At 41.3% G+C, this 115,343-nt stretch carries 122 protein-coding genes (2 of these 122 cut by a window edge); 91 read left to right on the top strand and 31 right to left on the bottom strand.

Going from position 1 to position 115,343, the window contains the following annotated elements; genetic code table 11:
- The 7 genes from bhn_RS02005 to bhn_RS02035 all read left to right on the top strand — a co-directional run.
- On the top strand, nt 1-4 hold the final stretch of the coding sequence (locus tag bhn_RS02005) for a CobW family GTP-binding protein (protein ID WP_071175122.1). The gene continues 929 nt to the left of window position 1, outside the view; the window shows 4 of its 933 coding nt (coding positions 930-933); the start codon falls outside the window, past its left edge; its stop codon occupies nt 2-4.
- Between the two features lie 102 nt (nt 5-106).
- Nucleotides 107-922 carry a nitroreductase family protein gene (locus bhn_RS02010; protein ID WP_071175123.1) on the top strand — a complete coding sequence of 272 codons (816 nt, stop codon included), beginning with the start codon at nt 107-109 and terminating at the stop codon, nt 920-922.
- A 20-nt stretch (nt 923-942) separates the two neighbouring features.
- Entirely contained in the window at nt 943-1,392 is a 450-nt protein-coding gene (gene dtd / locus bhn_RS02015) for a D-aminoacyl-tRNA deacylase (RefSeq protein ID WP_071175124.1), read from the top strand.
- Between the two features lie 42 nt (nt 1,393-1,434).
- Nucleotides 1,435-2,166 (top strand): alpha/beta hydrolase, encoded by a 732-nt coding sequence (locus bhn_RS02020; RefSeq protein WP_071175125.1) that lies wholly within the window; start codon nt 1,435-1,437, stop codon nt 2,164-2,166.
- A gap of 69 nt (nt 2,167-2,235) precedes the next feature.
- Nucleotides 2,236-2,469 (top strand): purine biosynthesis protein PurH, encoded by a 234-nt coding sequence (locus bhn_RS02025; RefSeq protein WP_071175126.1) that lies wholly within the window; start codon nt 2,236-2,238, stop codon nt 2,467-2,469.
- Between the two features lie 184 nt (nt 2,470-2,653).
- Entirely contained in the window at nt 2,654-4,285 is a 1,632-nt protein-coding gene (locus tag bhn_RS02030) for a transglutaminase domain-containing protein (protein WP_071175127.1), read from the top strand.
- 30 nt (nt 4,286-4,315) lie between these two features.
- Nucleotides 4,316-5,200, top strand: coding sequence for an LppM family (lipo)protein (locus tag bhn_RS02035; protein WP_071175128.1), 885 nt, complete (start codon nt 4,316-4,318; stop codon nt 5,198-5,200).
- Between the two features lie 61 nt (nt 5,201-5,261).
- Here the strand turns inward: bhn_RS02035 and bhn_RS02040 are convergent, their stop codons facing one another.
- Nucleotides 5,262-5,669 carry a GtrA family protein gene (locus tag bhn_RS02040; protein ID WP_236845981.1) on the bottom strand — a complete coding sequence of 136 codons (408 nt, stop codon included), beginning with the start codon at nt 5,667-5,669 and terminating at the stop codon, nt 5,262-5,264.
- A gap of 110 nt (nt 5,670-5,779) precedes the next feature.
- Between bhn_RS02040 and bhn_RS02045 the strand changes: the two genes are divergently transcribed.
- The 15 genes from bhn_RS02045 to bhn_RS15650 all read left to right on the top strand — a co-directional run bounded on the left by bhn_RS02045 (nt 5,780) and on the right by bhn_RS15650 (nt 18,499).
- A complete protein-coding gene (locus tag bhn_RS02045; RefSeq protein WP_071175129.1) occupies nt 5,780-5,965 on the top strand; it encodes a hypothetical protein in 186 nt (61 codons plus the stop codon).
- A 3-nt stretch (nt 5,966-5,968) separates the two neighbouring features.
- On the top strand, nt 5,969-6,346 hold the full coding sequence (locus bhn_RS02050) for a zinc ribbon domain-containing protein (protein WP_071175130.1): 378 nt from the start codon (nt 5,969-5,971) through the stop codon (nt 6,344-6,346).
- A gap of 211 nt (nt 6,347-6,557) precedes the next feature.
- Entirely contained in the window at nt 6,558-6,779 is a 222-nt protein-coding gene (locus tag bhn_RS02055; protein ID WP_071175131.1) for a hypothetical protein, read from the top strand.
- Nucleotides 6,780-6,795: 16 nt separating this feature from the next.
- Entirely contained in the window at nt 6,796-6,984 is a 189-nt protein-coding gene (locus bhn_RS02060; protein WP_071175132.1) for a hypothetical protein, read from the top strand.
- Between the two features lie 86 nt (nt 6,985-7,070).
- The gene (locus tag bhn_RS02065) at nt 7,071-10,220 is read left to right on the top strand and encodes a DUF3427 domain-containing protein (protein ID WP_071175133.1); all 3,150 of its coding nucleotides are present in this window, start codon (nt 7,071-7,073) and stop codon (nt 10,218-10,220) included.
- Between the two features lie 83 nt (nt 10,221-10,303).
- Nucleotides 10,304-12,043, top strand: a complete 1,740-nt coding sequence (locus bhn_RS02070) for a ComEC/Rec2 family competence protein (protein ID WP_071175134.1) — start codon at nt 10,304-10,306, stop codon at nt 12,041-12,043.
- Nucleotides 12,044-12,225: 182 nt separating this feature from the next.
- Nucleotides 12,226-12,627, top strand: a complete 402-nt coding sequence (locus tag bhn_RS02075; protein ID WP_071175135.1) for a hypothetical protein — start codon at nt 12,226-12,228, stop codon at nt 12,625-12,627.
- Between the two features lie 436 nt (nt 12,628-13,063).
- Nucleotides 13,064-14,152, top strand: a complete 1,089-nt coding sequence (locus bhn_RS02080; RefSeq protein ID WP_161487279.1) for a zinc ribbon domain-containing protein — start codon at nt 13,064-13,066, stop codon at nt 14,150-14,152.
- Nucleotides 14,149-15,012 carry a hypothetical protein gene (locus bhn_RS02085; RefSeq protein WP_071175136.1) on the top strand — a complete coding sequence of 288 codons (864 nt, stop codon included), beginning with the start codon at nt 14,149-14,151 and terminating at the stop codon, nt 15,010-15,012. Before bhn_RS02080 ends, bhn_RS02085 begins: the two co-directional genes overlap by 4 nt.
- An 11-nt stretch (nt 15,013-15,023) precedes the next feature.
- Nucleotides 15,024-16,022 (top strand): HNH endonuclease, encoded by a 999-nt coding sequence (locus bhn_RS02090; RefSeq protein ID WP_071175137.1) that lies wholly within the window; start codon nt 15,024-15,026, stop codon nt 16,020-16,022.
- 23 nt (nt 16,023-16,045) lie between these two features.
- Entirely contained in the window at nt 16,046-16,351 is a 306-nt protein-coding gene (locus bhn_RS02095; RefSeq protein WP_071175138.1) for a DUF4298 domain-containing protein, read from the top strand.
- A gap of 63 nt (nt 16,352-16,414) precedes the next feature.
- On the top strand, nt 16,415-16,543 hold the full coding sequence (locus tag bhn_RS16000) for a hypothetical protein (RefSeq protein WP_257786645.1): 129 nt from the start codon (nt 16,415-16,417) through the stop codon (nt 16,541-16,543).
- A 112-nt stretch (nt 16,544-16,655) separates the two neighbouring features.
- A complete protein-coding gene (locus tag bhn_RS02100) occupies nt 16,656-17,888 on the top strand; it encodes an ATP-binding protein (RefSeq protein WP_071175139.1) in 1,233 nt (410 codons plus the stop codon).
- Nucleotides 17,889-17,948: 60 nt separating this feature from the next.
- On the top strand, nt 17,949-18,359 hold the full coding sequence (locus bhn_RS02105) for a peptide deformylase (protein WP_071175140.1): 411 nt from the start codon (nt 17,949-17,951) through the stop codon (nt 18,357-18,359).
- Nucleotides 18,356-18,499 (top strand): hypothetical protein, encoded by a 144-nt coding sequence (locus tag bhn_RS15650; protein WP_161487280.1) that lies wholly within the window; start codon nt 18,356-18,358, stop codon nt 18,497-18,499. The genes bhn_RS02105 and bhn_RS15650 overlap by 4 nt, the downstream gene beginning before the upstream one ends.
- A 29-nt stretch (nt 18,500-18,528) precedes the next feature.
- On the opposite strand, the gene bhn_RS02110 is transcribed toward bhn_RS15650, so the two are convergent.
- A complete protein-coding gene (locus bhn_RS02110) occupies nt 18,529-19,356 on the bottom strand; it encodes a PD-(D/E)XK nuclease family transposase (protein WP_148661892.1) in 828 nt (275 codons plus the stop codon).
- A 308-nt stretch (nt 19,357-19,664) separates the two neighbouring features.
- On the opposite strand from bhn_RS02110, the gene bhn_RS02115 reads away from it, so the two are divergent.
- Together bhn_RS02115 and bhn_RS02120 are read left to right on the top strand one after the other, a co-directional pair.
- Complete coding sequence (locus bhn_RS02115; RefSeq protein ID WP_071175142.1) at nt 19,665-20,159, top strand: GNAT family N-acetyltransferase; 495 nt, start codon at nt 19,665-19,667, stop codon at nt 20,157-20,159.
- Nucleotides 20,160-20,423: 264 nt separating this feature from the next.
- A complete protein-coding gene (locus bhn_RS02120; RefSeq protein ID WP_161487281.1) occupies nt 20,424-21,329 on the top strand; it encodes an ATP-binding protein in 906 nt (301 codons plus the stop codon).
- A gap of 130 nt (nt 21,330-21,459) precedes the next feature.
- Here bhn_RS02120 and bhn_RS02125 read toward each other — a convergent pair whose 3' ends face one another.
- Both bhn_RS02125 and bhn_RS02130 read right to left on the bottom strand, forming a co-directional pair.
- Nucleotides 21,460-22,575, bottom strand: a complete 1,116-nt coding sequence (locus bhn_RS02125) for a DUF4179 domain-containing protein (protein WP_071175144.1) — start codon at nt 22,573-22,575, stop codon at nt 21,460-21,462.
- Nucleotides 22,572-23,135 carry an RNA polymerase sigma factor gene (locus bhn_RS02130; RefSeq protein WP_071175145.1) on the bottom strand — a complete coding sequence of 188 codons (564 nt, stop codon included), beginning with the start codon at nt 23,133-23,135 and terminating at the stop codon, nt 22,572-22,574. Before bhn_RS02130 ends, bhn_RS02125 begins: the two co-directional genes overlap by 4 nt.
- Nucleotides 23,136-23,321: 186 nt before the next feature.
- Here bhn_RS02130 and bhn_RS02135 point away from each other — a divergent pair, with 186 nt between their 5' ends.
- From bhn_RS02135 to bhn_RS02170, 8 genes are all read left to right on the top strand, one after another.
- Nucleotides 23,322-23,801: an RNA polymerase sigma factor gene (locus tag bhn_RS02135; protein WP_071175146.1), complete on the top strand. Its 480-nt coding sequence runs from the start codon at nt 23,322-23,324 to the stop codon at nt 23,799-23,801.
- Between the two features lie 14 nt (nt 23,802-23,815).
- Nucleotides 23,816-24,604, top strand: coding sequence for a hypothetical protein (locus bhn_RS02140; protein ID WP_071175147.1), 789 nt, complete (start codon nt 23,816-23,818; stop codon nt 24,602-24,604).
- 131 nt (nt 24,605-24,735) lie between these two features.
- Nucleotides 24,736-24,930, top strand: coding sequence for a hypothetical protein (locus tag bhn_RS02145; RefSeq protein WP_071175148.1), 195 nt, complete (start codon nt 24,736-24,738; stop codon nt 24,928-24,930).
- Nucleotides 24,920-26,014, top strand: coding sequence for a radical SAM/SPASM domain-containing protein (locus bhn_RS02150; protein ID WP_071175149.1), 1,095 nt, complete (start codon nt 24,920-24,922; stop codon nt 26,012-26,014). Before bhn_RS02145 ends, bhn_RS02150 begins: the two co-directional genes overlap by 11 nt.
- The gene (locus bhn_RS02155; protein WP_071175150.1) at nt 26,004-26,783 is read left to right on the top strand and encodes a class I SAM-dependent methyltransferase; all 780 of its coding nucleotides are present in this window, start codon (nt 26,004-26,006) and stop codon (nt 26,781-26,783) included. The genes bhn_RS02150 and bhn_RS02155 overlap by 11 nt, the downstream gene beginning before the upstream one ends.
- Before the next feature lie 2 nt (nt 26,784-26,785).
- Nucleotides 26,786-27,373 carry a class I SAM-dependent methyltransferase gene (locus tag bhn_RS02160; protein ID WP_071175151.1) on the top strand — a complete coding sequence of 196 codons (588 nt, stop codon included), beginning with the start codon at nt 26,786-26,788 and terminating at the stop codon, nt 27,371-27,373.
- Nucleotides 27,374-27,561: 188 nt separating this feature from the next.
- Nucleotides 27,562-28,509 carry a nucleoside hydrolase gene (locus bhn_RS02165; RefSeq protein ID WP_071175152.1) on the top strand — a complete coding sequence of 316 codons (948 nt, stop codon included), beginning with the start codon at nt 27,562-27,564 and terminating at the stop codon, nt 28,507-28,509.
- Nucleotides 28,506-29,087 (top strand): hypothetical protein, encoded by a 582-nt coding sequence (locus bhn_RS02170; protein WP_071175153.1) that lies wholly within the window; start codon nt 28,506-28,508, stop codon nt 29,085-29,087. Before bhn_RS02165 ends, bhn_RS02170 begins: the two co-directional genes overlap by 4 nt.
- Nucleotide 29,088: 1 nt before the next feature.
- Here the strand turns inward: bhn_RS02170 and bhn_RS02175 are convergent, their stop codons facing one another.
- A complete protein-coding gene (locus bhn_RS02175; RefSeq protein ID WP_071175154.1) occupies nt 29,089-29,733 on the bottom strand; it encodes an SDR family NAD(P)-dependent oxidoreductase in 645 nt (214 codons plus the stop codon).
- 127 nt (nt 29,734-29,860) lie between these two features.
- Between bhn_RS02175 and bhn_RS16005 the strand changes: the two genes are divergently transcribed.
- From bhn_RS16005 to bhn_RS02195, 5 genes are all read left to right on the top strand, one after another.
- Nucleotides 29,861-29,992 (top strand): hypothetical protein, encoded by a 132-nt coding sequence (locus bhn_RS16005; protein ID WP_257786646.1) that lies wholly within the window; start codon nt 29,861-29,863, stop codon nt 29,990-29,992.
- A 19-nt stretch (nt 29,993-30,011) separates the two neighbouring features.
- A complete protein-coding gene (locus bhn_RS02180) occupies nt 30,012-30,659 on the top strand; it encodes an MBL fold metallo-hydrolase (RefSeq protein WP_071175155.1) in 648 nt (215 codons plus the stop codon).
- A 171-nt stretch (nt 30,660-30,830) separates the two neighbouring features.
- Nucleotides 30,831-31,694, top strand: a complete 864-nt coding sequence (locus bhn_RS02185; RefSeq protein WP_083385634.1) for a bifunctional hydroxymethylpyrimidine kinase/phosphomethylpyrimidine kinase — start codon at nt 30,831-30,833, stop codon at nt 31,692-31,694.
- Between the two features lies 1 nt (nt 31,695).
- Nucleotides 31,696-32,223 carry a TIGR04002 family protein gene (locus tag bhn_RS02190; protein ID WP_071175156.1) on the top strand — a complete coding sequence of 176 codons (528 nt, stop codon included), beginning with the start codon at nt 31,696-31,698 and terminating at the stop codon, nt 32,221-32,223.
- Nucleotides 32,224-32,234: 11 nt separating this feature from the next.
- Entirely contained in the window at nt 32,235-32,831 is a 597-nt protein-coding gene (locus tag bhn_RS02195) for a TIGR04100 family radical SAM protein (RefSeq protein WP_071175157.1), read from the top strand.
- Between the two features lie 36 nt (nt 32,832-32,867).
- Here bhn_RS02195 and bhn_RS02200 read toward each other — a convergent pair whose 3' ends face one another.
- Complete coding sequence (locus bhn_RS02200) at nt 32,868-34,016, bottom strand: ATP-binding protein (protein WP_071175158.1); 1,149 nt, start codon at nt 34,014-34,016, stop codon at nt 32,868-32,870.
- 203 nt (nt 34,017-34,219) lie between these two features.
- Between bhn_RS02200 and bhn_RS02205 the strand changes: the two genes are divergently transcribed.
- The 5 genes from bhn_RS02205 to bhn_RS02225 all read left to right on the top strand — a co-directional run bounded on the left by bhn_RS02205 (nt 34,220) and on the right by bhn_RS02225 (nt 39,554).
- Nucleotides 34,220-34,747, top strand: a complete 528-nt coding sequence (locus bhn_RS02205) for an NUDIX domain-containing protein (protein ID WP_071175159.1) — start codon at nt 34,220-34,222, stop codon at nt 34,745-34,747.
- Between the two features lie 17 nt (nt 34,748-34,764).
- On the top strand, nt 34,765-35,052 hold the full coding sequence (locus bhn_RS02210) for a Nif11-like leader peptide family natural product precursor (protein WP_071177399.1): 288 nt from the start codon (nt 34,765-34,767) through the stop codon (nt 35,050-35,052).
- A 29-nt stretch (nt 35,053-35,081) separates the two neighbouring features.
- Nucleotides 35,082-36,083 (top strand): hypothetical protein, encoded by a 1,002-nt coding sequence (locus bhn_RS02215; RefSeq protein WP_071175160.1) that lies wholly within the window; start codon nt 35,082-35,084, stop codon nt 36,081-36,083.
- 140 nt (nt 36,084-36,223) lie between these two features.
- The gene (locus bhn_RS02220; RefSeq protein ID WP_071175161.1) at nt 36,224-37,996 is read left to right on the top strand and encodes an MATE family efflux transporter; all 1,773 of its coding nucleotides are present in this window, start codon (nt 36,224-36,226) and stop codon (nt 37,994-37,996) included.
- Between the two features lies 1 nt (nt 37,997).
- Nucleotides 37,998-39,554, top strand: coding sequence for a PP2C family protein-serine/threonine phosphatase (locus tag bhn_RS02225; RefSeq protein WP_071175162.1), 1,557 nt, complete (start codon nt 37,998-38,000; stop codon nt 39,552-39,554).
- Here the strand turns inward: bhn_RS02225 and bhn_RS02230 are convergent.
- Nucleotides 39,540-41,216 (bottom strand): hypothetical protein, encoded by a 1,677-nt coding sequence (locus tag bhn_RS02230; protein WP_071175163.1) that lies wholly within the window; start codon nt 41,214-41,216, stop codon nt 39,540-39,542. The genes bhn_RS02225 and bhn_RS02230 overlap by 15 nt on opposite strands.
- A 480-nt stretch (nt 41,217-41,696) precedes the next feature.
- On the opposite strand from bhn_RS02230, the gene bhn_RS02235 reads away from it, so the two are divergent.
- From bhn_RS02235 to bhn_RS02250, 4 genes are all read left to right on the top strand, one after another.
- Complete coding sequence (locus bhn_RS02235; RefSeq protein ID WP_071175164.1) at nt 41,697-42,101, top strand: (deoxy)nucleoside triphosphate pyrophosphohydrolase; 405 nt, start codon at nt 41,697-41,699, stop codon at nt 42,099-42,101.
- Nucleotides 42,102-42,642: 541 nt separating this feature from the next.
- Nucleotides 42,643-43,338, top strand: coding sequence for a polyphosphate polymerase domain-containing protein (locus tag bhn_RS02240; protein ID WP_236845952.1), 696 nt, complete (start codon nt 42,643-42,645; stop codon nt 43,336-43,338).
- 33 nt (nt 43,339-43,371) lie between these two features.
- Complete coding sequence (locus tag bhn_RS02245) at nt 43,372-44,043, top strand: DUF4956 domain-containing protein (protein ID WP_071175166.1); 672 nt, start codon at nt 43,372-43,374, stop codon at nt 44,041-44,043.
- Between the two features lie 10 nt (nt 44,044-44,053).
- Entirely contained in the window at nt 44,054-45,661 is a 1,608-nt protein-coding gene (locus bhn_RS02250) for a CotH kinase family protein (protein ID WP_071175167.1), read from the top strand.
- A gap of 70 nt (nt 45,662-45,731) precedes the next feature.
- Here bhn_RS02250 and bhn_RS02255 read toward each other — a convergent pair whose 3' ends face one another.
- Nucleotides 45,732-45,947 carry a hypothetical protein gene (locus bhn_RS02255; protein ID WP_071175168.1) on the bottom strand — a complete coding sequence of 72 codons (216 nt, stop codon included), beginning with the start codon at nt 45,945-45,947 and terminating at the stop codon, nt 45,732-45,734.
- Between the two features lie 188 nt (nt 45,948-46,135).
- On the opposite strand from bhn_RS02255, the gene bhn_RS02260 reads away from it, so the two are divergent.
- The 3 genes from bhn_RS02260 (at nt 46,136) to bhn_RS02270 (ending at nt 52,422) form a co-directional block, all read left to right on the top strand.
- Nucleotides 46,136-48,280 carry a M13 family metallopeptidase gene (locus tag bhn_RS02260; RefSeq protein WP_071175169.1) on the top strand — a complete coding sequence of 715 codons (2,145 nt, stop codon included), beginning with the start codon at nt 46,136-46,138 and terminating at the stop codon, nt 48,278-48,280.
- Between the two features lie 109 nt (nt 48,281-48,389).
- Nucleotides 48,390-51,545 carry a toll/interleukin-1 receptor domain-containing protein gene (locus tag bhn_RS02265; RefSeq protein WP_071175170.1) on the top strand — a complete coding sequence of 1,052 codons (3,156 nt, stop codon included), beginning with the start codon at nt 48,390-48,392 and terminating at the stop codon, nt 51,543-51,545.
- Between the two features lie 106 nt (nt 51,546-51,651).
- Entirely contained in the window at nt 51,652-52,422 is a 771-nt protein-coding gene (locus bhn_RS02270) for a histidinol-phosphatase (protein ID WP_071175171.1), read from the top strand.
- A gap of 248 nt (nt 52,423-52,670) precedes the next feature.
- Here bhn_RS02270 and bhn_RS02275 read toward each other — a convergent pair whose 3' ends face one another.
- Together bhn_RS02275 and bhn_RS02280 are read right to left on the bottom strand one after the other, a co-directional pair.
- Nucleotides 52,671-53,450 (bottom strand): hypothetical protein, encoded by a 780-nt coding sequence (locus bhn_RS02275; RefSeq protein ID WP_071175172.1) that lies wholly within the window; start codon nt 53,448-53,450, stop codon nt 52,671-52,673.
- Nucleotides 53,451-53,634: 184 nt separating this feature from the next.
- Entirely contained in the window at nt 53,635-54,330 is a 696-nt protein-coding gene (locus bhn_RS02280; protein WP_083386046.1) for a YczE/YyaS/YitT family protein, read from the bottom strand.
- Nucleotides 54,331-54,810: 480 nt separating this feature from the next.
- Between bhn_RS02280 and bhn_RS02285 the strand changes: the two genes are divergently transcribed.
- On the top strand, nt 54,811-55,188 hold the full coding sequence (locus bhn_RS02285) for a hypothetical protein (protein WP_071175173.1): 378 nt from the start codon (nt 54,811-54,813) through the stop codon (nt 55,186-55,188).
- Nucleotides 55,189-55,206: 18 nt separating this feature from the next.
- Here the strand turns inward: bhn_RS02285 and bhn_RS15360 are convergent, their stop codons facing one another.
- Nucleotides 55,207-55,857, bottom strand: coding sequence for a Crp/Fnr family transcriptional regulator (locus bhn_RS15360; protein WP_083385638.1), 651 nt, complete (start codon nt 55,855-55,857; stop codon nt 55,207-55,209).
- A 145-nt stretch (nt 55,858-56,002) separates the two neighbouring features.
- Between bhn_RS15360 and bhn_RS02295 the strand changes: the two genes are divergently transcribed.
- The gene (locus bhn_RS02295; protein WP_071175175.1) at nt 56,003-56,722 is read left to right on the top strand and encodes an ATP-binding protein; all 720 of its coding nucleotides are present in this window, start codon (nt 56,003-56,005) and stop codon (nt 56,720-56,722) included.
- Between the two features lie 137 nt (nt 56,723-56,859).
- Nucleotides 56,860-57,807: an L-lactate dehydrogenase gene (locus bhn_RS02300; protein ID WP_071175176.1), complete on the top strand. Its 948-nt coding sequence runs from the start codon at nt 56,860-56,862 to the stop codon at nt 57,805-57,807.
- A 107-nt stretch (nt 57,808-57,914) separates the two neighbouring features.
- Here bhn_RS02300 and bhn_RS02305 read toward each other — a convergent pair whose 3' ends face one another.
- The 3 genes from bhn_RS02305 to bhn_RS02310 are packed head-to-tail and all read right to left on the bottom strand — an operon-like array spanning nt 57,915 to nt 59,253.
- Nucleotides 57,915-58,871, bottom strand: coding sequence for a PstS family phosphate ABC transporter substrate-binding protein (locus bhn_RS02305; RefSeq protein WP_071175177.1), 957 nt, complete (start codon nt 58,869-58,871; stop codon nt 57,915-57,917).
- A 4-nt stretch (nt 58,872-58,875) separates the two neighbouring features.
- Nucleotides 58,876-59,013 carry a hypothetical protein gene (locus bhn_RS15655; RefSeq protein ID WP_161487282.1) on the bottom strand — a complete coding sequence of 46 codons (138 nt, stop codon included), beginning with the start codon at nt 59,011-59,013 and terminating at the stop codon, nt 58,876-58,878.
- A gap of 9 nt (nt 59,014-59,022) precedes the next feature.
- Nucleotides 59,023-59,253: a hypothetical protein gene (locus bhn_RS02310; RefSeq protein WP_071175178.1), complete on the bottom strand. Its 231-nt coding sequence runs from the start codon at nt 59,251-59,253 to the stop codon at nt 59,023-59,025.
- A gap of 200 nt (nt 59,254-59,453) precedes the next feature.
- Here bhn_RS02310 and feoB point away from each other — a divergent pair, with 200 nt between their 5' ends.
- The 9 genes from feoB to bhn_RS02355 all read left to right on the top strand — a co-directional run bounded on the left by feoB (nt 59,454) and on the right by bhn_RS02355 (nt 66,656).
- Nucleotides 59,454-61,793, top strand: a complete 2,340-nt coding sequence (feoB, locus tag bhn_RS02315; protein ID WP_071175179.1) for a ferrous iron transport protein B — start codon at nt 59,454-59,456, stop codon at nt 61,791-61,793.
- Nucleotides 61,794-61,974: 181 nt separating this feature from the next.
- On the top strand, nt 61,975-62,271 hold the full coding sequence (locus tag bhn_RS02320; RefSeq protein ID WP_071175180.1) for an STAS domain-containing protein: 297 nt from the start codon (nt 61,975-61,977) through the stop codon (nt 62,269-62,271).
- A 23-nt stretch (nt 62,272-62,294) separates the two neighbouring features.
- A complete protein-coding gene (locus bhn_RS02325) occupies nt 62,295-62,837 on the top strand; it encodes a hypothetical protein (protein ID WP_071175181.1) in 543 nt (180 codons plus the stop codon).
- Between the two features lie 11 nt (nt 62,838-62,848).
- On the top strand, nt 62,849-63,709 hold the full coding sequence (locus tag bhn_RS02330) for a ParB N-terminal domain-containing protein (protein WP_071175182.1): 861 nt from the start codon (nt 62,849-62,851) through the stop codon (nt 63,707-63,709).
- Between the two features lie 46 nt (nt 63,710-63,755).
- Nucleotides 63,756-64,202: an HAD family hydrolase gene (locus bhn_RS02335; RefSeq protein WP_236845983.1), complete on the top strand. Its 447-nt coding sequence runs from the start codon at nt 63,756-63,758 to the stop codon at nt 64,200-64,202.
- A 118-nt stretch (nt 64,203-64,320) separates the two neighbouring features.
- Nucleotides 64,321-64,713: a pyridoxamine 5'-phosphate oxidase family protein gene (locus bhn_RS02340; RefSeq protein ID WP_071175183.1), complete on the top strand. Its 393-nt coding sequence runs from the start codon at nt 64,321-64,323 to the stop codon at nt 64,711-64,713.
- 14 nt (nt 64,714-64,727) lie between these two features.
- Nucleotides 64,728-65,387 carry a DUF4230 domain-containing protein gene (locus bhn_RS02345; RefSeq protein WP_071175184.1) on the top strand — a complete coding sequence of 220 codons (660 nt, stop codon included), beginning with the start codon at nt 64,728-64,730 and terminating at the stop codon, nt 65,385-65,387.
- A 12-nt stretch (nt 65,388-65,399) separates the two neighbouring features.
- A complete protein-coding gene (locus tag bhn_RS02350; protein ID WP_071175185.1) occupies nt 65,400-66,176 on the top strand; it encodes a hypothetical protein in 777 nt (258 codons plus the stop codon).
- Nucleotides 66,177-66,194: 18 nt separating this feature from the next.
- Nucleotides 66,195-66,656 (top strand): RpiB/LacA/LacB family sugar-phosphate isomerase, encoded by a 462-nt coding sequence (locus bhn_RS02355; RefSeq protein ID WP_071175186.1) that lies wholly within the window; start codon nt 66,195-66,197, stop codon nt 66,654-66,656.
- A gap of 42 nt (nt 66,657-66,698) precedes the next feature.
- On the opposite strand, the gene bhn_RS02360 is transcribed toward bhn_RS02355, so the two are convergent.
- Nucleotides 66,699-67,547, bottom strand: a complete 849-nt coding sequence (locus bhn_RS02360; RefSeq protein WP_071175187.1) for an AraC family transcriptional regulator — start codon at nt 67,545-67,547, stop codon at nt 66,699-66,701.
- Between the two features lie 157 nt (nt 67,548-67,704).
- Here bhn_RS02360 and bhn_RS02365 point away from each other — a divergent pair, with 157 nt between their 5' ends.
- On the top strand, nt 67,705-69,732 hold the full coding sequence (locus bhn_RS02365; protein ID WP_148661893.1) for a glycoside hydrolase family 127 protein: 2,028 nt from the start codon (nt 67,705-67,707) through the stop codon (nt 69,730-69,732).
- Between the two features lie 202 nt (nt 69,733-69,934).
- Nucleotides 69,935-71,245, top strand: coding sequence for a hypothetical protein (locus tag bhn_RS15885; RefSeq protein ID WP_083385642.1), 1,311 nt, complete (start codon nt 69,935-69,937; stop codon nt 71,243-71,245).
- Between the two features lie 91 nt (nt 71,246-71,336).
- On the opposite strand, the gene bhn_RS02375 is transcribed toward bhn_RS15885, so the two are convergent.
- Nucleotides 71,337-71,510, bottom strand: a complete 174-nt coding sequence (locus bhn_RS02375; RefSeq protein ID WP_071177404.1) for a chorismate--pyruvate lyase — start codon at nt 71,508-71,510, stop codon at nt 71,337-71,339.
- A gap of 49 nt (nt 71,511-71,559) precedes the next feature.
- Nucleotides 71,560-72,360 carry an eL43 family ribosomal protein gene (locus bhn_RS02380; protein WP_071175188.1) on the bottom strand — a complete coding sequence of 267 codons (801 nt, stop codon included), beginning with the start codon at nt 72,358-72,360 and terminating at the stop codon, nt 71,560-71,562.
- A 336-nt stretch (nt 72,361-72,696) separates the two neighbouring features.
- Between bhn_RS02380 and bhn_RS02385 the strand changes: the two genes are divergently transcribed.
- The 7 genes from bhn_RS02385 (at nt 72,697) to bhn_RS02415 (ending at nt 80,921) form a co-directional block, all read left to right on the top strand.
- Nucleotides 72,697-73,362, top strand: a complete 666-nt coding sequence (locus bhn_RS02385) for a hypothetical protein (protein WP_071175189.1) — start codon at nt 72,697-72,699, stop codon at nt 73,360-73,362.
- Nucleotides 73,346-74,332, top strand: a complete 987-nt coding sequence (locus bhn_RS02390; protein WP_071175190.1) for a DUF4003 family protein — start codon at nt 73,346-73,348, stop codon at nt 74,330-74,332. Before bhn_RS02385 ends, bhn_RS02390 begins: the two co-directional genes overlap by 17 nt.
- Before the next feature lie 350 nt (nt 74,333-74,682).
- On the top strand, nt 74,683-75,870 hold the full coding sequence (locus bhn_RS02395) for an EAL domain-containing protein (protein ID WP_083385643.1): 1,188 nt from the start codon (nt 74,683-74,685) through the stop codon (nt 75,868-75,870).
- A 39-nt stretch (nt 75,871-75,909) separates the two neighbouring features.
- The gene (locus bhn_RS02400) at nt 75,910-76,896 is read left to right on the top strand and encodes a diaminopimelate dehydrogenase (protein ID WP_071175191.1); all 987 of its coding nucleotides are present in this window, start codon (nt 75,910-75,912) and stop codon (nt 76,894-76,896) included.
- Between the two features lie 170 nt (nt 76,897-77,066).
- Entirely contained in the window at nt 77,067-78,428 is a 1,362-nt protein-coding gene (locus bhn_RS02405) for a hypothetical protein (protein WP_071175192.1), read from the top strand.
- Nucleotides 78,429-78,461: 33 nt separating this feature from the next.
- The gene (locus tag bhn_RS02410) at nt 78,462-79,739 is read left to right on the top strand and encodes an O-acetylhomoserine aminocarboxypropyltransferase/cysteine synthase family protein (RefSeq protein WP_071175193.1); all 1,278 of its coding nucleotides are present in this window, start codon (nt 78,462-78,464) and stop codon (nt 79,737-79,739) included.
- Between the two features lie 15 nt (nt 79,740-79,754).
- Nucleotides 79,755-80,921, top strand: coding sequence for a serine hydrolase domain-containing protein (locus tag bhn_RS02415; RefSeq protein ID WP_202816790.1), 1,167 nt, complete (start codon nt 79,755-79,757; stop codon nt 80,919-80,921).
- Nucleotides 80,922-80,987: 66 nt separating this feature from the next.
- Here bhn_RS02415 and bhn_RS02420 read toward each other — a convergent pair whose 3' ends face one another.
- The 8 genes from bhn_RS02420 to bhn_RS02455 all read right to left on the bottom strand — a co-directional run bounded on the left by bhn_RS02420 (nt 80,988) and on the right by bhn_RS02455 (nt 88,256).
- Nucleotides 80,988-81,536: an ANTAR domain-containing response regulator gene (locus tag bhn_RS02420; protein ID WP_071175195.1), complete on the bottom strand. Its 549-nt coding sequence runs from the start codon at nt 81,534-81,536 to the stop codon at nt 80,988-80,990.
- A 35-nt stretch (nt 81,537-81,571) separates the two neighbouring features.
- Nucleotides 81,572-82,879, bottom strand: a complete 1,308-nt coding sequence (gene glnA, locus bhn_RS02425; RefSeq protein WP_071175196.1) for a type I glutamate--ammonia ligase — start codon at nt 82,877-82,879, stop codon at nt 81,572-81,574.
- Between the two features lie 16 nt (nt 82,880-82,895).
- Nucleotides 82,896-83,102, bottom strand: a complete 207-nt coding sequence (locus tag bhn_RS02430; protein WP_071175197.1) for a hypothetical protein — start codon at nt 83,100-83,102, stop codon at nt 82,896-82,898.
- Between the two features lie 106 nt (nt 83,103-83,208).
- A complete protein-coding gene (locus bhn_RS02435; RefSeq protein ID WP_071175198.1) occupies nt 83,209-83,673 on the bottom strand; it encodes an Hsp20/alpha crystallin family protein in 465 nt (154 codons plus the stop codon).
- A 270-nt stretch (nt 83,674-83,943) separates the two neighbouring features.
- Entirely contained in the window at nt 83,944-84,549 is a 606-nt protein-coding gene (locus tag bhn_RS02440) for a thymidine kinase (RefSeq protein ID WP_071175199.1), read from the bottom strand.
- Between the two features lie 91 nt (nt 84,550-84,640).
- Nucleotides 84,641-85,693 (bottom strand): hypothetical protein, encoded by a 1,053-nt coding sequence (locus bhn_RS02445; protein ID WP_071175200.1) that lies wholly within the window; start codon nt 85,691-85,693, stop codon nt 84,641-84,643.
- A 479-nt stretch (nt 85,694-86,172) separates the two neighbouring features.
- The gene (locus bhn_RS02450; RefSeq protein ID WP_071175201.1) at nt 86,173-87,441 is read right to left on the bottom strand and encodes a hypothetical protein; all 1,269 of its coding nucleotides are present in this window, start codon (nt 87,439-87,441) and stop codon (nt 86,173-86,175) included.
- A gap of 32 nt (nt 87,442-87,473) precedes the next feature.
- Nucleotides 87,474-88,256 (bottom strand): mechanosensitive ion channel family protein, encoded by a 783-nt coding sequence (locus bhn_RS02455; RefSeq protein WP_071175202.1) that lies wholly within the window; start codon nt 88,254-88,256, stop codon nt 87,474-87,476.
- 132 nt (nt 88,257-88,388) lie between these two features.
- Between bhn_RS02455 and bhn_RS02460 the strand changes: the two genes are divergently transcribed.
- Together bhn_RS02460 and bhn_RS02465 are read left to right on the top strand one after the other, a co-directional pair.
- Nucleotides 88,389-89,423, top strand: coding sequence for a 5'-3' exonuclease (locus tag bhn_RS02460; RefSeq protein ID WP_071175203.1), 1,035 nt, complete (start codon nt 88,389-88,391; stop codon nt 89,421-89,423).
- Nucleotides 89,424-89,480: 57 nt separating this feature from the next.
- On the top strand, nt 89,481-90,224 hold the full coding sequence (locus bhn_RS02465) for a lysophospholipid acyltransferase family protein (protein WP_071175204.1): 744 nt from the start codon (nt 89,481-89,483) through the stop codon (nt 90,222-90,224).
- Between the two features lie 523 nt (nt 90,225-90,747).
- Here bhn_RS02465 and bhn_RS15660 read toward each other — a convergent pair.
- Nucleotides 90,748-90,906 (bottom strand): hypothetical protein, encoded by a 159-nt coding sequence (locus bhn_RS15660; RefSeq protein ID WP_161487283.1) that lies wholly within the window; start codon nt 90,904-90,906, stop codon nt 90,748-90,750.
- A gap of 163 nt (nt 90,907-91,069) precedes the next feature.
- Between bhn_RS15660 and bhn_RS02470 the strand changes: the two genes are divergently transcribed.
- A complete protein-coding gene (locus bhn_RS02470) occupies nt 91,070-91,264 on the top strand; it encodes a DUF6465 family protein (RefSeq protein WP_071175205.1) in 195 nt (64 codons plus the stop codon).
- Between the two features lie 190 nt (nt 91,265-91,454).
- Here the strand turns inward: bhn_RS02470 and bhn_RS02475 are convergent, their stop codons facing one another.
- Both bhn_RS02475 and bhn_RS02480 read right to left on the bottom strand, forming a co-directional pair.
- Entirely contained in the window at nt 91,455-92,249 is a 795-nt protein-coding gene (locus bhn_RS02475) for a PDDEXK family nuclease (RefSeq protein ID WP_071175206.1), read from the bottom strand.
- Nucleotides 92,250-92,432: 183 nt separating this feature from the next.
- A complete protein-coding gene (locus bhn_RS02480; protein WP_071175207.1) occupies nt 92,433-92,618 on the bottom strand; it encodes a hypothetical protein in 186 nt (61 codons plus the stop codon).
- A 95-nt stretch (nt 92,619-92,713) separates the two neighbouring features.
- On the opposite strand from bhn_RS02480, the gene bhn_RS02485 reads away from it, so the two are divergent.
- From bhn_RS02485 to bhn_RS02545, 13 genes are all read left to right on the top strand, one after another.
- Nucleotides 92,714-93,946, top strand: coding sequence for a sensor histidine kinase (locus bhn_RS02485; protein WP_083385645.1), 1,233 nt, complete (start codon nt 92,714-92,716; stop codon nt 93,944-93,946).
- 68 nt (nt 93,947-94,014) lie between these two features.
- Entirely contained in the window at nt 94,015-94,251 is a 237-nt protein-coding gene (locus tag bhn_RS02490) for a hypothetical protein (RefSeq protein WP_071175209.1), read from the top strand.
- Nucleotides 94,252-94,390: 139 nt separating this feature from the next.
- The gene (pseC, locus tag bhn_RS02495) at nt 94,391-95,590 is read left to right on the top strand and encodes a UDP-4-amino-4,6-dideoxy-N-acetyl-beta-L-altrosamine transaminase (protein WP_071175210.1); all 1,200 of its coding nucleotides are present in this window, start codon (nt 94,391-94,393) and stop codon (nt 95,588-95,590) included.
- Nucleotides 95,591-95,602: 12 nt separating this feature from the next.
- Nucleotides 95,603-96,772: a non-hydrolyzing UDP-N-acetylglucosamine 2-epimerase gene (wecB, locus tag bhn_RS02500; protein ID WP_071175211.1), complete on the top strand. Its 1,170-nt coding sequence runs from the start codon at nt 95,603-95,605 to the stop codon at nt 96,770-96,772.
- Nucleotides 96,772-98,154 (top strand): sugar transferase, encoded by a 1,383-nt coding sequence (locus bhn_RS02505; protein WP_071175212.1) that lies wholly within the window; start codon nt 96,772-96,774, stop codon nt 98,152-98,154. The genes wecB and bhn_RS02505 overlap by 1 nt, the downstream gene beginning before the upstream one ends.
- Before the next feature lie 93 nt (nt 98,155-98,247).
- Nucleotides 98,248-99,288, top strand: coding sequence for a polysaccharide biosynthesis protein (locus bhn_RS02510; RefSeq protein WP_071175213.1), 1,041 nt, complete (start codon nt 98,248-98,250; stop codon nt 99,286-99,288).
- 60 nt (nt 99,289-99,348) lie between these two features.
- Nucleotides 99,349-100,575, top strand: a complete 1,227-nt coding sequence (locus bhn_RS02515; protein WP_083385647.1) for a glycosyltransferase family 4 protein — start codon at nt 99,349-99,351, stop codon at nt 100,573-100,575.
- 18 nt (nt 100,576-100,593) lie between these two features.
- Nucleotides 100,594-101,889 carry a polysaccharide biosynthesis C-terminal domain-containing protein gene (locus bhn_RS02520; protein ID WP_071175214.1) on the top strand — a complete coding sequence of 432 codons (1,296 nt, stop codon included), beginning with the start codon at nt 100,594-100,596 and terminating at the stop codon, nt 101,887-101,889.
- A gap of 620 nt (nt 101,890-102,509) precedes the next feature.
- A complete protein-coding gene (locus bhn_RS02525; protein WP_071175215.1) occupies nt 102,510-102,668 on the top strand; it encodes a rubredoxin in 159 nt (52 codons plus the stop codon).
- Between the two features lie 279 nt (nt 102,669-102,947).
- A complete protein-coding gene (locus bhn_RS02530; protein ID WP_071175216.1) occupies nt 102,948-103,691 on the top strand; it encodes an SGNH/GDSL hydrolase family protein in 744 nt (247 codons plus the stop codon).
- Nucleotides 103,692-103,704: 13 nt separating this feature from the next.
- Complete coding sequence (locus tag bhn_RS02535; protein WP_083385649.1) at nt 103,705-105,117, top strand: MBOAT family O-acyltransferase; 1,413 nt, start codon at nt 103,705-103,707, stop codon at nt 105,115-105,117.
- A gap of 12 nt (nt 105,118-105,129) precedes the next feature.
- Nucleotides 105,130-106,149, top strand: a complete 1,020-nt coding sequence (locus tag bhn_RS02540; protein ID WP_071175218.1) for a hypothetical protein — start codon at nt 105,130-105,132, stop codon at nt 106,147-106,149.
- A gap of 23 nt (nt 106,150-106,172) precedes the next feature.
- On the top strand, nt 106,173-107,306 hold the full coding sequence (locus bhn_RS02545) for a glycosyltransferase (RefSeq protein WP_071175219.1): 1,134 nt from the start codon (nt 106,173-106,175) through the stop codon (nt 107,304-107,306).
- Here the strand turns inward: bhn_RS02545 and bhn_RS02550 are convergent.
- On the bottom strand, nt 107,303-107,641 hold the full coding sequence (locus bhn_RS02550; RefSeq protein ID WP_071175220.1) for a hypothetical protein: 339 nt from the start codon (nt 107,639-107,641) through the stop codon (nt 107,303-107,305). The genes bhn_RS02545 and bhn_RS02550 overlap by 4 nt on opposite strands.
- Before the next feature lie 117 nt (nt 107,642-107,758).
- Nucleotides 107,759-109,375 carry a hypothetical protein gene (locus bhn_RS02555; protein WP_071175221.1) on the bottom strand — a complete coding sequence of 539 codons (1,617 nt, stop codon included), beginning with the start codon at nt 109,373-109,375 and terminating at the stop codon, nt 107,759-107,761.
- An 82-nt stretch (nt 109,376-109,457) separates the two neighbouring features.
- Between bhn_RS02555 and bhn_RS02560 the strand changes: the two genes are divergently transcribed.
- From bhn_RS02560 to bhn_RS02580, 5 genes are all read left to right on the top strand, one after another.
- The gene (locus tag bhn_RS02560; RefSeq protein ID WP_071175222.1) at nt 109,458-110,606 is read left to right on the top strand and encodes a glycosyltransferase family 4 protein; all 1,149 of its coding nucleotides are present in this window, start codon (nt 109,458-109,460) and stop codon (nt 110,604-110,606) included.
- A 47-nt stretch (nt 110,607-110,653) separates the two neighbouring features.
- On the top strand, nt 110,654-111,997 hold the full coding sequence (locus bhn_RS02565; protein ID WP_071175223.1) for a glycosyltransferase: 1,344 nt from the start codon (nt 110,654-110,656) through the stop codon (nt 111,995-111,997).
- A gap of 92 nt (nt 111,998-112,089) precedes the next feature.
- A complete protein-coding gene (locus bhn_RS02570) occupies nt 112,090-112,497 on the top strand; it encodes a sugar 3,4-ketoisomerase (RefSeq protein ID WP_071175224.1) in 408 nt (135 codons plus the stop codon).
- Nucleotides 112,498-112,551: 54 nt separating this feature from the next.
- Nucleotides 112,552-113,517, top strand: coding sequence for a glycosyltransferase (locus bhn_RS02575; protein ID WP_071175225.1), 966 nt, complete (start codon nt 112,552-112,554; stop codon nt 113,515-113,517).
- Between the two features lie 39 nt (nt 113,518-113,556).
- Nucleotides 113,557-115,149, top strand: coding sequence for a hypothetical protein (locus tag bhn_RS02580; protein ID WP_071175226.1), 1,593 nt, complete (start codon nt 113,557-113,559; stop codon nt 115,147-115,149).
- Nucleotides 115,150-115,264: 115 nt separating this feature from the next.
- Here the strand turns inward: bhn_RS02580 and bhn_RS02585 are convergent, their stop codons facing one another.
- Nucleotides 115,265-115,343, bottom strand: the 3' portion of a protein-coding gene (locus tag bhn_RS02585) for a hypothetical protein (RefSeq protein ID WP_071175227.1). Its footprint extends 521 nt past the window's final position; 79 of the gene's 600 nt are visible here — the last part of the coding sequence; its start codon lies off the right edge, out of view; it ends in the stop codon at nt 115,265-115,267.

The following is a 115,343-nucleotide window of genomic DNA, read 5'->3' on the forward strand; positions in this document are numbered from 1 at the left end:
TTGACAAAAAAGTTCACAAATTTTTCAAACACCAATTTAATTGGAAAAAATCATAATAGTGGTATAATCTTTTCGGAAAACGTAATAAAAGGAAGAGAAAAGATATATGTCAACATTTATTGATTTAGCAAGGAAAAGAAGAAGCGTAAGAACTTTCGATGGGCAGATGCCAGATCAAGAGCTTATTGACGAGTTAAAAGATTACGCTTCAGAGATTACAAACCCATACGGTATCAAGGTAAGATTTGAGTTTCTTGATGCTGACGAAAATAAATTATCAAGCCCTGTTCTTGCAGGGGAGAAGATGTACATAACAGCCTCAGTAAAAAAACAGGAAAATGCCGAAGAAGCTTATGGCTACAGCTTTGAAATGCTTCAGATGAAAGCATTAGAGCTTGGTCTTGGCACAGCCTGGATTGGCGGCACATTGCCAAGAGAGAAGTTCGAGGCAGCAATCAAACTCTCAGAAGATGAGATAATGCCTTGCGTGTCACCACTTGGAAGACCAGCTCAGAAGATGTCTATCAAAGAGACTCTCATGAGAAAAGGTGTTAAGGCAGAATCCAGAATGAAGATGGAAGAGCTCTTTTTCGTAAGAGACTTTGCAATGCCACTTGATAGAACCTATGCTGTAGGCCACGGTCTTATGGATGACCTTGAAGCAGTAAGGATCGCTCCATCAGCAGTTAACAAGCAGCCTTGGAGAATCCTTATCGAGGACAACAAAGCTCACTTCTATGAGAAAAAAGACAAAGGCTTTGCAACACAAGACTACGACGTTCAGAAGGTAGACCTTGGAATTGCCATGTATCATTTCGAGGCTCAGCTCATTTCTGAAGGCAGGAAGCCAATTCTTTCAACAAGAGAACCAAACCTGATCGTTCCAGATCAGATGGAATATATTGCAACATACACATTCTAAATAAAGCCAGGGGGATAGATATGCGTGCAGTAGTGACCAGAGTGCTGTCAGCTTCAGTTACAATAGATGGAAAGACAGTTTCATCCATAGATAAAGGCTTTCTTGTGCTTTTGGGCGTTCATAATGATGACAAGGAAGAACAGGCAATCAAGATTGCTGATAAGATCTGTGGTCTTAGAGTGTTTGAGGACGAGAACGGCAAGATGAACATAAATCCAAAAGATGCAGGTGCTAAGCTCCTTATCGTCAGCCAGTTCACTCTCTACGCAGATTGCAGCTCCAGAAGACCAGGCTTTACAGACGCGGCAAGACCTGAGATATCAGAGCCCCTTTACGAGCTTGTAGTTTCTGAATGTAGGAAAAGAGGTTTCGAAGTCGGAACAGGAGAGTTTGGCGCTGACATGAAGGTTGAATCCGTCAATGACGGACCGGTGACCATATTATTAGATACAAAAGACTTTATGCGCTGATGCATAAGGTCTTTTTCAAATAACATCTCAGGAGGACTTACAATGAACGAATTCTTCATTCCAAGTGATGGCATCCGCCTTCACGCCAAGCTAGACAAACCAGAAGGCTTCACTAAAGGACCACTCTGCATCCTAATTCATGGCTTCACAGGTCACATGGAAGAAGACCACATCATTGCTGTCAAAGATGCCATGTTAGAATCAGGTGTTGCAGTGCTGAGAGCCGAAATGTACGGACATGGCAAGAGTGAAGGAGAGTTCAAGAATCACACTCTGTATAAATGGGTAACTAATGCCCTTTCTGTTGTGAGCTATGCCAGAACATTAGATTTTGTGACAGATCTGTATCTCAGCGGTCACTCCCAGGGGGGACTCCTTACAATGCTGGTGGGCGGTATGTGTGCAGATGACTTCAAAGCGATTCTTCCACTGTCTCCAGCCTGGATGATTCCTGAGATCACAAGAGATGGTTCCATCCTTGGCACAAGCTTTGACCCTGCTCATATTCCGGTGTCAGTTAAGTCCGGTGACTGGGAGCTTTCTGGAGATTATATCCGTGTAGCTCAGACCATCCACGTAGAGGATGAGATAGCAAGATATAACGGCCCTGTCTACATAGTTCATGGCGACGCAGATAGCGTTGTTCCATACTCCTACGCCGAGAAGGCTCATGCCCTGTACCACGACTGCACAGTAGTGCCAATTCACGGAGCAGACCACTGCTTTGAAGAGCATCTTGACGAACTCAAACAGGCGATCAGAGACTTTTTTTGATGGTGCCCGAAGTGGACCTGGGGGACGGGGTTAGTGGATCATTTATATGAAGATGTGAGGTAAGAACAAATGGATTCAATACTTATAAAAGATACAACAAGAGAAGAAAGAGAGCGCATCGTAGCCGAGTCAATCGGTAACATCAGCGGCTCCTGTGACGGCTGCATGAGCGGCCTTGCCGAAATGTACCAAGACTACATCGATGGCAAAAAAGAGATTCGTGACATCAACATGGAATTTCGCGCCCACTATGAGTCTGGAGTCGATGGACCAGAGAAGTCTGAGTGTGGATATAAGAGGTAAAAAATGAGCCATAGGGACGAAGTTGTGGCTCATTTTGATGACGACAGTGAGTAGCTTTGCAGAAATGTAAGGCTACTTTTTTTCTGCGTGTTGAAATCCTAGACATGATATAATTATTTTGTATTCACGTTCTTCTATATGCTATATAACGTCGATAAAATCGTGTTAAAAATGGAGACCAACGATGAAGATAATTGAGAAGATATTGTATGTTTTAGCCGCTTTGTTGGCACTAGTATTTCTTTTTATGCTCCTATGTATGGTCAATCCACAAGTGCATGAAAAGGTATCTGAACTTGTTGATAAAGTGACGGAAAAGGATGCGCAGAAGACATCTGTTCCAGAAGATAGCGCTAATTATACTTTTTCTATCCCGGAAGCAACAGAACAGGAAGAAACAAAACAATATACAAGACCGGAGCAGAAGACATATGAAGAATATGTTGAAAAATGGACTGGGGATGGAATAGACGATGAATATCGTAATAATGATACGTATGATGATTTTGTAACAGCATTTACTGAAGGATTTATTGAAGGGTTAACCGGAGACGAAGAATATGACGAAGATGAACTGCGAAAAGCTTACGAAGAATCAAATGAAAGTAGAGCAGATTATCAAATACCTGAAACAGAAGTAAAAATAGTTGAAAATGAAGAAGAGGCTACAGAAGTAGTAAAAGATACAGATGTAGGAGAAACTGGGGAAAATGAGGAATTTGATCCGTTGTTTTATCCTTACTACAATATTTTGAATTCTAAAGGGAAAAGATTGTATAAGCAAATATATGCAAATGCAGTTGCCTTGAATGAATCGTTTTTGCCCGTGGAGGATGCAACGGGTAGTGAGTGGGATACGGCGATGTTTAGCGTGATTTATGATCATCCAGAGTTATTTTGGGTAGATAATACGATTTATACGCAATATGACTATAACGGTAAAATAATCAAACTTCACTTCTATTATTATGATGAGATACCAGATATACCTGCGGCTCAAAGAAAATTTGAAGCCAAAGCTCAGGAAATGATAGCAGGTGCGAAAGATTTAGAAACTGATTTTGAAAAAGAAAAATATATTCATGATCTTCTAGGTAACAAGTTAACATATGATTGGGCTGAATTAAATCAGAGTGCTTATAGTGCAATTGTATATGATAAGACAGTATGTGCGGGCTATTCGAAAGGATTTCAATATCTTATGCAACAATTAGAAATCCCTACTTATACATGTGTTGGGTGGGGCGGATTTGGAATATTATTCGGTGGAATGCATGGCTGGAATATTATCAAGCTTGAAGCTGATTATTATAACGTTGATTGTACTTGGGATGATGATGAACCTATTAGCTATGAATATTTTAATCTTTGTGATGATGACAACTATATGCATACGCGTATGTTCAATTCAATCTATTTACCACCATGTAACGGCAGTAAGTATTCTGGGTTAGTTAAAAGAACAATGTCTGACTATGGATTAGGTGAAGATGATGTAATAGACAACATGGAGGATTACTACGCGTATTGTAAAGATAAGGCGTTGAATGAGAGTAGTGTATATGATGAAAATTCATATGAATGTGATTTTGGAGTAGTTATATCAAAAGAACTCTATACTCAATGGAAAAAGGAATATGAAAGTGGTGATTTCTACGATGAATATCTAAACGACGTCATTGCCACTTTGGGAGAAAGCAAGAAGTATAACTTTTTCATGCCAATAGGATTAGTGCTATGTGAAGAAGAAGAACTTGATGACGGCAGTTATCTAATTACTCATTCCATATATATGGGATATGTGGGAACAAATTAATGATTCTTATTTGAAGAAGGTGCTTATTAAATGAAAAGTGTAAAGAAAACGCTGTTTTTAGGAGTAATATTGATTCTTACATCTATTTTTTTGGCAGGTTGTACGACAAAACAAAGTGCACGATTAGATTTTGATATTACAATTAAGAGAAATCAGAAAGTTGATATATCAGTTCTCTGCGCAGTTTTACAGGAAATGGTCACAGATGAATTCTTATCAACAGAAGACTTGAGAGATATGAAGTCGAGGGGATGGGAGTACAAATTATATAATCAAGACGAATATTTAGGCTATGTTTTTACGATGACTGATCAAAGATTAGCAGATGTGGTTCATTCGGCTGAAAGTATGGAACCTAGTCTTGGGGGAATAGATATAGAAAATTTTTCCATATCACAAGATGGGATGACATATACTTTTAGGGCGCAATTGTTTGATGATGATGACGCTGAATATCTATCGTTGTTTAGAACAGACTTTTTGGAAAATGATGGATATGTACGAGTTACTTTGCATTTGCCAGAAAAAGCTACTAGTAGTAATGCATCATTTGTGTCAGATGATGGAAAGACGCTAACGTGGGATCTGCTGAACATGGGTGCTAATCAGCAGATGTATGCTGAATTCAGAATAATACCACAGTATTATATTTATATAATGATAGGTATAGCTGTGATAGTTCCAATTCTACTAATAATATCGACTGCCATAAGGGTGTCACGCAAAAAGAAAGAAGCTAAGATTGCAGCAGCTCAGGCAGCGGCAAGAAAGAAGGCAGAAGCATTAGCAGCGGCTGAAACGCAGAAAAAGGCAGCATCTGTAGCACAGGCAAAAAAAAGAGCACTTGCGGCAGCTCAGGCAGCAGCCAACAGAAAGGCGACTCCAAATACTGTTTCGAAGAAACCAAATACATAAAAAATTAAGTACAAAAGCTATATGATGGAAGTAATCTGTCATATAGCTTTTGTGTACATTACTAATCTGTATCAATACAATCTTTAAATACAATGAACCTATCATAGAGGTATTCAGTGCTCAAATTTATGATCATGTTGATCCCGGTTACAAGATATTCATTCCAGTGAAGATTTTCAACTAGATAGTTTCCACCAATAGTAGTAACAGGTGTAAACACTGCATAGAATAGTGCAACCTTCATCATGGCTATTGGCACGTTGCTAGCACTTTGGAATGTAAACTTGCGATTAAGTGTAAAGTTCCATAAAACTGATAACACCAACGCCGTCAAATAGCATGGCCAATAAGGTAATGGTGTAAGTTCTGTAAGTAGCGAAAAGCTCGCTATTTCTATTATCCCAGCAGAGATTGAAAAGAATACAAACTTAATTATTCTTACAATCTCTTTTTTCTTTTCCTTTTTCACGACCAATCCCCCTTAAATAAACTGCACTTGCTATTTTATCACAAAGGAGCCGATGATACCTTCTGATTTTCCATCATTATAGTATAATATTTCAAAAAGGAGCTTTGATCATGTGGACTATAAAGCAGATATATGATGGCGACTATGGATGTGAAGAACTTCAGCCCGGGCAGCAGCCTAGAGTGTCTGTGACACTAGTGGATGAAAATGACGAGATAAGGTATGTGTCCGTGGAAGATGCATGGCTTGTGGATAATAAATTGGATGTAGGCTCGGTGTGGCCGGAGGGAGTGTAAGATATGTTTTTAATCTGGGGAATATCAACTGGTAGAAAGGATTTTTCATTTAATCAGTTAGTGACCTGTGCGATATGTGGGAAATACGGCCGTTTCAACGTGTTCATGACATATACGGTTTTATCACTTTTCTTTATTCCTACGATCAAATGGAGCAAGCGTTACTATGTGCAGACCAGCTGCTGCGGAGCAGTGTATGAGCTGGACAAAGAGATCGGAAAAGCAATTGCAAGGGGCGAAGCAGTAGAGATTCAGCAAGAGCACCTTACAAGGGTAACCAGCGGAAGAGGATTTGTCAGCGGCTACAAAAAGTGCAGACAGTGCGGATATGAGACAACTGAGGACTTTGAGTTTTGCCCAAAGTGCGGCGTAAGATTTTAAGTGGACCTGGGGAGACCGCTGATAGCTCATTTTGATGAGGGCAGTAAAAGTAAGTAGCTTTGCAGAAATGTAAGGCTGCTTTTTTGTTGGTACTATATATTGCACTTCCTCTTGTCAAAAGAGCTTTGCCATCACAATATGTAGTTGGGAACTTTATAGGATATTTCATGATGTAAATTGATCATAGGTAAAAAGAAGAGAGGAAATACCTATGATCATTTTTACGATAGCATTTGGGATAATTGTTGTAGCAACAATACTTTTTCTGCTATGGATGATATGTACTGCCGTCAGATTGGTGGTATCTATGGTAGCCATAGAAATAGAAACAGCAAAACTCAAGAAAAAAGATCCTGAACTATACCACCGTGTTATGGAAGAAAGGTCTAAGGGATTTACAAAAATCCTGCCATATATATTGTGGTTTAGATGATAAAAGGAGGTCAGTTATGTTCTTTGGTAAAAGAGATAAAGATGTAAGACTCACAGATAAAGAGTACAAGAATCTGGTAAAAGGCATGAGCTCAAAAGAGCGCCGTGACTTCGACCGCAGACAGGACCAGCTAAGAAGAGATAGGGAAGAAGATAGACTACTAGGGTGGTTGGAGTTTGAAGATGAGTTGGATGAAGATGACTAGATCTTGAGGCAGTACATAGATGGGCGGTATAATGTAAACACGGTAAAAAATAACAGTAAGTGCCATAAGATGAGAAGGATAAAGATATGTTGAAGCCAGGCCTTTATGAGCAGGTAATAAATAATCTAGTTCAGAAAGAATTATCTACTCAACAAGATGATTTGAAGTATACTGAGAAAATTGATTCTGCAGAAGCATCAGGAATTCTTTCTAGATACCTTACGGAAGTTATAAAGAAAAGCTTAGATAGTGTGTCTGATCAGGATGAATTGGGCGCAAAAGTAGAGCTAGTAAATAAGGTAGTTGAGCTTTTATCTAAAGAAACACAGCAAAGTGATTTACAGGAACTTGAGGTAGATGAAAAAGCTGAGCAATTACTTGCTTTACTGTCTGAATCAGATCCTATGTATAAAATTGGAAAACGCAAGGCTAAGGATGTTGTACGTCCTGAAACATCTGTGGCTCAAAGTAGCTTATTTACTGGAGCTGTTCATGAACCTCAAATGTATTTAGAATTAAAAAAAGAAATGGAAACTGCAGACCGAATTGATATGCTGGTTTCATTTATAAAGTGGAGCGGTTTAAGACTATTAATTGAAGAACTGCGTAAATTTACAGATAGGGGCGGAAAGCTCAGAATAATTACAACTTCATACATGGGAGCTACTGATATAAAGGCTGTAGATGAACTTCGTAAACTTCAAAATACCGAAGTGCGTATATCTTATGATACAAAAAGAACTAGACTTCATGCTAAAGCATATATCTTTTACAGAAATACATCGTTTACTACGGCATATATTGGTTCGTCAAACATGTCAAATGTGGCAATGTCTAGTGGCCTTGAGTGGAATATAAAAGCTACTGCCAAAGATATGGGCGCAACGATAAAGAAGATTGAAGCCACCTTTGAAAGTTATTGGAATAGCACAACATTTGAAGAGTATACAGAGAATAGCTATGGCAAGCTTAAGCATGCACTGAAAGCAGAAAAATACAGTTCTGATGGTGATAAGTATCAATATATTGTAGATGTTAACCCTTATCCATATCAGCAACAAATATTGGATAGAATCAGTGCTGAAAGAGAAATTCACGGAAGATATAAAAACTTGATCGTGGCTGCAACTGGAACGGGAAAAACAGTTATTGCAGCTCTTGATTACAGAAGATTTTGTAAAGAGAATCCTAATCAAAAAAATAGGATTCTGTTTGTTGCGCATAGAGAAGAAATATTGAAACAGAGCTTGGCTACATTTAGAGCAGTTCTAAAGAATCCAAACTTCGGAGAGCTATTTGTAGGAAATAATAAACCAGAAAGTTTAGATAATTTGTTTGTTTCTATTCAGACAGTTGCTTCACAGAAATTATATGAAATTCTTGAAGAGAAACATTATGATTACATTGTTGTAGATGAATTTCATCATGCAGCTGCTCCTACATATCAGGGATTACTCAGTAAATTTAAACCTAAGGTACTACTGGGATTAACAGCTACTCCAGAGCGTATGGATGGTAAGAGCATTTTAGATTATTTTGATGGACACGTTGCAGCGGAGATTAGACTTCCAGAAGCTATAGAGAGAAAGCTTCTTTGCCCATTCCAATATTTTGGAGTATCCGACGAGACAGATCTTTCAAATGTTAGATGGGTTAGAGGTGGATATGACAAAACTGAGTTAAGCAATCTGTATTCCTTGAACAGGGAAGTGGCTGTAAAGAGATCCAATCATATCATAAACTCAATACATAAGTATGTTACAGATATGGATTCATTACATGGCCTTGGCTTCTGCGTTTCAGTAGAACATGCCAAATTTATGGCAGAGCAATTCAATGAAAAAGGTATACCATCTATTGCATTAACAGCTGATTCTTCAGAACAGGAGAGGAATACAGCAAAGAGCAGGTTGGTGAATGGCGAGCTTAAATTTATATTTGTAGTAGATTTGTACAATGAAGGTGTGGATATTCCTGAAGTTGATACAGTATTGTTCTTAAGACCAACTGAGTCCCTGACTATCTTTTTACAGCAGCTAGGAAGAGGTTTACGTTTGGCTGAAGGAAAAGAGTGCCTCACTGTACTAGACTTTATTGGACAAGCGAATAAAAAATATAATTTTGAAGAGAAATTTGCTGCGCTTCTTTCTAATACAGAGCATAGTGTTCAGTATGAAATGAAGAAGGGATTTGTTGCGCTTCCTAAGGGATGCTATATACAACTAGAGAAAAAAGCATCGGACATTATTTTGAACAATATCAAAAAGTCCTTTGGCGATAGAATGGGGCTTATTTCTCGCATCGAATCATTTACGGAGGATAGTGGACAGGAGCTTACATTAGCTAATTTCATTAAGTATTATCGTCTTAAACTTAGTACCATTTATTCAAAGTACTCATTTACTAGATTGTGTGCAGATGCTAGAGTCATCGAGAATTTTAATGAGCCATTAGAGGAAGTTGTAACAAAAGCATTTTCAAAGATTATTGCTATAGATTCGAGAAGATGGATAAAATTCTTATTGAAAGTACTTCCTTCTTTAGAAACTGTTGATATTGGCTTAATGTCACCGCTTGAAAAGAGAATGCTTCAAATGTTTTATGTCACTATTTGGAATGAGACAGCGGAGAATTGGGAAGATGACAAGGTGAAAAATAATCTGGCTGAGCTAGCTAAATGTAAGCTATTGCTCAAAGAGATTATTGATATTCTGGAAATTAAGTATGATGACCTGGATATTATTGATAAATCGGTTGATGTAGGATTTGACTGTCCTCTTGATTTGTACTGCACATATACCAGAGATCAAATCTTAGTAGCAATGGACTTTATGAAGCCTAATACTGTTCGTGAAGGTTGCAAGTGGCTCCCTGAAAAGAATATTGATATTTTCTTTGTTACACTAAATAAATCTGACAAAGACTATTCACCAACTACAATGTACGAAGATTATTCTATTAATAGTGAACTCTTCCATTGGCAGAGCCAGAGCACCACATCGGATACATCACCAACTGGACAGAGATATATCAATCATGTTTCTGGTGGAAGTAAAATTTTACTATTTGTCAGAGAGTTTAAAAAGGACAGCGTAGGAACAGCACCATATTCATTCTTGGGTACAGCTAATTATTTAAGCCATATAGGCAGCAGACCTATGAATGTGATTTGGAGAATGGATAATCCAATTCCAGCAAAGTATTTGAAGAAGACAAATAAATTGGATGTTGGTTAATATTATAGGTAATCCATTTTGGCCTCTATCAGGTGATGGGGGCCTTTGATATTTATAACATACTTATTGTTTGGAGGAGAATTATGCTTTTTGAAGGGGAAATAGGATTAGATGAGTTTTTCGAAAGGTTTGGGGGCCAAAAACAACATGGAATATGTACTCCAAGAAACAAACCCTATATTTACCTGATTTATTCACCAGATTCTGATTACAGATCTTATGGGAATTTGGATGGATTTAGGATAGATAATGTAAATGAAGCACCTATGCATTTGAGATATGCATTTGAGGGAAATGGAGAAGAAAATCGTGGAAATGCAGCTGTTCTTAATCATGCAGGTGGCGAAGATGGAGTTTATAAAAGTTTACTAGTTTTTTATTTGAGGGGAAAGAGAATCTCTCAACTTGGTGAGTATAAAATATGTGACATTGATGTTGAAACGCAAAAAAAATATAACGATCCTCGATATAGAGAAGAGAGGGCCCAAAAATATGGGCTAGATGAGGATGGAAATAAATATTTTTATTTGGAGAAAGTAACTGATTTAGACACTGTTGAAGTAAAATTAGTTGTTTCTAAAGATAGGGATAATATATTTGAAGCAGAAATTCTAAGCACTAGAGCAGAATACAACTTTTTGGATCCAAATATTGGGGATAATACCGTTTTGATCAGTGGCGAATATCATGAATATGAGTTTTTGGACAGAAATAATCAAACAATAAATATTACTGATAATACAGATGAGGCAAGAAAAGTTCAACAGTATCTGAATATTATTCAGGGAATTCATAATGAATTAAAACTTAATAATAAAATTAAGACCGTGGATGAAAAAACTGGAAAATCTACAACTATAGAATATGAACCAGTATTATCTCCCAAATTTGAACCAGAGGAAGTGAAATTCTACTTAGTAAATGTGGGATGGGGATTGTGTCAAATTTTAACTTTTAAAGCAGGAGAAAAACAAGAAGTTTGGGTGATGGATTGTGGAGGAAGCGGGAATAACAAGAATTTAGGCATTAATTTTCATAAGAATTTGAAGAGATGCCTGAAAGATATCTATGGATTCTCTAAGAAAAAATATAGAATAGATAAATTATTTATTTCTCATCCGCATGATGATCATTATAATAAAAATAATTATTTTGAGGTGGATAACAATACTGAAGTATGGATTAATCCAAATGTGAGATTTTGCACCAGTACATATATTAAATTTCTGAATGCTGTAATAGCAAGTAGATGTAAAGTGGTAGAACCAATAGTAAGAAAAGGAATGATGGGAGCAATAAAAATATTACATCCTGATGGACATATCACACTGAGTGCTACTGGTGGTAGTTGTATATATCGCAGTCCAATTCGTTATGCAACGCTTACTAGAAGAGTCTTATACGATGTTGTTGTTACAAGGGATAATATAAATGAACTTTCACCTATTATCCAAATAGAAACCATGGGCAAGACTATAATTGTTACTGGTGACGCAATGTTGAGGAGTTGGGAATACTATATAAGGACTGCAAGTGTGCTAGAACCAAATTGTTATGTTCACTCACATCATGGCACAAATACAGGATATGAGATAAATATAGCATCTCCAACATTAGGTAATATTGATGATGAGGATGATTTATTTATAGCTAAGGATTATGAATTTGTATCTTTGATTAATGGATATGTCCATGGTGGAACAACATGGGGGATCAATGCAACATTAGCTGCTAAAACTGAATTAAAAAGGACGGATAATGTAATTGGCTTGAAATATTATGTTTATGATGTGGGAAGTGGAAAATTAGATTCCGTTATTTAAATAATTATTCAAACTGTGGGAAACTATATTCTATAGACGTGTGCGCTTATTTGAATCGTTCAAATCTTATTGTAACAAGAAAGTGTATTAAGGTTTTACCCAAACTTAATTGCAAGTTTATCAGCTCTTTACCTATGCATGCTACCATGAAGACAGTGGATTCACAAAAGTGAGGGCATGTTATGGCATATGATGAATTTGAGAATACTTCCTATGATCTGAATTGTGATGGGCATATTGATAGTGCTGAGGCTTCATACATTCATGAGACGTTGTATGGAGATGACAAGCATGGAGACCACGATGATGGTGATGGAGATGTTTTTGGCGACGATATCTTTGGAGGTGGTGATGGCGGCGAATTTGAAGGCTACGAGTGGCATGCTACTCCTGAAGAACGTAGGGAGATGAGAGAAAAGGACGAAGAGTTCAAGAAGGAATTAGCAGACAGTAAGCGGAGGAAGATGCTGATCACTGTCGCGGTAATCATAGGTGTTACTATTTTTGTTGACGGCAATGCTGGTGGGGTATTTATTCTTTTTATACTGTATGTTATTGGGACGGTTATTGGATTTTGGAATTGAATCATGTTTTTCGCTGGGGGCAGGGCATCGAAAAGGTGCTCTGCCTCTTGGTTTGTGATTATAAAAAGTAAAGGTTTAATAAACAAATACATTAGTAAAGGGGAAGAAATTGAGTACAGAATGGAAGTAAAATCTGTTCGTAACATCATGCAGAATGCGGAACGACAGCTTGGGGATTACATGGTAGTAGAAGGATGGCTTTCTGTAGAAAATACAAAAGTAGAATCATAGCGGTAAATAAAGTAAAAAGGTTGATTAAAGTGCGTAGCAATAAGCTACGCCCTTTTTGCTTTCGCGTAGAAAACATTTTCTATGTTGAAGGGAGGAATAACCTGCAATTAAATACAGAAAATCATTGGCGGCATACCGGAATAATAACGCCGAGATTGTGATACAATTTTATATGACGTATAAAATACGTGCGTGGAGGTTGATTATGAAGTGTAAGTCTTGTGGAGCAACAGTAAGTAATGGGGCAATGTTCTGTGCCAAGTGTGGGGCTAAGATTGATGAACCACAGAAAACAGGGTTAAAGATCAATTCAGAACAGATCAAGGAGTTTTCTTCCGTTCTAACCCAAAAGGGTGGAGAGGTTATCAAGAAGTCAGGTGCAGTGATTTCTGAGAAGGCTGTAGAAGTAAAAGATAAGGCTTTAGAGACCAAAGAAGATATTACTAATAAACTGACTGAACTAGATAGGATGCTAGAAAGTTCTATTACAGAATATAACGATGCTTACACTCTTATGAATGATAAGGGTATGCAGTTATATGTCGAGCGTTGTCGCTCAGTAGATTCCATTAATAATATTGAGATTTTGATAAATAGTATAGCTAATCATCCTAAGAGCTTTGATACAGACTTTGAGGAGATTAATACTAATAGAAAAGAATTCACAGATGCATGTGAGTTTGCAGAAAAAGAAATCAGCGCTGCTAGAAATGCGGCTGGTGGTGCTGGAGCTGGTTTGGCAGCAGGTGCTAGTGTTGCATTCATGGCTCCGACTGCCGCAATGTGGATTGCAACCACTTTTGGTACTGCGTCTACAGGAACAGCTATTTCAACATTGTCTGGCGCAGCTGCAACTAATGCTGCATTGGCGTGGCTTGGTGGAGGCACTTTGGCAGAGAATGCTGCGGGAATAGCTGGCGGAAAAGCTCTTTTAGCATTAGCTGGTCCTGTGGGCTGGACAATTGCCGGAGCAACTTTACTCACTTCAATACTTCTTTTTACTAAGAACAAAGCAAAGCTTAATAAGGAGAAGAATGAGGAAATTGAGGCAGTTAAGCGAAATACAGAAGCAGTCAAAGAAATGGATGGAGAAATATATGAGATTTTAACTCAGACAAACGAAATCAGAAAAAGCCTTAATACAAGTTTTCAGGAGTGCTTGAGCTTGTTTAATTGTGATTACACAACAGTTAGCGATGATGACAAGAACAGACTGGGAGCATTGGTGAATCTAACAAAGTCATTGTCAGCATTGTATGGAAAGCAGGTTACTACAGAAGGTAGCAAATCATGATTGAAGAAATAATAAAGGAAACTACTATTCGGTACTTCAAAGAATCTGAAATAGGTCAAAACTTAGAGAAAGCTTTAAATGGAATAGAGAAAGCTCAAGAAACAGTGGCTGCCTATTGCAATGATGATAGTCCTGAAGGACTTAAGATCCTAAAGATAGGAACTACAGCAATAATAGGGATTCTGTATAAGGTCTTTAATGGAAAGAACATAAAAGAATTTACCACAGAGGATTGGAAAGAAATTGCTAGTGTTGTTGTTGATAGAGCTATCATCGATGATGGCCAGCAGTATAGTGTTATCGTATTCGATGTATACGCTAAATATGTGGATTTCTCTGTGAAGATTCTGAAAGCTAGTGGAGTATCTGTTGAGAAATGCGATGATATTAGTAGATTATCTAAAAAGGTTAAGAAGCTAGGTGATGATTTAGAAAAAGGTAAGATTAAAGAAGTTGATTACACGGAGCAGTGTTTATGGCTGCTCCTAGAATCTATGATCAAGTTACTTGCTTCTTCAAGTAAAATTGTCATTGGGGAGGAGCGAGCAAATTACGTGCAGAATGTTGCTATGCTCACTTTTGAATATGGCCGTTATTCACTGTACAAGCAAGAACAGGAAATACTCACTCAGTACCTCGAACATCAGGGTGAAGTAGATGCTGAGCTAGAAGAGAGGTTTTCAGTATTCCGAGATGAACTATTAAAACGCTGTGAAGAATTTGAAGAACTCATCAAAGATGCTTTTGATCCAGATATGCCTAAACGATTGAAGGCATCTACGCAAATAGCTAGAAATGCTGGCGTTGCAGAGAGCGAGATATTGGATAGTGTTGAGAAAGTTGATGAGTTTTTTATGTGAGGAGTAATATTATGGCGGCTGGATATCAGTTAAAAAAAGCAGAATATGTGGACAGACCGCTATCTGAAGATGAGATGTGGTCTGCATTTGCATATCTTTTTTCATCCAAATCTCATAATGATACTAGCTATAAATATGGATTTTTAAAGGCTATCATTGATAATCTCTATAATACAGATGATAAGTTGAAGCTCAACTTTGATCAGCTCTTTTCTAAATTTGCGGAAATCTATTGGAATCTGGTTCTTAAGCATCATATCAAGCAAAAAAATCCTGGCAAACTTGATAGGCGTTCAAGACTAGAGACAATTCTTTTTGAGAGCCAAGAAAAATACAATATTATTGAAGGAATTCCCTTCGAGAGCCTTGCTTGTGATATGCGCATTGATATATGCAAAAGGGTGAAGAGTGATTGTAAAAATAATGTTGTGGGGGCTCTTTATGCAGATCTTGGAGGGCTTTTTTACTCTTTTTCTCTTAGCGGGGAATGGATCCAATTAAATCCAAGGATGTATGAATTTGCGTGTAAACACAAGGTTGCAATAGAGAAGCTAAATTATTATGAGTGGGCTAGATTTCTTGAAAGAGTCAATGAAGATAATGTAATTGATCACTTGCTTAGCAAAATTGATGAAAGCACTATGCGAACCCGTAGTAGTTTGGCGTATTATAGGGATATTTTGTTTGAGGAGTTTGAGAATAAGTGCTTCTATTGTGGTAAGCGTGTAACGAGAGATAAAGTTGAAGTCGATCACTTTATTCCGTGGTCATTTATCAAGGATGATCAGATATGGAATTTTGTTTTGGCTTGTCCTGAATGCAATAATATGAAGCGTGACAAATTAGCACAGGTGGACTTTCTTGAGAAGATCTCTGAGCGCAATGAGATTCTGATAGAGAGGGATCATCATGATAATGTGCAACCTGCAAAAAGGATAAAGATGATTTATAACTGGGCACAGAGGAATGGGTATAATGAAATCTGGACACCACGGAAGATTGGTGTGTGAAGGTTATTTATAGGGGGAAAGCAATGGGAAAATATGATCACATCATCGAAATGGAAAAGCTTTTCGATGAAGCCAAGCGCAGACAAACTGTGCTTGAGATGGCTATTGCTGATTACAAGAATTTCCAACCATCAATTCAAAAGTTAGAGAAGTATTATTCCAGCAATCAGTGGAAGGATGATTTTGCTGCAGATGAGAGAGGCGAGATTCCTTTTTCTATTAAACGAGGCGTTCTTTCTGAAGATGGTATCTATGATTTGCTAGAGCGTAATAAAGAAATCATGGATATGCTTAATAGTCTTGATAAAGAGGAAGAAAATAGCACGTGAGAGTGGGATTCACAGTTCTTTTACCCAAACTTAATCTCGAGTTTATCAGCTCTTTACATATGCATGCTAGCAGCCAGTAAACGTAGAAAGATGCTGATCACTGTTGCGGTAATCATAGGTGTTACTATTTTGGTTGACGGCAATGCTGGTGGGGTGTTTGTTCTTTTTATACTGTATGTTATTGGATTTTGAAATTGATTGCGACTAATTTAAAGTTAGACTTTAAATTAGTCGCATTTTTGTTTGGCGAAGCGAAAAAATTCGTCTAAAATAAAATTAGACATTAAATTAGTCGGGGGTGCAAATGGCTTATATTGAAAGAGCAATAACAGATATAGTTAAGAAACGAGCAGAGTCCAGTAAATGTCTATTAGTAGCAGGTGCTAGACAGGTAGGAAAGTCTACATTAATAAGGCATCAATTTTCAGATTATAATGGAGTCTCATTTGATGATAAAATGACTCGTTTGCAGGCAAAAGAAGAGCCTAAGTTATTCTTTTTAAATAATCCATGCCCTCTTTTTATAGATGAGATTCAGAAAGAAAAAAGTATTCTAGAAGACGTTAAATTGATATTGGATGATTCTGAGAAACGTGGACAATTTATCTTTTCAGTTTCACAGAAGCTTGAATTGATGAAAGGTATGAGTGAGTCTCTTGCAGGACGAGTGTCAATATTAGAATTAACTGGGCTGTCATTACGTGAAATAAATGGTGTTAAATTTAATGATCACTTTATTCCTACAGATGAATATTTAAAAGAACGCGAAGGAAAATTGGTCGATTATAACAATATCTGGGAAATCATACATAAGGGATCATATCCTGAATTATATGATGTTGATAGGGAATGGCAAGATTTCTACTCTTCATATGTAGATACATATCTAGAAAGAGATATTAATGAGTTAATTACAGCGGATAGTATCACATTTTTAAAGTTTTTGACAGCTGTAGCTGCTAGGACAGGAGAATTGCTGAATTACGTGAATATAGCGGATGATGTTGGAGTAAGTGTGCCAACAGTCAAAAACTGGGTTTCTATTCTGGAAAGAACAGGAATAATTTTTCTTTTACAACCATATTCTTCAAATGCTCTTACACGTGCAATAAGAACACCTAAAATATATTTTAGAGATACTGGTTTGGCTTGCTATTTGACTCGTTGGTTGACGGAAGATGCTTTAAAAAATAGTGCTGTAGCTGGAAATATGTTTGAGACTTTTATTGTGTCAGAGATACTTAAATCGTACTCTAACCAAGGTTTGGATTATAGATTTAGCATTTTTTATTATAGAGGCAAGGATAAATCCAACTCAAAAGAAAATGAAATAGATTTGATAATTGAAGAAAATGGAATGCTATATCCGGTAGAAATTAAAATGACTGGTAATCCTAAGGCAATAATGGGAGCTACCAATGTAGTACTGGATAAGATTCCTGACAAAAAACGAGGATTAGGAGTAATACTTTGCTTGATTGATAAGAAAACGTATCTGAGGGAAAATCTTGTTGCGCTCCCGATTAGTTATATTTAGTTATAATGGGGTATTCATTGGACACACGGTAGTGTAATATTCCGAAGAGGAGTATGGATTATGATCAAACAGATAGTTAGAGATCAGTTCTTTTTGCAGCAAAAGTCTGAACCTGCAACTGAGGCGGATAGCCAGGTTGTCGAGGATCTATTGGATACACTTAGAGCAAATCAAGATAGATGTGTTGGAATGGCTGCCAACATGATCGGAGTAAAGAAGAGAATAATCGTGGTGGCTATGGGACCATTTCTTTTCCCTATGATCAATCCAGTGATCACCAAAAAGAGCGGTGCCTATGAGACGCAGGAGAGTTGCCTGTCACTGGATGGAGTGAGATCCTGCACCAGATATAGAGAAATTGAGGTGGATTATTTAGACCAGGATTTCAAGCCGCAGTATGGCAAGTATAAGGATTTTACAGCGCAGATAATTCAGCATGAGATAGATCATTTTGAGGGAATTTTGATTTGAAAAAAGATAATTCTGATGCGCCAAAAAAGGAAATAAAGATAAACAAAAATTCTAAGGCAGAGATACTTAAAAGAGCTCCGGAGGAAGTCATAGCAAAGGCTATACATGAAGCTCTTTTGAAAGAGCATGAAAAAAAGTAAAGGCAATACCTGGGGGTATTGCCTTGTTGTTATTCTTGGATTCCGTTGTCTTTGAGGAGTTTTTCTAGCTTGGCGACTCTTTCATTGAGAAGTAGTTTCTCTTCAGTGAGAACCTGATTCTCATTTGAAAGAGATTGGTTTTCATTTGTAAGAGTTTTATTCTCATTTTCTAGATATTTCATCCTCTCCGCCTGTAACTTTTCATGAACTATATTATCTTCACGAATGCGGCATTGTTCAAGGATGTCCTGATTTGCTGTAGACATGAAGATTGCTTCTGCAGTGGAATTCAGTGATGGATTATTATCAGTTATCATCTTGATTTCCTCCCAAGTTGTTGCTTTGAAAAGACTTGCCCACGTATCTATACCATAGAACTTATCTTCATCTGTTGCCATATCTGTACGATTCAAGTCTACCACAAACAGGTTGAATCTGTCAGTATAAAGGTAATTGTCTTTGGCGTTTCGCATCTGATATTTTGCGAAGAATTCTGGATGATTTTCAAAGAGAGTGAAATCAAGGAAACCGATCTGATAGACGGTGTGGGCTGTGTTGTAATCAGTTCCCTTGAGGATAGAATCAAACTTTCTGCACAGGTATGAGAGAGACCTCATAGGCCAGTTGTTGTAGTTGATAACTTGCATCTCAAGATTGATAATAACATCCCCATTCAGTTTAACTACAATATCCAGCTGATACTCTTTATTGGCAATCGTTGCTCCAGGTTCAACTGGATTATCAATATATACATCTACAACCTGATCTTTGGTGAGATGGAGCAAAGAGCAGATCAGCAAAGTCAGCGTTTCTTTATCTCTTTGAAGAACCATGCGAAATAGATAATCGTTGGTCATAGTGTACTTTAAAGCCCCAGTGGCTTTATGGAATTGGTACGTTTTCTTGTTGCTTTCTTTTTTCAATTTAATCCTCTTTCTTAATGTTCATATTTCTAAAAGCCTACATAGATGTGGAACTTTTGGGCGATGACCCGTGAAATAATAGAATGTTTTTGTCAGAAGAATTCTGGCAGCGAAAAGAAATATATCATAATGATTTTCGAACAGGCAATAGAACATAAGATTAATTTTTTACCAGCTTTTCTTAATAAAGATACGTAAAAAAGATAATGAAAGTAGTAGTATAATCCGAGGAGGAGATTAAAATGATTACACTCGTAAAATATAAAGATGAAAAAGATATTATATGCGAACTGATAAAGCAATTTTGGATAGCGCATAATGACTACACACCAACAGATGAAGAAAGCATAGAAGATATGCTAGCGTGGAGTGGCAAAGGCCATGCACTGTACTTTATAAAAAAGGAAGAGACTATAATAGGGTTTGTTCATTTGGCAAGTCGTGGATGTGAAATTGACTGGATTGAGGATTTGTTTATTCTTCCACAATATCAGGGAAACGGATATGGCTCAGAAGCATTAAAGCTTGTTGAGGATATTGTTAAGGAATACTCTGATTCAGTATATTTGGAAGTTGCAGCTAGAAATGCTAGAGCATTGAATCTATATTATAAAAATGGTTATGACTGTCTTAATACAGTTACTATTCGCAAAGATTTTAAACCAGAGGAATATGTCGTAACAAGTGAGGAAGAAGTTTTGGGGCATAAATTAGTGGTTAAAGAATATAAAAACTGATTATTGATAAATTTGGGAAAAAGAGGCAATACCTTATGTTTATCAATTCAGTATTATTTTAAATTAGACCGCTATGGCGGTCTTTTTATATGCCTTGTATAGCTATGTTGTTAAGTATTCGACCATAATAGCATAGCATTGTAATAATGGTCGATTTTTGTTATTCAGATAAAAGTAATCGTTGATAAACAAAGGCTTGAATGGACAGAAAAAGATGAGAAACAGCAGTTGATGTATATTCTCACTGGATCAAATAGATTTGAAATGCAGCAGGGCATCTCTGACTCACTAGCAGGCAGATGTGGCGTGATCGAAATGGCATCCTTTTCACAGGTTGAGAAGTATGATGTGCCCGGAAATCTGTTTGAGCCGGATATAAAAGTGCTCTTAAAAAGAGAACACGACAACACGCTCACCTATCGCACCAGGGCAGAAATATTTGAAGATATATTTAACGGTGGAATGCCCGATGTTGTGCTGAATAATTCATCAAGAGACATCTATTTTAGGGCTTATGTTGATACCTATATTGAGAAGGATGTCAAAAAACTTATATCCGAAGACAACGAGACCACATTTAGGAATTTTATATCGCTTGTTGCGCTAAGGACTTCATCTGAACTTCACTACGACAGGCTTGCTGGTGATGTTGGCATAGATGTACGAACTTGCAAAAGATGGATATCTATATTGGAAACGGCTGGAATAATATATTTAATGCACCCATATATGCCGAATATTTCCAACAGGATAATAAGAGCTCCAAAAATATATTTTATGGACACTGGGCTATGCGCTTATCTGTGCAAATGGCCGACAGCCAAGATGCTTGAAGATGGCGTTATGGGCGGTGCCTTTTTTGAAACGTATGTAGTGAGCGAACTGGTTAAAAATTTCTACGCATATAATAAGGATCCAAAGGAAGTGCTGTTTTATTACAGAGATAAGGATAATAAAGAAGTTGATCTCCTGTACGTCATGGGAAATTCAATTTATCCCATAGAAATCAAAAAGAGCATTTCTCCAGGGAGGAAAGCTTCAAAGCATTTTAAGGTATTAGAGAAATACAAAATGGATGTTGAGCCAGGATTGATCATAGATTCCTGCGAAAAAATCAGTCCTTTAAACGAAAGCGCATATTTCTACCCTGTTTTTAGGCTTGGTGAATGATAAACTTATAAAAAAGATACTTAAGGAATTATAGTCATAAAAAAGAGCATTTATAACCATAAAGTTATAGATGCTCTTTTAGTTTGATTATATAGTTTGATTATATAGTTTGATTATATGTAATCAAACCTTATGGCAGATCAACTTCTACGATACCTGCGTTATCGTAGTCGCTTGTTCTTATGAACAGTGATCTGACTTCTGAGACATCGATTATTCTTTGGAAGCAGGCTGAACTAATAGCTTTTTCCATTGAATCATCCGTATAGTATGATGATCCGCCATTTTGAATGTATTTGTAGTCAGTGCCATCTTTTAACCCAACACCCATAAATTCTGGGATGCCATTACAATCCTCATACTGCTCAAGCTTACCGTCTACAGTGTAATTTACAGCAATTGAAATAGGAGTTATCTCTATAGTATCTATCGTACAGTCTGTTCCTGGAACTTGCTTGTTAACAGTGATTACCTGCGCGTTGCTTACTTTTGGAAGTTCAAGGTCAAAGATCCATTTTCCCTGAACAGTACCTGTGAACTCGCACTTTCCTGTATATATGCCAAGCTCGTTAAATTCTACATGGAGTTTTTTACCCAAAAGACTATCTGACATATCCGGAGTATGTAACATCATGATATATTGCAGATCACCATTTTCATCTACGTAGTGAGTGATCAGTTCTCCGTTCTCTGTGGTCTGAAATGGAGTGCCATCTTCATACTCGCCCATGCCGTTTTCATCCGGAACAATTCCATCAAAGAAACTTGATGAACCACTTAACCATGAATTCACGTCATCAGGATCATCGCCAAGATAGTATGTGACATCGGCGCCGGGCTCTTCAAGACCCTTTACCTCTAAGCCAGAAACTTTAAAAGATAAATAAGCAAAATGTGCATCAGCGATAATAGTCTCAGGAACTATAGTTACACCCTGGTCTGTTACCTTATAAGCTGAATAATCCGGCTCTTCGGAGTAAACAATTGCCTGCCCCTGCTCTGTAAGTGTCTGCTGCTGAACATCGGTGGATTTTACAATTCCATTCATTCCTCTTCCCCAGAAGTGGTGGATAGCTGCGACAGCAGTAACAGTAAGTGTTGCAAAAAGAGCTATGCCTATGCAGGCAGCAAGTGGCAGATTTTTACCTGCCTTGACTACTTTGATCTTGGTAGAATATTTGTATGTATCTGCAATAATCTTATCATCAATGCCATTCATGGCCTTTAATAATTCTTCACTTCTCATGATGCCAAATAACCCTCCTTTACCAATCTACCCTGGAGCTTCTTGCGGAGTCTTCCAAGGACAACTGTAACATTGTGTCTTGTCATTCCAAACTTAGTGGCGATGTTTGCTATTTCTTCTGCGTAAAAATATCTGCTGGTAAAAATATAAGCATCCTTTGGATCAAGACTGTTTACAAAATCTTTGATCACACTCTCTAGCTCTTTTTCAAGGACCGAGTGCTCAACATCGCTATTATCTGGAATGCACTCAGCGAGTTCATCCAAAACCTCGTTTACAACGCCATTTCCACGTTTTGAGCTCTTGCTGGCGTTAAACATATTTAATGCCAGATCTCTTGTTATCTTAGCGATAAATGCTCTAAAAATCCTAGGTTTTGTAGGTGGAATGCGGTTCCACACCTTTACGTAGGTATCATCAAGGCATTCCTCGATGTCCTGTTCACTCCACAGAATGTTTTTAGCTATAGTCTTGCAATATTTTCCATATTTTAAATCTGTTTCTTCGATGGCTCTTTCATCACGTCTGAAATACAGACTTATTATCTCTTCGTCTTTCATAGATGCTCCCTTCTTGGTATTTGTAAGCGCCTTACACTTATATAGCCAAGAAATCTTTTTAAAAGTCACAACTTTTTTTATTATATAACTACTTTTTTTTAAAAATGAGTGTCCACTTTTATCAGGATGAATCGTATTATAAGTAGAAGGCCTTCTAAAAAGATCGGAAAGTGAGATTGTTATTACATGGATGATAGAGAAGTCAGGAGGGTAGTGACTGAGTACTCCAATATGATAAAGAGGATCAGCTATAACTATTTGAAGCAGCCCTTTGATTGTGATGATATCTGCCAGACAGTTTTTATGAAATTATTAACTGGGGATTTTGAATTTGAAAGCAGCGAACGTGAGAAAGCATGGCTAGTTAGAACCACGATCAATGCCTGTAAGGATTTTAGGAAAAGTGCTTTTTTTACCAAAACAGTAGGACTTGAAGAGCTTGGAGATAAAGAGGCGCCTGCATCAGAGAAATCCGAAATATTGGAAGAGATAAAGAGGCTTCCTGGAAATTACCGCACAGCAATTTATCTTCATTACTATGAAGGATATTCCACAGAAGAGATTGCAGACATGATGGGCAAGAGAAAGACTTCTGTATCAAAGTATCTAGCCAGAGGTAAAAAGATTTTACGGGAAACGTTGGCTGATGACTATGGGATGCAATAAAGGAGATAACTCATATGGAAAATAAGAATTTGGAAATATACAAAAAAGCTATGGATGACATCCACTATTCCGACAGCGAAAAGGAGAATATGGTGAATAATCTCTTGAATGGCAAGAAGAATGGAGGACCTATGAAGAAAAAGTATGATTTTAGAAAGATTGGTGTTGCTGTTGCAGCATGCCTTACACTGTTTAGCGTCACAGCATTTGCGGCAGGTAAGGCTACAGGAATAGTCAGCGATATCTATTTTGGAGGAAAGAGCAGTAACTTTGAGGACCTTGGACAGCTTGAAGAGGAGGCTGGAATTGATGTTGCAACAGTAGGTCTTTTCACAAACGGATATTCAGTGGAGGAGATGGAAGTCGATCAGTCTAGCACCACGGATGATGAAGGCAACAAGCTCAGCACTTATAAGGGTATCAGGATCGATTATGTAAGGGATGGAAGCCCAGAGCTTTATCTTTCAATGTTCCCGGAAGCACTTTATGGCGAAGACCATGAGGAATATGACAGCGCCAGAGCTACAGAGACACGGGAATACGACGGAATAACAGTACATTACAATTATGACGAATATCTTTCTCTGCCGGAAGATGAGGAGCCTACAGATTCTGAAAGAGAGCGCGAAGAAACGGACGATCACTTTTTTATCAGCATAGGAAGTGATACGCGCCAGACAGATTACGTAAGCGGCGTTAACTTTGAAATCGATGGTGTTTCCTATGTGCTCATAGGCTTTAATCTAGATATGTCACCGGATGAGCTTTTTGAGATGGCAAAAGAGATAATTTTGGCAAGATAAGGCATTATTTTGCCAGGCGGAAAAAAGAATTCTTTTCCAATTGTCGCACTTTGGCTACAAAAATGGAATATTGATTTGCAAGTAATAGCGACATAGACTATCATAGTCTTAAATATTGGGAGGAGTTACGCATGAAAAAGATGAATAAGAAAGTGGTTATTGCAACCAGTGTTAGTGTGGCAAGCATGTTACTTAACGCAGCCTGTGGTTATGGACCGCCAGTAGAAGTAGAGGAAGAATACTCTAATAGTAATTATGAGATATCCGTTGAGCAGGATACTACTCAGGATGGCATAAATAATCAAGGTAACACTAATGAACAATAACGATATTAAAATATCCCATCTTGATCTACAGTACGATGTGCGAAATGAGTTTTTTGAGAAGCCTATTTTAAAACAGCTTTTCTTTGAACTTACACTCAATTGTAATGAACACTGTTGGCACTGCGGTTCAAGGTGTGGCGATGTGAGAGCTACTGAGATGGCTCCACAGGAATGGAAAGATATTTTAGATCAGATAAAAGAGGATTTTAATGGCTCTCTTCCACAGATTAATGTTACAGGAGGAGAGCCCCTTTTATATCCTGGTTTTGAAGAGGTCATGAGTTATGCTCACTCATTGGGCTTCAAATGGGGTATGACTTCTAATGCAATCCTTATAACACCCGAGGTTGCAAGAATGCTCCAGAAATGTGGCATGAACACCATCTCTGTTAGTATTGACGGCCTTCCAGAGACCCATGACAGGATAAGGGGACTTCAAGGCGGATATAAGAGAGCAATGGAGGGAATTCAGAACCTTATTGATCTTAAGTGCTTTGGAAGTATCATGGTTACGACCGTTGTTAATCATGAGACTGTAAGAGAATTGGATTCGCTGTATGAGGTGATGTGCGATTTTGATATCGACAGCTGGCGTATCATGGGAATTGAACCAATTGGAAGAGCGCTTGATCATCCTGAACTTTTACTTACTGATGATGACCATCGATATATTATGGACTTTATTCGTAGCAAAAGAGCCGATAATGAACCTGTGACCTATGGTTGTTGCCACTACCTGGGACTTGACTACGAAAAAGAAGTCAGAGACTGGTACTTCTTTTGCATGGCAGGAGTTACAGTTGCGAGTATCACAGTAACAGGCGATGTATATGGTTGCCTCGATATCGACAGGAATCAGCCTGGCGTTATTCAGGGAAATATCCATGACCGAAGATTCTCGGATATCTGGAAGAATGAGTTTAAGGCTTTCCGACGCGATAGGGCTGAAGACAACGAGAAATGTGCAAATTGTAAAAGTCGTAAGTACTGCATGGGCGGAGCATTTCATACTTGGGATTTGGTAAATAAAACTCAGCGTTTGTGTCTGATTGATGCACTTGACAGGGAAAAACATGAACAATAAATCTTTTGACTCAAAGAGAATAGCCCTTGGCTATGCCAAAAGACCATGGCTTCACAAGTCTGTGATAGAGCAACTAAAGAAAGACTGTGATCTGGCTGAAAATCATAGATTTAGGAATGGTCTTGACGTGGGCTGTGGAGCTGGTCTTTCCACAAAGGCATTAAAGCTCATATGTGATAAGGTGACAGGAACTGATATTGCAGATTCAATGGTTGAAGTTTGCAAGGAATTATATGGCGAGGATGAAGGCTTTTCTTTCTATGTTGCCAAAGCAGAAGAGACCAGGGTTCCTGATGAGAAGTATGACATTGTGACGGCTGCCGGATGTATCAACTGGGTTGATGAAAAAAAGTATATGGCTAACATGGCACAGGTTATGGCAGATAACGGGCTTATAGTCATATATGATTTTGGAATTACAGACAAGATGGTGGGAAATGCTGATTATACCAAGTGGTATCAGGATGAGTATCTGAGGAGATTCCCCAAGCCGCCGAGAAAAGAAAATAAGTGGACTCAGGATGATCTGATAAAAGGCTTCACAATGAAGAAGCAGACAGACTATGAAATGGAGTATGCTTTTGACCTTGAGAAATTCGTCGATTTCATGATGATCCAGTCAAATGTTAATGCTCAGATTGAGAGTGGGAACATTACGGCTGACGAGGCTAGAGCCTGGATGCTTGAGTCCTTAGCACCTGTTTTTGAAGATAAAGAAAAGACGCTGATCTTTTATGGCTACAGCTGGTATATAACTTTTAGGAGATGACTATGACAGACAACAACGTGGAATATTACAACATAAATGCGGATTCGTTTTTTGCTGGCTCTGTGGCTGCAGATATGAAAGAGGAGCAGGATAGTTTTCTGGCCTATGTGCCTGAGGGCGGAAGGATCCTGGATGCAGGCTGCGGAAGTGGCAGAGACAGCAAGGCTTTTTTGGATGCCGGCTTTGATGTGGTCTCTTTTGACGCATCAAAAGAAATGAGAAAAAGAGCTTCTGAGTACATTGGACGGGAAGTTCTGGATATGAGATTTGATGAAATTTCTTTTGATAATGTATTCGATGGAATATGGGCAAGCGCATCACTCTTGCACGTGCCAATGGAGGAGCTTCCGGAGACATTTAATAAGCTCAATAAGGCGCTTAAGCCAGGCGGTGCGCTATACGCTTCGTTTAAATACGGCGATGGCACCAAGATGCGCGGTGAGCGCAAGTTTAGCGACTTTAACGAAAAGAGCGTTATTCCGCTATTTGAAAATGCAGGCTTTGAGATCGTAAGGAACTCTGTAGGAAACGACAACAGACCCGGCAGAGGAGAAGAGATGTGGGTCTGCGTGGTCGGCATCAAGAAGTGATCTAGAGTGCGGCTTGAATTATTAGAAATATAGTTGTATAATCCTCTAGCGCAACAAACGACAGTTCATTTGTACCTTCCTGTCGCTAAACAAAACCAGGACTGCATAGGAATATTTTGTCTTTTATGTAGCTCTGCTTTTGTGCAGAGCTACTTTTTTTATGCAGAAAGATTATTTTGGAGATTAGGATGAAGAAGATCATTATCGACTGCGACCCTGGAATTGACGATTCTCTGGCTATTATGCTGGCTCTTCAGAGCCCGGAGCTTGAGGTTATCGGCATTACCATCGTTGCAGGTAACTCACCAGCAGAGCTTGGATTTCAAAATGCAAAAAGAGTCTTGAACTTCCTTGGAAGACTTGATGTGCCAGTTTACGTGGGCGCAGACAGGCCAAGGGTAAGGGAGTATGTGAACGCACTTGATACTCATGGTTGTGACGGCCTTGGAGAGAGTTTTTTACCAGAGGTTCCAGGTCAGGAGATTCCGGAAAAGAGTGCTGTGGAGTTCATGAGGGAGACCTTAAAGGGCGGCGACGTATCAGTTATCGCTTTGGGGCCACTTACGAACCTGGCAGATCTCATCGATGCGGATATTTTAGCTTTTTTGTCTATTGAAAGACTAGTATCCATGGGAGGCAACTTCAGAAGCCACGGGAATTGCTCACCGGTAGCGGAGTACAACTACTGGGAGGATCCAGACAGCGCCAAGGTGGTGTTTGACACTCTTTATGCTCATCACAAGATGATCGAGATGGTGGGACTTGATGTGACCAGAGAGATCGTGCTGACACCTGAAAAGCTTGAGGATATCAAAGCTAGAAACGCAGTTGTTGGGGATTTCATCGAGAAGATCACGAAGTTTTACTTTAAGTTCCACTGGGAATGGGAGCACATCAGGGGCTGTGTCATAAATGATCCTCTTGCTGTGGCTCAGTTTATTTGTCCTAATATCCTTGATGGAATCGAGGCTTTCACGGAAGTTGAGACTGGCGGCATCAGTATGGGCCAGACCGTTGTTGATTCCATGGGATTCTACCGAAAGGAAAGTAACGCCTTAGTTTTCACAAATGTAGATGTGGAGGCATTTTGGGAGTTGTTTTTGACGCGAATTTTAGAAATTGGAGAAGAGAAATGAAGAACAATACAAAGAAATTAACATTTATTGCACTTGCAGTTGCCATCAATATTGCAGGAAGTAAGCTGGCTCTTTTGCTGCATCTTCCAATCTTCCTTGACAGCATCGGAACAATGTTCGTAGCTGTTGTATTAGGACCACTTGGCGGCGCCGCTGCAGCTCTTGTTGGGGGACTTATAAACGGAGTTCTTGGAGACGTTTACGCTATATATTTTTCACTTAGCGGAGTTTTGATGGGACTTATTGCAGGAGCTCTTTTCCATGGCAAAGAAGAATGCCCTACCCGCGCGCTTTTCTGGAAGACTCTTATTGTAACTTTGCCAGCATCTGCCCTTTCAGCCTGCATCGAGACATTCCTTTTTGGCGGCATTACATCAGCTGCTACAACAACATTTATTATTCAGGTTCTTTCTCAGACAGCACTCAGGCTCTTTGGAAGTGCCTTCATAATCCAGGCTATAACTGATTATGCGGACAAGTTCATAGCTCTTTTACTGGTAATGCTGTGTATGGGGAACCTTCCTTACGAGTTCACACACTTTGCAGATGACCAGAAAAAGAACCGTGAAACAGCCTGACTTACCATATGAAGTTGGACTTTAGCTGTTCGCCGTTATCCACGAGAATATCCTGACCAGTCATGCTCTTATTGACGTTGGTCAGAAAATATGAGAAATCAGCGATCTCTTCTGCTGACGCCCATCTGTGAAGTAAGGTCTCATCAAGGCACTGCTCCATGAGGCTTGGATCATCCATGATGTGGGCGTTAAGAGGCGTGTACACACCGCCTGCAGAGATGCTGTTAGAAGTTGCACCGTATTTCGCCAGTCGAAGTGCGGTGTTTTTCATATATGTAACTACGCCGCCTTTACTTGCTGCGTATTCTGGGAATTCTGCACCATTTGAAGCGCTTGATGAAGCCATGAAAAGAACTGAGTGTATAGCATCCTGAAACGCATATTTCTCAGTGACTTTGATGGTTGCTTTGAGGTTGATGTCAATAACGTCAGGCCCTTCCTGGATTCCTGCGTTATTGATGATAACGTTTACCCCTTGGATATCAGGGAGTTCTTTTGCTATATCAACGATCATGTGAGTGTAGCCTTGAGCAGTAAACTCGCTTTCTGCCACATCAAATCCAATGACTTCGTGTCCCATCTCTATGTATTTTTTTGCGCATGCAAGCCCGATTCCGCGGCTTGTTCCGGTTATTAGAATTTTCATGGTTATAGTATAGCATAAATGAGCCCTAGGGACGGAGGTTAGGGCTCATTATTTGGCAGATGAGCCACAACCTCCGTCCCTAGGGCTCATTTTTGTGCCGAAATCTGGTATTATAAATTAGGGAAGTATGGAATATAAAGAAATAAATCTTGCTAGAAACATGTCATTTATGATCAAAGCATTTGCTGACGCCAAAGAAAAATACGGACTTCCTGAAGTTGAAAGAGGTTCATTTACAAGCTTTGGCGATGGCAAATAAATCCTGAAAGGAGCTCTGAATGATAGATAATATCGAGGTTTTCACACATAGTAGCATTAGGATAAAAAGTGACGCTGGGGTGATCTATGCAGATCCATTCCAGATAAAGGAAGACTATCATGACGCTGACTACGTTCTCATAACTCATCAGCACTACGATCATTTCTCTATTAAGGATATCCGCAAGGTCATAAAGCCAGAGACAATCCTCATTGTTCCTGCCAAGATGGAGGATGATGCAAGAGAGCTTTCTCGCGAAGTTAAGGAGATTGTAGCGCTTAGTCCAAATGAGAACAGAAATGTTGCCGGTCTTGAGCTGGAGGCAGTTCCTGCCTACAACACGCTTAAGCCATTTCATCCCAAGCGCGCAGAGTGGCTTGGATATATTGTGATCACTAATGGTAAGCGCATTTACATTGCCGGAGATACAGGTGCCAACAAGGATATCAGCAAGGTTAAGTGTGACATAGCTCTTTTACCAATTGGCGGAACATACACTATGGATGCCAAAAGAGCTGCTGACCTCATCAACACCATCAGACCAGAGTACGCGATTCCTACCCATTACGGAAATATCATTGGCAAAAAGACAGATGGCAAAGCATTTGCAGCTATGGTGCAGAGCCCTATCAAGGTAGTTGAGAAGATACAGTATTTTAAAGGATGACAAAAATGAGCCCTAGGGACGGAGGTTATGGCTCACCTACAAAAAAATGAGCCCTAACCTCCGTCCCTAGGGCTCATTTTTTTGTGCCGAAATCTGGTATTATAAAAAACTTTGATTCTGTATATTTATATATCATCAGATATAAAGTAAAGTATCCATTAAATAATTTAGATGTTGGGAGAGACAGATATCATGAGGGTTGCAGCAATCAATGATTTGTCAGGCTTTGGAAAATGTTCGCTTATGGCGGACATAGGTGTGTTATCAGCCATGGGAATTGAGGTTTGTCCGGTGCCAACTGCTGTGTTGTCGGCTCAGACAGGATTTCCGGATTTTCATTTATTTGATACCTCTACTCTAATAGAAGAGTGCAAAGAAGACTGGCTCAAGATGGGAGCTAGGTTCGACAGCATCATCACAGGGTATATTCCACATGAAAGAGACGCGGACGACATAATCTCTTTTGTTAAGGCATTCAAAGTAGATGGCACCAGTCTTTTGGTGGATCCAGTTATGGGAGATGGCGGAAGATTCTACTCAAACTATTCAGATGAGATGCTTAGAAAGGTTAAGCTCTTGGCTACTACGGCAGATATTATTACGCCAAATCTTACGGAACTTTGCATCCTTGCAGGTTTTGATGCAGGTAAGGCAAAAGAGCTTGAGGCTATCGAAGATCAGGATCAGATGATCCAGGAAGTTATAGGGATTGCAGAAAAGGTCAGAACGAGCAAGGCTCAGAACATTGTAGTAACAGGCATTCACAAAGGTGACCACGAGCTATGTAACCTTGTTGTGAGTGGAGATGGTAATGAGGTAGTAGAGTGCAAGACCAATGGCAAGAGCTACTCGGGGACAGGAGATCTTTTTGCGGCAACGCTTCTAGGCTATATATTAAAGGGCAAAAACACTATAGATGCAGTGAAACTTACTACAGAGTTCATTAGTAGCGCAATTGAGGCTACAGGTGATAAAGACAGGAACTACGGAGTTGATTTTGAAAAGGTTTTAGGATACTTAAGCGGAGGAGACTAACATGAACAAGACATTCAAAGACTCAAAAGTAAGACTGATAACCATGACAGGGCTCATGGCTGCAATGACAACTATCTTTACAGCTTACATTTTTCACGTTCCGGTTGGAACAAATGGCGGCTACATTCACTTTGGCGACTCTATCATTTATCTTGCAGCGGCTATGCTTCCAATGCCATACGCAATGCTGGTTGGAGCCCTTGGCGGTGGAATAGCAGATCTTTTAACTGCTCCTATGTGGATGATCCCTACAGTTATCATCAAGATGCTGATAGTGATTCCTTTCTCAAGCCGCAGGAATACTATTATGAGCAAAAGAAATCTGATAGCGCCTATCATCTCTTTCTTTATTTCAGCTACTGGCTACTATATCGCAGAGGCAATCCTCTTTGGAACAGAAACAGCGATACTTTCAGCGTTTTCAGGAAGCTTTATCCAGTCTGGAGGAAGTGCACTTTTCTTTTACCTGGCTGCAGCTGCCTTTGACAGGGCAGGAGTTAAAAGAAATCTATTTCAGTTTGAAGGTTAAGGAGAAGAATCATGGCAGATATCTTGTACAAATATAAAGACTCAGTTTACGCAAACATTACAAATAAGTGCAATTGCAGTTGTACCTTCTGCATTCGCTCGCTTAAAGACGGCGTTGGAAGTGCAGATACTCTGTGGCATCAGCAAAATCCCACAACTGATGAGGTTCTTAATGCTATCAGAAATTATGATTTTGAAGGCTTTGATGAACTTGTTTTTTGCGGTTATGGCGAGCCTACCTGTGCTTTGGAGACTCTTTTAGCAGCAGCCAAGGTTGCCAAGGAGGAAAAGAACTTAAGAACAAGGCTCAACACCAATGGACTTGGTAATGAAGAGAACGGCAGGAACATCGTGCCGGAGATAGCTAAGGTCATAGATGCCGTATCCATCAGCCTTAATGCTCCTGACAGCAAGAAATATTCAGAAGTTACCCGTCCAAAGTACGATGGGGCTTTTGATAAAATGGTGGATTTTGCCACAAAGTGCAAGGAAGAAATCAAAGACGTAAAGTGGTCTATAGTAGATGTGCTTCCAGAGGAGGACATCGCAAAATGCAAGGCCCTTTCTGAAAGCACAGGAATAAAGCTCCGTATTCGTCATTTCACATGAAATGAGCCCTAGGGACGGAGGTTAGAGCTCATTTTATTAATATTCATCAAGGAAATTGATTCGTTTACCTTTTTTCTTGTAGGTGATTACCGTATCAATATTTACGTTCTCCATACTCTTGAAGATGTTCGCCTCCACGAATGGATTGGTCTTTTTGAGCTCAGCAATGAGCTTTTTGGTCTCAAGTCGTTTTGAAGCTGTAGTGCCATCCTCGTGGCAGGTTGAACATGTTTCTGTGAAGTGGCATGCACACTGGAGGAAATGTAGGTTGTTGTAGTCTCTCCACGCGCAGATGTCGCTTTCTCTAATCAGGTAAAGAGGTCTGATAAGCTCCATGCCTTCGAAGTTTGTGCTGTGAAGCTTTGGCATCATAGTCTGGATCTGGCCTCCATATAGCATTCCCATAAGTACAGTTTCGATAACATCGTCGAAATGATGGCCAAGTGCGATCTTGTTGCAGCCCAGCTCTTTTGCCTTGCTGTAAAGGTATCCGCGGCGCATTCTGGCGCAGAGGTAGCAAGGGCTCTTTTCAATAGTATCTACAGTATCAAAGATAGTGCTCTCAAAAATAGTAGCAGGGATGCCAAGGGCCTTGCAGTTAGCCTCGATGAGCTCTCTGTTCTCCTTGTTGTAGCCTGGGTCCATAACGAGGAAGGTAATCTTGAAGCTGACCTGTCTGTGCTTCTGGATTTCCTGAAAGAGCTTGGCCATGAGCATAGAGTCTTTGCCGCCTGAGATGCACACTGCGATGTGGTCACCCTCGTTTATGAGCTTGTAGGTCTTGCAGGCTTTTGCGAATGGGGTAAAGAGCTGCTTATGGAATTTCTTCTGGATGCTTTCCTCAGCTTTTTTCTGTTTGCCTTCAGTATCCATCTTATTAAGCTCAGCCTGAAGGTATGCCATATATCCGCCGGCAAGACTGTAGCAGTCTCTATCCTTGACGCTTGCGTATGTATCAAGCTCTAGGTCCTGAGTCTTTTTGCCGATCTGACAGAACATGATGATCTTCTTGTCAGCTGGGATCTCGGATATCTGTGAGTTATTTTCTTCATTTAACTCTTCAGGACTTATGACCTTGGCACCTGGAATCGTGCCGTAGTTTGTGAGATCCTCGCTGCGGACATCTATCAGCGCATAGGATTTCTTTGGGAGCTTTTGAAGTTCTTCAAGGGTTATCTCTTTCATTTCTTTCCTCTAAGTAAATACAAAAATCATTAACAAATAGAAATAGCTTAACTGTATAAGTGCGACATGTCAACATGGTGGCGAGTGAGCCCTAGGGACGGAGGTTGTGGCTCATTTTTGTGAAAATGAGCCATAACCTCCGTCCCTAGGGCTCATTTTGTGGTATAGTATTAAAAACTAGCGACATCGAAAGAAGAAACCGCATGGAATTCGTAGATATATTTGATAAAGAGGGGCGCCTGATCAGGGAGGACGTCCCAAAGCATGATGAAAAAAGACCTGGCGAATTTAGAAAACACGTCCTTATAATGATGAAGACAAGCGACAGCCCAGCTCCAGGACAGGGCGAAGGAATGTACGTTGTGCAGCAGAGATCTCTCAAAGCCAAGTACTACGCTGGTAAGTGGGATATGACTGGCGGAGGAGTAAGGAGCGGAGAAACACCTCTAGAAGCTGCCTGCAGAGAGGTTCAGGAAGAGCTTTCCATAGCTCTTTTACCAGAGCAGCTGAAACTGGCGTTTGAAAGTAGCGTAGAGTGGGACGACGGAACAGGGCTCTTCGTATACACATTTATGTGCAGAGTGGATGTGCCGGCGGATGGCTTTAAATTCGACACTTATGAAGTTAATGATGTGAAGGTTATGCCGTTTCATGAGTTTTACGACCATGTCATGGATCACAACGACGAGGATTTTGGTCAGGGACTTGTGAGAATTGAGAATACACTTTAATGCATAAGGAGGCGACTATGGAAATTACTGAAATGTTGGAACAACTGATAGAGAAGGCAAAGACAAACAGCGACTTAAAAGAAAAGCTACTAAACACCAGGAATTCTGCCAATCCTATTGCTGATTTCTGCGATCTCGCGACCAAAGAGGGCTTTCCTATGAGTGTGATGGACATAGTCAACCAGGGCGAGGAATTCTACGCAGAGATCAAGCGTAGCACCAATGGCGGCGGCGAGAACTCACCAGACCTGGACTTCCAGAATGATGAGTATTCTATTTTTATGATGAGGTTAAAAGAACTGTAATATATAGGAAAAGGAGTTTATAAAAGGAAATGAAAAAGAAAACTATTGGGATCATTCTTGCGGGAATGATGATAATGACGGCGTGTGGTAATGCGGGAAAGGCAGAGCCAGAGGGACTATCAGAAGGAAGAACTGAAAGTAGCGAAGAGGCTAGTAGTGTGGAGGAAAGCACAGAGGAAAGTTCTGTGGTGGAAGAAGATTCCGCAAACAACAAGTTTGCTCAGAAAGCAGTAGAAAAATCCGGAAAGACAATTGAAGATGTCCGCGACATTATCTCAAAGGATTTTGATGGTGACGGCAAGGAAGAAGCCTTCGTATTTATAGGTAATGAGCCTGATGAAGAATTTGGTGAATGTACAGGAACACTTTGGTTTGTTTCAGATGACAAGTGCGAAGAAGCTTTGCCTGAAGAATATGTTGTTTACCATGATGGTAAGGTTCTTAATGAGATTACAACAGAAGATAAGATCTTTGTTGAAATAAACAAGAACTATACAACTAGCGCAGTTTCATACCTCTTTTACGTTGATGGCGGTGAGTGCCATGAATCCATTGTGTCTGGCCTTGGTTCATTCTATGAGCCTGATTATGTGGATGATTACTGCATTTCAATGAGTGCCTATGATGTTTATTTTGAATATGAAGAGGGCAAGGAAGATGAGGCCATGATCACAGGCCACTCCTGGAAGAACTACTACTTCTACTATGACAAGGCAGCAGGCGATTTTGCAGAGTTTGAGGCTACTGAGATCACAGAACAAGAGCTTAACGAGGCTGTTGGAACAGACCTTGCTTCAGAGATCAGAGCAGAAGGCTACGATATTGATAATATCATCAAAAGAGATAATGGCATCATCAACGTCAACTATTCAAAGACAACAAAGAACGATGATGGAACTATTTTAAAAGAATGTAAGAACATTACCTACCTTACTAAGGAAGGCAGATATTTTGATGTCTGGGGCACAGGCGAAGAGACCTGGCAGAATTCAGACTTTGGAGGTATCTATGACGTAATGCTCACGAAGTGAAAAAAGTGAGCCCCAGGGACGGAGGTTGTGGCTCATTTTTGCAAAAATGAGCCCTAACCTCCGTCCCTAGGGCTCATTTACTATCGCCACACCGTCAAAATAAATGCTATAATATGTATATATTTTGAGGGGACGGTGCAATGCAGGAACATAAAGCTAATGCTAAGATGGTCACTTCACTGATGATGCGACTTCTTCCGATACAGATCCTGTTCGCAGCAGTGGGTACAGTCAACGGAATAGTTTCCAGTTATTTTGCAGCCAACTTTGTAGGCATAGATGCCATGGGTGCTGTAGGTTTGTACGGCCCTTTGAATCTTATAATATCAGCATGCAGTACCATCCTTTTGGGTGGTTCTGCATTTCTATGTGGAAAATACATGGGACAGAATGAGCAGCACAAGGTAAACAACATCTTTACCTTAGACGTCGTTCTGTCTGTTTTTTTGTCTCTGGCGATCATCACTGTGCTTTTGTTTCTGGCGGCCTTTGACCTGACTTTTATCTTTACAAAAGATATTTCAGTAAGAGCGATCTTCAACACATACATTCTAGGTCAGGCTATAGGCATCATTCCTTTTATACTAGGTAATCAGCTAACTGTTTTTCTCTCTCTTGAAAACAGACAGAGAGTATCTGTTGTAGCCAGTATTTCTTTTATCATCGTGAATCTCATCTTGAATTACATATTTGTACGTGTGCTCCACATGGAAGCTTTCGGACTAGCCCTTGCTTCGTCCCTTGGAATGTGGGTGTTCTGCCTGCTGGAAGCCAGTCACTTTGCATTCGGCGCCTCCTACATGAAATTTAACATGAGGGAGTTTGATCTGGATGAGTTAAAAGACATTATTCTCATCGGAATTCCAAGTGCAGAGGAAAGCGCATTTCACTCAGTAAGGGGCTTTATCATCAACGGCCTTCTTACAACCTATGTGGGAAGCATCGGAATCTCAGCATTTGCAGCGGTTAATAACCTGCTGACTGTGTTCATGGCAATACCTGCCGGAATGATCGCAGTATCAAGGCTTCTCATAAGCGTTGCCATAGGTGAAGACGACAGGCAGACGCTGACGGATATCATGAGGGGAATGTTTAGAAGATACATCCCTATCATGTGCGGAATCTCTGTATTTATCATTGTTTTGGCTGAGCCCTTTGCATCACTTTTTTACAAAGATCCTGCGGATCCAGTTTACATGATGACTGTCTGGGGATTTAGGATCGTTCCACTCAGCATGCCTTTTAGCCTTATCATCATGCATTTCATTTGCTATGTCCATGCTGTTGATAGGCACGTGATACTACATATCTTAAATGTTCTTGACGGTTTTTTGTGCGTATCGCTGTTCACAGTTCTTTTGATAAAGAGCCTTGGAATGAATAGTGTGTACATAGCCTATGTCCTAAGCGGCGTGGTTACGACCTTCGTGATCTGCGTGTATCCACTGGTGGTGAAGGGAACGATTCCACGGCATTTGGAGGAATTCCTCGCAATGCCTGATGAATTCGGGACTTCCAGTCATGACAGGATGGACATTTCACTTAAGAAGATGGAGGATGTCCCTCTTGTTGCCGAGAAGATCCAGAATTTCTGCAGGGGGAGAGGAGTTGATAAAAAGAGATCCTATATTGCTGGACTTTCCATGGAAGAGATGGCAGGAAATGTTGTGCGGCACGGCTTTACTAATGATAAGAGGCAACATTCCGTGGATGTCCGTGTGGTTCACAAAAATGACGACATCATACTGAGAATAAAGGATGATTGCGTTGCTTTTGACCCGAGGGAGCGTCAGTTCCTTGCAGAAGATGAAGATATTACAAAAAACATCGGGATCAGAATGGTATTTAAGATAGCAGAAGAGGTGAAGTACCAGAATCTACTTGGAATAAATGTGTTAACAGTGAGGATATGATATGAATCTACTTTCAAAGAGACAAAAAAGAAGAGCAATAATAGCAACGTTTGTCTATTTCTTTATGATATTGATCAGTGCTCAGCTGATCTACATAAGAGGGCTGACAAATCTAAAGCCTATCTACATCCTGAACATTGGATGCGACATGTTCGGAATGCTCATGGGCTACGTTCTTTTCATATGCTGCCTTATTGATGTACAAAAGACAGGAAGCAACTTAAAGTGGCTTTTGTGCCTGATAAATGTAGCTTATTTGGGAGTTTTTAGCGATTCAGTAGCCTGGCTTGTAGACGGCGTTGTGAAATACAGATGGCTTAATTATGTAGATAACTTTCTTTATTACTGCTGCGCACCCTTTGAGGCTTTCTTTTTCTGGATGTACACAAGAACATACTTAGAGCTTGATAAGAAAAGTGTCAAAGCACTGGATATTCTTGCGAGAGTTGGACTTTTTCTTGCCATTTTTTTCCGGGTCATAAATCAGTTTAATGGAATGTACTATACTATCACGCCAGAATCCATCTACCAAAGAAGCGCATTATACCCTATGTCCATGATCTATTCCTTTGTTACCATGATAGGAACTCTTACTGTGGTGGTGATAGAACGAAAGAATCTTCAGAAGTATCAGATCGTCGCTTTCTTTGTATATGGCCTTGGACCTCTGGTGATATCTATCATAACATCCCCGGCCTACGGGCTTTCTATCATTGCCAGCGTCATTATGCTGGTGATACTTGTGATGTACGGTGTTCTGAACCTAATCCAGGGCAGAGAAAAAGCTGTGGCAGACAGGGACTTATCCCTTGCAAAGAGCATCCAGGAAAATGTGTTGCCTAGAGTCTTTCCACCATTTCCGGATAGGGAGGAGTTTTCCCTTTATGGCTCTATGACTCCTGCAAAAGAGGTCGGCGGGGATTTCTACGATTTTTATCTTATTGATGATGATCATCTGGCTATCACTATGGCTGATGTTTCCGGTAAAGGCGTGCCGGCAGCTCTTTTCATGATGATCGCCAAGATTATCATAAAGACTCAGACTCTGAATTCAACAGACTTAGATCCCAATACGATCCTTGGAAATGTGAACAATCAACTCTGCGAAGGCAATATTCTAGAGATGTTTGTAACGGTGTGGCATGGAATCCTTACAATATCTACAGGTGAGCTGGTCTATTCAAATGCTGGTCACGAGTATCCAGCTCTCAAGAGGCGAGCAGGCAAGTTTGAACTGGTAAAAGAGAAGCATTCTCCGCCAGTTGCAACTCTTGAAGGCATTAGATTCAAGGGCGGCAAGATCAATCTGTATGAAGGCGACGTGATCTTCCTCTACACCGATGGCGTGACGGAAGCTACTAATATAGGAAAAGAGCTGTTCGGAGAAGAAAGACTCCTAACAGCCCTTAATGAAAATCTTGATAAATCTGTTGAAGATATTGATAAGAACGTGCGCACGAGTATTGATCACTTCGTCAAGGATGCACCTCAGTTTGATGATATTACTATGCTGGCACTTCAGTATCATGGAGTGGCAAAAGGCTCATCTGACTCCTAAGGCGCCGCTGAGTTCTTCGAAGCTTATGCTACCGTGGACCTCTTTAAATTCGAGAGATTCAAGTCGTTCAATTTCAGCTTTGATCTCTTCTGTTGTCATGTCCTTGCCGGTTAAATTAGTGTAGTATTCGCCATATGGCTCAGTGTAGTCATCAGACATTTCTTCGTCTTCTGAAGGAGCACCGTCGCCATCAGTATCCTGAAACCAAATATACTTGGCGCATAAATCTTCTTCAAGCTCATCATCTTCCCGAATTGACATGAAAGTTTCGTACTGAATGGCACCTGCATAGTCATAGTTTGTATTGTGAAAAACATTTTTGCGTGGAGAATAGTAGTATCCAGCATTTCCCATGGCACCATAGGTCCAGTGGTGCATGTAGCAGTGAGCATGTCCGTTTTTGAAGGTGTAGAGTGAAACATAATAACCGTCTTTGCCTGCCACAAGTTCAGGAATGTCGTCATCATCCACATATATAAGATCAAAGGTTACATCGTCGCTACCAATGTGATAGAGGTTAGCAATCTGTTCGTAAGCATCTTCGTAATGACCAAAGGTGCAGTCTGTGTTGTCTCCCATGAGGAATGATTTGATCTGGGGAATAGATACGCTATCGCCGTACTGCTCTTCAATCTTTTCTGGGACATCATAGAAGTCTTCATAACTTCCACCAGGCACTGATTCTGCAAGGATTATGTTTGTTCCAAAGTCTGTCTCTCCGATCATCGCTATATCTTTTACCCCATCAGCATTGAAGTCGAAGAATCCAACAGCGTTTAACTTCTTGAAATATCCCCAGTTGTCGCCGCGGGAAGTGAAAGTGCTTAAGCTTGTAATAAGCTTACCGTCTTTGACTATCGCTATACCTACACCATTTTGGGCATCTCCAGGATATGAGATAAAGCGAACAGGTCCTTCACCAGGAACAAGCTCTACATCGAAGGTTTGATTTGGATTACAGTTTTCTTCCCACTGTATGGAGTTTGATCTTACGATAATGCTGTCGCCATCCTTTGTTAGGTTTATGATCCTATCAGAGTTATAGCCGTAATGGTCAGGCTGGTCAGTAGTGAATCTGAGAGAGTATTCGGTTCCACTCTTTTCACCAGATACGCAAGTGAAAAAGATAGGCTCTTCCATTTCAAACTTTTCTATATAGTATGAGTCGTATTGCTCAAGGTATCTCCAGGTAAAAGAGTTATTTCCTGCATCAAAGCTTTCACCTGTATGTGACTTGGCGTATGAATCAAGGTCTTTTTTGGAAATGCGCCATAAATTTGCATAAAGACGCTCCTGATTTTCTTCTTTGACGAATGCGTCTATCTCATCCTGAGAAATGTTAGTGTCTATAATGCCGCCGCCGGATTCAAGAACTACGTCCCAATCAAGCTCAGATGGATCGTTAAAAGGCTTCTTGAGAAAGCCAATGTATTCTGGAGTTGAAAATAAATCGTTGAACTCATTCATCTCGTCTTCAGAGATGGGCTCAGCGTTTGCCATGGAATCACGTGAGTCACTGTTGTTTGAGTTTTCAGCAGATGTTTCTGCTGAGTTACCAGCTGTTGACTCAAATATATTGTCAGGGTCTGAACCTGCGTCTTTGCCGCAGGCAGTCAGAACTAGGATTGTTGTTAATAAGGGGATTAAAAATTTTCTTTTCATTTTAGTGCTTCTTTCTTTATATAATGCAAAAATTAACGAGTTGACTGTACCTTAGCACAATACTGGGGACGTGTAAATCTATTTGACGCCAATTATAGGTAATGTTAGTATATTTATGTGAGTGCTACCGGTAGACGGTTAGCCCATCATTGATTGGTAGTGAAATAACCGCTCAACTTACCAGGCTGGGGCGGTTATTTTTGTGTCTTGGAATCATGCCTACCAAACATGTAACCAAGACTAAAAAAAGTCGCACACAGTGCAAGCACTGCAATGAGGTCACTGATTGTTAGTGGCATAAGCAAGTACCTCCAACAAAGATTTCTCATACGAGATTTCTATGATAAACAGAGGTCACAGTCCTCTGGAAGAGGACTAACCGCCTACCGTTGCTACAGGTAGCACGGTCACAATTATATCGAACATACATTCGATAGTCAATAAATGAATTATCATTGATAGTTGTGGGGAAAATGAATAATGAAGATAGTGAATGTTGTAGCAGCAGTTATCTGCGATAATTATGATAACAAGAAAAAGATATTCGCTACTCAGCGAGGATACGGTGAGTACAAGGATGGCTGGGAATTTCCTGGGGGAAAGATAGAGAAAGGTGAAACACCGGAGGAAGCGCTGGTTCGCGAGATCAAGGAAGAACTTGGCGCTGAGATTAGTGTTCACGACTTGATTGATATTGTGGACTATGATTATGAAACATTTCATTTGCATATGCTTTGTTTCTGGGCGACGGTAGCTTCTGGAGAACTCAAACTTTTAGAACATGAAGCCGCTAAGTGGCTAGGCTTCGACGAACTGAATACAGTGGATTGGCTTCCAGCAGATTTGGAGCTGATAGATAAGATAAAGGAAGAGACCTGTAACTGAGTTACGGGTCTTTTTTTACGCTTATTTCTCGCTTGCCTTTGGACTCTGATTACCTGCAAATTAAATAAAACTTGCGTTGCAGGTAACGAAACCGGGTCATAGTAGCCTCCCGGAGTCGTAATCTTTACCTGCATGTTCAGAAAAGCTTGCGTTGCAGGTAACGAAATCGGGTCATAGTAGCCTCCCGATGTCGTAATCATTACCTGCAAATTAAGGAAAACTTGCGTTGCAGGTAATGAAACAGGGGCACAACACCCTCCCGGAGACACAATCTTTACCTGCAAATTAAGGAAAACTTGCGTTGCAGGTAACGAAAACGGGGCACAACACCCTACAGGAGACACAATCTTTACCTGCAAATAAAATAAAACTTGCGTTGCAGGTAGCGAAAACGGGTCATAGTAGCCTCCCACTCCAAAAAAATGAGCCCTAACCTCCGTCCCTAGGGCTCACTTTTTTATTCTTCTTTTAGTTTGCTTTTAGGTTGGTTTAAGGTTCATTCCATAGAATGAGCTACAGCAAAGGCAGAAGGGAGACGAAAGTGAAATACAGGCACGAACTTAAGCATGAGATCACAACTGCAGACATGATTGCGATCCGCCAGAGACTAAGAGCGGTGGCGCAGGCAGATACTCATGCAATTGATGGAAAGTATCTGATAAGAAGCTTGTACTTTGATACGCCGGAAGATAAAGCACTTGTTGAAAAACAAGCAGGCGTAAGCAGAAGACAGAAGTTCAGAATCAGATATTACAACGGCAACAGATCCGTAATACATCTTGAAAAGAAGTGTAAAGTAGGCGATCTTGGAACAAAGATATCAGCAAACCTTACAGATACTCAGGCCCAGTCAATTGTAGGTGGCGACATTGAGTGGATGCAGCATAGTGACAATGAACTAATAAAAGAGCTTTATTCCAAAATGACAGCAGACAGGCTAAAGCCAAGAGTTATCGTTGATTACACCAGAGAGCCATTCATCTATGCTCCGGGTAATGTTCGAGTGACACTTGATTATAACATCAGGACAGGCCTTAACAACACGGACTTTTTAAATACTGAATGCGTTACGATCCCTGCAGCTATGGGCGTTTGCATTATGGAAGTTAAGTGGGACGAATTTTTACCGGAGATCATCAGAGACGCTGTCCAATTGCCCCATGCAAGAGTCGGCTCTTTTTCCAAATATGAAGCCTGCAGGCAACCGCGAATAGAGCATGGATACGGAGAATATTGAAAAGAAAATTAAAAGAAAATAGGAGAATGAAAAATGACCTTTAATGACATCTTTAAATCAAGTTTTTTGGAAAATGTAACTAGTATAAGTGTGTTAGACATGGTATTGGCCATGGTTTTAGCCTTTGCAATCGGACTGTTTATCTTCTTTGTCTACAAAAAGACATACCAGGGAGTAATGTACTCTTCCAGCTTTGGCGTAACTTTAGTAGCACTCACAATGATCACAACACTCGTAATCCTGGCTGTTACCAGCAACGTAGTTCTTTCACTTGGTATGGTCGGTGCCCTCTCAATCGTTCGTTTCAGGGCTGCGATAAAAGAACCTTTGGACATCGCGTTCCTGTTTTGGTCAATCGCAGTTGGTATCGTACTTGCAGCTGGAATGATCCCTCTTGCAGTATTTGGCAGCGTGATCATCGGAGCAATCTTACTTATCTTTGTTAATAAAAAGAGCTATCTCATGCCTTACATCATCGTGATCAATTGCGTAGATCATGAGGCAGAAGTAGAAGCATGTAACTATATCAAAAAGAGAGTAAACCGCATGGTTGTTAAGAGCAAGAGCGCTCAGAAGGGCAACCTTGAACTTAACCTGGAAGTAAGACTTAAGGAAGACAACACAGATTTTGTAAATGACCTTGCTGATATGAAGGGCGTAAACAACGCAGTTCTTGTTAGCTACAACGGAGAATACATGGGATAAGGAGAAATCTATGTCCACACACAAGCTAATAGATAAGGTTTGTATTTTTGTTATTATATTCGCTGTTCTTGCGACAGTTCTTTTCATGAATGGCTCTGCCATCGGTATTACAGCTGACGACTCGGTGGAGATGGGATATGAGGAGCTTTTGTTTGATGACAGCTACGTGCATACCATCGACATCGAGATTGATGACTGGGATAGTTTCCTTGAAACAGCAACTTCTGAAGAGTACTCAGCGGCCAACGTGACAATTGATGGTGAGACAGTTTACAACGTTGGTATCAGAGGTAAGGGAAACACGTCGCTTTCGACGGTAGAACAGCTTGATAGTGACAGATACAGCTTCAAAATTGAATTTGACTGCTACGAGTCCAGCAATACATATCACGGACTTGATAAGTTGTGCCTCAACAACTTGATCCAGGACTATACCATGATGAAGGATTATCTTGCATACAAGCTTATGGGTGAGTTTGGCGTAGATGCGCCACTTGTAAGCTATGTTTACATCACAGTTAACGGCGAAGACTGGGGATTATATCTTGCAGTTGAAGCAGTTGAGGATTCTTTCCTTGAAAGAAATAATGGAACAAATTACGGAAATCTCTACAAGCCTGATACTTTGAGTATGGGCGGTGGCCGAGGAAACGGCAGAGATTTTGACATGAATGACGTGGACTCTAGTGATATGCCGGAAGGTTTTGGTAAAAAGCCAGGCGATCGCTCAGGTGAGTTGCCAGGGAAGGACCAAGAAGAACATGGTGGAATGGGCAGTGACGATTCCAAACTCAAATATATAGATGATGACATTGACAGCTACTCAAATATTTTTGATAGCGCCAAGACTAACATCAAGAAGTCAGATAAAAAGAGACTTATAAACTCTCTTAAGACTCTAAGTGAAGGTATAGAGGAACAGGATGCCGACAAGATTGCAGAAGCTGTTGATGTAGACGCAGTTATGAGATATATGGTAGTGCATAACTTCCTTGTAAACGGTGATAGCTACACAGGTTCCATGATTCACAACTATTATTTGTACGAGGAAGATGGCTTGCTTTCTATGATTCCTTGGGATTACAACTTGGCTTATGGAACATTCCAGGGGCAGGATGCTGACGGAGCGGTTAATGATCCTATAGACACACCTCTTTCAGTTTCTGAGGATAGTGATGACAGGCCTATGTTCTCATGGATCACCTCCTGTGATGAGTACACAGAGATGTATCACGAGTACTACGCAGATTTCCTTGAGCAGTTCTATACTAGTGGGTATTTACAGGACCTTATCGAATCTACCTATGACATGATCTCTGAATATGTAGAAAAAGACCCAACTAAGTTCTGCACAACAGAGGAATTCGAAACTGCAGTTGAGACAATGAAAACATTTGTAGAGCTTCGCTGTCAGAGTATTTCTGGCCAGCTTGATGGAACCATAGGTTCCACAGATGCAGAGCAGGAGGAAAATCCTGACGCTCTGATAGATGCTTCATCAATAACTCTTTCCGACATGGGATCCATGGGCGGCGGAATGGGCGGTGGCCCAGGACAAGGCGATGGTGAGCATAGTGGTCCACCAAGCGGTGACCCTGATCAAAATAGTGACGGCTAAAATATAAATGAGTTCTAGGCAGGACGCCTAGGACTCATTTTTATTGAAAGATAGATAAAAAGTACAGTATTTAGTTCCGTGCAGAATTGGCTGCTGCTGATTCCATTACGACCTCTGTTTCACCTTCCTCTAAATTTACAGTGATGACAGGTCTTGGTATCTCATCTGCGGTATTCTTTATGAACTGCGCAACATTCGGGTTTTTAGCATAAAGAACTATCAGTGCACATGCTATCATTATTAACGCCAATATTGCATACATTAATTTTGAAATGATTTTTTCCATAAGCTCCTTCTCCTAAAAAAAATGATTTCAATTTTGCGGTAAAGACATATTAGCACCTGACAATAAAAAAACTGTAAATACGGAATAATAAATTTATTATTTTCTTCTTACTTTTTAGCATTTATAATAGCTATAATTGTTACAAAAAATGTTATGAAAAGCGTTTCGGAAAATGAGGAGAAGAAAAAATGAAGAAAAAAGCGTTAAGTGTACTTTTGACTACTTGCATGATGACTTCTCTCCTGGCAGGATGTGGGGCAAAGACTGAGCCACAGACAGCAGGAGATGGTGCATCACTTGAAGCAAGTGAAAGTGCTGAGGATTCATCAGAATCTGCATCTGAAGCAGAGGATGAGAGCGAAGATGGAGCTACAAAGGGTCAGGGAGGAACTCCTTGGGTAAACTCAGAGCTTAAGTCAAACGTAACTGCAGATACAGTTGTAGACCCAAAGGATGATTTTCATCTTTATGCAAATAAGGACTGGATCCTTGAGAACGATATTCCAGATGGTTACACACAGTGGAGCCATTACGCAGAGCGTGGTCTTGAAGTAAAGAACCAGTGTATGGAGCTCTTAAAGGATGAGACTATTGAAGGCCACGATGCTGAACTTGTTCGTACATACAACAGTCTGATCCTTGATTGGGAGTCAAGAAATAAGCTTGGTGTCACAGAACTTCAGGAAGGCTATGACAAGATCGTAGCAGTAAAGAGTCTTGAGGATGTTACAAAGCTTTTAACAGATGAAGAAACAGTTTACGACTACTACAATTTTGTAAACTTCGGCGCAGGCGTCGGCCTCAACGACCCTGAGACCAATATCGTTATTGTGGACACACCAGATCTTTTACTTAGTGATTCCGCTGAGTACTCTGAGAGAACAGATTACGGCGACATGTACTACGGCTATAGAAAAGACATGTTTGTATACATGGCTCAGAAGTTTGGTATGTCAGAGGATGAGGCAAACAAGTGCTTTGATCAGGCTTTTGATTTTGAGACTAAGCTTGCTTCTAAGATCTACAGCACAAACGATATGTATGCTGATGATTATTATGACAAGATCAACAACGAAATGTCTTTTGATGATGCTTCAGCTTGTAGCAAGACATTTCCATTAAAGGAGATCCTTACAGCGTCAGGTTATGTATATGACGGACCATACCTTGTTACAACACCAGACTACTTCTCATATCTTGATGAGATCTACACTGAAGAAAATATTGAAGCCATCAAGTCACTTTTGATCGTTAAGTACATTCTTCCTTTCTCAACAAGTGTTGATAAAGAGACTTATGATAAAAAGAATGAGCTTGTAGCCCAGTATTTTGGCATGAGTGGAACAGTAAGTGATGAAGAGATGGCTTATGACAGCGTTATTGATTCACTTCCTGATTCAATGCAGATCGTTTACATCGAGAAGTATGGTTCAGAAGAAGATAGACAGAAGATGACAGAGCTGTGTCAGATGGTCATCGACACATACAGAGAGCTTCTTTCCGAGAATGAATGGGCTTCAGATGAAGTTAAAAACTATGCTATCGAGAAACTTGATAACATCACTATACATGCAGCTTATCCTGACAAGTTCAACGATACAACAGGTATCGACCTGACAGATTGCTCACTTATCGAGGCAGACACCAGGATTGCTAATCATAATATTGAAGAAAATATTAAACTCATGGGACAGAAGGTTGATCATGAGAAATGGGCTGATGGAATGGCTGTTACAGACTGTAATGCCTTCTACAATCCAAGCGATAACAGTATCAACATGATCATCGGTATGATGGGTGAACCTTTCTATTCAAGTGATATGAGCGTAGAAGAACTCTATGCTTCAATCGGTGCTTTCTGGGTTGGACACGAAATCTCACACGCATTTGACAGCAATGGAGCACAGTTTGATGCTGAAGGTTACTACAGAGACTGGTGGACAGAAGCTGACAAAGAAGAGTTCCAGAAGCGCGTTGGTAAGATGGATGACTATCTTGATACTATCGTAGCCTTTGGCGATGACCATTTCATCGGCTCTAATATTGACACAGAGATGGTTGCCGATATGACAGGTCTTCAGTGTGCACTTAGAATGGCTTCCAAGGTAGAAGGTTTCGACTACCAGAAGTTCTTTATCAAATACGCACAGATGAACGCATCTATCGCAACCTACAGCGATGAATTCAGCCAGCTTACACAGGATGCACATCCTCTTAACTACTCAAGAACTAACGTACCGGTTCAGCAGTTCGACGAGTTCTACGAAGCCTTCGATGTCAAGGAAGGTGACAATATGTATCTTGCACCAGAGGATAGACTCATCATCTGGTAACGAGGAAAAAATGAGCCCTAGGGAGGTCGGTTAGGGCTCATTTTTTTGAAAGTGAGCCACAACCTCCGTCCCTAGGGCTCATTTCGGGAAAAGGAAAGAAATTGGGAAAATGAGTACACATTACAACGCATTTATTTCATACAAGCATGCGGACCTTGATAATAAGGTTGCGGCAATGATCGAAAAGGACCTGGAGCACTATCACATTCCAGCCAGGATCCAGAAAAAGACAGGCATAAAGAAGATTGAGAGAATATTCAGAGATACTGATGAGCTCCCTATTACAAGTGACCTTAGTGCCACAATTGAAGAGGCTCTTGCAAACTCTGATCATCTTATTGTTCTTTGCTCTACTAACACCTGCAAATCAACCTGGGTTGAGAGGGAAATCCAGCTCTTTTTACAGAATCACTCAAGAGATAACATCTTTACAGTTGTTGCGGATGGAGAACCAAATGAAGTTATTCCGCAGATTCTTTTATCAAGAGAGGTGCAGATCACTGACGTAAATGGCGAGATCAGGACTGTGACAGAGAAGGTTGAGCCACTTGCCTGCGATTACAGACTCCAGAGAAAAGATGTTAAGGCAACGGAGGTTCCAAGGCTTGTTTCAGCCATGATCGGCTGTTCATACAACGAACTTATGGACAGGCAGCGCCAGTACAAGATGAAGAGGCTCACTGCTATCTTTGCTGCTTCCATGGCTCTTTTCATAGGCTTTGGTGCTTACATGATCTACAGCAACCACAGGATCAACGAAAACTATATCAATGCCTTAAACAATGAGTCTAAGTTCCTGGCAAACGAGTCTGAGAAGTACATGAATGATGAGCAGAGGCTCAAGGCTTTGTGGCTTGCTCTTGCTGCGCTTCCAAATGAGAAAACCCCTGACAGACCGGTAATCCCCGAGGCAGAAAAGGCTATAACCAAGGCTACAAGAGCCTATGTTGCAAATGACGGTTCAGCTAATATTACTGCAACCTGGAACTATACCATGCCAGATACGATCACTGATTTCCAGATGTCTTTTGACGGATCTGCATGTGCTGCCATTGATGCATCAAATAATGTGAGGGTGTGGAATCACGGCAGTCACGAGCTTGTGTATGAGTACAGCAGCGTTGATGATGGCGCCAAGCATATTGAATTCCTGGATAAAGACATACTGATGATCACGGGCTATCAGTTTGTCATGGCTGTAAATACTTCTGATGGCTCTGAAATGTGGAGGCATGAGAAACTTAGTGACGAGTGGATTTCGAACACCATCCGTGACGAATTTCAGGTTATGAAGGATGGGTCGGTCATGGTAGCTACTGATTCTGACGGACTCTACAAGCTTGATATCAACACAGGTACAATTCTTGATGTTTACACTATTCCTACAGAAAGTGATGACTATAGGAGCATCGCTTTTGCAGGATTCCAATTCAGTGAGGATGGCTCCAAGTTGTCGTTTTTCACAAGTTTTAAAACGGGAACTCCTGATTGCCTTGTGGTCTGCGACATGAAGACAGGAGATCTTACCTACTTAGACTGCGCTGCAGAAGGGTATCTTCCTGATGGATATTATTTCCTTAAGAGCAAGTGGATCGGCAATGACACCATTGTATTTGCTACCACAAGAGGCATGGGAGAAACTAATTACAGTTATGAAAATAAAAATGTGATTTCAACAAATAAATTGGGAATATTCTGCATAAACGCAGATGACTTATCACTGCGATGGCAGGATGTGTTTGCCGAGAATTCTTTTGCCTATGACTCAGAATTTACAACTATAGACGATGTGAACGGCGTGCTGTTCTATGCCGGCAACATCATCAGCATTTGGGACAGGACTACTGGCGAACTTTTAGAATCCTACAACACTAATTCGCCTATCACAAATATGCAGTGGCTAAGTGCAAAAGAGAGCTATCCAATGTTTTTTACCCATGATGGTGGATACATTGACCTTAACAGCGGTGACGCGGCTTATGAACTTTTGCCTAATGATGATTCGCTGATCATAAGCTACTATTTCGCTGATGGTATGGATAAAGCTATAGCCAACCGCGGGGCTTATGTTCATAAAGAGGGAAGTAATGAGCTTATCTTTTACTCTGTAAAAGCTTATGATGATGATATTCGTTTTTTAAAAGATTCACCTTCATACCTGGCTTATGATAATAACATCGAATATGGATGCAGCGAAGAATATCTCTCTATTTTTTCATCAAATGGTGGAAAAGACAGTGTGTCAATTTTTGATCTAAGTTCTATGAGTTTCATGAATCAGGTTGAGATTGGCAATGAGGATAGTCTCTATGGCTATGAGCTTGTTGGCTATGAGAATGGCTATACTTATCTGACAGATTCTTCTGGTAAGGGATTTGACCTTTTGGAGATTAACAATGCTACAGGGGAGCTTACAAGGACCACTCTTCTTGATGAAACATATGATTGCAAAGCAGTTATGGGAGACGGAGAGATCTTTTACTATGTAGGAGACGCTATTAATGGACCAGCTCTTTATAGCTATGATCTCGAGAAAAGAGTGGCTAAGGGCTACGGCGTTGACACTGATAGTTATTCCAAAAACGTCATTGAGTTTGATAAAGAAAATGACATTGTTTTTTGCGGCGGAGATGTGGACCAGATCTTGAACCTTAAGCGTAGAGACAAAAAAACAAAGGTGATAGAACATAGTGGCGAATGGGCTGAGACAGTTAAGGCTGTCATTGATCCAGAGAGCAGGAAGATAGTCACTACTGATGATCACATGATCGAGATATTTGATCTTGAAGGCAATTCACTTCAGAGGATCAACTGTATCGAAGTTGAAGTTCAGGGAATGTATGTCTTTTCCAGGGACGATACATCACCAAAAGAGCTGCTGGTGATGTATGCTAATGGAGAGCTATACCGCTACGACTATGAAACTGGCGAATTTATTGCCAAGACAAACCTTGAAAATGCTTCAAAATTTGCATCACAGGCAGCGTTCTATCATGATAAAGACAAGAATCTTCTATTTGTTCAAGCTGGTATGGTGACTCATATGATCGAACTTGAGAGCTGGATCGAGCTTGCTGCAATAAATGGCGGAATGGGTTACAATGCGCAAAATGATGCTTTTATTGTAATGTCTGAGGTTGAAGATTATGAAAAGAAGGTTGGATTCTATAGAAGATATTCTACAGAACAGTTAATAGAAAAAGGAAACAAGCTCCTTGAGGGCACTGAGATCAGCGAGGAGTTCAAGCAGCAGTACGGGCTATAAAGAGTTTTTGAGCCCTAGGGACGGAGGTTAGAGCTCATTTTTGGGAAAATGAGCTCTAACCTCCGTCCCTAGGGCTCGCCACGACAGAAAGGACAGACAAAAAGAGATGCTGGCAAATTATCACACACACACCGTTAGGTGTAATCATGCAGTAGGAACAGAGCGGAAATATGTAGAAAGAGCTATAGAGAAGGGCTTTAAGATACTTGGATTTTCAGATCACACGCCTCAGCCCTATGAGACATTCTATGAATCAAGTACCAGAATGAAAATGGCTGAGCTTCCAGATTATACTCAGACGCTTGTTGATCTTCGTGAGGAATACAAGGATCAGATCAAGATCCTTATAGGCTACGAAGTCGAGTATTTTAGAGATTACTTTGATCCTCTTATGGAAGAACTTAGGAAATATCCGCTTGATTATATCATTCAGGGACAGCACAACGTTCCGGATGAACCTAATGGAAATTATGTTGGATTTCAGACTGATGATGAGATGGTTCTCGCCAGCTATGTTGATCATTGCATCGAGGGCATGGAAACAGGTCTTTTCCTGTATCTTGCTCATCCTGACCTTATTAATTTTGTTGGCAATGAGAAGCTTTACATGAATCAGATGGAGAGACTTGTTGACGCTGCAGTCAGCCTTGATCAGCCTCTTGAAGTTAATGTCTACGGCTTTATTGACCATAGGAATTATCCTAGTGACCGCTTTTTCCAGATGGCCTCTGAGAAGGGTGCGAGATTTGTAGTGGGCTGCGATGCCCATGCTCCTCAAGTTATTCAGCAGATTGAGGATATCCCTGGCTTTGCGGAGTTTTTGAATAGAAATAAGATCGTCATCGGGGATAATGTGCTGGAGATGAAGGAAATTTGATGTGAATTCCCGGCTGCTTGCGACTTGAAGGAGATTTGATATGAATTCCCGGCTGTTTGCGACTTGAAGGCAATATGGCGACTTTTTTAGCAAGTTTTTACCCCTAGATTCTTATTTAGGGGTAAATTTTTTTGAATTAGTTTTCCGTAGTGAAAATCAAGCTTGAAAAAAGGGCTTAAAATGGCCCAAAAGGGTAAAGAATGATTCAAAAATCTTCCATATTGCCTTCAAAATGGTGTCAAACTTGCCTATTCACAAAAATAGAATTGCACCATCTCTCTAATAAGCGCATAGTCTATTGGATATTTATTGGATTCATAAGAAAAAAGCAGGTTATAATCTGGCATATAGCCTTGGGATATGTAAAGAGGAATCTTGCCAAGAGAATTTTGAACGTAAGAAGGCTTGTCCATTAGCCCTAGATGTTCCCAGATATAGGTTATTCCTTTTGTGGGATGAAGAATTGTAAAGTCAGGATGAAGTGTTATTCCGTCAAAGACAATAGGACACTCATATCTATAAGGTATGCTAAGCTCAAATAACGTATCAGCGATATAGGCTTCTGTTTTTGAACGAACCATATCTCCCTTTTTTGTTTTGAAAAGAAGTTTTTCTTTGTGATCCTCATTTCGAGGGTATTCAGCTTTTTCCCAAGCTCTTTTGTAAACAATTTCATCTAACAGGTCATCCATTTTTGCTGCTTCATCAAGTAATTTATATGCTGATGGGGCTTTATCATGTTTAAGATAGCGCTGGACATTTTTGTATTGTAGCTTTTTAGCTGAAAGAAGCTTTGTATAGTAAGTCTTTTGCGCAAGCTTTTTTGCAAGGGCCTTTTCTGCTTTTGGTATGTACTTACGAGTAACTTTTCCTGAAGAATCCTTGAGTTCCTGATACCATTTGGTATTGTTTTTATACTTGTAGCATACAAAAAGTCCTTCAGGCATAGTTTTGATTTTTCGCTGAAGCGCAGAAATTTCTTTTTTAAGAATAGCCTCCTGCTGCTTCATAATTGTAGTAAGCGTCATATGCACCTCTTTTTACTTAAAATGAATCGTTCGGAAGAATATTCCCAGATTCTAGATTTGATAGAACGGTCAAATGAAATGACCGGAAAGAAATATAACATGCTTTTTGAAGAATGTAAAGTGCTAAAAAAATACCCTCCTCACTGGTTTGTCTAGTAAGGAGAGCATGGATGATCTTGCGGCCTCAAGCTGCGTGTGAATGTGTAAAAACTGTTTTGAAAGACTCGTCAATGCGCTGGTGGTGCACTTCAGCGGCGTTGAATTTAACTGACTTAAATGCTACCTGCATGATAGGACCTGTTGCGAATGCACTGATCAAAGTTCCGATGCCGACTGGTCCGCCAAGTAGCCAACCAATGAACGTTACAGTAGTCAAAAGAGCTATGCTCAGTCCACCAATTGGGACTTTCTTTATTCTCTTTGAAAGTGCCACAAGAAGTGTATCTCTTGGTCCGCATCCAAGTGACGCTGTCATGTATGTGTACTGCGTATACGCTGCAATTGTAAGACCAAGGAGCATCACAGCTACGCCGAGAACTGGTGAAGTGCACTTAGGCACTAGATTTATCCTGTTAAAAAAGTCTACGGACTTACCTACTACAATAGAGTCAATAAACATCGCGATTCCAATAGGCTCTCTCAGTGAAATATCAATTGCAAGAATAGATAATGAAACTATGATAGATGCTGTTCCATAGAGGATTCCAAGACTCTTGGACATTCCGATATGAAGAACATCCCATGGGCTCGCGCCAATGTTCGCTTGAATTGTAAGGTAGATCCCAAATCCATTTATAAATAAGCTGACGGCTGCCAGAAGCATGTTCATGGCAATCTGTTTCCAGCTATTGTTCTGATGTAAACTTGCGTTTTTTAACATGTCATTAAAAACTCCCATGTATTTGGCCTGTAGCCAACCTTAGCTATTTTACATCAATACAATTGTATTGTCACATTAATTTTTATCAAGTTTTAATTCTTGATTTTGGTTGTCATTTTGAAGGCAATGTCGGAAATTTTTGAATCAATCTTTATCCTTTTTGCTTATTTTGGGCCTTTTTTGCATGCTTGATTTTTACTACGGAAGACTATTTTATAAAACCTTACCCCTAATTATGAATCTAGGGGTAAAAAACTTGTAAAAAAATGCTATATTGCCTCCAAATCACAAACAAGAGGAAAGGCACAAAGTGTTGCCATTGCAACATGCCCTCCTTAGGACGTGTTATATTTAGTAGAAACGCTTATAATTTGTGGAGAAAAGGTTATGAAGAAAAGACTTATAGCAGCTCTTTTGACAGTGACATGTATGATGATGGCATGCCTAATATGAAACCATAAAATCTTGGAGGGAAAGAGTATGGAAAACAAGAATTGGGTTACTTTATTTGCATTTTTACCACTTATCGGACCATTACTTGGAAATGTCCTAGTGGGCGACATGCTTGGGGTTCCGACTATTATTGTGGTGGGTGTTTCAGGGCTTATGTGCAAGTATGCAGCGGACAAGGGCGAATATATGGGGCGCATGGTAATTGTCTTGATCTGCACCATAGTCGGTGGAATCATAGGCACTGTGTATCATTACAACTGCGTTAGCAATGATTTTGCGACACCAATTGTCGGGGCACTATTTACAGCAATTCAAGCGGGAATAGCGCTAGTGTGCATGATCGTTGGAGCATTACTTGTTGGAAAAGAAGAGAAAGATAGAAAAAATAGGGCTGCGGACCGTTAAGGCCGCAGCTTTTTTCATTTATAGGAGCTTGAAGTGACTCTTCCTAAACTCAATGAGTCCTTCATCTCGCATGTGAGACAGCTCTTTTGACATGTTGGTGCGCTCTAGGTTCAGGTAGTCAGCCAGCTGCTGGCGGTTGAAGGGAATGTCGAATTCCCTAGATCCAGTCTGGAGGGCGATGGCGTTAAGGTAGGACAGGAGGCGACTTCGGCAACTCTTTGGAGAAGTGTAAAAGCTTCTTCCGGAGAGGGCGAGATTTTTTTGAGACGAAATTATGAGGATGTTTTGAAGGAGCTTTTCCTTCCAGGAGGAGCTCTTTTGGCTACTATCCAGGATATTCCTGATGTTGCAAAAGAGAATCCGGCAGTCCTCATTGGCTCTGACATCCACCAGCATGACAGCGCCAAGAAGGGCGTAGGTTTCAGCAAAATATTGGCCGGCTCCAACGTGACTAAGGACCGTGCAGTTGCCCCAGACGTCGTTACTTTCGATGGTGACGCTGCCGGAGATGACCATGCCGATCATCGATGTTTTGTCTCCTGCGTGGAGGATAATCTCATCTTTGTGAAAAGACCTTTCAAATGAGCCAAGAGTTTCGAGGCACTGAGAGAGCTCTTTTGATGAAAGACCTGAAAATAATCTGCTATTTAATAAATTTGAATAATCCATGATCCACCGCCGTTTCCAAACATGTTCCAATCCAAAATGGAAAAACATAAATTTTAAAAATGTGGTTTAAACAACGTAATTTACAATTCGAGTATATTATACTGACGCCATCAGAACAAGTTTAAAAAAGAAATGGAGAATTGAGATGGTCAGACAGATAATTCATATCGATGAAGAAAAGTGTAATGGTTGCGGAATCTGCGCCACAGCTTGCCACGAGGGCGCAATAGAGATAATAAACGGGAAGGCAAAGCTTGTGAGAGAGAACTTCTGCGACGGTTTTGGAGACTGCCTTCCAGGATGCCCAACAGGAGCCATAACCTTTGAAAACAGGGAAGCACCTGAATACGATGAGGCGGCAGTTAAGGCTAGCAAGGAACTTAAGGCAAAAGGACATGGCTGCCCTGGATCAAGGTTCATGCAGCTTGGGGGAAAAGAGGATGCATCCGCAGAAGGTAGCAATGATGCGCAGGTACAAGCATCTTTCTATAGTAAGCCCGTTTCCCGCCTGATGCAGTGGCCATGCCAGATCAAGCTCCTTCCTACACAGGCAGAGTTCTATAATGGCGCTAAGCTCCTCATTGCTGCAGATTGCACAGCATATGCCTACGCCAACATGCATGAAGACTTCATGAAGGGCAAGGTTACAATGATCGGATGCCCAAAGCTTGATGAGGGCGATTACACAGAAAAGCTCACAGAGATCATCAAGTACAACGATATCAAGAGCGTGACAGTAGTAAGGATGGAGGTTCCATGTTGCGGTGGCCTTCAGAGAGCAGCAGAGAACGCGCTTAGAAATAGTGGAAAATTCATTCCTTGGCAGGTAGTTACTATTTCAAGGGACGGAAACATACTTGAATAAAATTGTCACTAAATAACGTTTAATAGAAACCAAAATAAAGATATACTATATTTACAAGCAATATAACTTCGATTTATCTCAATAGGAGTATATCTTGAGATCATGATACATTGTACATCACATAAAGGAGGTACATCATGGCGTCACTTAATGAAAGAAAAGTTGCAGTAGTAGGTTGTGGGTTTGTTGGCTCAGCATCAGCTTTTGCTCTCATGGAGAGTGGTCTCTTTTCTGAGATGGTGCTGATCGATGTAAATAAAGACAAGGCAGAGGGCGAAGCGCTTGATATCAGCCACGGCCTTCCTTTTGCAAAGCCAATGTCTATCTATGCTGGCGATTACAAAGACGCAGCGGATGCGGCGGTTGTAGTTGTGACAGCGGGAGCGGGACAAAAGCCAGGTGAGACAAGACTTGATCTTGTAAAAAAGAACATTGGGATATTTAAATCCATCATTCCTGAAATAGCAAAGTATAATAAAGAGGGAATTCTTCTGATAGTTGCAAATCCGGTAGATATCTTGACATATGCAGCAGCCAAGCTCAGCGGATTCCCAGAAAACAGAGTCTTTGGCTCCGGAACAGTGCTTGATACAGCAAGGTTCAAATACCTTTTGGGTGAGCACCTTGATATCGACAGTCGTTCCGTTCACGCATTTATCATTGGTGAGCATGGTGACAGCGAGATTGCCGCCTGGAGTAGCGCCAATGTTTCAGGAATTCCAATCAATGACTTCTGTGAGATGAGAGGCCACTTCGAACATGAGAAGTCAATGAATAAGATAGCAGAAAACGTCAAGAACAGCGCCTACGGTATTATAGAAAAGAAAGGCGCCACATACTACGGCATTGCCATGAGTGTAAGGCGCATCTGTGAAGCAATCATCAGGGATGAAAAGAGTATCCTTCCAATTTCCAGCATTCAACATGGCGATTTTGGAATTGATGACATTGCACTTAGTATGCCTGCTATTGTAGGTCGAAATGGCGTTGAGGGCGCAGTTCCAATTAAGCTTAGTGATCAGGAAAAAGAGGCACTCAAGGCCTCAGCAACAACTCTCAAAGAAGTGCTCAAGGAAGCCTTCTAAGATTTCGATAGTAATTAAGAACATCTGAAAGCAACTAAAATAGCTATGTTTAACGATAAAAAGCACTGCAACATGCTTTATACATGTGCAGTGCTTTGTTTTTTACATTATTGCATAGGTGTGTAGCCGCTTTCTTTTACAATTCTCTGACCCTCATCAGACAGGATGAAATCCAGTAAAAGAGATATGTTCTCATTTTCGTTAGAAGCATCATATACTGCGTAGAAGTTGCTGGCGATTGGATATGTGCCGTTTGCAATGTTCTCTTCGCTTGGATACACGCCGTTTAGGGAGAGCATCTTAACGTCTGGATTGACGCTGAGCCCTTCCACATAATATCTAAAAGAAAAGCCGATTGCCCTTCCTATCAGGGCTCCCATAATAGACTTTTTCATCTCCTGTCCGTTCATAAATGACAGCATTGCAGTCTGACTGCCACTTCCGGTATTTCTTTGAACTGCATCCACAAGGCGGTTGTCTCCACCAACCTCAGACCAGTTCTTATATTTTCCAGTATAAAGACCTTGAACCTGCTCGATAGTTAGGTCGTCAACAGGATTGTCTTTTCCCACGATGAATACAAAGGCTTCGTAGCCGATAGGAACCATCTTGAGCTCAACGCCTTTTTCCTCGGCATAAGCAAGCTGCTCTTCTGAAGGCTTTGCGCAGAAGATGATGTCGACGTCTCCGTCTACTACAGCCTGGTAGGCACCTCTGGTGTTGTGAAACTGAAGGGCACTATATTCTGTGAAGTCTGTTCCGTCAAAAGAAACGCTTTCTTTCGGATAGGTTGCATCTACAAAAGCGGAGAACATTGGATACAGAGCAGCTGCGCCGTCAATTACAGGAAGGTCACCAGATAACTTCACGCTTGAATCAACGTGAACGATTCCGGAATCTTCCGTAAATGGCAGGTACTCAGAAACTTCGATTGAGCGGCTTTTCATCTCGTCTCCGCGAGGATCAATATATCTTTTGGTTACAACATTAAAAATAGAAAGATCGAATAGGACGAATGCCAGGATCAGTCCTAGGATTGCAAAAATCTGATTCTTTAATTTCATGGCATTATCCTCTGTTTGCGATGTATGAGATTATTGAGCAGTCCTTGTATAAAAGGAAGGACAAAACAGAAAGGACTACAATGCTTACAATGCCAAGAAAAGTAATAGTTACGAGAATCTTAGTAAATATTTTTTCATCCATAGCGCCACCTCACATATGTGCAACCATCTGCGTCAACAGCCAGCAGACAAAGATGTAAAAAGCTACGATTGCAAGAAATAAGAAACCAGAGATGAGCATAATAATGAGATATTTTCTGGTACTACGCATGTCTGTCTTATCTCTTTTAACAAATTTGACAATGGAATAAATGCACAAGATCAGCAGTGCTGCCGGAATAGCAAACACGACGAATAAAAAAGAATAATACTCTAGATTCATACAAAACCCCCAATACATTTTGTAATAATTTATGACAAGAATTGTAACATAATACTCACAAAAAATCGACATTTTTAGGGCTTTTATTCCGAATGCTTCATTTCGCCAATAGATGCTATAATGTTAATGAGAATTGTTATCATTAACTAACAATTGCGAGAGCATACTTAGTATAGATAAAAAGGTTTAGGAGAAAAGTAGTGACACTAAAGCAGTTACAGATTGGACAAAGAGCAAAGATTACTAAGGTTGGCGGCGAGGGGGCTCTCCGCCAGCACTTTTTGGATATGGGCGTGATCCCCGGAGCAAAGGTCAGCGTTGTGAAGCTGGCTCCAATGGGAGATCCAATGGAGATTGAGATCCACGGCTATAGACTGACACTTAGGCTGTCAGAGGCTGAACAGATCGATATAGAGAAGCTTTCAGGCGAGGAAGATTCTGACAAGAGTGAAGAGATATCTTTTAAAACAGCTCATCCTGGACTTGGCGAAGCTGGTATCTTCCATCAAAAGGAGCATGAGAACCCGGTTCCAGAGGGGACAGTCCTGACATTTGCACTGGTTGGTAATCAGAACAGCGGAAAGACAACTCTTTTCAACCAGCTGACAGGCTCCAAGCAGCATGTAGGCAACTTCCCTGGAGTTACTGTTGACCGCAAGGACGGTGAGATCCGCGGCTATAAAAATACCATGGTTACTGACCTTCCTGGCATCTATTCAATGTCACCTTACACCAGTGAAGAGATAGTATCTCGTAACCACGTTCTGAATGAGAAGCCATGCGCTATCATCAACATCGTAGACGTTACCAACATCGAGCGTAACCTGTATCTGACCATGCAGCTTCTGGAAATGGGCATTCCTATTGTTGTTGCTCTTAACATGATGGATGAGCTCACAGGCAATGGCGGCGCCGTAGATATCAATGCCATGGAAAAAGAGCTGGGAACACCGGTGGTTCCTATTGCTGCAGCCAAGAATGAAGGTGTAGATGAGCTTATTTCTCATGCTATACATATTGCAAAATATCAGGAAAAACCTGTAGAGCAGGATTTTTGCTCAAAGGAGGATAAAGGCGGAGCCGTGCATCAGTGCCTTCACGCAGTTATGCACATGATAGATGACCATGCACAGGCAGCTGGTATTCCTATCAGGTTTGCGGCTAGCAAGGTTGTAGAGGGCGACAAGCTTATAATCGACAAACTTGGACTTGATGAAAATGAGAAGGATGCTCTTGAGCACATCGTTTCTCAGATGGAAAAAGAAAGTGGCCTGGACAGAAGCGCAGCCATTGCGGATATGAGATTCTCTTTTATCAGAAGAATCTGCAAGTCCTGCGTCAAGAAGCCAAAGGAAAGCAAAGAAAAAGCAAGGAGTAATCAGATAGATAAGATCCTCACGGGGAAATACACTGCAATTCCTGTATTTGTGCTGATCATGGCACTGGTATTTTTCCTTACTTTCAATGTTATCGGCGCATTTTTCCAGGGACTACTTGAAGATGCCATTGGATTTATCACAGGGAAAGTAGACCTCTTACTTCAGGCAACAAAGGTCAATGAAGTGCTTAGAGGCCTTATTGTAGAGGGAATTTTCGAAGGCGTTGGCAGTGTACTTAGCTTTCTTCCTATCATAGTAACTCTTTTCTTCTTCCTGTCACTTATGGAAGATAGCGGCTACATCGCAAGAGTAGCCTTTGTAATGGACAAGCTCCTTAGAAAGATAGGTCTTTCTGGCCGAAGCATCGTACCACTCCTTATCGGCTTTGGATGCACGGTTCCTGCGGTTATGTCCACAAGAACTCTGCCTTCTGATAGAGACAGAAAGATGACCATCGTCCTGACACCATTTATGAGCTGCACTGCTAAGCTCCCTATTTATGCGTTCTTTGTAAATGCATTCTTCCCGGGAAAAGGCGGCTTCATCATGACAGGTCTGTATCTGCTTGGAATTCTTACAGGTATCATGTTTGCTCTTTTGTCAAAAAAGACAGTGTTCAAGGGCGAAGCGGTTCCTTTTGTCATGGAGCTTCCAAACTACAGACTTCCAAGTCCTAGAAGCGTGTGCCAGCTTCTTTGGGAAAAGTCTAAGGATTTCATTCAGAAGGCCTTTTCGATCATCTTCTTTGCAACAATTATTGTTTGGATCTTAAGTAACTTTGATCCATACTTTAACCTTGTAAGTGATTCACAGCAGAGCATCATGGCCAGAATATCAAGCTTTATAGTACCTCTTTTCATACCACTTGGACTGGGTGACTGGAGAATCTGTACATCACTTGTCAGTGGCTTTATAGCAAAAGAGAGCGTGGTCTCCACAATGGGAATCCTCTTTGAGGGGAATGTGGCAGGAGCTCTTACTCCGGTTACAGCCGCTACACTGCTGGTATTTAGCCTTCTTTATACTCCATGCGTTGCTGCAGTTGCTTCTATAAAAAGAGAGCTTGGCAAAAAGTGGGCTCTTGGAGTAGTGCTGTGGCAGTGCGCTGTGGCGTGGATCGTGGCCTTGGTGGTGAGACTGGTGTTGATGCTGTTCATGTGACGAAAAATGGCAGAAGTGGACCTAGGGGACGGGGTTAGTGGACCATTTTGAGAAAAAAATGGTCCACTAACCCCGTCCCTGGGGCCCATTTTTTTGTGTCTATGTTGACTATATTGTGATAAAATTATAGATACAATACAGTACAAAACTTGGATGGTATATCTAGGCAAGGAGGATTAGCATGAATATCTCAAAAAAACTAAATGGTGATCGACTTGATGTTGTACTTGAAGGAAGACTTGATACTTTGACGGCTCCAGATCTTGAGGCTGAGATTAAGCCGGATCTTGATAGTGTCAAGGAACTGGTCATTGATGTAAAGAATCTTGAATACATCTCATCTGCTGGCCTTAGAACACTTCTCATGGCCAAGAGAGCTTTGCACAACAAGGGAACAGTTAAGGTTGTTGGTGCGAATGAAATTGTAAAAGAAGTTTTCTCTGTTACTGGTTTTGACAGCTTACTTGATGTCGAATGACGTAAAAACAGGAGGTGTCCTAAATGAAGTCAGATGTAGTGATCATAGATAATAAGGGAAATGGATTTAAAGAGGCTATAGAGGCAACCAAGAAGGTTGCTGAGTTTAAATGCCTTGATACAAAGGATTCAACCCAGCTTCAGCTCTGCGCTGAGGAACTTCTAAGCATGGCTCGCAGTATCACTGGCGAGATCAAAGCTTCTTTTTGGGTTGAGTGTGAAGGCAGTAAGTTTGACCTCAACATGACAACTGAGACTGTTATGGACAAGGAAAAGAGATATCTTTTAATAAACTCTTCTAGTGAGAGGAAGAATGAGGCTGCCAAAACTTTCCTTGGAATGCTGAGAGATGCCTTTGAAGAGGCTATGCTTGCTGAAGCAGATAATAGTAGTTATTACGAGCTGCCAGATGACGTGGCTTCAGACGTTGCTGGAAGATATATAGAAGATCCTGAGTGGGACCGCTATGAGCATTCCATTCTCAAAAAACTTGCTGATGATATAAAGATCTCTATTAAGGGCGGCGTAGTAAACATGGTGGTTTCTAAGTCTTTTCCTAATTATTAAAAAGGTGAGCTATGGATCTTGATAAATATATCGCCGAAGAGATGGCAAGGTTTGAAGGTAGATGCTTTCCGGTAAAGACCGGGATGATCAAGCGTCTTTTAACCAAAAGGCAGCGCTGCAAGAACCTTCATCCAAATCCTGACGATGAGTTTAGTAAGCCTGAGGTTGGGCCCAGCTACAGGATCATTTCTGAGTATGAACAGAAGATAAGGCGGGCCAAAGAGCATACTTACGAAGAGGAAAAGGATCCGATAATAATTGAAAAGATGTATCCGGAAGGATATATGATCATTAACGGTCACCATAGATGGGCGGCCGCTCTTCGCATGGGAGTTCCGGATATTTTTGTCAAGATTGTAAACCTTACCCATGAGGCGGATCTTAGGCTTATGCTGGAGAGGTCGACCCACGACAAACGTGTGACCTTCGATCTTGATGAAGTTGTTTTTGGAAAAGAGGGAGAGGAAGCCTTGGAAAGAGGTCTTTCTTTTCCTTTTAGTCTTGAGTATAAAGAGCGTTTGAGAATTGGAATTCCAGCTCTTTTCAATCACTTGTCAGTTCTAGGTTATGACATATGGGTGTACTCTTCGAATTTTTACTCTTTTGACTATTTGAAGCAGCTCTTTAAACGCTATCATGTGAAAGTGGACGGCGTTGTGACAGGTATTGCCAAGAGAAGCCAGGAGGCGAAGGACAAATACAACAAGCTTATTGCAGAGAAGTACAAGAGTACCATCCATGTAGACAGGAATATGGTGCTTAAAACCTATACTGGCAGCAAGGAATTTGAGGAAAAAGAGATACCGCTTAGTGACCTTAGCTGGTCTCACGCGGTGATGGATATAGTTGACGAGATGGAAAAAGATGCATAGGGAAGATAACGAGAAAAAAATGAGGGTCTCTTTTGACTTGGACGAAGTGTTGTTCGTGTCACCTCTTACCCACAAGACAGAGCCTGAGCTTATGTTTCCTTTTAACAAGATCTTTAAGGAAAGGCTAAGGCTCGGAACACCTGATCTGATCAATGGTCTGCAGGCACTTGGGTATGAGGTGTGGGTCTACACTTCGTCTTTTAGGTCGGAGAGATATATCAGGACGTTGTTTAGGCTGTATAAGGTTAAGTTTGATGGCATCATAAACGGTAACAGACACCTGAGGGAAGTCCAGAAGGATCATAAAGAAACACTTCCTCAAAAGCTTCCTAACAGGTATCGCATCTCTCTTCATGTGGATGATGAAACTGTGATATGCTCCTGGGGTAGGGAGTATGGCTTTAACACTTACCAGCTGGAAGCTCAGGATGATGACTGGAAGGACAAGATCATTGCCAGAGCAGAAGAAATACGTGGCAAAAGTGAGCCCTAGGGACGGAGGTTAGGGCTCATTTTAACAAAAATGAGCCGCAACCTCCGTCCCTAGGGCTCATTTTTGCTATAATGGTAGGTAAGAAATCACATAACCCTGAGAAAGAGAGGACGAAAATATGGAGAGAGTTGTTAAATTTTTAAAAGATGCAGGTACTTACTATCTTGCTACAGTTGATGGGGATCAGCCTAGAGTAAGACCTTTTGGCACTGCTCATGTATTTGAGGGCAAGCTTTATATTCAGACTGGTAAGGTAAAAGACGTTTCTAAGCAGATTCACGCTAATCCAAAGGTGGAGATCTGTGCATTCATGAACGGTGAGTGGCTCAGAGTTGCAGGGGAGCTTGTAGAGGATGATAGAAACGAAGCCCGTCAGTCTATGCTTGATGCATACCCATCACTTCAGGGAATGTACAAGGCTGACGACGGAAATACAGAGGTATTCTATTTAAAGAACGCTACTGCAACCTTTAGCTCTTTTACCAAGGCTCCAGAAGTAGTGAAGTTCTAAGGAAAGTGGAAAAAATGCGAGGCAATAAAAATATTATTTACCTGGTGATCATTGCGGTGGCGGTGATCATCAGCATTGTCCTGATTGCAGGTTATATGAAGGATAGGGGGAATCAGCAGATCGTGAGCCCTGCGTCGGAGACTTCCAAGGAAAAAGATACTAAGAGTGAAGCCAAGGTTCTTGTGTCCATCAGCACTGAGACTATTCGTGATGGGCTTGCAAACATGGGCTTTTTGGTCACTCAGGAATACTATTTTACAAACGTGGAAACTTACACCAAAGAGAAAAAGGTTTTCTTTAATATGATAGATTCCTCGTCGCAGATGGTGTTTAAGTATGACGGTCAGGTTTTTGCGGGAGTGGATTTTGAGAAGATCACTATCACTAAGGATGACGCCACAAGGACAGTGACTATTGATATTCCTGATGCTGAGATCCAGTCAGTTGCTATCGACAAGGACTCTTTTGAGAGCTATTCGGAAAAAGAGTCTATTTGGAATCCTTTGAAGCTTGATGATTACAACGCTGCTATGGCAGAGTATGAAAAAACAGCAAAGCAGAAGGCACTTGATAGTGGTATTTTGGAAAGAGCTGATGAACAGGCGAAGGCAATAGTGCAGAACTTTGTAAACAGCTTCCCAGCAACTGCCGAGTACACCATTGTTTATCAGTAAGGAGGAGCAGCTTTGGATATCAAAAAGATTACTTTTATAGTGGTGATGCTACTTGTGGCCGTTATTTCTTTTACAAAGCTGGCACCATGGGCAGCAGATCCCAATAATCATGTGCATACACTTGAGCAGACTGAGGATAAGATTGCCAAAGTCATGACTTTATCTGGCGGAGCGGCAGCAACGTCTGCGACCATATCTCTTTTGCCGGGAGATCTGTGTACGCCTATCGCAGAGCAGCTTGCTGAGCTTGCAAAATACTTTTTAGTGATTTTGTGTGCGCTTTATCTGGAAAAATTCCTGGTGAGTCTTTCTGGATACATTGCATTTTCGGTGCTCATACCGGTAGCGTGCTTGCTGGTGTGCGCGTCTATAGCCTTTGGTAAAAAACAATTGAGAACCATTGCGGGAAAGCTGGCAGTAGTTGGAATAATTATCTTTATCATCGTGCCTTTCAGCGTGTGGCTTTCAGATAAGGTCTACGAAACACAGGCTGCAAGAGTTGAAAATGCAGTTGAGGAGTATGAGGACCTGCAGATAGAGGGCGAGGGTGAAACAAGCTTTTTTAACGAGTTCACCACAATAACAACGGAGACAGTTGAGAAGGTTTCTGGCTTCCTTGGAAGTCTACTGGAATCACTTGCTGTCATGATAGTTACAGCCTGCGTGATCCCTGTGCTTGTATTCGTGTTCCTGATCTGGCTTGTGAAGACAATCTTTACAACAAATGTTTTGACGCTGGATACGGATGGGCTAAAGGCACTAACTGATCATGTGAAAAGTAAAGAATAAAAATTAAGGAGGTGCACTATGACGATTGCTATGGCAAATGACCATGCGGGAACGCAGATGAAGGAAGAGATCAAGGCGTATCTTATTGAGCAGGGATACGATGTTAAGGACTTTGGCACTTATGATAGTGAGTCCTGTGATCTTTCGGATTATGTTTATCCTGCAGCGCTGGCAGTTGCGAAGGGTGACTGCGAAAGAGGAATCTTTTGCGATGGAGTTGGCTATGGAAGTGCGCTTATTGCCAACAAGATAAATGGCTGTTATGCGGCTGTTTGTCAGGACCCTGTGTGCGCTACACTTGCAAGACAGCATACAGATTCAAACATATTGTGCCTCGGAGCTAAGATAATTGGCGGACTTATGGCTATGGAGATCGTAAAGACCTGGCTAAATACGGATCCGCTCATGGAAGAAAAATATCGCAGAAGAGTTAAGAAAGTATGTGAGATCAATGACAAGCATTGCGTTCCTGTGAAATAAGAAGCGACGTACTTGTGACGCCTTCTGGTATTTCTCTGAATGCTATATTTTTCGTTTTGGTGAAAAACCAAACTTCTTTTTATAAGCTTTGCCTAGATGGAATTCATCGTAAAAACCATAGTTTCTGGCGGCGCTTGCCAGAGTTTCATAAGGATGGTCAGACAGATATTGTCTGACCATTTCTAGTTTCATGCTCATCTGATAGCTGTAGAAGGTGACGTCGTAAGCACCTTTGAACATGTTGGAAACGGTCTTGGAGCAAACGTAAAATTTATCTGCGATTTCTTCTGTGGTGTACATGTGGTGCGGATTTGTCTGCAGCAGATCTATGATCTCAGAGATTAGTTCTGAGTGTTTTGGCTTTGATTCAAGAGATTTTTGCAAAGAGCTCATTTCCCATAGCATCAGCCCCATCAAAAGAGATATCTTTTCCTCTTTCATTTCCTGAGTGATCGAAGGATTATCGCTTAGGTGAGTTGCGATTATCTCCTTGAAGTACTGCTTGATGCGCGGATTTGAAGCGCAGTGGAATAAGGGAGAACCAGAGGTAAGTGCGGTGGTTGAAGTGGAGCTGGGGGAGGAAACAGGGTCTGCTGTTTTAGAGGCATTTAGTTCTTTGCTTTCCTGATACAAGTGAATATACATGTGCTTATTCCCTGCAGAACTGGGTTTTTTGCCGTAGTGGTGGTTACCGGCTGAAAGGATCAAAAGATCGTCCTTTTCCATCTCATAGGCAGTATTGTTTTCATATATCTCCCAGGTTCCATCCAAAATATACAAAAAGTCATGAACTTCAAGTACGCGGTCTGGATGAAACATCGGAACAACGTTAGTGACGTAGTTAGCGCTTTCTATTTTATGATTTCCAGCTATTTCAAATGAGATTCCCATGTGTCTACCTCGATAAAATATTCCAAAATATACATGTTTAATTCTATTATATCAATGTTATTTGAAAATCGAAAATGCTATTCTGAATCTATCAAAAGGCCAGTTGAATACTGGCAAGCACATGAAAAATACTGACAGTGTAAAAGGGGAAGTTACAATGGTTAAGAATATTTCAAAGCCAATAAATTTGCGAAAAGTCCATATTGATGATCCATTCTGGAAGAGCGAGATGGAGCTTGTAAGAAATGAGGTTATTCCTTATCAGTGGAAGGCCATAAACGACGAGGTTGAGGGCGCAGAGCCAAGCTATGCTATGCGTAATTTCAAGGTCGCAGGCAAGATCACAGCTAGGAGAAAAGAGCTGGGAGCTGCCTACAAGGAAGTAATCTGGCCTACAGATGTCTTTAGACCGGTTCCTGAAGAGGGAAAAGAGTTAGAAGATAAGTTTTATGGATTTCTTTTCCAGGATACAGATTTCTCAAAGTGGATCGAGGCGGTTGGATACTCGCTTACTCAGCATCCTGATCCTGAACTTGAAAAGACTGCTGATGAAGCTATAGATATTGTCTGCGCGGCTCAGCAGGAGAATGGATATCTGGACACTTACTACATCATAAATGATATGTCTAAGATATTTACTCATCTCAAGGACCATCATGAATTGTACTGCCTGGGACATCTTACTGAGGGGGCTGTAGCTTATTATGAGGCTACAGGCAAAGATAAGCTTCTTAATGCAGCCAGAAGGTTTGCAGATTACGTGTATTCAAGGTTCGGAACAGAAGAGGGCAAGATCCATGGATTCCCGGGACATGAGATATCCGAGATGGCGCTTGTAAGACTCTATGAAGTTACTGGAGATCCAAAGTATCTGGAACTTAGTAAGTATTTTATCGATGCGAGAGGCCAGAGACCTTATTACTTCGACATTGAGCACCCGGATGAAGCCAAAAAGCACGGAGATAAGGAGTGGTACCACTATTATCAGGCTCATAAGCCAGTCAGAGAGCAGGATGAGGCCGTTGGACACGCTGTGAGAGCTGTATATCTTTATTCTGGAATGGCTGATGTTGCGCGACTTACTGGGGATGAGGAACTCTACGCAGCCTGCGAGAGACTTTGGGACAGCGCTGTTAACAAGAAGATGTATATTACAGGTGGCATCGGATCAACCAATATTGGAGAGGCTTTCACCTACAACTATGACCTTCCAAATGACCTGGCTTACACTGAGTCCTGCGCATCTGTCGGTCTTGTGTTCTTTGCCCGCCGCATGCTTCAGATGAATGTCGACAGCAAGTATGCGAACGCCATGGAAAGAGCTCTGTATAACACTGTTCTTGCTGGAATGGCCCTGGATGGAAAGAGCTTCTTTTACGTAAATCCTCTGGAAGTTAGACCAGAAGCCTGCTACAGGGATGAGAGAAAAAATCATGTGAAGCCTGTTCGCCAGAAGTGGTTCCCTTGTGCTTGCTGCCCACCTAACATTGCAAGACTTCTTAGTTCAGTTGCGGCTTACGCTTACACTGAAAGTGACGATACACTGTTTATGCACCTTTATGTCGGTGGCACTGTGGAAAAAGAGTATGAGAATGCATCTGTTTTGTGGAAAATTGAATCAGATGTGCTTGGAAGCGGCAAACTTCGAATTGTCTGCGAAGACGTCGAGGAGAAAGCTGGAGCTGACAAGGAAGAGACTATTGCAGTTAGGGTTCCTGATTGGTGCGACTCATATGACCTTAATGCCGGTGGTTGCAAGCATGAGCTGAAGAAGGGCTATGAATATATTACCGGTGTGTTCAAGAAAGGTGACGTTATCGAGATCACTTTTGCTAAGAAAGTGAGAATCATGGAGGCCAGCTCCAGAGTCTTCGAGGATCACGGCAAGGTAGCGGTTACCTACGGCCCATTCGTTTACTGCATTGAGGAAAAAGACAACGGCAAGGATCTTCATATGGTCTCTGTCACAACGGATGCCGCAAAAGCTAAGTTTGAAAAAACGATAATAGAGGGCAACGAGATTACAAAGATTCTTTTACCAGGAAAGAGGGAAAAAGAGAAGGCGGAGTCACTCTATAGCGTTTATAAAGAACCTGAATATGAGGACGTGACACTGGAGCTGATTCCTTACTACACCTGGGCTAACAGGGGTGAAGGTGAAATGAGAGTTTGGATTAATAGATGATTTTGAGACACCCATCGCATAAGGCGGTGGGTGTTTTTTGTTCGAAATACAGGAAATTGCTGGATTTTATCGAATATATCGGTTTATCTTTCCGTTTTATCTGTGTTAAAATTAGTCGGTTAAAAATATAATCATGATATATTCGGAATGCGCATATTTACTGAATTGCGCATGTTTATATACAGGCAGGAGATAAAGAAGTATGAAAAAAATTAGACTTTTGCCATTGGGAATGGCAGTTATTATGGCAATTTCGGGCTGCGGAGCTTCTGCAAGTCAAGAAGAAACAACGTCTTCAGTGAATAATGGAAATGACTCTGATGTAAGTGGAACTGGTGCTTCATATGCGGTGAGTACAACAAAGCAGGCTCTTGAAGGGGAAGAAATCGATGCTTACAGAACTTTTTTAACAGAAAAGCTTGATACGACGGGCGGCGGATTTACGGCAGCTCTTTTACATTTGAATGAAGATGATGCTTATGAGCTGGCAATTGTGGATGATCCATCCATTGAGAACTGTGGAGCGCAGCTTTTTACCTATGCAGATGGCGAGGTTAAGTCGCTTGCTACCGAGGGCTTCCCATTTTATGGACAATATGGAAATTTCAGTTATTATGATAAAAAAAGCTTTTTCTTTTATGATTGGGAGCAGGCGGGGACTGATTCTGTGTGGCTTTATGAGTACATTTTTAAGGCTGATGAGGATGAAGTATACTTGGATCTTGAGCTGGCGCTTTGCACTGAGTTTGAGACAAGTGAGACCACGTATTTTATAAATGGTGACGAGGCGACGAAGGAAGATGTGGAGAAGCTTGGGGATGAGTACAATGTAAATGATGGAGACGGCTACATCACTTTCAATCCTGGAATTGCTACGACGATTAATACGGGCGTTGATATAGAGGCCGCTCTTTCTGCAGATTATAGCGCGATTTATTATAAGGACCAGGCGCAGCAGGTGCCATGCCTTAAGCCTGCAATTTATCTTTATCCTGAAGAAGATGGCACTGAGCTTTCAGTGGAACTTAGTATTGATGGCTATTTTACAGATACAGATCCTGCTTTTAACGAAGATAATGGCTGGACAGTGACTGCGGATTCAGATGGAACCATACATCTTGGCGATGAGTCTTTTGACTACCTGTTCTGGGAAGCAATGCTTCAGTCAACCTACACATTCCACGATGGATTCTGTGTTGCGGGCGCGGATACGGAAAGTTTCCTGACAACTATGCTTCCTCAGCTGGGGCTCAATGAAAAAGAAACTGAAGAATTCGTCGCATACTGGCTTCCGAAGATGGAGGGCAACAAGTACAACATCATTCGCTTCCAGACTGATGAGTACACAGACCACTCAGAACTTAAGATCAGTCCTGAGCCGGATACAGTGATCCGCGTGTTCATGACATATTACGGCTGCGAAAACTACATCAACATTTCCAGGCAGGAAATTGAAACCCCGGAGAGGAAGGGCTTCACAGTAGTAGAGTGGGGCGGTAGCGAAGTAGGATGATTTTGTGTGACATATGTGAAAAAGAAAAGGCCTGCTCTATGCTTGAGCAGGTCTTATTTTTTGAGCCACAACAGACCTCCCTGGAGGTCATTTATTCTATGATTGAATACTGCATGAGCTCGTATTTTAAATTAGTGCCTTCTGCGATTCCCTCTGGTAAAAGAGCTCTCGCAACTAGCTTAAGTTCTGAACTTTCAATGTCTGTTCTTCTTAAATTGGCGTAATCACCGTCAATGCTTTCAACTACGTAATACCAAGTTTCCATAATAACCTCCTTGCGCGTTTTTGTTAACTGCACCTCACAGTTCTTTTCCTTAATCATTAAGGGCAATCTCTGTAATTTCGCATTCTGGATGAGCGGTAATCGTCTCTCTGTAAGCAGAATTAAAATCGAAGTAGCCGCTAACCAAGTAATTTCCTAAGAATTCACTGTGGTAATATTCTTCTGGGCGGTAATTGGACTTGATCTTGCCATCTTCTGTCACGCGGATGTTGTCGAAGTGAACAGCAACATAGCGCTTTGCTGGGTCGCTTCCTTCTTTTTCCCAGGTATACTCGTAAAAGAACCAGAGCATGTTGGCATCTTCGCTGTTTAAAAAGTATTCTGCAACGAGTTTTGGCTCGCCTGCCTGAGTCCAAGAGCCGGTGTAGGCTTCTTTTTTGTTCTGTGCGAAAGTATCAGCAGCTTTTTTGAATTCTGAAAGGTCGATGCCTGCTGAGATGTCGCTGGAGTCGAGGAGACGATATTGTGACTTTTTCTTTGAGGTTTGTTCTGTTTGTGATTCTGTTGAAGAGCTATTGTTTGGCTCATAAATACTTGCAAAAAGAGACAGCGCTAAAATTGCTACAATCATTACAAACATAAATAGTGCAAAGAATCGTGGCACTTTTTTTTCTGATGTGCTTGTTTGAGCTTCTTTTCGAAGCTTTTCTTCATGTTCGAAGCGCTCCCTCTGCATTGTCAGCTCTTTTTCTTTGCTGATGATCTGCGCATCCTCTTCATCGTAGTCAATCATGAAGGTTGCGCCGCAATATGAGCATTTGTACTGCTCATCGCTTACCTTCTCTATTTCTGAGCTGCCACAATTTGGGCATGTTACCTTTTTAAGTTCCATTTCCTTTCCCCCTAAGCGTATATTTGGTTCTAGCCATATATGAGTTTACCTCAAATTTAATAATATGTGAATTGCAGGTAACAAAATACGGAGAGTTATCGAGTGAGTGACCTGATTTGTTACCTGCAATGGCAGAAAAAGAGTAAATGCAGGTAACAAACCCAAATCAACAAGCTCAAAACCGCCAAAATCATTACCTGCAAGTCCAACAAAAGATAAATTGCAGGTAAAAATCCAGGCACCCCCACGCCAAAGTGGTAAAAACGCCCCATTTTTCGCAACATTTTCCCAGACAAGCTTGTATACTAGTTATATAGGCAACGGGAGGACGTAAAAATGGATGGCATGGTAACTTACACCGCAAACAATATGGACGAAAAAAGAAAGCGCACCAAGATAGCATTTATAGTGATGATGATCATATTTGCTGTCTCAGTGTGCATCAAGCATATAGTAGTGGGTTCAATTTACTGGGACATGAAAGATGAAGTTCCGGATCTTTTCAAGGAACTTTTAACAAACACACTTATAAGGTTTGTGTTGGACGCACTTCTGATCATAACCCTCATAGAAAAGGCAGAGAAAAAGACCATCAGTAAGGTCATAGCTCTTTTGACAATGTTCTACTACATTTATGAGTTGTTACAGATGAAGGATACGCTAATGAGCCCGCCTTCAGCCTATTGGCTCATTGATGCAATCGGAGATGCAGGATTTGAGATACTTATAAGACTTGCATTTCTTGTGTTCTTTGTGGTAGCTTCATTTAGAGGAAAGGTAGTAGGATCAAAGTACTATCTGCTTGCTTTGGTGCCATTTGTACTGGCGCTGATCTCGATAGCATTCAGATATGTCCTCAACGCTGATCTGTATGTTGACCTTGAGACAGGCTCTATGCTGATTGCAGACACATTAAAGGCACATGTGATCAAGTATTCTCCATTACTATTTTGGGGAATCGCGACAATAACAAAGGAGAAAATGTATGAAAGACTTAATTAAAAAAAGATGTGATCTATTTGCTGAAAATAGAAATGCCATGGGAAAGGCTTTTATCTTTGAATATGGACTTATCAAGGTTGCTGCCAGCAGTGCTTTTACACAGAATGGCAGAGAAGTAGATGCAGAATATGTTAAGAAATGTCAAAAGATCCTTCAGAAGGAGGAAAACTATTTCTCATATTTCCGCGGATTTAACGAGGTTATCGTTTCATCCAAGATGGCTGTAAGTGGTCAGCCAGAGAAGTATCTTGAGGATGCTGTTGCAGTTTATGACAAGTTAAAAGAAGGCAAGCTCATGGGCTCTATCTACAGAGCAGTTGCAGCAATGGTCATCTGTGATTCTAAGAGAATGGGAGATGCAGACGTTATCGTTGATAGAACAAGCCAGATCATGAAAGGAATGAAAGAGAAACATCCATTCCTTACAACAGATGAAGATACATGCTTTGCTGTTCTTCTTGCTATGAGTGACAAGAATGTAGATGATATCCTTACAGAGCTTGAGAATTCATATCAGATACTTAAAAAGAAATTCCTCTTCCACGACAATGATGTTTATTCACTTGCGCAGGTTATCACAGCACTTGGTGGATCTTCAGAGGAAAAATGCGAGAAGGCGTTGAATCTATATGATGCATTTAAGGCAGCAGGCGCCCCTTACGGAAAGAACTATGAGCTTTCAATGCTGGGTTGCCTTGTTGATCTTGATGTAGATCAGGAACAGCTTATCCAGGATGTTGTAGAAGCTGAAGTTTACCTTAGAAGTCAGAAAGGCTTGGGCGTTCTTGATATGAGCAAAGAGACAAGGCTCATGTATGCTAGCATGATTACAGCTGCAATTTACAATGAGGAGAAAAATCCTGCAAGTTCAGCCATTGGAAATACGATAGCTGTTACCATTGCTCAGGAAGTTACCTTTATGCTTATTGTAGTTATGTGCAGTAGCATAGCAAGCATATCTTCAAACTAAACGATAAAAAGCAAATTTTAGATTAATATAAAATACTCATTTCGCTTTCCACGGTGAAATGAGTATTTTTTATGCACATTATACATTTTTTATGCATTTTTTGAAGAGGGTTTCGTAATGATTAACTAAGGGAACTTTTTTTATTACACATCCCTTTAAAGCATTGAAGTAAAGCTACATTTTTGGAACCATACATTGAAAAAAAGCTTCAAAAAAATCACAAAATTGTCACACTTAACATGAATAAAATATTCAATAAATTGGTATAATGAGAATCAGGAGATGTTGTTCTGACATCTGTGGGAAAATTCCAAAAAGATCACAACAATAATTTAAGAAAGAGGCACATATTGGAGCCAACTATAGTTGATGACTTGTTTGAGGCCATGGAGTCTCATGAGTTAATTGCATATTATCAACCACAGTATAATGCCAACACTGGAATCTTGGTAAGCGCAGAGGCGCTGGTTCGTTGGAGGGATGCTGAGGGTAATATTAAGATGCCTTCAGAATTCATACCAGAGCTTGAGAAGACCAATGCTATCACTTATCTTGATTGGTTTGTTGCTGAGGAAGCCTGCAAGACCATTAAGGAACTTGGAGACCGCGCTGTTCCTATATCTGTTAATTTTTCTCAGCGTCATGTTAATGAAAAAGACTTCGCCAGCAGGCTTGAGAGACTTCTCAAGAGATATGAAGTAGATAAGAATTTGTTTGAGGTTGAAATTACAGAGACAGCTTTTTTAGATGAATACGAGAATATTGTAAACTGGGGCAAAGATATCCACGAAAAGGGTATCAAGATTGCTATCGATGACTTTGGAAGCGGTTCTACTTCCATAAAACTTTTGGCTGAGATGCCGGTATCTGTCCTTAAGATAGATAAAGGCCTCATGCAGGAGACTAGTAAGACAGCAGAAGGTAAGGTTGCGATCGAGTCAATCTTTTACCTTGCACATAGACTTAACCTTGAGACTGTAGCTGAAGGTGTTGAGAGTTCAAGCCAGCTCAAGCTTATGCAGTCCTTTGACTGCCAGAAGATCCAAGGCTTTTTATTTGCTAAGCCCATGCCAAAAGAGGAGTTCATGCTTCTTTGCGGATCTTCCAAAAATGTAGCCGTAAACTATGATGTCCTTACAGATGGAGGACATTTCGGTACCATAGATCTTTTGCTGGAGGCTATTTACAAGAAATACCCACTTATCGTATATGGTAATTTGTCCAAGAACAGTTACCTTATAATGAAGAATAATGTTGATAACTTCATTCCTTCCACAGGCTCTTTTGATGAGCTGACACAGGCTGGGATCGCGATGCGTGAAGGCGAAGAGAAGGTTATCTTCAACAATACATTTTCAAGACTTGCCCTTTTGAAGGCTTACAAAGAGGGAAAAGAGATGGTTCAGGAAGTTTCAATTGTCACCAAAAAAGATGGCAAGAAGCTCAAGATCCTGACCAATGATTATTTTGTGAAAATGCCATCATCTAATGATATTATTATCATTGGATTTAATGATATCATAGAAGAGATATCGTAAAATATCCCATATGTATAGAGATGGTGATAGGAGGAGTTTATGAGTACAAAGATTGGTATTTTAGGATACGGTAACCTTGGTAAGGGTGTAGAGCTTGCAGTTGAGCAGGCACCTGATATGGAGCTTGTAGCTGTTTTTACCAGAAGAGATCCAGCTTCACTTCAGATCAGAACTAAGGGAGTACCTGTTGTTTCAGTTAACGACGTAGCAGATTATAAGGACAAGATCGATGTTATGATCCTCTGCGGCGGAAGCGCTACAGATCTTCCAGTTCAGACTCCAGAGTATGCTGCTATGTTCAACGTTGTTGACAGTTTTGATACACATGCCAGAATCCCTGAGCATTTTGCAAATGTTGATGCGGCAGCTAAGGCAGCAGGCAAGGTTGCAGTTATATCATGCGGTTGGGATCCTGGAATGTTCTCACTTGCTAGAGTTTATTCAAATGCTATCCTTCCAGATGGTAACGACTACACATTCTGGGGCAAGGGCGTTTCACAGGGACATTCAGATGCAATTCGCAGAATTAAGGGTGTCAAGAATGCCAAGCAGTACACAATCCCGGTTGAGAGTGCACTTGAGGCAGTTAGAAGCGGCCAGAATCCAGAGCTTACAACAAGACAGAAGCACACAAGAGAGTGTTTTGTAGTTCTTGAGGACGGAGCTGATGCAGCTTTAGTAGAAAAAGAGATCAAGGAAATGCCTAATTACTTTGCTGATTATGATACAACAGTTCATTTCATCAGCGAAGAAGAGCTTTTGAAGAATCATAGCGGAATGGCTCACGGCGGTTTCGTGTTTAGAAGTGGTAAGACTGGTGCAAACAAAGAGCACAACCACATTATCGAGTATAGCCTGAAACTTGATTCAAACCCAGAGTTCACAACGAGCGTGCTTGTAGCTGTAGCAAGAGCTGCACACCGTATGCAGAGCGAGGGAATGAAAGGATGCAAGACAATTCTTGATATTCCACCAGCATATCTTTCTGATAAGTCTGGAGAAGAGCTCAGAGCACATCTTCTTTAATTGGTAAAAAAAGTATAGATTCGCATGGTTCATGGGCTTGTGGACCATGCGTTTTATTTTGCAAAAATAGGTCTATATACATAATTAATTTGCTGAAAAATGTTATTTTTTTTGTCGGCTGTATATGGTAAATTATATAAAGTGTTTGAGGGGAAAACGGAGGAAAATATATGAATAAGATTAACAGCCCTATTATCAACAAGAAGTATCAGCACAACATGATCATGATGATCGTTGCTGCAGTACTTGTTGTTCTTTCTTTTATCTGCTTTGCAGCAGGTGATCTTGGAAGCGCCTTGAGAAACGATGAGGCAGCAGTTCATTTTTCAGAAGCTTACAATGATGATGATCTTGATGAAGGCAAGAGAGTAATGATCTATGCTACAGAAGATCCTGTACAGATTGGTTACTACGATTCATCAGAAGCTTACTATTTCGTTTATGACTATTATGAAGATATCTATATCATTAGATGTTCTGAAGACCAGGCAGATGCTATCTCAAAAGAAATCGCTGATGAAGGATACGCAGAAGTTGAAGGTTCTATCTACACACTCTCAGATGAAGTAATTGATGAAGCTATTACATTCTATGTAGAAGATGAGAATGATGAGGATGAGCTCAAGGAAGCTCGTGATTATTTTGATGAGTATTACATGGGTAAGGCTCTTTGGGTAAAAGACGCTGATCCAGAGCCAGTAGCTATCGTGTTTGGAGTTATTTTCCTTGTAGCAGCAATCGTGATCGTGATCGTAAATATCAAAGGATTCCTTAGCTACTATAAGACAATCAGAGATCTCACTCTTCAGAATGCACAGGAGATCAACATGGAACTTGCTGATCCTACATCAGTAGTTGTTCCTCAGCTCAATACATATTTCACACCAAACTATATTATCAGTGCTGGTCCAACACTTGATATCGTTAAGTATTCAGATGTTCGTTGGATGTATTCACAGACAGGTAAGTTCATCACAGTATTTGATCAGAAGTACGATGTTCATGAGATTTGCAAAGCTCCTAAGAACATGGCAAATCTTAATGAGACACTTTCAAATATCATGGCTACTATCCAGGCTAAGAACCCAGCAGTAGAGCTTGGATATGATGTTAACAAGTTTTATAAGTACGTAACAATGGGCAAAGAGAACAAGAAGAAAAAAGTTGTTGCTCAGCCAGCTATCCCAGGACAGGCAGTGCCAATGGGTGTAGCACCAATGCAGCAGCTAGTACAGGCAGCTCCTGTAAATCCAATGCAGCAGGTTCCTGTATCACCATTACAGCAGGCTCCAGTTGCTCCAGTACAGCAGGCAGCTCCAGTACAGCCTACACCAGTAGTTCCAGTACAGCAGGCAGCTCCAGTACAGCCTACTCCAGTTGCTCCAGCTCAGGAAACACCTGTAACACCAGTTGCTCCTGTACAGACAGCACCAGTTCAGGAGACACCAGTAGCTCCAGTTGCAGCAGAAGCACCTGTAGCAGCAGAGGCTCCAGTAGCACCAGAAGCTCCAGCAGATAACACAAACTTATAATTCTAAAATTTAATATTAAGAGGAGATGAAGAAATGAGTCAGCAGGGAATCGGAACCAGATGTGTACAGGCAGGATATACTCCAGGTAATGGCGAGCCACGTCAGATACCTATTATCCAGTCTACAACTTTTAAGTATGACACCAGTGAGGACATGGGTAAGCTTTTTGATCTTGAAGCTTCAGGTTATTTCTATACAAGACTTCAGAATCCAACTAATGATCATGTTGCTGCCAAGATTGCAGCACTTGAGGGCGGCACAGCTGCTATGCTCACATCATCTGGACAGGCTGCTAATTTCTTCGCTCTGTTTAATATTTGTGAGTGTGGAAGCCATATCGTAGCTTCTTCTTCAATCTACGGAGGAACATTTAATCTCATTGCTGTAACAATGGCAAAGATGGGAGTAACAGTTACATTTGTTTCACCTGATTGCACAGAGGATGAGCTGAATGCAGCTTTTAAGGACAATACAAGAGCAGTATTCGGTGAGACGATTGCTAACCCAGCTCTTACAGTTCTTGATATAGAGAAATTTGCCAAGGCTGCACACAGCCACGGCGTTCCACTTATTGTGGACAATACATTCCCAACACCAGTTAACTGCAGACCTATCGAATGGGGCGCAGATATTGTAACTCATTCAACAACCAAATATATGGATGGTCACGGAGCTGCAGTTGGTGGTGTCATCGTTGATTCAGGTAAGTTCGATTGGATGGCGCATGCTGACAAGTTCCCAGGACTTACACAGCCAGATGATTCATATCACGGAATCGTATATGCTGAGAAGTTCGGTAAAGAAGGCGCATTCATCACAAAGTGCACATCACAGCTCATGAGAGACTTTGGATGCATCCAGTCTCCACAGAATGCATTCATCTTAAATCTCGGACTTGAATCACTTCACGTTCGTATGCCAAAGCATGTAGAGAACGGACTTGCAGTTGCTAAGTTCCTTCAGGAGCAGCCACAGGTCAAGAAGGTCAACTATCCTGGACTTGAGTCTGATCCATATTATGAGATTGCTAAGAAGTATATGCCAAACGGTGGTTGCGGCGTTGTTTCATTTGAGCTTGAGGGTGGAAGAGCGGCAGCTGAGAGCTTCATGAAGAAGCTCAAGATCGCAGCTATCGAAACACACGTAGCTGATGCTAGAACATGTTGCCTCAACCCTGCAACATCAACTCATCGTCAGATGACAGATGAACAGCTTGAAGCTGCTGGTATCCCAGCAGGACTTATCAGAATTTCTTGTGGACTTGAAGACAAGGAAGACCTTATCGCAGACATTGCAAATGCTTTGAAATAAAGACCGGAGATTATTATGAGAGACAAATTAGCTTTAATACAGAAATGCATGGATCGTGCAGTAGAAGAAAGAGAACTTGCAGGTGTAAGCGCACTTCTTATTCAGGACGGAACAGAAAAGTTCTTTTTAAAGAGCGGCTATGCTGACGAAGAAGATAAGGTGCCTATTGAAAGAAACACTATCTTCCACTTGTATTCACAGTCCAAGCCTATTACAGCTGCAGCAATGATGCTCCTTGTGCAGGATGGTATCGTTGATCTGTGCGAGCCTGTAGGCAAATATATAGATAGCTTTAATGATCAGGAATACCTTGATGAGAACGGTGAAAAACACAAGGTTCCTGATGACAAGAAGATGAGGATCTTTGAGCTTATGAACATGACATCAGGTCTTGTTTATCCAGGTGTTAATTCAGAAGCAGAAAAAGAGACAGGCGTTTTATTTGATGAACTTATTGATCGCCTCTCATCTGATAACCAGATGTCAACTTTGGAGTTTGCTGAAAAGCTTGGTAAGCTTCCACTTAATTTCCTCCCTGGAAGTCATTGGCAGTATGGAACATCAGCAGATATCCTCGGCGCTGTTATCGAGAAAGCTTCAGGTATGAAGTTCAGCGAGTTCCTCAAAGAGAGACTTTTTGATCCTCTTGAGATGGTTGATACAGCATTTTTTGTACCAGATGAAAAGAAACCTCGTCTTGCCCATGCATACCAGGCAAAGGGTAATGACCTTGAAGAATATAAGGGAAATAACCTTGGTATCAGAAATAATGGCGGAGTTAATGCTTTTGAATCAGGTGGGGCAGGTCTTTTCTCAACATTAGATGACTACTCACACTTTGCCAGAATGCTCATGGATGATGGTGTTTACAGAGGTAAGGTAATCCTCACAGAATCAGCTGTGAAGTTCCTTACAACAGGTAAGCTTCTTGAATATCAGCAGAGAGACCTTTGGAACTGGCGCGGACTTGAGGGCCACACATATGGCAATCTCATGCGTGTTATGGATGATCCTAAGCAGGCGCTTATTCTTGGAAACAAGGGTGAGTACGGCTGGGACGGCTGGCTTGGAACATACTTTATGAATGATCCATCCACCAAAACTACATTCCTGATGATGACTCAGAAAGCTGACTACGGCACAGGACATGTAACTAGAAGAATCAGAAATATATTTATGTAAGAAACAAAAAAAGAGCCATGGGGACGGGGGTGGTGAGCTACAACCCCGTCCCCATGGCTCTTTTCCTCAGATCTCCGACAATGATATTACCATCTCGGCGGTTTCAAGGAGGCCAGTTCCTGAATCCATGGCACATTTCTGGAGATATTTGTGAGCTTCAGGCTCAGTCATATGATGCCTTTCCATCAGAAGATGCTTGGCATCGTCTATTGTCTTTTGATCCGCAGCGCTTCGCTGCAAGCGGCGTTCTTTAGCTTTCTTTTTACGTCTGCTTACGCCTTCCAGCATCATACTAAGAGATGAAAAGAGCTCTGACTTTTTTAATGGTGACTGAAGGAAGATGAGCTTGCCATCTGCGTTATCAAATGGCGCCTTGTCTGGAGACGCCACCATAAGCATCTGGAAGTACTCGGGCATATTATCGAGGAGTTCATTGTAGAGCATGTCACTTAAGCGGTGGCCGCATATGACGACACCGCTTCCTAAATCTTCCATGGCAGATAAAGCCTGCATTCCAGAGGAGCAGACAAGTACGTTATCGTATCCACCACGGCCCAATATGCTCTTAAACTTAAGACCATCTTCGGTCTTAGCAAAGGCTACAATGATATTCAACCCAAAATCCTCGAAGTTTCATTAAGTGGTAAATTTTAGAAAAGATTAAGGTATTTGCCGACTTCCCACTGAGTTACGCAGGTGCGGAAGTCTTTCCATTCCTTATTTTTAGCTTCAAGAATCTTGGTATAGATTGCATCTCCAAGAATCTCTTTTACAAATGGATCTGCCTGGTAAGCGCTTAGAGCTTCGCCAAGTGTAAGGGGAAGAGTTTCAAGGCCATTCTCGTTGTTGCCACTTACTTCTGCAGGAGGAGTCAGCTTCTTGGAGATTCCGTCCATGCCTGCAGCGAGGATAAGAGCAATCGCAAGGTAAGGATTGCAGGTTGCATCTGGATTTCTAAGCTCGATTCTGGTGCCGTTACCCCTATTGGAAGGAATCCTTATAAGAGCGCTTCTGTTGGCAGAAAGAGAGGACCAGGAAACATTTACTGGTGCATCGTAGCCGGGAACAAGCCTTTTGTAGGAATTGACAACAGGGTTTGTTACAAGAGTCATACCTTTAACGTGGGCAAGTATGCCAGCGATGAAGTGCTTGGCTGTATCTGAAAGCTTCTCACCTTCTCCGCAGAAAACATTTTTGCCATTTTCATCCTCAGCGATGATATTGATGTGCATACCTGATCCAGGGATTCCCTCAACAGGTTTTGGCATGAAGGTGGCGTAGAGACCGTGCTTTTTGGCGATTGTCTTAACGGCCATTCTGAATGTCATGATCATGTCTGCAGTGCGCTCAGCGTCTTCTTCTTTGAAGTCGATCTCGTGCTGAGCAGGAGCAATCTCATGGTGAGAAGAGGAAATATCAAATCCCATTTCTTCGAGGTTCAGGATGATATCTCGACGTACGTTTTCGCCCTGATCAGCTGGTGCTACGTCAAAGTACCCGCCTCTTTCATGAGTCTTAGTTGTTGGCTGTCCGTCATCATCATAATCAAATAAAAAGAACTCAGGCTCCGGGTTGATCTTGAAGTTAAGGCCCATGTCCTTAGCTCTTTTGACAACTTCGTGAAGAACGTTTCTGGAGTCACCTGCGAAAGGCTTGCCATCAGCTGTGTAAACGTTGCAGAACATTCTGGCAACTTTGCCTGACTGTGGTCTCCATGGGTAGATCTCGAAGCTGTCGAGATCAGGATAAAGATACATGTCACTTTCGTCACTTCTCATGAAGCCCTCTACGGACACGCCATCAAACATGCACTCATTGTTAAGAGCGCTTTCGAGCTTGCTTGCCGCGATGGCAATATTCTTTGGAATACCAAAGATATCGCAAAACTGCAGTCTGATAAATGCTACGTCTTCTTCTTCGACAATCCTAAAAATGTCTTCTTTGGTGTATCTGGCCATTTCCAAACCCTCCTAATTAGTCTTCTTCCTCGTCATCCATATCATTAAAAGCAATAATCGAATCGATTATATCTTCAAAGTCCTCGCGGAGTTCCTCTAAAGTATCACCTTCGTAGGTGTAGATCTCGCCGTCTATCTCGACTTCCCCTGTGTAGTAATCACAGTTCTTGTCATAGTTAACGGTTCCTGTGTATCCTTCGTATTCGAATTTATCAGTAGACATAAAAATACCTCTGCTTTCTAGGCATATATAATGCCGTAAAAAGCAGAGGTCATATCTAAGACTTTAGGATTTAAGAATCTAGGGGTAGGATAGTTATGGTATCATATCAGTCCTTAACTTCGATTCTGGCTGCTTCTTCCTTCTCAGGAATTGCCTCTTTCTTAGGAAGACTAACTGTAAGTACGCCGTTCCTGTACTGTGCGATTATGTCCTCAGGCTTAAGACCATCTACACGGAAGGATCTCTGGTAGGATGAACTTCTTCTCTCACGACGGATATATTTGCCGTTATTATCTTTTTCATCCTTATTTTCGCTGTGTGAAGCACTAATTGTCAAGACATCATTTTTAAGATCGATCTTGATATCTTCCTTATTGAATCCAGGGAGTTCAGCTTCCAGCTGATAGCAGTTGTCCTTCTCGATAACATCAGTCTTCATCAGACCTGTCATTGACTGGAACTGCTGGTCTTTGGCATTTGTATCACAAAGGCCATCGAACAATCCTCTGTTAAAGAAATTATCCATCTCATCAAAGATATCATTGTTACTCCAAATCATAGGCATCAACATAAGTCATCACTCCTTTTCTATTTAAATTTCGTTGTAGGTTGTAGTAGTTTGTAGCAGTTGACCTTAGAGTGTACTCAGATGTGTTGCTTAAAATCTAATTAGCACTCTCTAATGTTGGCTGCCAATTTCTTGTTACAAGTATGTTATAGAACAACTAGAACAATAAGTCAACACCTAAAAAATAAAAAAAGTATAAAATCGAAAAAAGATGCGTATCAGCTAGCTTTAAGCCGATACGCATCTTTATTTTACGGGTCTTGTCTACCTCTATTAAATTTCTCTTTCTCTTGCTCCGTCAACTTCACCGCTGAGGAAATGTCTCCTACAGAGTGATACATAAGATTCGTTGCCACCCATCATGATCTGTTCGCCACTTCTCACAATTTTTCCATTGCTCACACGAGCGTTGAAGTGGGCTCTTCGTCCACACCAGCAGACAGTTGGCACTTCTTCTATATAGTTGGCGATTTCCATAAGTCTCTTGGATCCTGTAAAAAGATGACTTGTGAAATCAGTCCTAAGTCCGTAGCAAATTACAGGAAGATCGTACTTGTCAACAATCTCAGCAAGGAGATCAACCTGCTCCTCGGTGAGGAACTGCGCTTCATCGACTATTACGCAGTCAAGCTTGTCCCATGCATTGGACTTACCTGTGTACCACTCATTTTTGACTTCATCAAGAAAGTCTTCAACGAAGGTGCACTCTGCGCTTAGTCCTATTCTTGACCTGATAGTTGTATCTCCGTCGCGGTTGTCAGCCTTTGGTTTTAAAAGAATCGCATTCTGACCCTTTTCGATATAGTTATAGCGCACCATCAGTGCATTAGCCGTTTTAGAACTCCCCATAGCTCCATATCTGAAATATAATTTACCCATTGTAAACTCCCCGAATCGTTATTTTTTTCAGCTATTTAACTATACACTTTTCAAGGCTTTTTATCCACATTTTTCGGAGCAGAGAGCATTTTTACATGGCTGCCATATCTACCTGCTGAACAGTTCCAACACCGCCGCTTTCCCTGAGGAACATGCCGCTTGCGCGCAGCATTCCTGCAATGGCAAAAGAGCTGTTGTACTGCGTAAACTCAGTCTCAGCGCTTCCAAGATAGATCGCGCCTACATCTGCTTCCGAAAGTGATAAGAGACGGTCCTTTCCGTCCTCATCGCGAAGCCAGACTCTGAGATGCTCGTAGACTTCGTCGTTTTCGTCGATCCAGCCATTTCCATCTTTGTCGTACATTGCAAGATCCTTGAAGCCATTTCCACTCTTTGTGCCAAAGAGTTCTGAACCATTGTTTATCTTGCCATCTCCATTCTTATCAAGTGCAAGGAAACCACTGCCTTCGCCAAGGTTAGAGATCTTTTCCTCCTGACCATCGCTGTCGAGGTCAAAATAGAAAGTCTGATCACTGATACTTGTCACATCGCTTCCCACATTGATAACAAGTGGATCAAGGTAGTGACCTTTAGTTGCAACGCTTATTCCAGCATATTCACATAAGCGTCTGGACATGGAAAATTGAACATTAAAGTCAATTGTCCTGCCGTCTTCAGTAAGGGCCATCCCCTGTCCTGAAAATGTGGTCTGTTCCTCCTCAATGTGTAATTGCTCGATTGTAGTGACACTTACATAAGAATTGTTTTCAAGCAGCCCTGATGCTTCTCCAAGAGTTTTTGTATAATACTTGCTTTTGTTGTCGCCGCCAAGAAGTTCAAGGAGCTGTAAGATTCTCGATAGGAGAGTGCTCCTTATCTCAGAGATCTGATCCTCCAGCGTAGATCCGATCTTACTGATCTGCTCGGTCTTTGATGGCTTTAGCGATGAATAGGACTGGCTGCTTACAGCCTCATCTTCACCGCTTGTTTTGGATAATTCCAGGCTATCCATTTTCTTTTCCTGATCATTTAGACTTTCAAGAAAAGAGCCTTTGGTCACCAAACCAGTCTGTACCGTAACCGAGTTTTCCTCGTAGTACCTGTTGTTTGAGACCATGTTCACATTTGCCTGTGCAATTTTCATGGTACCTCCTTATGTCTTGAAGGCCCAAAAAAAGGACCTTCATGCGAAGTAGAAACTCGTCCATGAAGACCCCACGCTTTCCATAGCTAGTAGATGTTGGCACGTCATCTAATTATATTATCGGAGAAAATGGGCTGGAGATTAACGGGAAAAAAAGAAGCAATTTTTTTCTTGCAAAATTTTGAAAAGATGTTAAGATATATTACATAAGATGTTACATATACTGTGACACTTATAAAAAAGCAATTTGTAAATTATACAAATCGCTAATCCCAATCCTTTTTGAATCTCATAAAAGCGAAATACGCCGGTGACTGCAACAGCCGGCGTATTTCATGTCTGTAAGCATGCGTGCCAGTAAAAAACAAAAAGCTGGTACGCTTTTTTATTATTCATGGATCATCTTTGGGAAAACGTGAATTATATTACAAAAAATATTACACAAAACGCAATATATAGTAATAAAAACGCATTTTGTATTATTCAATATCTGATTGCTGATTCAGATCAAGGTAGCCTGTGGAGAAACCAAGGGCTGGATCTTCTTTGCAAAAGAAACTAAGACTGACGTGTGTATTATTTTTTGAAAGGTCAGTGTAGTCTGCGCCAAGAGGATCCAGCTCATCTGATTTAAACCAGTATCCGGATGGAATCAGCTCTTTTTGCAACTTATCAGAATCAACCTCTGCTCCGTCGATGAGGAAATTATCAGAAGAAACATAGAGGTCTTTGTCTGATTTATTAACGATCGTGAATATGTATCCACAGTCATTTTCCCTGCACTTGTAAGTCTTGTAAACATCCACCATATCATTTGAAAAAACTAGAACTGAATTTTCTTCAAGCTCAAGTGGATAAGTAAAGTTGCAGGAAGTCTTGATCCTAACAGGATCTTTTAATTCATAAATGTTTTCGAAGCCTTTCTTTGATGAAACTCTAAGTTCATTAAAGACAAGTTCGCTGACCTTCTCAGATTCTCCAAGGTACATCTGCTCGTAGATGGTAACGGTCTTATTTTTTTTAAAATCGTCATAAAAGAGAATGTAGCCTTCGCAGGCCATTCCGCTATTTCCAGCGCAGTAAAGTGAAGCAGAAACGTCTTTTCCTGTATTATTCTCAACCTGGAACTCCATGACAATGCTTCCGTAGTAGCCGTCGTCACCAATTCGCTTAGGATTGGTGTAGATACCAGTAAGGGTAATCTTGAAGCCATTGGCGTCGCAGATAACACCGTCGCCCTGGATAGCGTTGCCAGATTTAACATAGCCACTAAACTGCTTATCAATAGTTTCATTCCCTCTTCCTGAGAAAAGAGGATCCATAAGCAAGAAGATCAGACCAATTCCCAATACAAAGAGATTTATTCCAACAAGTGCAAATATTGTATTTCTAATACGCTTTAAGGTTTTTTTGGCTTCTTCCTGAGCCTTTTCTTCTCTTTGGGAGATGATCTCCTTGGTCTGTTCATCAATGAATTCACTTTTTACATTGAACTTGGAAGTCCATTCGATGTCCCTGTCAAAAGCGCCTCCGCACTGAGGACAAACCTTGTGTATTCTAGTGTCTACCTTGGCTCCGCAGTAATCACAGGAGATGATAGGATCGTCAATCTTTAAATTCCTGGCCTTTTCTTCAGCAGCTTTTTTGACCTCGTTTCTGCTGATGACATTGGCCTTGACCTTGCAGTAGTGGATGATCTCAGCGATGAGATATACCAGCAGTGCAACAATAACTAATGCAAAAATCATGATCTAAAACTCTTTCCTTTTTATCTAAAAAATTACTTGTCACCATGAAGTACAACGAGCCTGTTGTAAGGAATCTCGATGCCTTCTGCGGCGAATCTTTCCATAAGCGTTACAAGTACGTCTGAACAAGACTTAGGATTGTCCTTGAAATCTCTGGTTTCTACCAGGGCCCTAAGTGTGATGCCACTATCACCACAGTTTTTACAGAGAACTGTAGGCCTTGGACCGTGGTGCAGCGGATGCTCGTAGATGACGTCAGCCATGATATTCATGGCCTTTTCCATGTCGGTTCCGTAGGCTACAGATATTTCTACAGGAAAAGAAAAGCTCTTTTCCTGAGTGTAATTGACGATGGTTGCAGAACCTACGATGGAGTTAGGGATGTAGATGATCTCGTTCTGGTAGGTCTTGATGACAGTGTGCCTTAAGGTGATGTCCTCAACATAGCCTGGGTCGTGGTCGTCGATCTTGACTCTGTCGCCGATATCAAATGCTCTTGAATGTGTTGCGGAAAGTGAGATTCCTGCAAAGACATTGGCAAGTGTTGACTGGGCAGCAAGACCGAGAACAACAGCGGCGATTCCGGATGAAGCGATGGCTGTTTCCCAGGTTTTAGAAAAGGCTGGGATTCCGGAGAGGGCTGTAAGTGCTGCTATAAGCCATATTACTGCGATTATGATGCCCTTTAGGAAAATAAGGAAGAGCTTTCCTCGCAGCAGCTTTTTGTTCAAAAATTTATTGATCAAAAGATTTAGAACATACGCAACCAGAAATGGAAGAACGTATTTCAAAAATATGGATAAGGCGTCATTCATAGGTGTTTGCTCCTTATTTTGAGTTTTTCATAGTTCTTTTCAATATAACATATTATCATAAGAAGACAATCATTATATATATATCTTACGAGAATGTATAGTGTATAATGAGAAGAAAAAAGTGAGGATAATATGTCAAACGAGAAGTTTATTTTAATAGATGGAAGCTCAATGCTGGTTACAAACTATTACGGCAACCTTCCAAAAGCTCTTTTATTTGAAAAAGACCCTGAGAAAAAGAAAGCTCTTTATTCTCAGATCATGCATAACGATAAAGGTCAGTACACAAACGCTATGTACGGCATGATGCGCACCATTATGAAGATCTTAAATGAGCAGAAGCCTACACATATGATGTTTGCGTTTGATATGACAAGGGATACCTTCAGACGTGAGAAGTATCCTGATTACAAGGGAAACCGCGGAGACACTCCAGAGCCTCTTAAGGAGCAGTTTGAGAACATGGAGAAGATGCTGGAAGACATGGGCTTTCAGGTTATGTACGACATGAAGTTCGAAGCAGATGACATCGTAGGCAGCGTGGTTTCTAAGTTTGAAAAAGAGATTCCATCCTACATTATCACTAAGGATCACGATTATCTGCAGCTTGTAAGCGACTATACAAGAGTGTGGCTGATCCAGACCAAGGCTGAGACTGCTGAGGAACTTCAGAATAAGTATGGCGCAGAATTTGGATGGAACAGCAAGATGGCGTCACTTCCTGACAAGGCTTTTGAAGTAACACCACCATTATGCCTTGCTGAGTATGGCGTTAGACCTGAGCAGATTCCTGATCTTAAGGGAATTCAGGGTGATTCAAGTGATAACATTCCTGGAGTTAAGGGAGTTAGTAGTGCTGCGATGCCTCTTCTTGCTAGATATGGCACTGTTGAAGGAATCTATGAAGCAATCGATGAGTGCGCAGATGACAAAGCTTTGAAGGCACTTGGTACTTATTGGAAAGAGGAACTTGGCATTTCAAGGAGCCCAATGAAGGCCCTTAACGAATATAGAGATATAGCTCTTTTGTCAAAAGAACTTGCGCAGATCCGCAGGGATTATCCATTCGAGAAGAGTCTTGACGACTTTAAGTTTGAACTTGATAAAGACAAAGCAGCAGCGCAGTTTGAGAAGTATGGATTCAAGTCACTTCTTGAAAAACTGTGAAAAAATATGATAAAATACGGCATTGGTAAAAATTTGAGGAGACAGAAATAAATATAGATGCGTAATTTTTATCACACTATTTTGATAAATCTTCATAGAATTATTTACTACGTTGTAAAGACTAGAATCTGGATGAAGCATCCTGAGAAGCACTCCGAAGAGGAGCGCTACGGCATGGCCAATGAGATGATCTATTACATGAACAAGTCATCAGGCTATGAGACAGAGGCCTTCGGTACTGAGAATCTTCCGGCTGAGGGCGGTTACATGCTCTATCCTAATCATCAGGGCAAGTATGATGTTCCTGGTATTTTTGCTACTCACAAGAAGCCATGCTCTTTTGTTATGGATGAGAAGAGATCTCATCTTGTTTTGGTTTCAGAAGTTATGTGGATGGTAGATGGCAAGCGCCTTGAACTTGATAATCCAAGGCAGACCATTACTGTATTCAGAGAGATGGCTGAGGAACTCAAGGCAGGCAGGAAGTTCATCCTTTTCCCAGAGGGTGGCTACAAGGAAAATAACGGCAACGTTGTGGAACCCTTCAAGGCTGGCAGTTTCAAGCTTGCACAGATGGCCAAGGTGCCTATCGTGCCTGTTGCGCTGGTTGATTCCTACAAGGTTTTCAATAGTGATCATGTTGGACCGGTGAAGACTTATGTATATTATCTTGAGCCTATTCCTTATGAGGAGTACAAGGGACTTAAGAGTAAAGAGATTGCGCAGATGGTAGAGGACAGGATCAAGGCCAAGATCACAGAGCACCTGGCAAGCAGGAAGGCAGAAGAGGTACTTGTGTAAGGCGGAAGTACGTGGCTGGCCGAGAGAGTGATGGCTGGTCGAGAGTACGTGGCTGGCCGAGAATACGTGGTTGGCCGAGAGTGCGTGGCTGGCCGGGGATTTTTACCTGCAAGATGGAGATTTTGGCTGATGCAGGTAATAAAACAAGTTAATTTGTGCCTTGGCTGGTGGAGACATTACCTGCACGAGACGATTTCTCGGCAATGCAGGTAATAAAACAAGTTAAATAGGGAACTTGGCTGGCAAAAGTGTTACCTGCACGAGACGATTTCTCGGCGATGCAGGTAATAAAACAAGTTTATAAGAGACCTTGGCTAGCGAAAGCGTTACCTGCATGAGAAGATTTCTCATTCGTGTAGGTAATAAAGCAAGTTTATAATAGTCTTTGGCTAATCGAAACGTTACCTGTATGCTACATGTTTTTTGCATTGCAGGTATTTTTTTACATAAAAAAGCGCCATACATATATGATGTACGGCGCCCTCAAATTCTTATTTAGTTTTTAATCTAACATCTCAAAGATTTATTTCCACTTTTTTAGTCCTTCATATGCGTAGCTTGAAAGATCAATGCCACAATCGACACTGCTAAGTGTCTGAAGACTTGGTTTAAATGTTCCAATGGAAATAACTATTGGATTCAGATCTTTTATAGGGGGAGTTCCATTTTTCTTATTTGCCATAGTGGTTACCTCCTTGTAGATACATTATAAGCAAGTCTCTAATAAAATATGCTAAAAAAACTATAAAGTTAACTAATTTTTGAAATAAAGATTCACTTTTTTTTATTAAGAGTAGTATAATAAATCCAACGATAATTTTTTACTGATGGGGAGGACATGCGAGATGGCAACTAAAGTAACAACCAAGATTGAACTTCAGTTAGGTGACAAGGCTTTAAGCGATGATGAACTTGTAACTCGTGCTAAGAAGGCATATGGTAAAAAAGATATCAAGACTCTCAATATCTATGTAAAGCCTGAAGAGTACAAGGTTTATTATGTAGTAAACGGCGAAATCACAGGAAGCTACGATCTTTGATCTGAAAATTGATCAGATCTGATACGCTAACTAGCGTGAAAAAATGAACAAGAACAAAATCTATCAACGAAAAGAAGCTGATGCATGTAAGCATTCAGCTTCTTTTTTTAATATGAATTGCCAGATTAAACATACATTTTTAATGGGATTTATCCGATATCATTATTATCAACTTTTTTCTATGTATTTTTTACCCTTTCAACAACAAATCTCGAAAAGTCTTTTCATACACCGACACATCGAATGGGTGGTCTTCATCTTCAAATGTGAAGATGATGTCTTTGCCTAGCACAAGGCCTGCGCTGGAATACTTTTTTAATTTGTAAAAAAAGCTGTCTCTGTAGTTTTCTTTGTGCATTCGGCCACAGTGTTCAATGTAGACAGTCTTTCTTTTTTTAACATTTAAAGCTGTAAAGTCAGTTCTAAAAGACTGATTTTTTGTGTAATAAAAAGGCATTTCATATTTATATGGAATTCCGAGACGCAGCAAGGTGTCTGCGATGATAACTTCAGATTTGGAACGGACTAGTTCTCCGTTTGCGGTTTTGAAAATAAGACTTTCTGGATAATCAGTGTTTTGGTCATAAGGAGTATCAAGCCATCTTTTTACATACTCATCATCACTTAGCGTATATGGAGTGATAAGTTTTTGTCGGATTTCAGGTAAGCTCTTTTGAACAGATAATAAACTATTATAGTCATAGTCTTTTATCAAAGCATCGATCAGATCAAGCTTTGGGGCGAGATTAAGCTTACATTTTTGTGCATAGTTCTTTTGCGCTAGTTTGCGAGCTGTGTCCAGGTTGGATTTCTTGATGTAAGTGCCAAACCTTTCGGAAGGATTTTTCCTGTAATATAATACAGGCTTCTTTTTGACGCCGCCAATGCGCAGTGTTCCTGGCGGCGCAGACTCAATGTCAATATCAATTTGTCTGAGAACGCGTTCAAGACGGGTGCGTTCAGCCCATAGTTCATCACTAAACATAGAACTTCTCTCTTTCACATTAAAAATTGTTTGAGAAATTGTGCGTTTGAATTCCAAGAGTTGGAACGCACGTGCTAAAAAATTAGCATGAAAACATCTAAGATTATATAAGAAAAATAGGGAATGTCAACTCAATGAACAATCTCATTTTGAAATGTCATCAAACATCATGCGTGAAACAGATTACGCAATATTGGCGCTAGCGATTGCGCAGACAAGCGCGATGATCACAACTATGAGCGCAAGGATACGCATCCACTTGTAGGTCTCTTTTTCCTCTTCGTTGTCCTTGTTAAGTTCACCAATTGTAAAAACGACCACTCCTACGATGAAGATGACAGCCGCATAAATAGCTAGAAGCTTACTCATGCTATCCTCCTTGTTTGATATTATTATACACTAGAGCGCAGAAATCTTGTATACTTTTATTGTGAGGAAACAGGCTTGTTACGGGGGTAGATCAAATGAACCGCTTTAAACCTACTTATTCTTTGAGGCAACTTATTGAATTTGAAAAAGATAAAGCAATCATGACGCAAAAGACAAGGGCTACTTTGATTCTTTTGGTAGGCTTTGTCGTGTACAGCATAGTCGCTTCAATTCCCGGTTTTTGGATTGATTATAAACATGGTATTGTGACCAATATCAGTATCGCAATTCTATTTATTTTTTTATCGATTATTCTCAAATACACGAATAATCACATAATGGTGACGATTATTGGAACCTACATGTTCATGTTGATCCTGTTTTTTCATTTGCTGATGGAGACTGACTGGAGCATTGGCATGGACGCTTTCTGGCTTTTCGTGCTCATCACGCCGTTTATCACAAATTATCTTGCGGGAGTTTTTTACGGAAGTATCAGTGCACTTAGTGGCTTGATCCTCAGCATTGTACTGTTCTACACGCCGCTCCAATACTGCCTTCAGCCCTACGGCGAGAACATGATGCAGTGGTTTGCAATCATCTACATAGTAGGAATGATGTCGGCAGCTGTTATCGAATATGAGCTTACTTCGTTTCAGATAGCCAAGGCGGAGAGTGATGCCAAGCTTGCATATTACCAGAAAGTCCGCGCTAACAGGCTCAAAGAACAGCTCCAGATCTACGATACAAACGAGAAGGTCATCCGCAAGTACAAGCATGACATCAGGCATTTCAACCGCGTGCTTGCTGGATTTATCAATGAAAAGAAATATGACGAAGCTTCAGCTTATTTAAAAGAGTTCGATTCTATGCTTGAAGACGTGACCGCTGTCTCTTTTTGCGACAATCAGATCGTTAATGAGCTACTTACAATCTACACTTCCAGATGTCAAAAGATGGGATTCAAGCTCCGGGTCAAGGTTTCCGTGCCTGAACACTTCCCGATGGAAGAGATGGATCTCACAAGTCTTGTGGCCAACGCCCTTGAGAATGCTGTCGAGGCCCAGGAACGCATAACAGACAAGGAAAAGAGAAGTATTCAATTTGAACTGACTTACGATGGTCGTAAACTAAAACTTCTTACCAAGAACCCATGCGTTATCGCAACTCGATTTACTAAAAATGGTCTTCCTATCAGTACTCGTGAGGTGCAGAGTGGCATTGGAACTTCACAGATCAAGTCAATTGCTGAAAAATACAGTGGCGTAGCCAGCTTTATCCAGAACGAGGATAACTTCACGGTGAAGGCTGTCATGACATGCATGTAAAATATGAGAAATTGTGTCCCCGCGAGGCTATGGCTTGCGGGGATTTGCATTAGTGGCGGCTGGCGGAGATGTGGTGGGCTGGCGGAGATGTGTTACCTGCAAGGAAAAAAATTAAGGCAATGCAGGTAAAAAAACAAGCTAGAAGAGGGTTATGGCGAGAGGGAACGTTACCTGCAATGATAGAGAGTGGAGGAATGCAGGTAAAAAAACAAGCTAAAAAGGGGTTATGGCTGGCGAAGGCGTTACCTGCACGAGAAGGATTTGAAGGAATGCAGGTAATAAAACAAGCTAGAAGAGAGGTATAGCCAGAGAAAACGTTACCTGAAATTAGTGAACATAACCGGATGCAGGTAAAAATGATCGCCCCTCAACGATATACATACACGCAATTAGAATTATGGTATAATACTAAAGAATTTTTATATTTAGAAAGAAGGAAACAATATGGAGAAGCTTGCAATACACGGTGGAACTCCGGTTAGAAAAGAGAAAATATATTATGGACGTCAGTGGATCGGTGATGATGATGTTCAGGCAGTAGCTTCAGTGCTTAAGGGAGACCTTATTACTTGTGGTCCATCAGTTGAGGCACTTGAGAAAAAGCTTTGCGAAGTAACAGGGGCTAAATATGCAGTAGCTGTATGTAACGGAACAGCTGCGCTTCACTGTGCATGCATCGCTGCAGGACTTGGAGAAGGAGATGAAGTTATCACAACTCCTCTTACATTTGCTGCATCTGCTAACTGCGCTGTATACGTAGGAGCAACACCAGTATTTGCAGACGTTAATCCTAAGACATATAACATTGATCCAGCCAGCATCGAGGCACACATCACACCAAAGACAAAGGCTGTCGTGGCGGTAGATTTCACAGGTCAGGCTGTTGAGCATGACAGAATCAGAGAGATCTGCGACAAGCACGGCCTCAAGCTCATCATTGATGCAGCACATGCTATCGGTACTAAGTATAAGGGCAAGCCAGAAGGTTCAATTGGTGACATGACTTGCTTTAGCTTCCACCCAGTTAAGACTGTAACTGCAGGTGAGGGCGGCGCTATCACAACAAATGATCCAGAATTATATAGACGACTTAGACTTGCTTCACAGCACGGAATCGTACGTCATCCAGAAGAGTTTGTTGAAAAGAACCCAGAAGGAATCTGGTACTACGAGATGCAGGAGCTTGGTTACAACTATCGTATGACAGACTTCCAGGCAGCACTTCTCATTAGCCAGCTGAACAAGCTTGACATGTTCTCTAAGAGAAGAAAAGAGATCGTGAATGCATATAATGAAGCATTCAAGGATATGGAAGAGATCATTGTTCAGGAAGAGATTCCTGAGTCAGATACAACGAGACATCTCTATATTATCAGACTCAACTTGGACAAGCTTAGCTGCACAAGAGCAGAGTTCTTCCAGGCTATGAGCGCAGAGAATATCCAGCCTCAGGTACATTACGTTCCTGTATACTGGTTCCCATTCTATGAAAAGATGGGCTACAAGCGCGGTCTTTGCCCAGTTGCGGAAGATATCTACAAAGGAATCATGAGTATTCCTCTTTATCCTATGATGAATGATCAGGATGTAGCAGATACTATCGCAGCAGTCAAGAAAATCGCAGCATATTATCACAAAGATTGAACGAGGTACACCATGCCTGAATTTAAGGGATTCAAAAACAACGGAAAACTTAAGCTTCTTATTATAGTAGGAACACGTCCTGAGATAATAAGACTTTCAGCAGTTATCAAAAAGTGCAGAAAATATTTTGATGTAGTACTGGCACATACAGGTCAGAACTATGATTACAACTTAAATGGCGTATTTTTCAAGGATCTTGAACTTGATGAGCCGGAAGTATATATGGATGCTGTTGGAGCAGACCTTGGAGAGACCATGGGCAACATCATCGACAAGAGTTACAAGCTCATGGCAACAATTAAGCCAGACGCAGTGCTGGTTCTCGGCGATACCAACAGTTGCCTTTCAGTAATAGGTGCTAAGCGCCTTCATATTCCTATTTTCCACATGGAAGCAGGTAACAGATGCAAAGACGAGTGCCTTCCTGAGGAGACCAACCGCAGGATCGTAGATATTATTTCTGATGTAAACATGGCATATTCAGAGCATGCCAGAAGATACCTTGCAGATTGCGGACTTCCAAAGGAAAGAACTTTTGTTACAGGATCACCTATGGCAGAAGTTTTGGACGACAATTACGACAAGATCAAAGCAAGCGATGTTCACAAAAAGCTCGGTATCGAGCCTCACAAGTACATTCTTCTTTCTGCGCACAGAGAGGAGAATATCGATACTGAAAAGAACTTCACATCTCTTTTCACAGCTATAAACAAAATGGCTGAAAAGTATGACATGCCGATTCTCTATTCATGTCACCCACGTAGTAAAAAGAGAATTGAAGAGTCAGGTTTCAAGCTTGATAAAAGAGTTATTCAGCATGAGCCACTTGGATTTCATGACTACAACTGCCTGCAGATGAACGCATTTGCGGTAGTTTCAGATTCAGGAACACTTCCAGAGGAGAGCAGTTTCTTCCTCAGCAAGGGCAATCCATTCCCTGCAGTGTGCATCAGAACCAGCACAGAGAGGCCTGAAGCCATGGACAAGGGTAACTTCATCCTTGCTGGAATTACAGAGGAGAGCCTATTACAGGCCGTAGATACTGCAGTTGAGATGAACAAAAATGCAGATCTCGGAATTCCGGTTCCTGACTACGTTGACACAAATGTTTCAGATAAGGTTGTCAAGATAATCCAGAGTTTTACTGGAGTTGTAGATAAAATGGTTTGGAGAAAGTATTGATGGAGCATGTCAAGATACAAAACAGATATGTATATAGATGGCTCTGCAAAATGGCACTGGTGCTGATCGCGACAGCTATGTTCTTCTGGGTTTGGCACGAGTTCGTTGAGGACAACAACCAGACTGGTAACCTCCTTGGAGCAGGAAACCTTTTGATGGCAGCAGGCATCTACTTTGTGCTGTATTACATCATTGGAAATGCCCTCAAGGCCTTTAGAATCGGCGTTGACAGAAAAGCAAATCTCCTGGCATCGCAGGTTATGGCTATTTTTTGCGTTGACGGAATCGAGACCTTCATCTCCTGCGCTATCACCGGACAGTTCAGATTCTTCCCAAACTTCTTGTGGAGATATGTGCTGCTGGCACTGGTTCAGAGCATTGTTATATGTCTTTTGATACTGCCACTTGTAGACTTGTACAGATCCATGTTCAAGCCTCAGCAGGTGCTTGAGATCTATGACGAAGCCGATGATGAGAAGCTTCACTTCATGAACGCAAGACCTGACAAGTACCACATCGCAGATGTTATCAGCATTCACGAAGGCCTAAACAAGATATATGACAAGCTCGATGACTACGAAGCTGTGCTCATCAACGATATTCCTTCTGAAAAGAAAAATGACATCCTGAAGGAATGTTTTTACAGAGGTAAAAGAGTCTACTTCACACCGAAGATTTCTGATATAATCGGTAAGAATTCCGAGGACATAAATCTTTTTGACACACCTCTTTATCTGTGCAGAAACTCAGGGCTGACAGCGTCTCAGATAATTGTTAAAAGAATCTGTGACATAGTTTTTTCTTTGATCGGCCTGGTATTAACAAGTCCAATCCTCCTTGTTGTGGCTATTGCCATCAAGCTTGAGGACCACGGACCTGTCTTTTTCAAGCAGAAAAGAACTACAATCGGCGGAGCTGAGTTTGATATCCTGAAGTTTAGATCCATGATCGTGGATGCAGAAAAAGACGGAAAGCCTCATCCAGCCGGCGAAGCAGACGATAGGATCACCAAGGTAGGCCATGTGATCAGACCTACGAGAATTGATGAACTTCCACAGCTCATAAACATCTTAAAGGGCGATATGTCCATCGTTGGTCCTAGACCTGAGCGAATCGAACATGTCAAAAAATACACCGAAGAAATTCCGGAGTTTGTGTATAGGCTTAAAGTAAAAGGCGGTCTCACGGGACCTGCGCAGGTTTTTGGAAAGTACAACACAAGCCCATTAAATAAATTGAAGATGGATCTCTTTTACATAACAAACTATTCATTGCTGCTGGATCTCCAGATCCTGTTCGAGACAGTGAAGATCCTGGCCCAGAAAGAGAGCACTGAAGGGTTCTCTGAGAAGAGGCAGGAAGAGATGCATGATTCTAAGTGACATATGAAGAGATGCATTGATAAAAAGACCTAAGTAGCGCATAAAATGCATGACGAAATAAAGCGCATTATATTAGAACAGAGGAAAGAAAAAATGAGTGAATTTAAGGACAAAACACTACTTATAACAGGAGGAACAGGAAGCTTTGGTCACTGCGTTTTGGACCACTTCCTTGCAAGTGATATCGGCGAGATCAGGATCTTTTCACGTGATGAAAAGAAGCAGGACGACATGAGACATGAGCTTCAGGCATTCTACCCTGAGTACTACAGCAAGGTTAAGTTCTTCATCGGTGATGTGCGTGATATTCAGAGTCTTCGCGACTGCATGCCTGGTGTTGACTATATCTTCCACGCTGCAGCACTTAAGGAAGTTCCTAGTTGCGAATTCTTCCCAATGGAAGCTGTTAGAACTAACATCATTGGTACAGATAACCTGATCCATGCCGCAGTTGAGAACAAAGTTAAGCATGTTATCTGCCTTTCAACAGATAAGGCAGCTTATCCTATCAATTCTATGGGAATTTCAAAGGCCATGATGGAGCACGTTGTATATGCTAATGCCAGAATGGCTGCAGAGAGAGGAACTATCCTCAACTGTACAAGATACGGCAACGTTATGTGCTCTAGAGGCTCTGTAATTCCTCTTTTCATCGAGCAGATCAAGAACGGCCATCCTATCACCATCACAGACCCTAACATGACAAGATTCATGATGAACCTTGATGAGGCTGTTGATCTTGTTATGTTTGCCTTTACACACGGCAATCCTGGAGATCTTTTCATTCAGAAGGCAGATGCGTCCACTATTGGAGATCTTGCTAAGGCTGTTCAGCAGCTCTTTGGCGAGACAGAGACCAAGATCATCGGTTCAAGACATGGTGAGAAGCTGTATGAGACTCTTTTGACAAAAGAAGAGAGACTCCGCGCAGAGGATATGGGCGATTATTACAGAGTCGTTGCCGACGCAAGAGACCTTAACTACGACAAGTTCTACGTTGACGGCGAAGTGCACACAGCTGCTGACGAGGCTTACACAAGCCACAACACAGACAGACTCGATGTTGAAGGCACTGTTAAGAAACTCCTTACAACCAAGTATGTTCAGGATGAACTGGAAAAATTAGGAAAGTAATTCACGGGCAAGTAGCGATGTTTATAAGCTTAGTGAGAATTCCAAGAGTTAGGAGTTTGCATGTCTAGTGAAGGATTGAAGATCCTGGTAGTCACTGAGTGCTTTTGGCCTGATATCTACGCAATCAATGATATTGTGGAGAAACTGGTCAAAAGAGGTCACAAAGTCACGGTACTGACCGGACTTCCAGATTATACAACGACCAAAATTCCAAAAGAATATAGACATTTTAGAAATAGACATCAGAACTATAAAGGGGCTGATGTCTATCGCGTTCAGACCATAGCAAGGCACCACGGACCAATCTGGAGGAGCCTTAGCTATCTGTCTTTCGTGTTCTTTGGTTCGCTGCGCGCAAGACTCCAGAGATGGGATGACTTCGACGTTATCTATGTCTGGGAAGTATCGCCGGTTACCATGGCAGTTCCAGCAATTCATCTGAAAAAGAGATACGACAAGCCTCTTTTCCTGTATTGCATGGACATTTGGCCAGAGTGCGTGAAAGCTATGCGCATTAACGAGGGCACGCTCCCTTACAGAATGATCCATAGCTGGACCAAGAGAATCTACAAAGAATGTGATCACATCGCAGTTTCTTCGGAGCCGTTCTTTGAATATATGGAGAAGGTTAATGGAATCTCCAGGCAAAAGATGAGTTATCTGCCTCAGTACGGCGATATAAAGCTTCTGGATATTGATCCCAGGAAGGATATCGAAACTGGGAATGCCTGCGACTTTGTCTTTATCGGAAATATAGGAAATGCACAGAATCTTGAGACACTGATCCACGCTATGACTGTGTTTAAGGAAAGAGGAGATGTGAAACTCCACATGGTCGGCGGCGGAACAAATCTTGAGAATATCAAGAAGCTTACCCATGACCTTGGGCTGGATGATATAGTTCTTTTCTATGGTCCAAAGCCATTTAATGAAGCAAAAGAGTTCTACAGGATGGCGGATGCCTGTGTGCTGACCCTTGATGGCAGTAACCACATCGGAGATACGCTTCCTGGCAAGCTCCAGACCTATATGGCGGCTGGAAAGCCTATTTTTGCTGCGGCTAACGGTGCTGCTCAAAAGATCATCAGGTCAGCCCGCTGCGGAAGATGCGCAGATGCTGGGAATAGTGCAGAACTTGGAGAGTATCTTTTGGATTTTGTGAATTATAGAGGCAAGTACCATGAAAGCGGTATGAATGCCAGAGAGTATTTCATGAAGAACTTCATGGAATATCAGCATTTTGATGACCTTGAGAAAAAACTTAGGAAGCTGATTGAGAATAAATAAAATAAGGGTGTTACAGGAATGAAGATTTTAGTTACAGGAGCCAAGGGCTTTGTTGGCAAGAACCTTGTGGAGAATCTCAAGAACATTAGAGATGGCAAGGATAGAACAAGACCAGAGCTCCATATTGAGGGAATTTTTGAATACGATGTCGATACAGATCCGCTCCTTTTGAAGGACTATTGCCAGGAGGCGGACTTTGTATTTAATCTTGCCGGCGTTAATCGCCCCAAGGATGCCAAGGAGTTTATGGATGGAAATTTTGGCTTTGCAAGTAGACTCCTTGATCTGTTAAAAGAGTACAAGAATACCGCACCAATTATGCTTTCATCTTCAATACAGGCTTCTCTTGAAGGCAGGTTTGAGGGCTCGGAGTATGGCAAGTCCAAGCTTGCAGGAGAGGAACTCTTTTTTGATTATGCAAAAGAGACAGGCGCAAAGGTGCTTGTATACCGCTTCCCTAACCTCTTTGGAAAGTGGTGCAGACCAAATTATAACTCAGCTGTTGCTACATTCTGCAATAACATTGCAACAGATCAGCCTATTCAGGTAAATGATCCTAAGACCGAGCTTGAGCTTGTTTACATTGATGATCTTGTAAATGAGATGTTGGATGCTCTTGAGGGCAAAGAGCACAAGAGAAAAGAAAGACTTAATGAGGCAGAAGTCAGGGCACTGATGGAAGTCTACGGAAGTGCAGATGCAGGCAATGGGGCAAGTGCTCGTAAGACTGTTGCTGTTGGCGATTCTAGGGAATACTGCTATGTTCCTGTTTCTCACAAGGTAACACTTGGAGAAATCGTAGAGCTTCTTAACAAGTTCAAGGATATGCCTCGTAGCCTAGTAATTCCGGACATTCCAGAAGGCTCATTTGCTAAGAAACTCTATTCTACATATTTATCATATTTGCCAGCTGAAAAGATGATCTACGACATCCCAATGGCAGTTGATGAGCGCGGACATTTCACAGAGCTCATCAAGTCCCTTAGCTGCGGACAGGTGAGTATCAACATATCCAAGCCAGGTGTGACTAAAGGCCAGCACTGGCACAACTCAAAGTGGGAAATCTTCATCGTTGTGTCCGGTAAGGCACTTATTCAGGAGAGAAAGCTTGGCATAGATCCCGAGACTGGCAAGGAGTATCCTGTTGTGAACTTTGAAGTTTCTGGCGAGAAGATCCAGGCAGTTCAGATGCTTCCTGGATACACCCACAACATCATCAACCTGTCAGATACAGAGGATCTTGTGACAGTTATGTGGGCTAATGAGATCTTTGATGAAAAGAAGCCTGAGACTTATAGGGAGATTGTGGAGTAAAGGGGAGTTCTTTGAATTAAAGTGCGGGGTGCTCATAGTATAGGGCGTAACAGGATGGATGTGAATTGAGAATTGATGAAAAGCTTGCGATGTTGAAGTGGATTGAGAATTGTTATTTTAGCCTAAAGCATATATTTGTGTGTTTTAGGCTAATTTTTTTTACTTGTTTTAAGGGGGGAATCTAAGGAGTTGTCTTCTAACTTAGCCTATTAACGTTTGTTTAATTTGATTCGGCTAAAGAATTTTTGGTGGTTTCAGAAGTGCTGCTGTGGAAGATTAGCCTATTTTTTAGTCTTTATTAAGAATAGGCTAAAGACAAAATAAGCTAGCTTGTTTAAGAAAGAAAAATTTTTAGCCTAAAATATTCAATGCAAGTAAAATGAGCTAAAGAAGAGAAAAGTAAGCTCTATTGCAAGCCGAGAAGTTTTAGCCTAAAACGAATCACACTCGTAAAGTAGGCTAAGTGCTGAATTAAATGAAACCATAATCATATGGAGATAGCACAAAAAAGCAAATAGCAAGATAGATATCACAACAATATGATATAATAGCGATAAGAAATACTCGATTGTTAATTTGCAGCAAACTACAGTCACTTAACAAGATAGGAGGGCAAGCTTATGAAGTACGTATGTAACACATGTGGCTATATCTACGACGAAGTAGAAGGTGATCCAGATAACGGAATAAACCCTGGAACTAAGTGGGACGATCTTCCGGCAGATTTTACTTGTCCACTTTGCGGAGTAGGCAAGGAAGAGTTCTCAGCTCAGGCGTAAGATAACAGCTAAAAAACAACTGAATAAAAAAGCATATAGTCACTGCCAATGATATTTTTCCGGTATTTGTGGAAAAAATAAATCAATGGTAGTGACTTTTTATTATTCAAGTGAATAAATAGATAAAGTATACGGATGGACTTTGACCATTTTTTCAAGTGAATAAATAGATAAAGTATATGGAGGGATTTTGGCCATATTTACGACGTGAATAATCCTAAAGGGTACGATATAATAATGAAAACAATAGCGGGGAATTGTTTTTTATGGGAGAAGGAAATGGTCCGGGGAATCAGGAAAAAAGTGTCTGTTCTACTGATGATGGCATGCATATTGCTTGCTTTCGGATGCGGAAGTCAAAAAATTGATGAACAAGCTTCAGAGGAGAGTACACAGTCTACAGAAGTAAATGTGCAGTCTTCAGAGGAGAGTACACAGTCTGCAGAAGTAAAAGTACAGTCTTCAGAGGAAGAAGTAGCACAACAGCAGGTTCAGATTCCAAGTAAACCAGATTATGGACGAATTCTCTTTGTGGGTGATTCCCGTACTGTAGACATTTTCTCAGAGTCGGCATCAGAGCTGAGCGCATACTCTGCAGGGAACGTCGTTGTATATGCGAGGGATGCTTCAAACCACAACTATCTCATAGATACGGTCAACGCATACGGCTTTGATAACTTTGATACTCTTGTATCCTGGATGGGAGCAAATGATTACGGCGATTTTGCATCCTATGAAGGATTCTATGATTCTGTCCTGGCAAGCGGAAAGACACTCATTCTCTGCACAGTTGGACCTACAGATGATAACTGTCTTGCAGCTGATGACAGACCATATTATGACAATGAACGAATTGTTTCCTTTAACGTCGCGCTTAATGCCTGGGCTAGTAAGCATGGCGTTAAGGTGATCGACTTATACACATACGTTAGCAATAACGTAACTATTGATGCGGCTGATGGCATCCATTATGGACCAAAGCCAACAAGTAACATTTGGGGAGTAGTAACCGGAAGTTTTTGATAGGGTGACGCTTATGACCATTACTGTAGTGTCCTTACTGTATGCATTTGTAGTAGGGATCATATTTTACATAATTCCTGTAAATGCGCGGAAATACTTGCTTGCACTTGCGAGCCTTACCTATGTCTTTGGACTTGATAAGTATGCAGGCGCCATAGTAACAGTAACTTCGTTATTTACATGGCTCTTTTCTATGATGATAGGTTCATTCGTGGAAAAAGGAGAGCAAAAAAAGGCTAAATTATGCACCTTTGCGGCAGTGTGCCTGTATGTCCTTGTACTTTGCATGTTTAAATTTCTTCCTGCCAGAGGCGGGCTTCTTGGGAAATTGTTTCTACCAATTGGCTTCTCTTTTTATGTTTTTCAGGCTATCAGCTATGTTGTTGATGTTAAAAGAGGTACTACCAAAGCTGAAAAGGATCCAATAAATGTCGTTTTATATCTCAGCTTTTTTCCTAAGTTTGTAAGTGGACCAATCGAGAGATTTGAAGGCTTTAACAAGCAGATCTATGCGCTAAAGTATGTAAAATTTAAAGATGGAGAGCGCTTTAAGCTTGCACTGTATTATGTACTATTTGGAATGTTCATGAAGCTCGTTATCGCGGATAGGCTCGGAATCTACGTTAATAAGCTTTTTGAAGATAGGGGTAATTACGGAACACTGATACTGATTGCAGGAGTGATCGCTTACACTTTCCAGATCTACTGTGATTTTGCTGGATACACCTTTGTTGCTATCGGAGTATCCAAGATTTATGGAATCGATATCCTGCAAAATTTCAATGTTCCATATATGGCAGAGAATATCACAGAATTCTGGCGTAGATGGCATATGTCTCTTAGCAGTTGGCTCAAGGATTATGTGTACATTCCTCTTGGAGGCAATAGAAAAGGACCAGTCAGGAAGATCATTAATACCATGATCATCTTTGCAATATGCGGAGTGTGGCATGGAGTTGGCTTTAGCTTTTTGGCGTGGGGATTGATGCATGGCTTGTTTTCTGGAGTTGATGCTATACTCAAATCTAAAGGAATCGAGCTGGTTAGAAAAGGCGTGATTGGACGAATCATCATGTTTTTGGAAGTGGCTTTTGCCTGGATCTTTTTTAGGGCATCTTCTTTTACGGCGGCGGTTAGCTATATCTCTTTTACCGTAAAAAATCTGGTGATGGGAGAAACGTTGTGGGCGCAGCTTCACAGCCTGGGAATCAACCAGGTAGAATTGATACTGATATTAGTATTAGTAACTCTTCAGATAATTTTTGACTATATTGCATACAAAAAGAACAAAGATATTCCATCCATGATAGCTTCAAACAGTGACAGTGTAAGATATGCAGTATTTTACGTACTTGTAGTAACTATATTTATTTTCGGGATCTATGGGCCTGATATGGCAACAAAGCCTATCTACATGCAGTTTTAATCGGAGCAGGTTATGAAGAAAAGTTTGAAAAAAGTTAGATTGATAATTCTGATGACGGCGCTCATTGTAACATATTTCTTTTGCGAAAGACTCCTTGGAATCAAGACAGAGCATGGCATCAGACAGGCAAGCGACATGTACGTTCAGCCTGAGGACTCGATAGATGTGGTGTTTCTAGGGTCTAGCCATATTCACACCAATGTAAATACTGCGCAGCTTTGGAGCGAGCATGGAATTGCAGCCTATGATTATAGCGGCGCTGACCAGCCTCTGTGGATGAGCTACAATTATTTAAAAGAAATATGCAAGTATCAAAAGCCTAAGCTGGTGGTGCTTGATCTGTTTAGTGTGGCGGTCTACGATACAGAGTATTTCAAGGATTTCATTTTTTTGTCAGACAATCTTAATGGCTTTAAGTTTTCATTAAATAAAATTGAGATGATGAAGAACAGCTGCCGATTTGAGACATTGGCAGATCATTTCCCCAGCTTTGTGACATGGCACAACAGGTATAAAGAGCTGTCAGAGGTGGATCTAAAACAGCTTTTTGCGACTGACTATGAGAGAATGGCATTTAAAGGATATACACCATACTTTGGCGTGGAGGAAAAGGCTGAACCTCAGGAAGTGAAAGAAGTTACTGAACTTGAACCAAAGGAAGCGGAGTATCTGCAAAAGATAAAAGACTATTGCGCGGAAAATGATATGGAGCTTATGTTTGTGACGGCGCCTCATGTTGAAGAGGCTGACAAGGCGCATGAAATCTACAACCGTGTAGAGCAGATGGCACTTGATGAGGGATATCTTTTCCTAAATGGAATGAAGCTATTCGATGAGCTAGGAATAGATTGCTCAAAGGATTTTAATGATGAGTCCCACTTAAATTACTGGGGGAGCTGTAAATACACTAGGTATTTGGGAAAGCTCATAAAGGAATCCTATGAGCTTCCCGACAGGCGAGGCCAGGAGGGGTATGAGTCCTGGGACAGACATGTGGAAGAAATAAAGCGGAAAGTAGAACAAAACGCGTAACATAGAGTATAATTATCATTGCTATGAAAAGACTACTCCTTATAAACTCCGTCATTGGCTTTGGCTCGACAGGTCGCATAGTTCTGGACATTGCAAAAGAGTACGAGGCAGACGGATACGAAGCAAAAATTGCATACGGAAGAAACATGAAGGTTTCAAGTCATCTTGAGAAAGATGTTAAGAAATACGGCGTACGCATCGGGAAAGATATGGACGTCTACTATCATGTGCTATATACAAGACTGACTGATAGGCATGGCCTAGCGTCAAAGATGGCAACAAAGAAGTTCCTTAAGTGGGCCAGCGAGTATGATCCTGATGTTCTCTGGATGCACAACATTCATGGTTACTACATTAACTATGAGATGCTCTTTGACTGGATCAAGTCAAGACCGCAGATGGAAGTAAAGTGGACACTGCATGATTGCTGGACGTTCACGGGGCACTGTTCTCACTTTGCATATGTAGGATGTAAGAAATGGGGAGAGGAATGTTATGCTTGCCCACAGCTTGCGCAGTATCCTCAGTCCAAAGCTGATAATAGTAGGGACAATTACCGCAGGAAAAGAGCTGCTTTCACAGGAGTCAAGAATCTCACGATCATCACACCTTCAAATTGGCTAAAAGAAAATGTGGAAAAGAGCTATCTTTGTGGATATCCAGTAGAAGTAAAGTACAACACTGTGGATAAAGATGTGTTCAAACCAGTAGAAAGTACATTTAAAAAAGACAATGGAATTGAAAATAAGAAGATGATCCTTGGAGTTGCGAGCCTTTGGAATGACAGAAAGGGACTTAAGGATTTCTACAAGCTTTCTGAGATGCTGGATAAAGACAAGTTCCAGATTGTACTGGTGGGACTTAGTAAAGATCAGGTAGATGAGATTGCGGAAAAGAAGCTTAATATTATTGGCTTAGAGCGTACTAGCAGCGTAGAGGAGCTCAAAAAGATCTACAGCGCTGCAGATGTATTTGCAAATCCAACCTATGAAGATACGTTCCCTACAGTAAACATGGAGGCAGAGGCCTGCGGCACACCAGTGATCACCTATGATACAGGGGGATGTAAAGAGACAATAAAAAGTCAGGATAGTAAAGTAATTCCGCAGAACGTTGAAGCCCTGCGGAATGCTATTTGCGATATGTGGACAATTTAAACACTCATAGAACTCTGGAATACTGCAAAACTATAGATCATCCAGGCAAGAGTAAACGCTACTTCTATTACCAAAAAGACAATGTATCTTATTGGTAGAGGGGCGTTTATTTTTTTGGTCCTGATGATATTGATAAGGGCGATGATCTCGCCAATAAGAGCAATGATCCAGCCGAAAACTGCGATAAGCATCGCGCCGGCAAATCCGATTACATAAAGCGGATGATCATTTCCGTCAATTGAATAACCAAGGAGGGCAAGGAGCCCGCCTAAAATAATTGCAGCCAGGACCCCAACAAGGACCAACAGGCCGTTTCTGATTTTTTTTAAATACATAGATGTCTTTCCTTTCTTTAAGCGCGTTTTTTACAAATCATCATTCTTGAACATATGGTTAAAGAATGCATCAACCAGGCTAATTTCAAGCTACTTCGTCATGGAGTGGCTTTTGGATTACTTTTTGGAATTTAGAAATTCCTGATATCTGTCAGCATAGGTTTCCATCCACTCTGTGCGAGGAATGGCGCGGCAGCTGTCTTTACCGTAGAAGATCCTGGTCATGTAGTTATCAACGTTATCGGCATCAGCAACAACAGGCATGTGCATAAGAGGTCCCTGTTTGTCGTTGATTTCTGGAACAACCACCTCTGTGACGGAAGGATCCTCAAAAAGAAAACGTTGAAGCGCCATCTGCTCCTTGTAGTCAGCAGCCTGACCAGATAAGTAGTAGTCAAGACAGACAAAATCAGTGTAGGTCTTGACGCCGTGACGGCCACAGAATGCAATACCCCCAAATATTGCAAACAAAACCACGAACTGTAGAAGCAGATTACCGGTAGAGGTGTCTTTTTTATCAGCTTGAGAGCTGATTCCAAGGATAGAAGATAACCTGAAACCAGGCTTTCCAACTAACCATTGTATCACAAAACCCTCAATATAGATCAGCCCTGCAATCTTGCAGAGGGTGAAAACCCAGAAATTAAAGTTGTTGTAGCCAGATGAAGCGTGGTTGCCGGCATATAGCCTGGGCGCATAGATGCTGGCATTTAAAAGAAATACCACAAGTATAAAGAGAACAGGATGAGAGAAGGTCTTTTGAAAATTCTCAGTATCCTTTTTATATGCTTCTTTGAGTGGTGAAAAAGAAACAATTATAACGGAAAGAAACGGAATGACCACGAAGGTCTTCTCCCCTACAAAGCTTGTGGCAGCATCCGTCACAGAAAATGTTATGGAATTAATGATAGTAGATAAAATGCCTCCTGTAGGCGCGGCACCGTCAGCAATATCTGATGCACTGCGAACCGCGTTACCTGGAGCGATCATGCTGATCACAAGTCCGGAGATTTCAAGGATTACAGGAATAAGTAACAGGAGATTACGCTTGTTACGCACTTTTCCAAGAACAAATCCGGATAGCCACAGCAAAAACAGTGACATTAGAAGTAGCAAGGCAGCAGGGTAGGTTGCACCGCCAATTAAAGCGGCAACTACAGAAAGCCATACCAAATCTGATGTCTTGTGATCTTCAAGGAATTTATCTGCAAGGACGATTCCCACAAGGGCAAGGCACATGGGCATTGCATAGTGAATAGAACCAACCCACCAGAAGAATGCAGATTTCTGAGATGGAACAAGCTGGAAAACGAATAGTAGATATAACAAACTGATAATCAGATATGTAAGCCCTGGCATGCCGAAGCGTCTTTTGACAAAGTGATGAGCAAAGTAGATATATGCCAGAATCTGCATGATCACAAAGATATAGGGTACTATCACATAGGCTGAGTCTGAAAAGACTTCCGGGTGAAGGCAGAACAGAAAGCAGTCAAACCAAGTGCCCTGCCAGCTGTGCCAGATAGAAACTGTGGTGCGGGCAGCAGCGGTGATAGCGGCCCAGACTGAGCCAGTGCTTAGGAAAGCTATGCGTGATGCGGCGCCGTAGTTGTAGTCATCACCTGATGCGGTGTCAAAGCCCGCAACTATAAATATAGGAATGAGCGAAATCACGAAGATAATCGCCAAGAGCCATGCGAATAATTTTTGATGCTTATATATAAAGTCAGACATAAAAATCTCCCTCAAAAACCTGATGTACTACCACTAAATTCTAGCATACCATTATGCATCGTGCCATGATATAATCGGTTAGATGGATAATAGATATAAGAATAAAGAAAAACTTAACATAGCAATGCTGGGACAAAAGCGCGTTCCGTCAAGGGAAGGCGGCGTTGAGGTCGTGGTGGAGGAGCTCTCCACAAGGATGGCAGCCCTGGGGCACAAGGTGACTTGTTTTAACAGGTCAGGGCACCACGTGGCAGGCCAGCAGTACGACAACGACGTAACGGGCGAGTACAAGAAAGTCAAGCTCGTAAATGTTCCAACAATCAACAGGCGAGGCTTTGCAGCAGCCACCTCGTCTTATTTTGGCGCCATAATGGCGGCTTTCGGACCATACGACATCGTGCATTTCCATGCCGAGGGACCTTGCGCAGCCATGTGGATTCCCAAATTATTTGGCAAAAGATGCATCGCTACTATCCACGGCCTTGACCACAAGCGCCAGAAGTGGGGACGTCTTGCCAGCAGATACATCATGGCTGGTGAAAAAGGCGCAGTGAAGCATGCTGACGAGATCATAGTTCTTAGTAAGAGCGTTCAGGACTATTTTCAGAATAAATATGGAAGAAAAACAGTCCTTATTCCAAATGGCGTGAACAGACCTGTTACCGTGCTTCCAACTCAGATTGAAAAGAAATACGGACTTCAGAAAGATGGCTATTTTCTGTATCTTGGAAGGCTTGTGCCTGAGAAGGGACTTGAATACCTTATCAAAGCCTACAAAGATCTTGATACGGACAAAAAGCTTGTGATCGCAGGCGGCAGCAGCGATATGAAGGAGTTTGAAGATAAGATTCAGAGCCTCGCAAAGGGCGATGACAGGATCATCTTTACTGGATTTGTGCAGGGCAGGACCTTAGCAGAACTTTTGAGTAATGCTTACGTCTACGTTATTCCGTCAGATCTTGAGGGCATGCCACTTACTCTTTTGGAAGCTATGAGCTATGGCAACTGTTGCCTCACATCAGACATTCCGGAGTGCACCGAGGTTGTGGAGGATAGAGCAATCTCTTTTCACAAGGGCGATGTGACAGATCTTCGTAGTAAGTTAAAAGAACTGGATGAAAGCCCGGAGAAGGTAGCACAGTACAAGGAAAAGGCTGCGGAGTTCATCTGTGGCAAGTATGACTGGGACAAGGTTACAGAGAAGACCCTGGAGCTTTACAGGGGACTGTGAAGAATTTCAGGAATTTTCAAATAGTGATAGATGAGTAGGATAGCCTGATGCGATATTTGATGGTAAACAAATTCCTCCACCCAAACGGCGGGTCGGAGACATATATATTTAAGCTGGGTGAAGCCCTTGTAAAAAAAGGCCATGAAGTCCAGTACTTTGGCATGGAACACCAGGGCAGGATTGTTGGAAACAAGGCTGAAAGCTACACTTCCGACATGGATTTCCACGGTGGCAGCAAGTTAAAAAAGCTGACTTATCCACTTAAAACAATCTACAGCAGCGAAGCAAGGAAAAAGATAAGAGCCGTTCTCGATGACTTTAAGCCAGATGTGGTGCACCTTAACAACTTCAATTATCAGCTGACGCCTTCCATTATCCTGGAAATTGTGAAGTGGAGAAAAGAGACTTCCCGTGAGTGCAGGATTCTTTTCACAGCCCACGATTATCAGCTCCTATGTCCAAACCATATGTTTAATAACCCTGCAACCCACGAAAACTGTGAGAAGTGTATCGGTGGCAGGTTTGGAAATTGCATAAAGGGTAAGTGCATTCATGGCTCGGCAGCCAAGTCCGTTGTAGGCGCCATGGAGGCTGAGTTTTGGAAGCTTAAGGGAACTTACAGATATATCGACAAGATCATTTGCTGCTCAGAATTCATGAAGACTAAGATGGACACAAATCCTGTATTTGCAGGGAAGACAGTGGCCATGCACAACTTCATTGAGCATGTAGAAAATGGTCCACAGGGACGGGGTTCCTGGTCCATTTCCGAAAATGAGCCCCAGGGACGGAGCTTAGGGCTCATTTCTGGAAATGATGAGCCCAAACCTCCGTCCCTAGGGCTCAAATACGTCCTGTATTTCGGACGTTTCTCCAAAGAAAAGGGCGTGCGAACCCTTATAGAAGCAGCCAAAAAGCTCCCTGAAGTGAAGTTTCTTTTTGCAGGAGCAGGAGAGTATGCAGAGCAGATAGAGGCTCTTCCAAATGCCGAGAATCTTGGCTTTAAATCTGGAAAAGAGCTGGATGATCTCATCAGAAATGCATTTTTCTCAGTGTGCCCATCTGAGTGGTACGAAAACTGTCCATTCTCAGTAATGGAGAGCCAGGAGAGACTCACACCGGTACTGGGGGCTAGAATTGGCGGAATTCCGGAGCTTGTCACAGATGGCAAGACAGGGTGGCTCTTTGAAAGCGGAAATGCCAAGGAGCTTGCGGCCAGGATCAAAGAGATCTGGGAGACCAATCAGGAACAGGATGACAACGATGAAACACGAAAAGCGGATGACGCATTAGATATAAAGAAAATCCGCGATAATCTCCAGAACCTTAAGCGCATGGACGCTGATCAGTACGCCGATTGGATCCTTGATTTAATAAGCGAAATCAAGTAATATACGATGGATTATTATGTTTGTAATACTACGAGACCAGGTAGATGTATGATATAATCTATAGGAATTCATGAATTGTTTTAGGAGTTATTATGCAGGTTGTTAAATATATGTTCCAGCCCCACGGCGACGAGAGAGGTCAGCTGGTGGCACTGGAAGAGTTCAAAGACATACCATTTCAGATAAAAAGAGTTTACTACATGTACGACACAATTGACGGCGTCACAAGAGGCAAGCACGCTCACAAGAAGCTTGAGCAGATCCTTATTTGCATTCACGGAAGCTGCAAGGTTCGCCTTGATAACGGTGTTGAGAAAAAGGTAGTGCCTCTGGAGAAACCTTACGAAGGCCTTTACATTGCCAATAATATGTGGCGTGAGATGTACGACTTTTCACCAGATGCAGTTCTCATGGTGCTTGCGTCAGAGCTTTATGATGAGAGCGATTATATCAGGGACTATGATGAGTTCCTCAAGATGGTAGAGGAAGAAAAGAAGTAATATGTCCACTGTCAAAAAGGCAGTTGATAAAGCAAGAAAAAATAAGGAATTAATATGTCAGAAAAACAGATAGATGTGAGCATTTATATGCTCACATATTTTCATGAAAAATATATTCGTCAGGCCATAGAGAGCGTTCTGGCTCAGAAAACTCAGTACACTTATGAACTTGTGATCTCAGATGATTTCTCACAGGATGGCACAAGAGATATTTTAAGGGAGTATGCTGAGAAATATCCTGACATCATCAGGGTTAATCTAAACGATGAAAATATCGGAATCCCAAAGAATATCTACAAAGCCCGCTCCATGTGCAGAGGACGTTATATCACAGCTCTTTCCGGAGATGATTACTGGATCAACGACCAGAAGATCGAGACTGAGGTCAGGTTCCTTGATGAACACCCTCAGTACGTTGCAGCATTCAACGGAATCGAGCTCAGAATGGATGATTCCACAACTGCTTATGATGTCATACCAAGGGATAAGTCACAGTTTAACAGAGAGTATTCGTTAAAAGACTATGAGAAGTGCGAACCTCTCGGAACACACGGCTTTTTTATGCGCAATTACTTCCTTACCGAAGAAGGCAGAGAGTATTTCGCTCAGGCTCAGCAGATCAGTAAGTTCGTTGACGACGCTGTTGACGAAGTCCTGATCCTCAAGAAAGGCCCAGTCTACATTTTAGACATCATAACGGATGCGCACCGCGTAGTAAGTTCAACTGAGGATAAAAAGAATTACAACTCCCGCTACTCTCGTCTTGAGAAGTTTGGCCATCACATAGGACTTTTGAATGGCATGAGCGAGAGATGGGGGGATGAGATAGATTTCTCCGGATGGTACGCAGAGTACTATGCTACAGGTTTTCTTAGTATGCTTGTCAGCAGAGATTTCAAGGGATATAAAAAGATAATGGCAACAATTCCAAAGAGATATAAGGGAATCTTTTGGAAGGCACTTCCTAAGATGTTTGCATTTGTGTTTAACAGATTTAAGCGAGTTAAGCCAACTGCCTAGGTATTAGATGACTAAAAGATTTATGAGGGGTCAAAGGTTATGTTTGAGGGGAAGAAAATTTCTATCAAAGAGCTAGTTGCAGTCACAGCTCTTTCTATACTGGTGGTATTCGGCGTAGTGTGTGGCCTTGGGACACTGACATCAGGCTGGCATCTCGTTGATGATCACGAATTTCTGGAATTTCAATATATGTTCAAGTATCAGGGCAAGTCACTATGGGACGTCATCAAGTGGGCTATGTCCTGGGATACGACCACCAGGAACAATTTTCTGTATTATCCGCTCAGGATCACCATGTGTTACCTTGTTGGTGCTGATTCAGTTGCAATCTCCATCATCAAGGCAGCAGAGATAGTAGTATTCATGGTGCTTCTCTATGCCTGCGGCAAGAAGATCACAGGTAATTTCCTTGTTTCACTTTTCTTTGCATTTACTTGTCTTGTGGGCTATCAGAGTGCCCTGTGGTGGAAGCTTGGCCCTGAGCAGGTTCAGGCAGGTATCTGCTTTGGGATATCTTTTTTACTGCTCCTTAAGTGGCTCGAAGCTCCAGACAAAAGACATTTCGCAGTGTGGAGCATTGTTTTCTCAGTTCTGATGGGCTTTTTCCATGAGTCTTTTATTTTGGTAATGCCATTTTTAGCTCTTTTCCCAATTTATGAAAAGATAAACCAGCAAGGCATCAGATTTAAAGGCATGATCAAAAAACTCAAAAAAGAGTGCACAGGCCTTTGGTGGTACACCATCGCAGTTATGATCTGCTGCGCAGTAGTGCTCTTGGAGATTGTTCTAAGGCTTGGCCTTAACAGCTATGATCCTGTAAGCTTTGATCAGAGCACCTCAATCTATCAGTATATAACTACATTCATCTATTCGTTAAAAGATGGCCTTAAGTGGTACTACTACTTTGGAATAGCGCTTCTTGGCGTGATCCTGACCTATTACGACAAGGTAAAAGATAAGTGGGCGGATGTGGTAATCTCCATTGTCTTCATTGCTCCACAGTTCGTGCTATATAGCAAGGAAGGTATCGCAGAAAGGTACATCATTCCTGTAGTGATCGGTATCGCAATGCTCTTTATCCTGTTCGTTTACAGGAATGGCTTTCTGGATGGACACAGGAAAAGAATCTATGCAGTGGTCCTGGCTCTGATGCTGATCCTCAACATAAGAGGAATGGTGGTAGAAGGGGATTACTTCAGATTCCGCGGCGAAAGCGTCACTAAGGTGCTGACTACTACAAAGGATATGTCTCAGAAAGGCTATAAGGTCATGTGCTGCCTAGGAAATGCAAATCCGGAAGCAGACTGGACTGTAGACATGTATATGAAATCAGAAGGCCTTCCTGATGTCTATTACCTCAACACAGTCATGAACAAGGCTACAGACGTAAGACCTATGCTCAAGGCAGACAGCGTCAACCTCTATGACATAGATGAGATGGATGTGATCTACGCTTACAACCGCGACGACAGGCACTTCGTGATAGAGCCTAACATAGACTTCTCTGATTATGTTCAAAAGAAATGTGGAAGTATCGACATCTATTTCAAAAAGGAAGTAGTGGATGAGATAGGCGAAGAGTATCTGGAGAAATTAAGCGTCAGACCTACCCTTTATGGAATTGGAAAATAAATGAGCTAGGGGGACGGGGGTGGTGAGCTAGGGGGACGGGGTTAGTGGTCCATTTTTGTTCAAAAAATGGACCACTAACCCCGTCCCCCTAGCTCACCACCCCCGTCCCCCTAGCTCACTTCATCTTCGTCCAGTCGTTTCTACTCACCATCTCATCAAGAACTTGCTCTTTTAGTTCTTTTTCAAATTCTTCC

This window comes from Butyrivibrio hungatei, assembly GCF_001858005.1.
GTDB lineage: Bacteria > Bacillota > Clostridia > Lachnospirales > Lachnospiraceae > Butyrivibrio > Butyrivibrio hungatei.

Excerpts from the sequence above, each read along its gene's own strand:
- bhn_RS02220 (WP_071175161.1), top strand. The coding sequence starts at position 36,224 with ATGCAGGAACATAAAGCTAATGCTAAGATGGTCACTTCACTGATGATG.
- bhn_RS02375 (WP_071177404.1), bottom strand. The coding sequence starts at position 71,510 with ATGGAAACTTGGTATTACGTAGTTGAAAGCATTGACGGTGATTACGCC.
- bhn_RS15885 (WP_083385642.1), top strand. The coding sequence starts at position 69,935 with ATGAAAAAAATTAGACTTTTGCCATTGGGAATGGCAGTTATTATGGCA.
- bhn_RS02130 (WP_071175145.1), bottom strand. The coding sequence starts at position 23,135 with ATGAAAGACGAAGAGATAATAAGTCTGTATTTCAGACGTGATGAAAGA.
- bhn_RS02360 (WP_071175187.1), bottom strand. The coding sequence starts at position 67,547 with ATGGGAATCTCATTTGAAATAGCTGGAAATCATAAAATAGAAAGCGCT.
- bhn_RS02065 (WP_071175133.1), top strand. The coding sequence starts at position 7,071 with ATGTTGAAGCCAGGCCTTTATGAGCAGGTAATAAATAATCTAGTTCAG.
- bhn_RS02125 (WP_071175144.1), bottom strand. The coding sequence starts at position 22,575 with ATGAGAAGTGAAGAATTATTAAAGGCCATGAATGGCATTGATGATAAG.
- bhn_RS02160 (WP_071175151.1), top strand. The coding sequence starts at position 26,786 with ATGACAGACAACAACGTGGAATATTACAACATAAATGCGGATTCGTTT.
- bhn_RS02010 (WP_071175123.1), top strand. The coding sequence starts at position 107 with ATGTCAACATTTATTGATTTAGCAAGGAAAAGAAGAAGCGTAAGAACT.
- bhn_RS02205 (WP_071175159.1), top strand. The coding sequence starts at position 34,220 with ATGGAATTCGTAGATATATTTGATAAAGAGGGGCGCCTGATCAGGGAG.
- bhn_RS02165 (WP_071175152.1), top strand. The coding sequence starts at position 27,562 with ATGAAGAAGATCATTATCGACTGCGACCCTGGAATTGACGATTCTCTG.
- bhn_RS02430 (WP_071175197.1), bottom strand. The coding sequence starts at position 83,102 with ATGTCTACTGATAAATTCGAATACGAAGGATACACAGGAACCGTTAAC.
- bhn_RS02155 (WP_071175150.1), top strand. The coding sequence starts at position 26,004 with ATGAACAATAAATCTTTTGACTCAAAGAGAATAGCCCTTGGCTATGCC.
- dtd (WP_071175124.1), top strand. The coding sequence starts at position 943 with ATGCGTGCAGTAGTGACCAGAGTGCTGTCAGCTTCAGTTACAATAGAT.
- bhn_RS02380 (WP_071175188.1), bottom strand. The coding sequence starts at position 72,360 with ATGGAACTTAAAAAGGTAACATGCCCAAATTGTGGCAGCTCAGAAATA.
- bhn_RS02090 (WP_071175137.1), top strand. The coding sequence starts at position 15,024 with ATGGCGGCTGGATATCAGTTAAAAAAAGCAGAATATGTGGACAGACCG.
- bhn_RS02195 (WP_071175157.1), top strand. The coding sequence starts at position 32,235 with ATGGCAGATATCTTGTACAAATATAAAGACTCAGTTTACGCAAACATT.
- bhn_RS02505 (WP_071175212.1), top strand. The coding sequence starts at position 96,772 with ATGGAGCATGTCAAGATACAAAACAGATATGTATATAGATGGCTCTGC.
- bhn_RS02285 (WP_071175173.1), top strand. The coding sequence starts at position 54,811 with ATGGAAAACAAGAATTGGGTTACTTTATTTGCATTTTTACCACTTATC.
- bhn_RS02095 (WP_071175138.1), top strand. The coding sequence starts at position 16,046 with ATGGGAAAATATGATCACATCATCGAAATGGAAAAGCTTTTCGATGAA.
- bhn_RS02410 (WP_071175193.1), top strand. The coding sequence starts at position 78,462 with ATGAGTCAGCAGGGAATCGGAACCAGATGTGTACAGGCAGGATATACT.
- bhn_RS02170 (WP_071175153.1), top strand. The coding sequence starts at position 28,506 with ATGAAGAACAATACAAAGAAATTAACATTTATTGCACTTGCAGTTGCC.
- bhn_RS02080 (WP_161487279.1), top strand. The coding sequence starts at position 13,064 with ATGAAGTGTAAGTCTTGTGGAGCAACAGTAAGTAATGGGGCAATGTTC.
- bhn_RS02565 (WP_071175223.1), top strand. The coding sequence starts at position 110,654 with ATGCGATATTTGATGGTAAACAAATTCCTCCACCCAAACGGCGGGTCG.
- bhn_RS02580 (WP_071175226.1), top strand. The coding sequence starts at position 113,557 with ATGTTTGAGGGGAAGAAAATTTCTATCAAAGAGCTAGTTGCAGTCACA.
- bhn_RS02510 (WP_071175213.1), top strand. The coding sequence starts at position 98,248 with ATGAGTGAATTTAAGGACAAAACACTACTTATAACAGGAGGAACAGGA.
- bhn_RS02115 (WP_071175142.1), top strand. The coding sequence starts at position 19,665 with ATGATTACACTCGTAAAATATAAAGATGAAAAAGATATTATATGCGAA.
- bhn_RS02550 (WP_071175220.1), bottom strand. The coding sequence starts at position 107,641 with ATGTATTTAAAAAAAATCAGAAACGGCCTGTTGGTCCTTGTTGGGGTC.
- bhn_RS02150 (WP_071175149.1), top strand. The coding sequence starts at position 24,920 with ATGAACAATAACGATATTAAAATATCCCATCTTGATCTACAGTACGAT.
- bhn_RS02060 (WP_071175132.1), top strand. The coding sequence starts at position 6,796 with ATGTTCTTTGGTAAAAGAGATAAAGATGTAAGACTCACAGATAAAGAG.
- bhn_RS02105 (WP_071175140.1), top strand. The coding sequence starts at position 17,949 with ATGATCAAACAGATAGTTAGAGATCAGTTCTTTTTGCAGCAAAAGTCT.
- bhn_RS02230 (WP_071175163.1), bottom strand. The coding sequence starts at position 41,216 with ATGAAAAGAAAATTTTTAATCCCCTTATTAACAACAATCCTAGTTCTG.
- bhn_RS02400 (WP_071175191.1), top strand. The coding sequence starts at position 75,910 with ATGAGTACAAAGATTGGTATTTTAGGATACGGTAACCTTGGTAAGGGT.
- bhn_RS02020 (WP_071175125.1), top strand. The coding sequence starts at position 1,435 with ATGAACGAATTCTTCATTCCAAGTGATGGCATCCGCCTTCACGCCAAG.
- bhn_RS02185 (WP_083385634.1), top strand. The coding sequence starts at position 30,831 with ATGTTGGGAGAGACAGATATCATGAGGGTTGCAGCAATCAATGATTTG.
- bhn_RS02225 (WP_071175162.1), top strand. The coding sequence starts at position 37,998 with ATGAATCTACTTTCAAAGAGACAAAAAAGAAGAGCAATAATAGCAACG.
- bhn_RS02340 (WP_071175183.1), top strand. The coding sequence starts at position 64,321 with ATGGAGAGAGTTGTTAAATTTTTAAAAGATGCAGGTACTTACTATCTT.
- bhn_RS02140 (WP_071175147.1), top strand. The coding sequence starts at position 23,816 with ATGGAAAATAAGAATTTGGAAATATACAAAAAAGCTATGGATGACATC.
- bhn_RS02235 (WP_071175164.1), top strand. The coding sequence starts at position 41,697 with ATGAAGATAGTGAATGTTGTAGCAGCAGTTATCTGCGATAATTATGAT.
- glnA (WP_071175196.1), bottom strand. The coding sequence starts at position 82,879 with ATGGCCAGATACACCAAAGAAGACATTTTTAGGATTGTCGAAGAAGAA.
- bhn_RS02255 (WP_071175168.1), bottom strand. The coding sequence starts at position 45,947 with ATGGAAAAAATCATTTCAAAATTAATGTATGCAATATTGGCGTTAATA.
- bhn_RS02445 (WP_071175200.1), bottom strand. The coding sequence starts at position 85,693 with ATGAAAATTGCACAGGCAAATGTGAACATGGTCTCAAACAACAGGTAC.
- bhn_RS02050 (WP_071175130.1), top strand. The coding sequence starts at position 5,969 with ATGTTTTTAATCTGGGGAATATCAACTGGTAGAAAGGATTTTTCATTT.
- bhn_RS02045 (WP_071175129.1), top strand. The coding sequence starts at position 5,780 with ATGTGGACTATAAAGCAGATATATGATGGCGACTATGGATGTGAAGAA.
- bhn_RS02520 (WP_071175214.1), top strand. The coding sequence starts at position 100,594 with ATGAAGATTTTAGTTACAGGAGCCAAGGGCTTTGTTGGCAAGAACCTT.
- bhn_RS02265 (WP_071175170.1), top strand. The coding sequence starts at position 48,390 with ATGAGTACACATTACAACGCATTTATTTCATACAAGCATGCGGACCTT.
- bhn_RS02085 (WP_071175136.1), top strand. The coding sequence starts at position 14,149 with ATGATTGAAGAAATAATAAAGGAAACTACTATTCGGTACTTCAAAGAA.
- bhn_RS02055 (WP_071175131.1), top strand. The coding sequence starts at position 6,558 with ATGATCATTTTTACGATAGCATTTGGGATAATTGTTGTAGCAACAATA.
- bhn_RS02525 (WP_071175215.1), top strand. The coding sequence starts at position 102,510 with ATGAAGTACGTATGTAACACATGTGGCTATATCTACGACGAAGTAGAA.
- bhn_RS02200 (WP_071175158.1), bottom strand. The coding sequence starts at position 34,016 with ATGAAAGAGATAACCCTTGAAGAACTTCAAAAGCTCCCAAAGAAATCC.
- bhn_RS02490 (WP_071175209.1), top strand. The coding sequence starts at position 94,015 with ATGTGGTGGGCTGGCGGAGATGTGTTACCTGCAAGGAAAAAAATTAAG.
- bhn_RS02355 (WP_071175186.1), top strand. The coding sequence starts at position 66,195 with ATGACGATTGCTATGGCAAATGACCATGCGGGAACGCAGATGAAGGAA.
- bhn_RS02330 (WP_071175182.1), top strand. The coding sequence starts at position 62,849 with ATGGATCTTGATAAATATATCGCCGAAGAGATGGCAAGGTTTGAAGGT.
- bhn_RS02345 (WP_071175184.1), top strand. The coding sequence starts at position 64,728 with ATGCGAGGCAATAAAAATATTATTTACCTGGTGATCATTGCGGTGGCG.
- bhn_RS02455 (WP_071175202.1), bottom strand. The coding sequence starts at position 88,256 with ATGAATGACGCCTTATCCATATTTTTGAAATACGTTCTTCCATTTCTG.
- bhn_RS02190 (WP_071175156.1), top strand. The coding sequence starts at position 31,696 with ATGAACAAGACATTCAAAGACTCAAAAGTAAGACTGATAACCATGACA.
- bhn_RS02575 (WP_071175225.1), top strand. The coding sequence starts at position 112,552 with ATGTCAGAAAAACAGATAGATGTGAGCATTTATATGCTCACATATTTT.
- bhn_RS02405 (WP_071175192.1), top strand. The coding sequence starts at position 77,067 with ATGAATAAGATTAACAGCCCTATTATCAACAAGAAGTATCAGCACAAC.
- bhn_RS02415 (WP_202816790.1), top strand. The coding sequence starts at position 79,755 with ATGAGAGACAAATTAGCTTTAATACAGAAATGCATGGATCGTGCAGTA.
- bhn_RS02560 (WP_071175222.1), top strand. The coding sequence starts at position 109,458 with ATGGATAATAGATATAAGAATAAAGAAAAACTTAACATAGCAATGCTG.
- bhn_RS15360 (WP_083385638.1), bottom strand. The coding sequence starts at position 55,857 with ATGGATTATTCAAATTTATTAAATAGCAGATTATTTTCAGGTCTTTCA.
- bhn_RS02460 (WP_071175203.1), top strand. The coding sequence starts at position 88,389 with ATGTCAAACGAGAAGTTTATTTTAATAGATGGAAGCTCAATGCTGGTT.
- bhn_RS02100 (WP_071175139.1), top strand. The coding sequence starts at position 16,656 with ATGGCTTATATTGAAAGAGCAATAACAGATATAGTTAAGAAACGAGCA.
- bhn_RS16000 (WP_257786645.1), top strand. The coding sequence starts at position 16,415 with ATGCTAGCAGCCAGTAAACGTAGAAAGATGCTGATCACTGTTGCGGTA.
- bhn_RS02365 (WP_148661893.1), top strand. The coding sequence starts at position 67,705 with ATGGTTAAGAATATTTCAAAGCCAATAAATTTGCGAAAAGTCCATATT.
- bhn_RS02025 (WP_071175126.1), top strand. The coding sequence starts at position 2,236 with ATGGATTCAATACTTATAAAAGATACAACAAGAGAAGAAAGAGAGCGC.
- bhn_RS02135 (WP_071175146.1), top strand. The coding sequence starts at position 23,322 with ATGGATGATAGAGAAGTCAGGAGGGTAGTGACTGAGTACTCCAATATG.
- bhn_RS02540 (WP_071175218.1), top strand. The coding sequence starts at position 105,130 with ATGAAGAAAAGTTTGAAAAAAGTTAGATTGATAATTCTGATGACGGCG.
- bhn_RS02530 (WP_071175216.1), top strand. The coding sequence starts at position 102,948 with ATGGTCCGGGGAATCAGGAAAAAAGTGTCTGTTCTACTGATGATGGCA.
- bhn_RS02570 (WP_071175224.1), top strand. The coding sequence starts at position 112,090 with ATGCAGGTTGTTAAATATATGTTCCAGCCCCACGGCGACGAGAGAGGT.
- bhn_RS02210 (WP_071177399.1), top strand. The coding sequence starts at position 34,765 with ATGGAAATTACTGAAATGTTGGAACAACTGATAGAGAAGGCAAAGACA.
- bhn_RS16005 (WP_257786646.1), top strand. The coding sequence starts at position 29,861 with ATGGAATATAAAGAAATAAATCTTGCTAGAAACATGTCATTTATGATC.
- bhn_RS02250 (WP_071175167.1), top strand. The coding sequence starts at position 44,054 with ATGTCCACACACAAGCTAATAGATAAGGTTTGTATTTTTGTTATTATA.
- bhn_RS02275 (WP_071175172.1), bottom strand. The coding sequence starts at position 53,450 with ATGACGCTTACTACAATTATGAAGCAGCAGGAGGCTATTCTTAAAAAA.
- bhn_RS02310 (WP_071175178.1), bottom strand. The coding sequence starts at position 59,253 with ATGAATCTAGAGTATTATTCTTTTTTATTCGTCGTGTTTGCTATTCCG.
- bhn_RS02320 (WP_071175180.1), top strand. The coding sequence starts at position 61,975 with ATGAATATCTCAAAAAAACTAAATGGTGATCGACTTGATGTTGTACTT.
- bhn_RS02475 (WP_071175206.1), bottom strand. The coding sequence starts at position 92,249 with ATGTTTAGTGATGAACTATGGGCTGAACGCACCCGTCTTGAACGCGTT.
- bhn_RS02075 (WP_071175135.1), top strand. The coding sequence starts at position 12,226 with ATGGCATATGATGAATTTGAGAATACTTCCTATGATCTGAATTGTGAT.
- bhn_RS02470 (WP_071175205.1), top strand. The coding sequence starts at position 91,070 with ATGGCAACTAAAGTAACAACCAAGATTGAACTTCAGTTAGGTGACAAG.
- bhn_RS02030 (WP_071175127.1), top strand. The coding sequence starts at position 2,654 with ATGAAGATAATTGAGAAGATATTGTATGTTTTAGCCGCTTTGTTGGCA.
- pseC (WP_071175210.1), top strand. The coding sequence starts at position 94,391 with ATGGAGAAGCTTGCAATACACGGTGGAACTCCGGTTAGAAAAGAGAAA.
- bhn_RS02485 (WP_083385645.1), top strand. The coding sequence starts at position 92,714 with ATGAACCGCTTTAAACCTACTTATTCTTTGAGGCAACTTATTGAATTT.
- bhn_RS02110 (WP_148661892.1), bottom strand. The coding sequence starts at position 19,356 with ATGACCAACGATTATCTATTTCGCATGGTTCTTCAAAGAGATAAAGAA.
- bhn_RS02070 (WP_071175134.1), top strand. The coding sequence starts at position 10,304 with ATGCTTTTTGAAGGGGAAATAGGATTAGATGAGTTTTTCGAAAGGTTT.
- bhn_RS02440 (WP_071175199.1), bottom strand. The coding sequence starts at position 84,549 with ATGGGTAAATTATATTTCAGATATGGAGCTATGGGGAGTTCTAAAACG.
- bhn_RS02545 (WP_071175219.1), top strand. The coding sequence starts at position 106,173 with ATGAAAAGACTACTCCTTATAAACTCCGTCATTGGCTTTGGCTCGACA.
- bhn_RS02465 (WP_071175204.1), top strand. The coding sequence starts at position 89,481 with ATGCGTAATTTTTATCACACTATTTTGATAAATCTTCATAGAATTATT.
- bhn_RS15655 (WP_161487282.1), bottom strand. The coding sequence starts at position 59,013 with ATGGATGAAAAAATATTTACTAAGATTCTCGTAACTATTACTTTTCTT.
- bhn_RS02175 (WP_071175154.1), bottom strand. The coding sequence starts at position 29,733 with ATGAAAATTCTAATAACCGGAACAAGCCGCGGAATCGGGCTTGCATGC.
- bhn_RS15660 (WP_161487283.1), bottom strand. The coding sequence starts at position 90,906 with ATGGCAAATAAGAAAAATGGAACTCCCCCTATAAAAGATCTGAATCCA.
- bhn_RS02480 (WP_071175207.1), bottom strand. The coding sequence starts at position 92,618 with ATGAGTAAGCTTCTAGCTATTTATGCGGCTGTCATCTTCATCGTAGGA.
- bhn_RS02270 (WP_071175171.1), top strand. The coding sequence starts at position 51,652 with ATGCTGGCAAATTATCACACACACACCGTTAGGTGTAATCATGCAGTA.
- bhn_RS02515 (WP_083385647.1), top strand. The coding sequence starts at position 99,349 with ATGTCTAGTGAAGGATTGAAGATCCTGGTAGTCACTGAGTGCTTTTGG.
- bhn_RS02180 (WP_071175155.1), top strand. The coding sequence starts at position 30,012 with ATGATAGATAATATCGAGGTTTTCACACATAGTAGCATTAGGATAAAA.
- bhn_RS02555 (WP_071175221.1), bottom strand. The coding sequence starts at position 109,375 with ATGTCTGACTTTATATATAAGCATCAAAAATTATTCGCATGGCTCTTG.
- bhn_RS02325 (WP_071175181.1), top strand. The coding sequence starts at position 62,295 with ATGAAGTCAGATGTAGTGATCATAGATAATAAGGGAAATGGATTTAAA.
- bhn_RS02215 (WP_071175160.1), top strand. The coding sequence starts at position 35,082 with ATGAAAAAGAAAACTATTGGGATCATTCTTGCGGGAATGATGATAATG.
- bhn_RS02035 (WP_071175128.1), top strand. The coding sequence starts at position 4,316 with ATGAAAAGTGTAAAGAAAACGCTGTTTTTAGGAGTAATATTGATTCTT.
- bhn_RS02390 (WP_071175190.1), top strand. The coding sequence starts at position 73,346 with ATGAAAGACTTAATTAAAAAAAGATGTGATCTATTTGCTGAAAATAGA.
- bhn_RS02145 (WP_071175148.1), top strand. The coding sequence starts at position 24,736 with ATGAAAAAGATGAATAAGAAAGTGGTTATTGCAACCAGTGTTAGTGTG.
- bhn_RS02300 (WP_071175176.1), top strand. The coding sequence starts at position 56,860 with ATGGCGTCACTTAATGAAAGAAAAGTTGCAGTAGTAGGTTGTGGGTTT.
- bhn_RS02450 (WP_071175201.1), bottom strand. The coding sequence starts at position 87,441 with ATGATTTTTGCATTAGTTATTGTTGCACTGCTGGTATATCTCATCGCT.
- bhn_RS02120 (WP_161487281.1), top strand. The coding sequence starts at position 20,424 with ATGCAGCAGGGCATCTCTGACTCACTAGCAGGCAGATGTGGCGTGATC.
- bhn_RS02260 (WP_071175169.1), top strand. The coding sequence starts at position 46,136 with ATGAAGAAAAAAGCGTTAAGTGTACTTTTGACTACTTGCATGATGACT.
- bhn_RS02535 (WP_083385649.1), top strand. The coding sequence starts at position 103,705 with ATGACCATTACTGTAGTGTCCTTACTGTATGCATTTGTAGTAGGGATC.
- bhn_RS02435 (WP_071175198.1), bottom strand. The coding sequence starts at position 83,673 with ATGTTGATGCCTATGATTTGGAGTAACAATGATATCTTTGATGAGATG.
- wecB (WP_071175211.1), top strand. The coding sequence starts at position 95,603 with ATGCCTGAATTTAAGGGATTCAAAAACAACGGAAAACTTAAGCTTCTT.
- bhn_RS02245 (WP_071175166.1), top strand. The coding sequence starts at position 43,372 with ATGACCTTTAATGACATCTTTAAATCAAGTTTTTTGGAAAATGTAACT.
- bhn_RS02280 (WP_083386046.1), bottom strand. The coding sequence starts at position 54,330 with ATGTTAAAAAACGCAAGTTTACATCAGAACAATAGCTGGAAACAGATT.
- bhn_RS02385 (WP_071175189.1), top strand. The coding sequence starts at position 72,697 with ATGGATGGCATGGTAACTTACACCGCAAACAATATGGACGAAAAAAGA.
- bhn_RS02305 (WP_071175177.1), bottom strand. The coding sequence starts at position 58,871 with ATGAAATTAAAGAATCAGATTTTTGCAATCCTAGGACTGATCCTGGCA.
- bhn_RS02295 (WP_071175175.1), top strand. The coding sequence starts at position 56,003 with ATGGTCAGACAGATAATTCATATCGATGAAGAAAAGTGTAATGGTTGC.